Raw genomic sequence first — 113906 nt, forward strand, 5'->3', positions numbered from 1 at the left:
TGAGTCAATGCTAAAAGGTGAAATGAATCACCATTTGGGCTATGAATCCAATGACAAGGGAGAAAAAGAAACAAGAAATAGAAGAAATGGATATGGCAAAAAGATCGTGAAAACAACGGCAGGAGAAGTTGAAATTGCAGTCCCCCGTGATCGTGATGGTTCATTTGAACCGCAGTTGATTCCAAAGCGTAAAAGAGATGTATCCTCTATAGAGGATAAGGTCATTTCGATGTATGCCAGAGGAATGTCACAACGAGACATTTCTTCCACGATAGAAGACATCTATGGCTTTTCTGTATCTCATGAAATGGTATCCGACATTACGGATACTGTACTTCCTAATTTAGAAGAGTGGCAAAATCGTCCCTTAAGTAACTGTTACCCTTTTGTGTTTGTCGATTGTCTTTACACAACCATTCGTAATGACTATGAAACGAAGAAGTATGCCGTTTACACAATACTAGGATATACCATAGAAGGTAAAAAGGACATTCTAGGTTTGTGGTTGAATGAAACGGAAAGTAAACATAAATGGATGCAAATTTTTGATGAAATCAAATCTCGTGGTGTAGAAGATATCTTCTTTCTCTCAATGGATGGCGTTAGTGGTCTGGAAGAAGGAGCACGTGCGATTTTTCCTGATGTGACCGTACAGAGATGTATTGTTCATTTAATTCGAAATTCGATTAAGTATATACCAAGTAAAGACTACAAGCCTTTTACTGCTGCCTTAAAGAAAGTGTATGGAGCTCCAAGCCTTAAGGCTTGTCACAGTGCATTTGAATCTTTTGAAAAGCAGTGGTCTACGTACCCTGGAGCTGTAGACGTATGGAAACGAAACTTTTCTCATGTGGAACAACTTTTCGATTATGGTGGTAATATTCGTAAAATCATGTACACTACAAATGCCGTTGAAAGTATCCACTCTAGCTTTCGAAAAGTCACGAAAAAAGGAGCATTCCCCCATGAGAATGCCCTATTAAAAATATTGTTTTTACGAACAAAAGAATTAGAAAAGAAATGGGATGGTGGACGCATCCAGCAATGGGCTATGGTCATGAATCAACTATTAGTTCATGACCACCTAAAGGAACGTGTGAAGAAATATCTAGAATAACTTACACACTTTTCTTGACAAGCCCTTGTAATTAAGGACTCTACTTTGTAACATATATCCAATGTTTATACTCCGCTGATTTATGATTCAATATAAACCCTAACTTCTCCAAGGTTTTTTGTGAGCCTAGATTATCATGTTCGCATCTTGCGGTGATCCGGTTTACTGTTTCTTGGCTTAATGCCCAGTTTATTAGTTTTTGGGCGGCTTCCACACAATAACCTTTGCGGCGATGACTTTTATTTGTTGCAAAACCGATTTCAATCATGCCATTTTCGTCTGGGTCACCTAAAAATCCAGTTCCCCCAACAATTTCATGACTGTCCTTCTTTACAATAATCCATGAATCAAATCCTTTTGTTCCATTGTTTTTGACTAAAATCTCGCGGAAATAAGGTATCGCTTCAAAAAAATCAGAATTTGGCCATTCACCATTTGTTTCATAACCTAAGTCTTTGATAGCCTGATGATCTAGTTTAGACGCGGCGTCAAGAAGGGGAATATCAATCGTTTTTAAACGTAATCGATTCGTTTCAAGGAGAACCATATATCTAATCCTCTTTTCTTTTTACTGGGAATAATGATAACATATAACAATTTTCTCTGATACCTTGGCAGTAGAGAAAGATGAAAAAATTGAGGGGGATTGAAAGAGTGACAGGTGAGAGTTTGCCCAGCCCAAAAACGGGTAGGAAAATGCTGATGTTAATGTGTCCCTACCCGTTTTTCTGTTCCTGAATGCAGGGTTTCTGATAACATGTTGTGCTACCTTTTCGCAATCAAATAAAGCGATATGGCTCTTTGGGTTTGCACAGGATTATGAATGATAATGACCCATTGGTTTCTTCGTCTTGGAAAGCTTGCTACCGCATACAATGGAGCAGTATCGCGCGGAGTGAACCCACCATTTATCACGTTGATATCTCTTCCTTCAAGATGACAAACTAAGTATTCACCTGGATTGATGACCTGTTGGTTCGTCCATGCGTAAGAATAAAAGCCGTCTCCAAGATCTTCGGTGGAAGATGGGGGGACAAAGCCATCTACAGTCAATGTGATTTCTCTTCTTCGCTGTCTTTCTGAAAAGTCTGGACTTCTTTGAGGGTTATGAGTATGTGAAAAGTAAGGAATTAACGCAGGGCCATAAAAGTAATGATACAAAGCAACCACTCCTTTATTTTCCATTCATACAAATTGTATGTGGGAGTTATTTGTTCATTCCTGTTTTGTTCCATGTAGACTAATAATGGGCTATAGGCGTCCAAGGAAATCAATTTGTCCTTTCGTTGATTCAATGCTAGTAACCTTGAAAATGCAGGTTAGGATGATAGAATTTACATATTACTGCAAGAAGTTAGACATACATCATTTTGATAGTGGGTGAAAACAATGGCGAAAAAAATGGCAAAAACAAATGCGGTTCGTCTGATAGAACAGCAGAACATCTCTTATGAGGTATTAGGGTATAAAACAGACGGCCAGCCGGTAGATGGCATCTCTGTTGCGGAAAAAATCGGTTATCCTTTGAAATATGTATATAAAACGTTGGTTGCAGCAGCAGGAACAAATCATTATTATGTCTTTGTTGTACCCGTTGCAGAAGAGTTAGATGTAAAAAAGGCAGCAAAGGTGACAGGGGAAAAGAAAATAGAAATGATTGCAATGAAGGAGCTGTTAGCGGTAACTGGCTATCTTCGCGGCGGCTGCTCGCCAATTGGCATGAAAAAATTGTTCCCGACCTATATTGATGCATCTGCAGAAACGCTTGATTTTATTATTGTCAGTGCAGGGAAAATCGGTATGCAGCTAAAGTTGGCGCCACAAGATTTAGCCAAATCATGTGATGCCGCATTTGCAGAAATTGTATAGATGCAGATATAGGGGAACGAAAAAGCTTAGTCATATCGATTAAGCTTTTTCCGCATCCCTTTCAAATATGATTTCAAAATAAGCAGCTGCCCCATACCCATCTATACTGGGAGCGAAAATCTGAACGAATCTCCAGCCTCTTTTCGCATAATCATGGATGATTTGCTGGTAGTCTTCTTTAGGCCTTCTTCTCATCGTGCTCAGCTCAACTCTTACGAATTCATATTCTTTCATCGTTTGATCCCTCCTATTAAGGTATACGTAAAATGGAGCGAGAAGTTCCGAAAACCTATGTTAAGGTCTGCCTCACTAAACACAGGAACATCTTGAAGAGTTAAGGGGCTATAAAAACGAATTTCACCGGGTCAGCAGTCCAAATGAATCTCTTGCTTATTGCATTTGACTGAGTATATAAGTAAAAAAAGAGCGGCCAGAACATATAAGAAGGAGATGATCATTAACGCACTCATAACAGGGTAGTGTTTAGCGGAGTAGATGAAAAAATCAAGCTGTGAAATTTGTTTGGGGCTGCTGACGGCATCAATTCCATTTAGCAGTTTTGAGAGTTTAGCAGTATAGTTCCAATCAAATCGATCTGAAACAAGCTCGCTTCCTTGATACCAATTAACAGCAGCTAAAAACAGAAATACCATAATAGAAAATCCAAGCTGAACAACTAAAAATATTCCCTTCACTTTTGTATGACCTCCAAATCTATGAATATGGGAAAATCAAACAATATATTACCACCCTATGGGTTATTCTTGCAATTTCACTTCCATACAACTCAAACGCAAGTCTATTTTTTTGTTTGTTTTTGGCTTATAATACCTGATGATGGAAAAAGAGTGCGGGTTTATAGATTAGAGAAACAAATGTATTTCTTAGCATTTTTTATTTGTGGAGAGAGTATAGAAGCATTCGATTAGATCTGCTTTTTCACTGAAACGGTTTTCATCTGTTTGCCTGAGCTTTACAATTGGCTGGCAAAAAAACAATGATTTCTTTCAATCAAAACATGCAACGATGCGACACATTTTATATCTTGATGACTTATCTCTGCCTTTAAGTCATCCTATCGAGAAAGCGATGGTATTTTATGAACAAAGAAACCCTAAAAAACATACTCATGATTTTTTCAATATGCGCAACCCTCCGAGAAACCGATGGTATGCGCATAGCTGATAGCTGGATTTTGAGTGAGATTATACGATTTTTGATTTGCATGGCTGTGTTTTTTGCCATGACATTTCTATTAGATGCTGTTTTTCCAAACAAAAAAGAGTCACATTAATGTGTGGCTCTTTTTGCATCATCTGATCAGAAACATCATAAATGAATCGATCATCATGATGAAGAACAGCAAGCAAAAATAAATAAGTGAGTAGACAAACATATCCTTTGCCCACTTCACGTCATCGTCTGTTTTGAATCCTTTGATGCTTTTTTTGATCCATATGCCTCCGAGAACCAAGGCGGCTAAGAAATAAAATGGGCTTATATGGCCGGTGCCGAGAGAGAAAGGAAATAATAGCGTGACCGGCACCAGGACGGCAATATATTGCATCATTTTTATTTTTGTTACATGATTTCCTTTGACTACTGGCAAGAGCGGAACGCCAGCAGCACGATATTCCTCTTTGCGTCTTATCCCAATCGCCCAAAAATGCGGCGGCTGCCACAGAAACATAATCGTGTACAACAGCACTGCTGTCATACTGAAGTCACCGGTTACGGCACAATACCCCATCAATGGCGGCGCAGCTCCTGGGAAGCTCCCGACAAATGTGCTCCACACAGACGTTCGTTTCACCCATACCGTATAGATGATCGCATAAAAAATAAAGGCGGCCAGTCCGAGATAGGCCGTTAATGGATTGAGGGAATAAAGCATGGCAAGGCCTGCGATCCCTAAAACAGAGCCATATGTTAAGATCATGGCTGGCGGCATTTTCCCTGTGACCGAGGCCCTGCTGCGAGTGCGTGCCATTTTTGCGTCCATATGCCGATCAAAATAGTTGTTATAGACAGTGCCGGAAGCCATCACAAACGCGGTTCCCAACATTGCTGTTACCATTGTCATCAAAAAAGCCAAGCCGGTTAACGTTTTTTCTGCGCTTGCAAACGCGATCCAAAACCCGCCGAAGGCTGCTATCGAGTTTGATATGATAATGCCCGGCTTTGCAAGTTTGATAAAATCGTAAATGGTTACCCGGTTCGAAGCTTTTATGTATTTTGTTTCAGATATGGCTGCAGAATCTCTTGTATTCTCCAAAAATAGACGCCTCCCCCAAAACTGCATGCTTTTGTTATCGTAACAAGAGGGGGACAGAATCACAATTATTTCCTATATTTGTCATGATATTGTCATTTTTAAAACAAAAAAATGGGGAGCTGGACTGCCCCCATTTTGATATGCTGCGACTAGTAACCGTAACCTCCGCCATATCCTCCGCCATAACCGCCGCCGTAACCGTGCCAAGGGTAGTAAGGCGGTCGCGGGCGCGGATAAAACGGGTAGAACGGATAATACGGTCTTGGATAATAATAAGGCGGATAAAATGGCGGTCTCGGACGCGGATAATAATAAGGCTGTCTTTCATCATAAGGGGTAATTTGTTCAAATGACTGTTCATTCAAAGGGTAATCCAAGAGGAAAACCTCCCTAGCTTTTTTTATTCCTTTTACCATATTCCTGATGCTTAAGTTGGGTGTATGTACATTCATGAAATTCGGTTTTTTTTATGATGAAATTCCTTAAAAAGGATTGACATGAACTTCTAAATCTCATAGTATTACAAATGTGAAATAAATGTTACTACAATGTTACAAAAACATTTCTAAATAGATACAGTTCCAACTGATGAAGAGTAAATCGAAATGGCTACGAAAGAAGGAGTTTTTGTTGTTGGCAAAAAGAATCAAATGGTTTCATGTATTAATAGCAGTTGTATGTGTGGTGGGCCTTATCGGCTTTTTCCATAATCATTCATTGAAAAAAGAAACGGTCATGAATAAAGTAAGAACTGATTCTCAATATGGGAATGTTGAGATCGCAACGCTTGTGAATGACGGGAAAACTTTTAATTACGCGGTTAACTATCCCGTTTTCAAAAATGAAAAAATGGATTCGGCATTAAAAAGATTCGCAGAAAAAGAGGTTCGTCAATTTCAAAAGGAAACAAAAGACGTTGACCAAGAGCATACGACAAAACGCAACGAATTAAATGTTGATTATAAAATTGTCCATTATGCCAAACAGACAGTGGCGATTGTATTTAATGAATATAAATACATCGGCGGGGCACACGGGCAAACCGTGAAAAAAACGTTTAACTATGATTTTAGTAAACAAGCGTTTCTTTCCATTGATGATATTTTCAAAGAGGACGCTGACTACTTACATAAGCTTTCGTTAATCGCTTATCACGAGCTGAAAAAGAATAAGGACATTGCCGCGGACGATGCACTGTTAAAGGAAGGGACGGCTCCGAAAAAAGAAAATTTCAGCCGCTTTGCCATCAAGGAGGATTATATCGAACTTTACTTTGACACATATCAGGTTGCAGCAGGCTATCTTGGAGAGCAATCGATTGCCATTAAGAAAAGTCTTTTGAAAGACATTCTGAAAGAACAATATATTGATAAAGCAAAAAATAAAAATAAAATCAAAGAACAAAAGCCGAAGCATGAAGTGATTTCTTTACCCAAAGAGGAAACGGTTGATCCAAATCAAAAAGTCATTGCGCTTACTTTCGACGATGGCCCGAATCCTGCGACAACAAATCAGATTCTAGACTCCTTGAAGAAATATAAGGGTCATGCCACGTTTTTTGTTTTGGGGAGCAGGGTTCAATATTATCCGGAAACGCTAATAAGAATGCTGAAAGAAGGAAATGAGGTGGGGAACCATTCATGGAGCCATCCGCTTCTCACAAGGCTTTCAGTGAAAGAAGCTTTAAAGCAGATCAATGATACGCAAGACATCATTGAAAAAATAAGCGGATACCGTCCGACGCTTGTAAGACCCCCATACGGCGGCATTAATGATGAACTGCGGAGTCAAATGAAAATGGATGTTGCGTTATGGGATGTTGACCCGGAAGATTGGAAAGACCGTAACAAAAAAACAATTGTTGACCGTGTCATGAATCAGGCGGGAGATGGAAGAACCATTTTGATTCACGATATTTACCGCACCTCTGCTGATGCGGCCGATGAAATTATAAAAAAGCTCACCGATCAAGGCTATCAATTGGTGACAGTTTCTCAGCTTGAAGAGGTTAAAAAACAAAGAGAAGCGAAATAAATTAAAAAAGGCTGTCCGTACGGACAGCCTTTTTTCTATTTAATAAGAGCCTGTGGTGGCCCAAACATTTAAGTTTGGTCCTGAATACTTGCCGAAAGCGTAAGAAGTCCTTGGATCTAAATCATATACCATCGGTGTATAGCAAGACTTTTGGCCGGCCACCGCTTTTCCATTACCGCCTGCAGAATCACAATTATATCTTTTTCCGTCTGTGTTCCGGGTAATCTCCGCATTTGCTTCATAGCCAGACGTCAATGTATTATTCATCGTGATTTTTGCCCAAGCCGTTTTACATGTACTGCTGAATTTAAGCTCGACTACTCCGATGACTTGATTGCTGGCATTCACTAAGTTTGAGGATTTTTTTGTAGAGCCGGTGGACGCACAATCATTGTAATAAGGGCTTTTTCCATCGTAGGCATGGGTTTCCGCCTTGGCGGGTGCACCTTTGACGGCAAAAACAAATACTACTGCGAATAACACCAATGAAGCCTTCATAAACAGTCTTTTCAATTTATGACCTCCTTAATATGGCAAACAATAAATCATATGGAGGAACAATCAAAACATGCATGCTTTTTTGTGAACAATAAAGGCGGCCGGGAGGATGGAGTTATTGGCCGCCTTTGGTGTGAGGTTATGCTTTTACATCAATGGTTTGTCCGAGAGTCGGATGCTGAATCATCTTTAAGGTTTGATCGGCATTTTGCTGGGCGGTGTCCAGCATTTTTTTCGTTAAAGCGATATTAACATTCTGGGCAAGGGATGCTTGATGCATCGCAACTGATAAAGCAGGAATATCCATCGTTCCACCTCCTATGCCTTACCTATCGGCGGGTTTGTATGATTTTACAGTGAAAAATGGCTTAATTTCACTTGTTGACCCTTACGCTGCGGCATACCGTATGTTTTTGACAAGGAGGGATCAGGATGAATCTTGTAATGGAAAAGACCTTTGAGCAATACGAAAAGCTGTTTTCAATGGAAGAACAAAAAAGAAAGGATGAATTTCGGTATACGATGATGAGGCCGTTTGAAAAGATGTGGACCGCCATCCATGTTCCGCTGAAAGCGAAGGAGCCAAACGGCTATGATGTGATGATGGCTGCGAAAATGCTTGGCTATTTGGATGTCCGTGATGCTGAAATCGGACAGAAAGCACTGCGAATACTGAAAGAATCACATGTTTCAGAGACAGCGGAATCTGCACTTCGGCAATGCATATTTTTTGCTGAGCGCGAACAGCTGCGGGTGAATGCAAAGGAGATCAAATTCGGCCTTTATATCGCTGATCCAAATAAGCTTCAGCTGCAAAAAGGCTACTGCGGGTTTGGCGGGATACCGGGCTTTATTCATGTATGGATTAATCCGAACCGTTATAACCTGCCAAGGATTCCTTCCATTATTGCTCATGAGTTTCATCATAATGTGCGGTTTTCGTATATAGATTTTCATCATGGCTCTGTAAGTGTCGGGGATTATCTTGTGATTGAAGGATTGGCGGAATCATTCGCCAGAGAGCTGTTTGGTACGGAACGATTGGGCCCTTGGGTAACTCGTTTTGATCATGAGGATTTGCAATATTCCATTGATGTGATTAATGAGGTGTTGGATGTGAAAGGAGTTTCGGAAGTCAGCCGTTATATGTTTGGTGATCCAATTGCTAACGACCAAGGCTTTAAGCCTGCAGGTTTATCGGCTTTTGCGGGTTATGCAGTTGGCTATCATGCCGTTCAGTCATTTATGAATCAACATCATATCACGATAAGCGAGGCCACACGTTTGGATGCGAAGACCATTCTTTCTCAATGCGGGCTGTTTTCTACATGAAAAAAGCGTCACATACAGCGGCGCTTTTTGATTCCCAAAACCAGCAGTTCTATGGCGGCACAGGCGGCAATTCCGATTGTATATGCTTCGATATCGCTCCATAAAAAACCGTACCCCAGTACAAGCCCGCCAAGAGAAGTATCCCTAATCTGGTCGATCCATTCGGCATGATAGAGCTGGCTGAATTCAATGACAAAACAGAAAGAAAGACTGATAATGCCCGTTATCATTGTCTTCAGCTTCCGAAATAGAAATCCGCATCCCGTAAAGATCATGGCGGCCCACAACGAGTCTCCCAGATAAGTATTGAGAGTATCAGGAAGAACACTGGAGAATGCTCTGGATCCAAGCCCCAGCCCAATGATCAGTACGGTGAAAACTGCATATATCCAACGATTTCGCTTCATTGCGAATTGATACCCCGTCTCTTTTTCATCTCCCTGTATTGTAAGGAATATAGCTTTTATTTGTCCACTAAAAAAGCGGCTGAATAGCCGCGTAGGGTGTTTATTTTGCTTTTAGGTTTACATGGTCGGCTGTCTGATCCGTGCCTATTACAAAATGGAGTTCATAGCGGCCTGTATCATATACATAATCGATTTCATCGGTAAACGGGACGGTTAACACCCGATTTGCTGGCCCTAATTGCTTCTGCAGCACTTCCGGCGTAACTCCGCCTAAATTCAGCTGCCGTTCCACACCGGTTCCAAAGTAGCGGATTTCTGAAATTGTCATGTCTTTATGATAGGAAAATCCGTAGCCCGGCTGTCCCATATTCCAGTGATATAAATCAAAGCGATTGTCTCCCCCGACTGGTCTTTCCGGTTCCCCAAACGCAGCGTGGACATCCCCTTTTGTGCTTTTATTAATGGTAAGGCCTTGCGCCTGCTGAGGCATTTCTCCTTTGTAGGCGGTGTTGTAAAGGTTTTTGACGAGCTCAGCGGCTGATTGGTTTGTATTTTCATAGAGTGTATTTGTTTGAGCTGCGGCCTTTGCCGGTGCTGAAAAGGACGCAGCCCCAAAGCCGGTAAAACAGCTTGTTACTGCTGCTGCCGCGGTTATAGCAGACATTGTCTTTTTCATGTTAATCCCTCCTAATTGATCTACCATTCCGTTTCCCGGTGTTAGTGCAATAAAACATGTGAGTGCGCTTTGTATGTTTTATTGAGTTGTTGTAAGGGAACTGAAATAGGTAATTCGGTATATAAAGCAAGAAAGGGGAATGGAGATGCCTGGCAAGAAAAAAATCACAATAAACGGCGTTGAAATGGAAGCGTCCGAGGAACAGACGGTGCTGCAGCTTTTGAATAACAGCTCGATTGAAGTGCCGCAAGTTTGCTATCATCCAAGCTTAGGACCGATTGAGACATGTGATACGTGCATCGTCAGCATCAATGGTGAGCTGAAGAGGTCGTGCTCCGCTGAATTAAAGGATGGGGATATCATTGATACGCTCTCACCTGACGTGAAAAAAGCGCAGGTCATCGGGATGGACAAGATTTTATATAATCATGAGCTTTATTGTACAGTTTGCGATTACAACAATGGGGGATGCGAAATACATAATACGGTGAAGGAAATGAAAATCAATCACCAAAGCATTCCGTTTGATCACAAGCCATACCATAAGGATGAATCCCATCCGTTTTATCGGTATGATCCAGATCAATGTATTTTGTGCGGACGCTGTGTTGAGGCATGCCAGGACGTTCAGGTAACTGAAACGCTGACCATTGACTGGGAGCGGAAACGCCCGCGCGTCATTTGGGATAACGACGTGCCGATCAATGAGTCGTCATGTGTGTCATGCGGCCATTGTTCAACGGTCTGTCCGTGCAACGCGATGATGGAAAAAGGAATGGAAGGGGAAGCAGGATATTTAACAGGCATCAATAACGAAACGCTGCGACCGATGATTGAGATCACGAAAGGCGTAGAGACAGGCTACGGCTCGATTCTCGCCATTTCTGATATGGAATCGGCCATGCGTGATGAACGAATCAAAAAAACGAAAACCGTCTGCACGTATTGCGGCGTTGGCTGCAGCTTTGATGTCTGGACAAAGGGCAGAGACATTCTGAAAGTAGAGCCGCAGGAGGAAGCGCCTGCCAACGGCATTTCTACTTGTGTGAAAGGCAAGTTCGGCTGGGATTTCGTCAACAGCGAAGAACGCCTGACAAAGCCGCTGATCCGGGAAGGCGACCATTTCCGTGAAGCAGAGTGGGAGGAGGCGTTATCGCTGATCGCCAGCAAGTTCACTGAATTAAAAGACGCGTTTGGCCCGGATTCTCTCGCTTTTATTACATCTTCTAAATGTACAAATGAAGAATCCTATCTTATGCAAAAGCTGGCCAGAGGGGTCATTGGCACAAATAATGTGGACAACTGCTCTCGCTATTGCCAATCTCCTGCGACTGCCGGCCTGTTCCGGACAGTCGGCTATGGCGGTGATTCAGGATCAATTACAGATATCGCGCAAGCGGACCTTGTTTTGATTATCGGTTCGAACACGTCTGAGTCGCATCCAGTCTTATCCACTCGCATTAAACGGGCTCATAAGCTAAGAGGGCAGAAAGTGATCGTCGCGGATATCAGAAAACACGAAATGGCAGAACGCTCCGATTTATTTGTCCAGCCGCGTGCCGGATCGGATATCGTCTGGCTGAATGCGATCGCCAAATATTTAATAGAAAACGGCAAGGCCGATGAACGATTTTTGAGAGAAAGAGTGAACGGACGGGATGAATATGTAAAAAGCCTCGCGCCGTACACACTTGAATATGCTGAGGAGAAAACCGGGATTGATCAAGAAACCCTTATCCAAATGGCAGAGATGATCGGGCAAGCTGACAGTGTGTGCGCATTGTGGGCGATGGGCGTGACACAGCACATTGGAGGAAGCGACACGAGCACGGCGATTTCTAACCTGCTGCTTGTGACAGGAAACTACGGAAAACCGGGAGCAGGTTCTTACCCATTGCGCGGCCATAATAACGTACAGGGAGCAAGTGACTTTGGGAGCATGCCTGACAGAATGCCGGGCTATGAAAAAGTGACGGACGAACAAGTCCGCCAAAAATACGAGCGGGTGTGGGGCGTGCCGCTGCCGAAGGAGCCGGGTATGACCAACCACGAAATGATTGAAAAAATCCATTCCGGACAGCTGAAAGCGATGTATGTAAAAGGTGAAGAAATGGGCCTGGTGGATTCCAATATCAATCATGTACACGCCGCATATGAAAAGCTTGATTTCTTTGTGGTGCAGGACATTTTCCTATCACGTACAGCGGAGTTTGCTGATGTGGTTCTTCCTGCGAGCCCAAGCCTTGAAAAAGAAGGAACGTTTACAAACACAGAACGCCGGATTCAGCGTTTGTATCAGGTATTTGAACCGCTGGGTGAATCAAAGCCGGATTGGCAGATTATTATGGAGGTTGCCAATAAGCTTGGCGCCGACTGGCACTATAAGCATCCTGCAGACATTATGGAGGAAGCAGCCAAGCTGTCGCCGATTTATGCCGGTGTCACCTATGAACGTCTTGAGGGCTATAATTCCCTGCAATGGCCTGTAAACGCTGATGGAAAGGATTCGCCTTTACTCTTTACAGAGCGCTTCCCTTTCCCGGACGGCAAGGCCATTCTCTACCCTGTCCAGTGGACAGAGCCTAAGGAATTCGGTGAGGAATATGATATCCATGTCAACAATGGGCGGCTCTTGGAGCACTTCCACGAAGGGAACCTGACTTACAAATCAAAAGGGATTTCGGAGAAAACACCGGAAGTGTTCTTAGAAATTTCTCCTGAGCTTGCGGCAGAACGAGGGATTCAGGACGGAACCCTCGTCAGACTCACATCGCCTTTCGGAAATGTCAAAGTGAAGTGCCTGATTACTGATCGAGTCAAAGGGAAGGAAGTATATCTGCCAATGAACGATTCAGGGGAAGCGGCGATCAACCTGTTAACAGGCAGCCATGCCGATAAGGATACCGATACGCCTGCTTACAAAGAAACATCGGCCAAGATGGAAATTTTGAAGCACGACGGAATCAGCCCGCTGCCTAAGATCAACCACCGCAACGGCAATCCGCAGCCGCAAATCGGTGTGCAGGTTCATAAGAAATGGGCGCGGAAGGATTATATTTTCCCTGGTGACGCTGTGAAAAGGGGGATGGGCCATAATGGCTAAAGCGATTAAACGAATCCAAAAAATCGAGGTAACAGAAGAGGATCAGCGAAAGCGTGATTTGCGGGAAATTGAAGATGCTCTAATTGACCACAAAGAAGCGATTCTCGAAACATTGCATATGCTGGGCCATATGAACGAGCGCGGTGTCCTGCCGTTGCTCCGCGGCCTTTTTGGTCAAGGGGATAAAGTTCTTGATATCCTGGTGAAAAAGGCAGATACAGAGGAAACAGCCAATACGCTGAAAAATCTGCTTCTTCTGTTTGGAACACTCGGCATGCTGGACGTGAAGCAGCTGGAGCCTCTCATTTTGAAAGTGAATGCGGGTGTGGCAAGCGCTGTAGAGCAGAAAAACAGTGAAGAAAAGACAGGTTATTTTGATATTATCCGCTCGCTAAAAGACCCGGAAATCAACAAATCAATTACACTGCTCTTTTCCTTTTTAAAAGGAATGGGACAAGATACAAAGGAGCTGGAACGCACGACGCAGCCTCCGGAACACCAAAAACATCATCAGGAACCCCGAGAGAAAAGGGGAATGAATAAGCGAGATTGACCTCCCACCCGAGCGGCTTCAGCCAGCTCGGGTTTTTTGATGAAAAGGTCTAATGGACTAGTAAAAAATATTCAAATACTAGGAAGAAGTAAGATTGTGATGAATGAGATAGAAATAATCGTTACTTTCTTACCTGTTAAGAAAAGGAAAAATCTGATTATAATAGAAATCGATTACTTTAGATGGGGGAACAATCATGAAAAAAGTCTTATTACTATTATTTGTCTTGACGATCGGGTTAGCGCTTTCTGCGTGCAGCCAATCGAGCGATGCGTCAGAGAAGGAAAAACCGAAAGAGAAAAAATCGCAAGAAGAGCTTGAAAAGGAACTTGATAAGGAATTGAAAAAAGGCGGTGAGCCGAAGACCAAAAAAGATGATCAAATACATAAAATAGGAGAAACATTTAAAGCAGGACATACGAATTTTACAGTGAATAAAGTTGATAGAGTGCAAAAAGGTGAATATATGAATGTTGGCGGAGCTGTAAATGAGGAGACAAAAACAATAAAAGATGATGAGGAACGGCTTATTATAGAAGTTACGATGGAAAATATAGGGGAAGATTCAATAAGCTACAATTTTATCGGGTTTGATTTAAGAGATAAGAATGATCAATCAGTGCGGCCTGTTTTTTCTATAGAAGAGAAGGGCAGAATCCTTATGGGAGGAACACTAGTATCGGGGAAAAAGGTTACAGGTGTACTCAGTTATGTCATCCCTAAAGGAGAACAGAAACATTACACACTGGTATATAATCCGTTTTTAGCTGATACAAATAGCAGTAATACAGAAGAGAGAGTAAAGGACGATATTGATTACTTGGTGAAGTTAGATTAGAAGCTAATTTACAGTTGCATGTTTTTCATCTGTGGAAAACGTGCATTTTTTATAGCAAAACTTGACTTGAAAGGATGAGTGATAAAAGTGCAAACCAAATGGCTGGAACGGGCACAGCGGATTCGGGCGATCGCCCAAGCGGGGCTTGCTTTTTCCAAGGATGTGTACGATAGGGAGAGGTACGAAGAGCTGATGAAACTCAGTATAGAGATTACTCGGAGAAGGAGATTGAAGTCATCTCTGATTTATGGAGTGGGGAGAGCGGCTATCCGACACCGAAAGCGGATGTGCGCGGCGCAGTATTCCGAGAGAATCAGATTTTGCTTGTTCGGGAGAAGCATGATGAGCTGTGGTCGCTGCCGGGTGGATTTTGTGAGATTGGTTTATCACCAGCTGAAAACGTCGTCAAGGAAATCAAAGAAGAGTCGGGGTACGATACAGAGCCGTCTCGATTGCTGGCCGTGCTAGACAGCCATAAACACTCTCATCCCCCTCAGCCTTATCACTATTATAAAATCTTCATCGCATGCAGCATGACGGGCGGGCAGGGGGAAACAGGGATTGAGACGAATCATGCCGCTTTTTTTCCGGAAGACAGCCTCCCGCCGCTTTCTCCTAAACGAAACACACCCTCACAGCTTAGCATGCTGTTTGACTTTTTGCGCCATCCGGACAAGAAAACGATATTTGACTAAAAAAGAAAGAGCCTATGGGCTCTTTCTTTTTTATAATGTAATGTGTTTTTCGTTGGCGAGTTTCAGAAGGGTCAAAATAGAATCGGCTTGTTTATGGCCGAGTTTTTGCTTTAATTTGTTTTCTTCAACTAATCGGCTGCCATAAATTTTGACAGAGGCTTTGTCGACGACAGTATGCCAGTTTTCCTGTTTTTTTCCTCAACAAGCGGTTTTTCATGTCTCTCAGAAAAAGAGAACACAAACAGTACGAATGCAAGTGAAAGTAGGATGCCGACAACTTGTTTTTTGTAAACAGTCTGTGCTGCCACGTTGTTCTCTCCTTCACCTTTTACCCTCTATTTAATCATAGAATCAGCTTATTTTACATAATGGGAAAGTCATTTTTGGAGTTAGTGCATTTGGTTGAAAACAGAGACGTTTTTTGAGCGGAGCGGTGCAATTGAATCCATATTGGATTTGCGTGCTTATGCCTAAGGTCACGTTGTGAGCCAAAACAGCAGTGCAGAATAGAAAAAAATTGAAAGATTATGGTAAGATGAACGAAATTCGAGGGGGAATATATGATGCCTGCATCGAACATCGTGATCGCCTGCCTGCTGTTATCAATTTGATTATAAGTGGTAGTCCCTCTCTTTTTCGAAAGCGGGAGGTGAAGTGGAACATTCATTGCTGAATTTTTTCAAGGGAGTGACCATAATGAGTGTGTTAAACCGCCGGCAAGCCTTGCAGCGAGCGCTGCTCAATGGGAAAAACAAACAGGATGCGTATCATCCGTTTCCATGGTACGAATCGATGAGAAAGGATGCGCCTGTTTCCTTTGATGAAGAAAACCAAGTGTGGAGCGTTTTTCTTTATGATGATGTCAAAAAAGTTGTTGGGGATAAAGAGCTGTTTTCCAGTTACATGCCGCAGCAGACAAGCTCTATTGGAAATTCCATCATTAACATGGACCCGCCGAAGCATACAAAAATCCGTTCAGTCGTGAATAAAGCCTTTACTCCGCGCGTGATGAAGCAATGGGAACCGAGAATTCAAGAAATCACAGATGAACTGATTCAAAAATGTCAGGGGCGCAGTGAGTTTGACCTTGTTCACGATTTTTCATACCCGCTTCCGGTTATTGTGATATCTGAGCTGCTAGGAGTGCCTTCAGCGCATATGGATCAGTTTAAAGCATGGTCTGATCTTCTGGTCAGTACACCGAAGGATAAAAGTGAAGAAGCTGAAAAAGCCTTTTTGGAAGAACGAGATAAGTGTGAGGAAGAACTGGCTGCGTTTTTTGCCGGCATCATAGAAGAAAAGCGAAACAAACCGGCACAGGATATTATTTCTATTTTAGTGAAAGCGGAAGAAACAGGCGAGAAGCTGTCCGGTGAAGAGCTGATTCCGTTTTGCACGCTGCTGCTGGTGGCCGGAAATGAAACCACAACAAACCTGATTTCAAATGCGATGTACAGCATATTAGAAACGCCAGGCGTTTACGAGGAACTGCGCAGCCATCCTGAACTGATGCCTCAGGCAGTGGAGGAAGCCTTACGTTTCAGAGCGCCCGCCCCGGTTTTGAGGCGCATTGCCAAGCGGGATACGGAGATCGGTGGGCATCTGATTAAAGAAGGTGATATGGTTTTGGCGTTTGTGGCATCGGCAAATCGTGATGAAGTGAAGTTTGACAGGCCGCACATGTTTGATATCCGCCGCCATTCCAACCCGCATATTGCGTTTGGCCATGGCATCCATTTTTGCCTTGGGGCTCCGCTTGCCCGTCTTGAAGCAAATATCGCGTTAACGTCTTTGATTTCTGCTTTTCCTCATATGGAGTGCGTCAGTATCACTCCGATTGAAAACAGTGTGATATACGGATTAAAGAGCTTCCGTGTGAAAATGTAATAGATAAGGAGACTGGAGATTCATGAAAAAGTACCATATTTCGATGATCAATATCTCGGCATACGGACATGTCAATCCTACGCTTGCTTTAGTAGAGAAGCTTTGTGAGAAAGGGCACCGTGTCACGTACGCGACGACTGAGGAGTTTGCGCCCGCTGTTCAGCAAGCCGGTGGAGAAGCATTGATCTATCATACATCCTTGAATATTGATCCTAAGCAAATCAGGGAGATGATGGAAAAGAATGACGCGCCCCTCAGTCTTTTGAAAGAATCACTCAGCATTCTGCCGCAGCTTGAGGAGTTATATAAGGATGATCAGCCTGATCTGATCATCTATGACTTTGTTGCGCTGGCTGGTAAATTGTTTGCTGAAAAGCTTAATGTTCCGGTCATTAAGCTCTGTTCGTCATATGCCCAAAATGAATCCTTTCAGTTAGGAAATGAAGACATGCTGAAGAAAATAAGAGAAGCAGAGGCTGAATTTAAAGCCTACTTGGAGCAAGAGAAGTTGCCGGCTGTTTCATTTGAACAGTTAGCTGTGCCGGAAGCATTAAATATTGTCTTTCTGCCGAAGTCTTTTCAGATTCAGCATGAGACGTTCGATGACCGTTTCTGTTTTGTCGGCCCCTCTCTCGGAGAACGGAAGGAGAAAGAAAGCCTGTTGATTGACAAGGATGATCGCCCGCTTATGCTGATTTCTTTGGGTACGGCGTTTAACGCATGGCCGGAATTTTACAAGATGTGCATCAAGGCATTTCGGGATTCTTCATGGCAAGTGATCATGTCGGTCGGAAAATCGATTGATCCTGAAAGTTTGGAGGATATTCCTGCTCACTTTACCATTCGCCAAAGCGTGCCCCAGCTTGAGGTGTTAGAGAAAGCTGATTTGTTCATCTCGCATGGCGGCATGAACAGTACGATGGAAGCAATGAATGCCGGTGTGCCGCTTGTCGTCATTCCGCAAATGTATGAGCAAGAGCTCACTGCAAATCGGGTTGATGAATTAGGCCTTGGCGTTTATTTGCCGAAAGAGGAAGTGACTGTTTCCAGCCTGCAGGAAGCGGTTCAGGCTGTATCCAGTGATCAAGAGCTGCTCAGCCGCGTCAAGAATATGCAAAAGGATGTAAAAGAAGCTGGCGGAGCGGAGCGTGCGGCAGCTGAGATTGAAGCGTTTATGAAAAAATCCGCTGTCCCGCAGTAAAAACATAAAAACCGAAATCAATTTGATTTCGGTTTTTATGTTTAAATATTTTTTTTCATCCCGCATCTCCGGCATTCTCTAAGAAATTTTCCGCCTTTTACAGAGCTTTTGAACAGTGTGTAATCACAGTTGTCGCAGCGCCCGCTGAGGGCGTCCGGATATTCATTGAATTCATAAACGATCGATGTATCGTAGCCTTTTGTTTCATATTCTTCTTTTTTTGTTTCCATGTCGATCCTCCGTTACAAGACGTGTCTGCTGTTTATCTTACAGCAAGCTTCCGGCGTATTCAATGGATTTTAGGGGTTTTGGTTTATCTTGATTTCTCCCTTGGTTTGCGCCAAAATAGCTTTATTAAGCTTGTATACATAAAAAGCCTATGCAAAGAGGAGAGGAAACGGGTATGGGAAAAGGGTTACTTGGAAAACGCGTGGCAATTGGTGGCTCACGAAAAACGGAAGAAATCAGTACAATCATTGAAAAACAGGGCGGAATACCTGTCATCCGGCCTCTCCAAGGTACAGTTTACTTAGCAGAGGAGCAGGTGGAGCCGGATTTGCGGACGTTTGTGGAGGGAAAAAAAGCTGACTGGGTCATTTTCACGACAGGCATCGGGCTGGAGACTCTTGTTGATGTGGCAGAGAAAATTGGACTGAAAGATGAGTTTCTGCGGACGATTCGCCAAGCGAAAGCGGCATGCAGGGGATACAAAACGCTGTCTGCGCTGAAAAAGCTTGGGATCACACCGGAAGCTTCGGATGAAGACGGGACAACAAGAGGCTTAATCCGTTCTTTGGAGTCTCACGACTTTTCAGGAAAAACAGTCCTGGTGCAGCTTCATGGCGAAAAAGCGCCGGCTCTCATGGCATTTCTTGAAGAAAAAGGCGCGTCTGTCCTGCCGATTCTGCCTTATCAGCACATCCCGCCGGAGGAGGAAACGGTGGAGCGGTTATGCCGAGAGCTGATGAACGGTGAGATCGATGCCGTTTGTTTTACAACGGCCATTCAGGTTCGTTCCCTGTTTGATTTTGCTAAGGGGCGAGGTTATATCAATGAAGTGAAGAAGGTATTCGAAGAACGCGCCATCGCAGCTGCTGTCGGAAAAGTGACTGCTGAAGCACTGCGGGAAGAGGGCATTACGAGACTGCTTGCGCCAGAGATTGAGCGGATGGGTGCGATGATTGTTGAGCTGGCCAAGTATTATGAAGAAAAGGAATAACAAGTACAAAAGCCGCTTTTCCCTCGGAAAGCGGCTTTTGCCTGTCATTCATTCTGCTTCAGCTGCTGATGAACGGTGAATAATGATGGGTATGTCAGCACGCTTAAGATTACACAAGTCAGCGCGGCTGAGGCCATCGTTGTAAACACGATTAAGAGCTGAAAGCGTACTGCCTGAATCGGGTCCGCGCCGGCTAGAATCTGGCCAGTCATCATGCCGGGAAGCTGGACAAGACCCAGTGTTTTCTGGCTTTCGAGCGTCGGGATCATACTCATTTTCATCGCTGAAGTAAGAATGCGCTGTATGGATTGCTTCGGTGTGCCGCCAAGTGACAATATTAATTGAATTTCTTCTTTGCGAACGCCGGCTTCTGAGTTGAGCCGGTTTAGAAACAAACTTGAGAGCACCATCGAATTTCCAATGACCATCCCGCTGATCGGAATGACATATCGTGCCGTAAGCGGAATGATATGAAGAGACAGCAGAATTCCCTGCGTCACAATTTCTACGATTGCTAACGCGGCAAACACCCTCCAAAACGAACCGATTGCATTTTTCTTTCGCTTGATGACATTTTGCGCCGCCACCGCGAGCATTAACAGCACCATCAGCAGGATAAAAACAGGGTGGTCTCCGCGAAAAATCAGCGACAAAACATAACCGATGATAAGCAGCTGCACCGCGGCCCGGATGGTGGCGATGATCATGTCTTTTTCTACACCGGCTTTAAAGGATTTTGATAAAAACAAGGCGATCAAAACAAAGATCATCGTTAAAGAGAGAGAAAGGTAATCCATTACCGGGTCCCACCCTTCAAAAATTCTTTCGCTGCTTCATGCTGCGGAGCGGAGAAAAATGTTTCGGTTTCAGCGATTTCAAGCAGCCGGCCATCTGCCATAAACCAAATGGTATCGGCTACTCGTTTTGCCTGCTCCATATTATGAGTGACCCACATGACTGTCCATTTTTTCTCTTGATGCTGACGTTTGATCAGTTCTTCAATCTCAAGAACAGAAACCGGGTCCAAGGCCGACGTGATTTCGTCCAACAATAGAATGGAGGAAGGATTTGAGAGCGTTCTGGCCAGTGACAGTCTTTGCCGCTGCCCGCCCGATAAGTCTCTGGCGCTTCTGTCTAACAGCTCTGGCGGCAGCCCTGCAAGAGAAGCCAGCTTTTCAGGAGAGTACAGCTGGGATTGATGCAGCCTTTGTACAAGACTTAAATTGTCACGCACTGTCCCGTCGAGCACGGGAGCCGATTGAAACGCGAGGGCTGCCGTTCGCCTCAGCTCATTGACATTCCATTCTCTGATTTCCTTTCCGTATATGTTGACTTCGCCGCTGTCAGGCGTTCTCATTAAATTACACATAGAAAGGAGGGTGCTTTTGCCTGAGCCGGAAGGACCTAAAACGGCTACGATTGCACCCTGTTGAATGTCTCCGGTGACATCCTGCAGCACATCATAGGTTTGTCCATCTTGTTTATAGCTTTTTCTGACTGATCTGAAGGAGATGGCTGGTATGTTTTGTGTTTGATCGTTTGCTTCCATTACAATAATCACCTTTCAATATAAGTAGGCTGACATTATATTTAACTATAACGTGAAACAGATTCCTTTTGGTAGCACAAATAAAGGAGAACAGGCTTTCACCCATTCTCCTGCAGATGCTACGCAGTCAGATTTGACTGTGCTTTCTTTTTCGGTTTTCTCGGCTGTGAAGCGAAGGTATGTAACATCATCCCCGCTATTATAATGAACAAACCGGCAAATGATAATAGAGATGGGAAAACGCCTGACAGCAGAACAATTTCACCAAGCAGCGCGAAAATCACTTCACCGGATTGAGTGGCTTCAACAGCTGCGAGTTTTTGCGGATTGTCTCTTACCATATCAGTGGCCCAGAAAAATAAAACCGTCGCAATGATGCCTGAGCTGACGGCAACGATAAAGGATTGAACGGTTTGACTTGCTGTTGGAAGGCCATCTGACCACCAGCCGTAAGCTGCTAATATAAGCCAGAATGGAAGGCTTGCCAATGTCATTCCAAGAACGCGCTGAAATGTATCAAGCCGGCCTCCGTATTCTTCGAGCATTCTCCTGTTTCCTAACGGATAGGCAAAAGCCGCAATGACAACCGGCAGCACACTGAAAAGCAGCATCCTCCCAGAAAGCGATTCTGCATGCTGAAGCTGAATCAGAGCCGCTCCAATCAGGATGATCATGGAAGTGCCAAGTGAAACCAGGGGAATCTTTTGGCGAACGAGCTGCGGACCGCCCGGCATATCTTGTTTGACATAAAACAAAGGAGATAAGAGCACCCCGGCTACAATTGTAATTTGCCAGGTTCCGGCTATGAGCCACCCCGGACCGTATGCAGCCGCAAATGTAATCGGCGCGTAAAAAAGCACGAAGCCGACGAAGCTCCATTTGATCCAATAAAACGGCTTTTTCCTCATCTCTAGTAAGAGAGGCGTGAATGTCCCCCTCATGATGACAATCAAACATAAAAACGGCACCATAAAAATAAAGCGCAGCGAAGAGCTCCAAAGCCAGCTGCCTCCTGATAACTCCATCGCTCTGTTTAATATAAAGGTAACGGCGAAAAAGAGTGAAGCCAATATTCCGATAACGATAGCTTTCATGATATCCCTCATTCTGGCATTATTTTTTTATACTATACTATTCGGTATCATGCAGATCAATGGAATCATGAGAAAAACATCATGTTTTGCGAACCGCTATGTGTGGAAGACAAAAAAGGGAGGTGTAATTGATGGAAAAAGAGACACAGACATACTTCTTTCCGGATGACGGCAGGATTCCGAATCACCCTGATTTTCCGCTCGTGGTGTATCAAAACGCGCTTAAGGACACCGGACTGGCAGAGCGGATCGTCATCCGGCATGGCTGGTCAAACAGCTGGTCAGGGAGTGTTTTTCCATACCATCATTATCACAGCAATACGCATGAAGTCCTGTTTGCCCTTAGGGGAGAGGCTGTGATTCAGTTTGGGGGTGAAAAAGGGGCTGCCATCCCTTTCAAATCAGGCGACGCAGTCGTGATTCCAGCCGGAGTCGGACATAAAAAGCTCAGCTCAAGTCCCGATTTTACTGTCCTTGGCGCCTATCCCGGTGGCGTTCAGTATGATATGAAGACGGGGAAACCGAATGAGCGGGAGGAAGCGCTCAAACAGATTAAGCAGGCGGCGTTGCCGGCGAATGATCCGATCACAGGAAAAAGAGAGCCTCTATTGGAAATATGGGTAAAGTGAAGGGGAGAAATTGCTGGATTGTCAATAACTAGTGCCGCAGAAACGATATGACATGAGCTCCATATAAATTAATTTCATAATCGAAGCAATTCACGTTCAAATTTTGTTCAAAAAGTGTTATCATATAGAAGGTAATCGAATTGGAGTTTTTTGTGTTTGCTATTTTCAGAGAGAGTAAAGGATTTTGACTTATTCAATTGTTTATTTTTAGATAAAAATAATACTGAATATGGCAAGATGAAAAACTGGGTAGTAAACATTTATTTTTGTAAATGATTGTGCACGAATTCACAATCCTTATTCTTATGCCTTAAAAGCGTGAGACAGGGAGAGGCACTACCCTTTCCAAAAAAATCAGCAAACTGCTTATAGTAAAGGAGAATTGGATATGCCAGAAACAATCGATCAAACAAATGCGTCTGTCAGCCAAAGCCAGCAAGATCTTATTGATCAGCTATTAAAGCCAGAAGTTCAAGAATCATTGACTGTTTTAGTTGACCAGCTTCCGAAGCTGACTGAGTTAGTGAATATTTTAACGAAGTCTTATGATTTCGCTCAGTCTGTAGCGACTGACGAAGTGTTAAAGAGCGACACAGTCGGTGCGATCACTGAAATTCTCGAGCCTGTAAAAGAAACAGCGAAAGAAGTAGCTGCGACTGCGATTGAAGCAAAAGACCGCGCGGAAGCAAGCAACGAAACAATTGGACTTTTCGGCCTTCTTCGCATGCTGAAAGATCCTCAAGCTCAAAAGCTGTTCCGTTTTGCTAACAGCTACCTTGAAGTCATGAACGAACGCGAAAACCAAAAATAATCTCAGATTCAAATTGATATAAAGGACGGAGGATATACGATGTCAAAACATATTGTCATTCTAGGCGCTGGTTATGGCGGAGTTCTTTCTGCTCTAACAGTTCGCAAACATTACACAAAAGAACAAGCACGCGTGACAGTGGTAAACAAATACCCTACTCACCAAATCATTACGGAATTACACCGCCTTGCTGCAGGCAACGTGTCTGAAAAAGCGGTTGCAATGCCATTAGAAAAACTTTTCAAAGGCAAAGACATTGATCTTAAAATTGCGGAAGTAAGCTCTTTCTCTGTTGATAAAAAAGAAGTTGCGCTTGCTGACGGTTCTACATTAACTTACGATGCGCTTGTTGTAGGTCTTGGTTCTGTAACGGCTTACTTCGGCATCCCAGGTCTTGAAGAAAACAGCATGGTATTGAAATCTGCTGCCGATGCGAACAAAGTCTTCCAGCATGTTGAAGATCGTGTGCGCGAGTACTCTAAAACGAAAAACGAAGCAGATGCAACAATCCTTATCGGCGGAGGCGGCTTAACAGGTGTTGAGCTTGTTGGTGAGCTTGCTGACATCATGCCGAATCTTGCGAAAAAATACGGCGTAGACCATAAAGAAATCAAATTGAAACTTGTTGAAGCAGGTCCGAAGATCCTTCCTGTTCTTCCGGATGATCTTATCGAGCGTGCGACTGCAAGCCTTGAAAAACGCGGCGTTGAGTTCTTAACAGGTCTTCCTGTTACAAATGTAGAAGGAAACGTAATTGATCTGAAAGACGGATCTAAAGTTGTTGCCAACACATTTGTTTGGACTGGCGGCGTACAAGGTAACCCATTAGTCGGTGAATCAGGTCTAGAAGTGAACCGCGGACGCGCGACTGTAAATGACTTCCTGCAATCTACATCTCATGAAGATGTATTCGTTGCTGGAGACAGCGCAGTTTACTTCGGTCCAGACGGCCGTCCATACCCGCCAACTGCACAAATCGCATGGCAAATGGGTGAGCTGATCGGTTACAACCTATTCGCTTACCTGGAAGGCAAAACGCTTGAAACATTCAAGCCAGTAAACTCTGGTACACTTGCAAGCCTTGGACGCAAAGACGCGGTTGCCATCATTGGTGCAAATTCTACACCGCTTAAAGGTCTTCCTGCTTCCTTGATGAAAGAAGCAAGTAATGTACGATATTTGACACATATTAAAGGACTTTTCAGCCTGGCTTACTAATCCTTTTAATGAATCTGGCATTGCCAAAAGCATTCCTTTCCGAGTGCTTTCTGGCAATGTCTTTTTTTATGTTTATGACAGCGTTAACATTTCATTTTCAAAAAAGAGATTGATCCCAGAGGAATATAAAGGTAAAATAAAAACAAATCAAAATGTTAACGTTAACATTTTGAAATAGAATGAAAGACGGTGAGGACATGGAACCCTTCATGGGCGAAAACTTTTTATTGAAAAATGAAACCGCTGTCAGCCTCTATCATAATTATGCGAAAGACATGCCAATTATTGATTACCACTGCCACTTAAGTCCGAAAGAAATCTATGAAAATAAGACATTTCAAAACATCACGGAAGCCTGGCTGTATGGTGACCATTATAAATGGCGCATCATGAGAGCCAATGGAATTGAGGAGACATACATCACCGGAGATGCGCCTGATGAGGAGAAATTTATGGCTTGGGCGAAAACCGTGCCGATGGCGATTGGCAATCCGCTCTACAACTGGACTCACTTAGAATTACAGCGTTTTTTTGGCATTTATGAGATTTTAAACGAGAAGTCCGGGCCGGCTATATGGAAACGGACAAATGAACTGCTCAAAGGAGAAGGTTTCGGGGCAAGGGATTTAATTGTGAAATCAAATGTAAAAGTTGTGTGCACCACAGATGACCCTGTCGATTCTCTTGAATACCATCTATTATTAAGAGAAGACAAAGACTTTCCTGTCAGCGTGCTGCCTGGATTTCGGCCGGATAAAGGACTTGAGATCAATCGTGAAGGTTTTCCGGATTGGGTGCAGTCACTTGAAGATGCCGCCGCCATCTCCATTACAACCTATGATGGGTTTTTAAAGGCGTTGGAAAAACGAGTGCGATTCTTCCACTCAGCCGGCGGCAGAGTTTCTGATCACGCGATAGATTCAATGGTATTTGCCGAAACAACAAAAGAAGAAGCTGGACGGATTTTTTCTGACAGATTACAAGGAACAGAGGTTTCTTATGAAGATGAGAAGAAATTTAAGACATATACGCTTCAGTTTCTTTGCGGTTTGTATGCGGAGCTTGATTGGGCGATGCAGTTTCATATCAACGCTTTAAGAAACACGAATACAAAAATGATGAAAAGGCTCGGACCTGATACAGGCTATGATTCAATGAACGATGAAGAAATTGCTAAGCCTTTATACAAGCTGCTGAACTCAGTTGAGATGAAGAACCAGCTGCCGAAAACGATTTTATATTCACTGAATCCAAATGATAACTATGTCATCGCCAGCATGATCAACAGTTTTCAGGACGGTATTACCCCAGGAAAAATACAATTCGGCACAGCCTGGTGGTTTAACGATACTAAAGACGGGATGCTCGATCAAATGAAAGCGTTATCAAATGTTGGCCTTTTCAGCCGTTTTATCGGCATGCTCACCGATTCCAGAAGCTTTCTTTCGTATACGCGTCACGAATATTTCAGGCGGATCGTCTGCAATTTGATTGGAGAATGGGTGGAAAACGGCGAAGTGCCGCGCGATATGGAGCTTCTGGGAAGCATCGTTCAGGGGATTTGCTATGACAATGCGAAACACTACTTTCAATTTCAAGAAGAGAAAGCAAACGTGTAACAAAGTGTCCGCTCAGTATCGCTGAGCGGATCACTATCCGAAAATTCTTAAGACACAGAGGTGGAACATGCGAACTGAACTGGCAAATAGGGTTGTGTCGGTCGAAACGGAAAAAAGGCTTTCATTGAAAGAGAAAATGTCCTATGGTTTTGGTGATTTTGGCAACGGTTTTATGTTTGATCTCGGCCAGATTTATTTATTGAAGTATTTCACTGATGTAGCGGGAATCCCCGCTGCGATGGCCGGCGGCATTTTTTTAGTCAGTAAGCTGTTTGCGGCGATTACAGATCCAATTGTCGGCTCATCAATCGATTATCGCAAAAATATCGGCAAACGGGGGAAATTCAGGCCTTATCTATTAATTGGCAGCATCGTGCTTGCGGTGCTTACTGTTCTTATTTTTCTGTCTCCCAATGTATCAACGACCGGAAAACTGATATATGCATATGCATCCTATATGATTTGGGGCATCGGCTATTCGTTTGTGAATATTCCGTACGGCTCATTAGGGGCAGCGATGACTCAAAATTCTGAGGACCGGACCTCCATTTCGACGTTCCGCCAAATCGGATCACTTGGCGCCTTGTTTATCACAAGTGTTGCCGTGATGCCGCTGCTCGTTAAGTTTGAAAATCCGAAGGTCGGCTACCCGGTGGTCATGGGCTTGTTCGCCGCGCTCGGTGTGCTTTGGTTTTATATTTGCTACCGCAACTGCAAAGAGCGCATTGTCATATCGGAAGCACCCAAAGAAAAATTAACACTCTCATCTGTCGTCAAAACATTTATTACAAATAAACCGCTGTTAACCCTTGTCCTGATGACGATTTTTTCAATTTCCGCATACAACATTAAATCCGCCATGCTCGTCTATTTCGCACAATATAACTTGGGCAATGTTGAATTAATGGCTTATATGAACTTCATCATTATCGGTTCTTCCTTTTTGGGCGTCGTATTCCTACCAAAGCTCGTCAAGATGTTTGGAAAGAAACGAACGGCAATGATCGGCTTCGGCATCAGTGTGGCCGCGGATCTGATCAACTTTATGCTTCCATCTAACGTTTATGTGTTTACAATTCTCGCCAGTATCGCCTTTATCGGAATCAGTATCCCAAATGGCATCACGTGGGCTCTTGTCTCCGATATTATCGACTATGGCGAATGGAAATCCGGTGAACGGAAGGAAGCAACGACATATTCACTTTTCAATTTCTCAAGAAAGCTTGCTCAATCTTTGTCTGGCTTTCTCTCGGGGATCGGTTTGGGGATTATCGGCTATGTGCCGAATGCAGTCCAGACAGCACAGGCGCTGATTGGCATCAAAGCGCTGCTTCTTCTGTATCCGGCCATTGCTTTGGCATTAGCGATGTTCATTATCGGCTTTCTTTATAAACTCACAGACCAGCAGCATGCTCAGATCGTTCAGGATCTTCATCAAAAGAGCTGACAATATAATATAGAGAATATTTAAAATAATTTGTAAATAAAATGTGTTTGTAGGGGTTTCGCTAGGAGAGTGCCCAAAAAACTGAAAAGGAAGGAGGCACTTGCTTGAAAACGATAACAATTGCAGCTGAAGAAGCAAAGGAACTCGTTCGGCAAAAGCTGGCCGGTGCCGGTTTGAATGAACGAGATGCTGAAAAAGTAGCAGATGTTCTCGTGCACGCTGATTTGCGCAATGTACATTCGCATGGCGTGCTGCGCACAGAACACTATGTGAACAGGCTTTTAGCGGGAGGGATCAATCCTGGGGCACAGCCTGTTTTTAAAGAAACGGGACCTGTGACCGGGGTGCTTGACGGAGACGATGGTTTCGGTCATGTGAATTGCGACATGGCGATGGACCATGCAATTGACATGGCGAAGAAAAAAGGAGTCGGCATGGTCACGGCCGTAAACAGCAGCCATTGCGGAGCGCTAAGCTATTTTGTGCAAAAAGCGGCTGACGAAAAGCTGATCGGAATGGCAATGACGCATACAGACAGTATCGTTGTCCCATTTGGGGGGAGGACTCCTTTTTTAGGGACAAATCCGATTGCTTACGGAGTTCCGGCTAAGCATAAAAAACCGTTTATCCTAGATATGGCGACATCCAAAGTGGCTTTTGGGAAGATTCTGCAGGCCCGTGAAGAGGGCAAAGAAATTCCTGAAGGATGGGGAGTCGATGAAAACGGAGAAGCAGTAACTGATCCTGACAAGATCGTCTCACTTTCAACATTCGGCGGCCCGAAAGGCTATGGACTATCGATTGTGGTGGATGTGTTTTCCGGATTGCTGGCGGGCGCGGCTTTTGGCCCTCATATTGCCAAAATGTACAGCGGTCTTGATCAAAAAAGAAAGCTGGGGCATTACGTTTGCGCGATCAATCCAGCCTTTTTTACTGACTGGGATACGTTTTTAGAGCAGATGGATGCCATGATTGATGAACTGCAGCAATCACCGCCGGCTGTTGGATTCGAAAGAGTGTATGTGCCCGGCGAGATCGAGCAGCTGCATGAAGAAAGAAATAAGAAAAACGGAATTTCTATCGCCCGGAGCGTGTATGAATTCTTAAAAAGCAGGTGAGTAAAATGAAAGCGGTTCAAGTGCGAAAAGCGTATGATCTGGTGACAGCGGAGGTGAAGAAGCCAGTTCTTTCAAAGGATGATGAAGTGCTCGTGAAAGTCAAGCGAGTCGGCGTTTGCGGTTCAGACATGCACATTTATCATGGAACGAATCCGCTCGCTACCCTCCCGAGAGTCATCGGACACGAGGTAACGGGACAAGTGGAGGCAGTTGGTGCGAATGTACAGAGCCTAAAACCCGGTGATCATGTGGTGATTGAGCCGATTTCTTATTGCGGATCGTGCTATGCCTGCCGCAAAGGGCGGCCGAATGTTTGCGCCAAGCTTTCTGTATTTGGCGTACATGAGGACGGAGGCATGCGGGAATATATTGTGCTTCCGGAAAGGCAGCTTCACGCGGTCTCAAAGGACTTGCCTTGGGAGGAAGCAGTCATGGCCGAGCCTTATACGATAGGCGCCCAGGCAGTGTGGAGAGGCCAGGTGGAAAAAGGTGATACCGTCCTGATCCAGGGAGCGGGACCCATCGGGATCTGTGTGTTAAAAATGGCAAAACTGGCGGGCGCTGCTGTCATGATGACTGACTTGAACAACGAGCGGCTGGCATTTGCGAAAGAAAACGGCGCCGATGCTGTTGTAAATGTCCAAGCAGAAAATGTTGCCGAGCGGGTCCTTGAATGGACTGGGAATGAAGGAGCAAACGTGGTCATTGATGCCGTTTGCCTGCCGGAGACTTTTGCACTTTCAATTGAGGCTGTGTCACCGGCGGGACATGTGGTTGTGCTTGGATTTGATGAAAGAGCGGCTCAGATTTCTCAGCTGCCAATTACAAAAAAAGAAGTCACGATAACCGGATCCCGATTGCAGACCAATCAGTTTCCAAAAGTGGTAGAGCTTTTGAATGGAGGCCGGTTAATGCATAACGGGCTGGTGACCCATACATTTTCAGTTGATGACGTTCATCATGCATTTCAGTTTATTAAGGAGCATCCAGATCAGGTGCGAAAAGCCGTCATCACGTTTGATTAAATGACTGAATCCGGAGGTGCGAGCATGAATATGACATTCCGATGGTATGGACGAGGCAACGATACAGTCACACTTGAACACGTGAAGCAAATTCCCGGTGTCAAAGGCATCGTTTGGGCTCTCCATCAAAAGCCCGTCGGCAACGTGTGGGAAAAAGAAGAAATCAGAGCCGAGACTGAATATATTCAATCCTATGGTTTTCATGCTGAAGTTGTAGAAAGCGTGAATGTTCACGAAGCAATTAAACTTGGGAACGAAGAACGCGGCCGGTATATTGAAAACTACAAGCAAACGATCCGCAACCTTGCCGGATTTGGCGTGAAAGTGATCTGCTATAATTTTATGCCGGTTTTTGACTGGACACGCACGGACATGTTCCGGCCGCTAGCAGATGGATCGACCGCTCTGTTTTTTGAAAAGGCCAAGGTGGAAAGCCTTGATCCTCAAGAGCTGATTCGGACGGTGGAGGATGCATCTGACATGACACTGCCGGGGTGGGAGCCAGAAAAATTGGCTCGGATCAAAGAGCTTTTTGCTGCCTACAGAACGGTCGATGAAGAAAAGCTATGGGACAATTTATCATTCTTTTTGCAGGAAATTCTTCCTGTTGCTGAGGCCTATGGTGTTCAAATGGCCATTCATCCGGATGACCCGCCGTGGCAGATTTTCGGACTGCCGCGCATTATCACAGGAGAGGCAAGCTATAAGAAACTGCGGGCGATATCAGATTCACCGTCTAATTGTATCACCCTTTGTACAGGTTCAATGGGAGCCAATCCCGCTAACGACATGGTGGAGATCGCTAAAACGTATGCCGGCATCGCTCCATTTTCACATATTCGCAATGTGAAAATTTATGAGAATGGTGATTTTATTGAAACATCTCATTTAACAAAGGATGGTTCGATCAACATTCAAGGCGTGATGGAAGAACTGCATAAGCAGGATTACGAAGGATATGTCAGACCGGATCATGGGCGCCATCTTTGGGGCGAGCAATGCCGCCCGGGATATGGCTTATACGATCGGGCACTTGGCATCATGTATTTGAACGGGTTGTGGGACGCCTATGAAGCAATGGCAAAAAAAGAGGTGGGCGTATGATCCCGCTGCATGAGAACCTGGCAGGTAAAACGGCTGTCATCACTGGCGGCAGCGGCGTGCTTTGCTCTGCGATGGCACGGGAGCTAGCCCGTCATGGCATGAAGGTGGCGATATTGAATCGGACGGCTGAAAAAGGCCAAGCGGTCGTGAAGGAGATAACGGCGGCTGGCGGCACAGCGTGCGCTGTTGCTGCGGATGTGCTGGACAGGATGTCACTGGAGCGGGCAAAGGAAGACATCCTCGGCCAATTTGGCGCTGTTGATCTGTTAATTAACGGGGCTGGCGGCAATCATCCTGACGCGATAACCGATGTGGAGACATATGAAGAAGCGGGAGAAGGCCAATCCTTTTTTGATATGGATGAGAGGGGCTTTCTAACTGTATTCTCCACCAACTTCACCGGTGCGTTTCTGGCCACGCAAGTGTTTGGAAAAGAGCTGCTGAAGGCACATTCACCCGCGATTATCAATCTTTCTTCGATGAGTGCTTATTCACCTATGACGAAGGTTCCGGCATACAGTGCCGCGAAAGCATCCATCAATAATTTTACGATGTGGATGGCTGTTCATTTTGCCGAAACCGGGCTGCGGGTCAATGCGATTGCCCCAGGCTTCTTTCTGACAAAACAAAATCATGATCTGCTGATCAACCAAGACGGAACGTTCACCAGCCGATCTCACAAAATTATTGCGGGAACACCGATGAAGCGCTTCGGAAAACCCGAGGATTTGCTCGGTACGCTCCTTTGGCTGGCGGATGAATCCTATTCCGGTTTTGTCACTGGGATCACCGTTCCTGTCGATGGAGGATTTATGGCTTATTCAGGTGTGTAACGAAAGCGATGCAACAGAAACTGAACCAACATAGGGGTGAGGTTGAGATGTTTTCAAAAGATAAGCTTCCCGTTATCCTTTTTTTGTTCCTGGCAGGGGTGATTAATTACCTGGATCGCTCGGCGCTTTCCATTGCAGCTCCTTTTATTCAGGATGATCTCACATTGTCTGCAACGCAAATGGGCTTGATTTTCAGCAGTTTTTCGATTGGTTATGCGATTTTTAACTTTCTTGGGGGCGTGGCATCCGACCGCTATGGGGCAAAGCTGACCTTGTTTGTCGCGATGGTTGTTTGGTCGCTGTTTAGCGGAGCAGTCGCCCTTGCTTTTGGCTTTGTCAGTCTGCTGATTATACGCATTCTCTTCGGAATGGGAGAAGGCCCGCTTTCGGCGACCATCAACAAGATGGTGAACAACTGGTTCCCGCCGACCCAGCGGGCGTCTGTTATCGGTGTAACCAACAGCGGCACGCCGCTCGGGGGAGCCATTTCCGGCCCGATAGTCGGCATGATCGCAGTGGCGTTCAGCTGGAAGGTATCCTTCGTTCTCATTATGATTATTGGATTGATATGGGCAGTGCTCTGGTTCAAGTTTGTCAAAGAAAAGCCGCAAGAGACGATGAAGGAAGCACCGGCAATAAAAGCAGAAACGTCTCCCGGAGAAAAAATTCCGCTCACCTTTTACCTGAAGCAAAAAACGGTCCTGTTCACGGCGTTCGCTTTTTTCGCTTACAACTACATCCTCTTCTTCTTTTTGACGTGGTTTCCGAGCTATCTTGTCGACGAGCGGGGATTAAGTGTTGAATCGATGAGTGTCATCACGGTCATACCTTGGATTTTAGGATTTATCGGGCTGGCTGCGGGGGGATTTGTTTCTGACTATGTGTACAAAAAAACAGCCCGAAAAGGTGTGCTGTTCTCGCGCAAGGTTGTGCTTGTCACGTGTTTGTTTTCATCAGCTGTCCTGATTGGTTTTGCCGGGCTTGTGGCAACGACTGCGGGGGCTGTCACTCTTGTCGCTCTGTCAGTGTTCTTTCTTTATTTGACCGGTGCTATCTATTGGGCTGTCATTCAAGATGTGGTTGATCAAAACAATGTCGGTTCTGTTGGCGGCTTCATGCATTTCCTCGCCAACACGGCAGGAATTATCGGCCCGGCTTTAACCGGATTTATTGTTGACCAAACAGGCACGTTTTCCGGAGCATTTTTGCTTGCCGGAGGGCTGGCTGTCTTCGCTTCACTTGCTGTGATTCGTTTTGTCCGTCCAATCATTGGCAAGACAGCGGGAACAGAAGCGGAGAATCCTGTGTCTTATTAATCTGGAAATATAGTGGGAGAGGCGGTATGTTTGATGATACAATATACAGTAAATAATCGCAGCCGGTATGATAAGGAAGGGAATTAGATGGTAACCATTAAAGATATCGCAAAACTCGCAAACGTATCCCACACAACCGTTTCCAGAGCACTCAACAACAGCCCTTACATCAAAGAACATACGAAGAAAAAAATATTAGAGCTAGCAGAGCAGCTCAACTATACACCAAATGTAAATGCGAAAAGTCTGGCGATGCAAAAGTCGCATACGATCGGGCTGTTCTTTACAAGCATTACAAACGGAACCTCACACAGCTTCTTTGCAGACACAATCAAAGGCGTCAATCAAGCCATAAGTGAGGATTACAATCTGTATGTGCGCGGCATTGATGATCTGAAAAACTATGATTCCGTTACACCGATGAGATATGACGGCATCATTTTAATGAGCCAAAGTGACATTGATAATTCTTTTATTTACCATATTCGCGAAAAAAACATTCCGCTTGTCGTGCTGAATCGTGATATTGATGATCGCACCATCACGAATATTTTGTCCAATGACAAGGAAGGCTCTCAAGAAGCTGTAGAATACTTTATTAAGAACGGACATCAAAACATCGCCATCATCGAGGGGATCGAAGGCTTTAAATCCTCCCAGCAGCGAAAGGAAGGCTACCTATCTGCACTGATTCAACATCATATTCCGATCAAACATGAATACAGTGTCAAAGGACAGTACGATATGGAAAGCGGATTTCAAGCGATGGAGCGGCTGCTGGCGCTGCCGAATCCTCCTACCGCTGTTTTTTGTTCGAATGATGACATGGCAATCGGAGCGATGAATGCGATATTCGCAAAGGGACTGCGCGTTCCTGATGATATTTCGGTGATCGGGTTTGATGATATTGGGTTTTCACAGTACATCACGCCAAGGCTTTCAACAGTAAAGCGACCAGTGGAGAAAATCAGCGTGCTCGGCGCGCAAAAACTCTTGTCGCTGATCAGCAAGCCCGAAACAAAAGCAGAAAAAATCTTGGAAAACACAGAATTCATGGTGCGTGATTCAGTCAGACGATTGATGACGTGATGTCCCGTTTTTCAGCGGGCATTCTTTATACAGAAAAATGTTAACGTGTGCATAAAAAGAGGGAGGCAATAAGGGTGCAGAAGCTGAATAAAAATGTGTACGATCACTATACTCGGTATCCAGAAAAAATTCTCCAATTCGGAGAAGGAAACTTTCTTCGGGGATTTATCGATTGGCAGATTGATCAATTGAATCAACACACTGATTTTAATGGGAGCGTGGCGGTTGTCCAGCCAAGAGGCTCAGAAAAAATCAAACGATTAAATCAGCAAAATGGGCTATATACGCTTTTTTTACAAGGAATGAAAGACGGAGAAGCGGTAAACGAGCATATGATTATCAACTCAATCAGCCGGGGGATTGACCTGTTTTCTGATTATGAAGCATACAAAGAATTGGCATCAAGCGAAGAGCTTCGGTTTATCATCTCCAACACCACTGAGGCAGGGATTGTATGTGATGAAAAAGATCGTTTAGAGGATAGGCCGCAAAAAACATTCCCTGGGAAATTAACTGCATTTCTCTACTTCCGCTATCAGGCTTTTAAAGGAGATCAGACAAAAGGTTGTGTCCTAATCCCATGTGAGCTGATCGAGAAGAACGGTGAAAAGCTGAAGGAAACGGTTCTTCATTATGCACATCTGTGGAAGCTGGAGGAAGGATTTACACAGTGGATTCATGAGGCCAATACATTTTGTAATAGTTTAGTAGACCGGATTGTTCCGGGTTTTCCCGTCGACAGCATTGATGAGATCACGGCAGATCTTGGCTATCAGGATGATTTGATAGTTGTGGGAGAGCAATATTATTTATGGGTTATCGAGGGGCCTGATTGGATTGGAAAAGAACTTCCCTTTGCGGCTGCAGGGCTGCATACAAAGATCGTCAGCGACCTCACCCCATACCGGACTAAAAAAGTAAGAATTTTAAATGGCGCTCATACAGCAATGACGCCAGTGGCTTTATTATACGGCTTGAAGACTGTTAGGGATGCAGTCGAGCATCCGGAAGTGGGGCGATTTATAAGAGAGCTGATTGATGACGAAATTCTTCCTGTTTTAAAAATGGAAGGTCTTTTTCAGTATGCTGACGATGTGCTGAACCGTTTTAAAAACCCGTATATTAAGCATTACCTGGAAAGCATTGCATTGAACTCCGTTTCCAAATTCAAAACGAGAAATCTGCCGACTCTTAAGGAATATGCTGAACAAAAGGGACAGCTTCCTGAACGCTTGGTGTTTTCTTTCAGCGCTCTTCTGTATTTTTATCATGATAATGAGACATTGCAGGATGATCCGGCAGTGCTTCAATTTTTCAAAGAGGTTTGGTGTCAGGAGGATGGCGACATGCTTCGGATTGCATCAAGAGTGTTAGGCGAACAGCGGCTGTGGGGGGCAGATCTCAATGAGATACCGAGGCTGACTGATAGAGTCGCTGTTTACTTGAATCATATTCATGAGCTGGGCATGCAGAGGGCTCTTGAACAATACTGCATACAAGGGGGAGAGGTACGTTGAAGTCGTTTATAAAGATTCATAAGCAAGATAATGTCCTTCTTGCTCTGCGGGATATTGAGAAGGGAGAGCGGCTGCATGCGGACGGTGTGTCGGTTGAAGTAAAGGATGATATAAAAAGAGGCCACAAGATTGCATTGCAGCCTATTAAAGAAAATGACAGCATCATCAAGTACGGGTTTCCAATCGGTCATGCATCACAAGATATCTCGATCGGAGAGCATATTCATGTCCATAATACGAAAACAAACCTGTCTGATATCCAATCATACAGCTATACACCGAGATTTGATGAAAATCCGTATTCTAATGAGAACCGGACGTTTAAAGGTTTTAGAAGAGAAAACGGAGATGCGGGTGTACGGAATGAATTGTGGATTGTCCCAACTGTCGGCTGTGTCAATGGAATAGCAGAAAAAATGCTGCAGCGTTTTGTCAGAGAAACAGGGGATATCGCTCCATTTGATAACGTACTGGTGTTAAAGCATCAATACGGATGCTCGCAGCTTGGCGACGATCATGAAAATACGAAGCAAATCCTGCTGAATGCCATTCGCCATCCAAATGCCGGCGGCGTCTTGGTGTTAGGGCTTGGCTGTGAAAACAATGAGCTGGCAAGAATGAAGGAAGCACTGCAAGATGTGAACCTGGAGCGGGTGAAGTTTCTGGAATCCCAGTCGGTGACCGACGAAATGGAGGCAGGTGTTGCTTTGCTGAAGGAAATTCATGAAGCGGCCAAAGGAGATAAGAGAGAAGACATTCCGCTGTCTGAACTGAAGATCGGGCTGAAATGCGGAGGTTCGGACGGTTTTTCCGGCATAACCGCAAACCCGCTGCTTGGACGTTTTTCAGATTATCTCATTGCACAGGGAGGGAGTACTGTGCTGACGGAAGTACCGGAAATGTTCGGCGCAGAAACCATCCTGATGCAGCGGGCTGCCAATGAAGAAGTGTTTCATAAGATAGTCGATTTAATCAATGATTTCAAACAATACTTTATTAAACATGATCAGCCGGTGTACGAAAATCCTTCACCGGGCAACAAAGCGGGCGGCATTTCTACACTTGAGGATAAATCCCTGGGCTGTACGCAAAAAGCGGGGATTTCTCCTGTCACGGATGTCTTGAAATACGGGGAAGTGCTCAAGACAAAAGGGCTGACGCTTTTGAGCGCGCCAGGCAATGATTTGATCGCCTCCTCCGCATTGGCGGCTGCCGGCTGCCAAATTGTCCTCTTTACAACGGGAAGGGGCACGCCGTTTGGCACCTTTGTCCCGACGGTGAAAGTAGCGACAAACACCGAGCTGTATGAGGCGAAGCCGCATTGGATTGATTTTAACGCAGGCCTTTTAGCAGAGGATGATGTTCATGAGGAATATGTGCTGTGTGAGTTTATCCACTATATGATTGAGGTGGCAAGCGGCCGGCTTGTGAACCATGAAAAAAATGATTTCAGAGAACTCGCCATTTTTAAATCGGGTGTGACGCTATAATAAGAAAAGGCTATCCTTCAAGCGCGGATAGCCTTTTTCATTAAATCAATTTTAAACCGCTGACTAAAATAATGGACGCCATAATAAATTGCAGTGGACGCGGGGAGAATCGAGGCGAAAGATGGCTTCCGATCAGCACGCCGGGAATTGAACCAATGAGCAGATTAGCTGCCAGCATGTAATCCACGCTTCCGAAGCTTGCGTTCAAAATGCCTGCTGCCGTAACAAGAAGAAATGCATGCGCGATATCGGTTCCGACAATCTGTGACGCTTTCATGTTAAATAAGTAAATCATGGCGATTGCAAATAATGAGCCGGAACCGATTGATGTTAATCCGACGATAAACCCAAACACCACACCAATAAGAATTGTCAGGGCCCTCTTATTTTCAAGCGGCATCAGCTGCCAGCGGTTGGGGCGAAGTTTTCTATCCAAAAACAAACGAACGATGATTGAAATGGCAACCAGCGTTAACACATATCCTAGAGCGTGCTTAATAATTTCTTCCTGATGCTGGTGAAAGGCGGGGAACAAATGCAAGATGCCAATGGCTAGCGAAGCACTCGGAATACTGCCGATGGCTAAGTATTTTACCAATTTAAAGTTAATCGTTTTCTGCCGCCAATGGGAGGCAACGCCAAACAGCTTTGTGATCGAGTTATATACAAGATCTGTACCGACCGCGATGGAAGGATTAATTCCAAGCACAATTAAAAGGGGAGTTAATAAGGCCGCTCCACCCACTCCCGTCAATCCGACTAAGGCTCCGACAAACAAACCCATCAATATGATGCTTACACTCATGATAAAGGCCTCCTGAAAACCCGACTATTTTTATCAGATTATATATGATTAGGACGCGTTAATCAATTAAATTTTTTGAATTTTTGCACGTCAGCTGCTTGGAATTTTGGTATGCTCAATATCTCTATTCATTTGCCCTATAATGAGTGTCTGGACGAAATCGAGAAGTACTAAAGGCGCAAAAAAAAGATACCTCTTAACAGGTATCTTTTTTCTTGTTTACGCTACATGCGCTGCTGATAGAAAGGAAGCTCAGTGTGGCCCATTTCCCGCACATACACGAACAGGTTGCCTTTATGGTGAATTTCATGCTCCATTGCAAGCTGAAGCAGCGCGCGGCCTGTGACTTTTCTGCCGAAAGCGGATGTCAGATCAATTTCTCTGTCCAGCTGCTCTTCAGTCAGCTGTTCAAGGATAGCGGCCGTTTTTTCTGTATATGTTTTTGCCAGAACATTGAGATCTGTTTCTGTTTCTTCCTGCTTGTTTTGAAATGGTAAGGCATTGCCTTCCTTAATGACATTTGCGAACAAGTGGAAAGACGTAAGAATGTGTTTGACCAGCTCTTCTGCTGACATTGATGTTTCTGCCGGTTTGTAGCTGTAATGGTCTTTGCTGATTTTTTCGGCAAGCTCATTGGTCACGTTTCGATGGGATAAAAAATGGCTGACAATTTGATTGGATTGGCTCATTATGATCTCCTCCATATGTAAAAATAAATGGTGCAATGAAATCCTATATCAACGGTTATGAATTCACAAGTAATATGCTGTGGGATGAAACAAAATGCTATGTCAATCGTATATATAACGTTCACAAAACATGAAATGGAGTATAAACATGACTAACATACCTTTCATTTATCAGTACGAAGAAAAAGAGAATGAAAGAGCTGCGGCGGGCTACGGCACTTTCGGTTACCTTATCACACGGATTGAAGAAACGCTTTATGATCAATACGGTGTATTCTATGAGCTCTATGCCAGTGATGATCCAAATACGGAATACTGGGAGCTTCTTGTAGAAGATGTCCGCAGCGGTTCATTGGAGCCTGAGCATGTGGCATATATATTTGAAAAGCTTGAAAAGAAAACCTTTGCTTACGATGAAGATGAGAAAGAACCGGATTATACCGTCCATAAGTCTATAAGAAACAGTGTATACGCGTATCCTGAAAAGGGAGTTGCTTTTGCCAGAATTCCATATTTTCAAGATGGGAGCATTATGAGTTTTGATTGTCTGTTTGCGGTTAACGATGAAAAGATGCGTGCATTTCTGGAGGGAGTCAGACCGCGTCTTTGGGAAAAAAGCAAGCGAAAAGTGACCGTGTTTACGGATGGAGATGGAGGGACTTCAAGAGAGCAGGAAGCCATTGTCAGAGAGGTTCAGCGGAGTCAAGTCATCATGAATCCGCTATTGAAAAAAGAGATATACAGATCAATTGATCAGTTTTTTCATAGTGATAAATCGTTTTATCAAACATATGACATCCCTTACAAGCGCGGTATTCTGTTATATGGACCTCCTGGAAACGGAAAGACGACGTTAGTGAAGTCGATCGCAGGCAGTATCGATGCACCTGTTGCTTATTGGCAAATTACTGAATTTACGTCGAGTGAGACAATAGAAGAAGTCTTTCAGGCAGCGAGACGCCTCGCTCCTGCAGTTCTGGTCATCGAGGATATAGATTCGATGCCGGAAGATGTGCGGTCCTTTTTTCTCAATACGCTGGACGGCGCGACATCAAAAGAGGGGCTATTTCTCATCGGTACGACAAACTATCCCGAAGAGATCGATCCAGGTTTGATGAATCGTGCAGGGCGATTTGACCGTGCCTATGAAATCGGGCTTCCGGATGAAGAGCTGCGGCTGGAATATATGAAAATGAGAGGCTTTGGCATCTTTTTGAGTGAAGGAGAAATAAAAAACGCCGCAAAGCTTACAGAAGGCTTTTCCTTTGCACAGCTGGGAGAATTATATGTATCTTCAGCCCTTCAATGGCACCAAGAAGGGAATCACCATATTGAAACCATGGTGAAAGACATGACAGGAGAGCAAAGAAAAAGCCAGCGGGGAAGCTGGATGGAAAGAAACAAAGTCGGTTTTCACTAAAAGAAAGCACGGGTGTTTGAAAAACCCGTGCTTTTTTGTTGCGGTTAGCCGAAATTCGACAATTGCGGTTATTTTGCGTTCTTCTTTTTCTTGCAAATATGATAAAATATGACATATCTCGGGTAATTCAAAAAGGGGGGATTAATTGAGGATGAAGCAGACGATTCCGTCCTCTTATGTCGGGCTTAAAATTAATGAATGGTATACTCATATCCGGCAGTTCCACGTCGCTGAAGCCGAACGGGTCAAGCTCGAAGTAGAAAGAGAAATTGAGGATATGGAAGAAGACCAAGATTTGCTGCTGTATTATTCTTTAATGGAGTTCAGGCACCGTGTCATGCTGGATTACATTAAGCCTTTTGGAGAGGACACGTCGCAGCTGGAGTTTTCAGAATTATTAGAAGACATCGAAGGGAATCAGTACAAGCTGACAGGGCTTCTCGAATATTACTTTAACTTTTTTCGAGGAATGTATGAATTTAAGCAGAAGATGTTTGTCAGTGCCATGATGTATTATAAACGGGCAGAAAAGAATCTTGCCCTCGTCTCGGATGATATTGAGAAAGCAGAGTTTGCTTTTAAAATGGCTGAGATTTTTTACAATTTAAAACAAACCTATGTTTCGATGAGCTACGCCGTTCAGGCATTAGAAACATACCAAATGTATGAAACGTACACCGTCCGCAGAATCCAATGTGAATTCGTTATTGCAGGTAATTATGATGATATGCAGTATCCAGAAAGAGCATTGCCCCACTTAGAACTGGCTTTAGATCTTGCAAAGAAAGAAGGCAATCCCCGCCTGATCAGTTCCGCCCTATATAATCTCGGAAACTGCTATGAGAAAATGGGTGAACTGCAAAAGGCAGCCGAATACTTTGAGAAATCTGTTTCTATTTGCAAGTCGGAAAAGTTCGATAATCTTCCGCATTCTATCTACTCTTTAACACAAGTTCTGTATAAACAAAAAAATGACGCCGAAGCGCAAAAAAAGTATCGTGAAGGATTGGAAATCGCCCGTCAATACAGTGATGAATTATTTGTGGAGCTTTTTCAATTTTTACATGCGTTATACGGAAAAAACATTGACACAGAATCGGTCTCACACACCTTTCAATTTCTTGAAGAACATATGCTGTATCCTTATATTGAAGAGCTGGCGCATGATGCTGCCCAATTCTATATAGAAAACGGACAGCCCGAAAAAGCACTTTCATTTTATGAGAAAATGATGCACGCACAAAAACAAATCCAGAGAGGAGATTGTTTATATGAAATCTAAATGGATGTCAGGTTTGTTGCTCGTTGCGGTCGGGTTCAGCTTTACTCAGGTGATGGTTCATGCAGGTGAAACAGCAAACACAGAAGGGAAAACATTTCATATTGCGGCACGCAATCAAACATGATGCATAAAAAAGACCCTTAAGGGTCTTTCAGTTTGTCGACAAAAGGGGTTCGGAATGGTCTCATTCCGAACCCCTTTTTAGCTTTTTATGGGATTTTAAGCTATTTAATAAAAAGACAGACCTCTTCGAGTTCATCATTTAGGCCATTTTTGGACCTTGCCACGTCCAGTTGGCCATCTTCTTCAGGTTCATGGCAGCGAAAGTAAGCATCGCCTGCATCGACAATTTTTTAAGTCCCCTTAACGTTGTCCAACGCATGCCATGCTTTTCTTTTCCATCTGCGAATACACGCTCAATGGTTTCTTTACGTTTGGCATAAATCTCTTTCACCTCTGCGTGATAGCGAAGATGGTCTGCCTCTTCTACGTATTCCTGCCAAATATGACGCGTCACCACTTTCTGGTGGTCTTTACTCTCCGTACATCTGGCTAAAAATGGGCATGTCGCACAAATCTGTTTTGGCGATTTGTACTCCCGATATCCTTCTTTATTCGTTGTCGAGTAGGCCAAGATCTCACCTGCCGGGCAAAGATAACAGTCAAAGTATTCGTCATACACATAGTCATGTTTTCGGAAAAAACCTTTTTTCGTACGTGGTCGTGTGTATGGCAAGGCAGGGGTCATCCCCTGTTCCAATAAGTAACGGGTAATCGCAGGAGTTTTGTACGCGGCATCTGCGGCGACCGCTTCAGGCTTTCCGACTCTCTCTATGACCTTTCCGACCAATGGCTCTAAAATCTGACTATCATGTGTGTTGCCAGGTGTGACCATGGTGCCAAGCACAAAACCGTTACGATCCGCGGCTGCGTGAAAAGAATAGGCGAACTGCTTCGTCCGTTCATCCTTCACATAGTAACCACTCTCTGGATCGGTGGTGCTTTCTTTGATTTCTTTCTTCTCTTCCTTCTCAAACTTGTCCGGAGGAAATGTTTTTTTTCCGTGATCTTCCCGGTCCTGGTTAATCTCTTCTTGAAGGCGTTCCTGATACGCGCGTGTCTCTTTGCGAACGACTTTCTTTTCAAATTTGCGTTTGTTCGCACTCGCTTTAACATGGGTCGAATCCACGAAAACGTGCTCGGCACTGATTAGCTTTTTCTCGGCAGCTTCCTTTAAGATGCGATAGAAAATCTGTTCAAACAGATCGGTATCTTTAAAACGGCGTTCATAGTTTTTTCCGAACGTAGAGAAATGAGGCACTTTATCGTGAAAACCATACCCAAGGAACCAGCGATAGGCCATATTGGTTTCCACTTGTTCAATCGTTTGGCGCATGGACCGGATTCCAAACGTGTATTGAAGGAAGGTCAATTTAATTAAGATGACAGGATCAATACTGGGACGACCGATTTCTGAATACATGTCCTTCACCAAGTCATAGATGAACGAAAAATCAAGTGCTGCCTCTATTTTACGAACCAAGTGGCTGGCCGGTACCAATTGATTTAACGTAATCATTTCTAATTGATCTCGTTGAATGGGATTATGTTTCGAAAGCATGTCAATCACCTCAAGTTATGTAGTACTTCCATTGTAAAATAAAAAAGACTGTAGGCAAACTGGATTTCTTCCAGTTTGTCTACAGTCTGAAAGACCCTTAAGGGTCTTTTTTATTTCTTCAGCTTCCATTCTTTTATCGTCAGCTTAGAAGATCCACTTGCCACCAGCGGATCCGCATGCCCGATTTCCGCTGCCTCTTCCAGTGAATTTGCTTCGATGACATACGCTCCGCCTGTGGCGTCGCTGAATGGCCCAAACATTTTTAAACGCTTTTCTGCCTGTAAACGATCCAGAAATTCATAGTGTCCAGCCACATGCTCCTGATTAAATTTCTCCGTTCTCATTGTCAGCATTAAATATGTATACATATTCAGACCCTCCGTGAACTTCAGTTTAACATATTTATCCATATTACGGTGATAGATGATATGAGTTTTTCGTCCTGCGAATGCCACCTATTTATGAAAAAAGAAAAGGAGAGATGATAGGTGAGCATTCCGGTAAAGAAAAATTTGGTTTCTGAGGCGAAATACGCGTTGAAGTGTCCTAATGCAATGTCCGCTGAATACATTACCATTCACAACACGGCAAACGATGCGTCAGCGGCCAATGAAATCAGCTATATGATCGGGAACACAAGCTCGACAAGCTTTCATTTTGCAGTCGATGATAAAGAGGTGATTCAAGGTCTGCCGCTTAACCGAAACGCCTGGCACACAGGTGACGGCACAAACGGTCCGGGAAACCGCAAATCAATCGGCGTTGAGATTTGCTACAGCAAATCGGGAGGCCCGAAGTATCAGGCAGCTGAAGCCTTGGCGATTTCATTTGTTGCACAGCTGTTGAAGGAGCGCGGCTGGGGCATCGATCGGGTGAGAAAGCATCAGGACTGGAGCGGAAAGTATTGCCCGCACCGCATTTTATCAGAGGGGCGCTGGGATCAAGTGAAGGCGGCGATTGAAAAGGAATTAAACGGGGGCGTATCAGCGAAAAAAGCTGCAGTCTCTTCTTCGGCGTCTGAATATCATGTAAAAAAAGGCGACACACTGTCAGGGATTGCCGCATCACACGGGGCCAGTGTGAAAACGCTGCAAAGCATCAATCATATCACTGACCCGAACCACATCAAAATCGGACAGGTGATCAAACTGCCTCAGACGGCATCTGCTTCTAAAAGCCATGCCGCATCCTCATATCCGCTCCCATCCGGCGTGATCAAAGTGACAAGCCCGCTGACGAAAGGGACAAAAGTAAAGCAGGTGCAGACTGCTTTAGCCGCTCTTTATTTTTATCCTGATAAAGGAGCGGAAAATCACGGCGTTGACGGCGTTTATGGCCCGAAAACAGCAAATGCAGTGAAACGTTTTCAGTCTGTCAGCGGTTTAACGGCTGATGGGATTTACGGTCCGAAAACGAAAGCGAAGATGGAGGAAAAGCTGTAAATGAAAAGACGGAAGCTGTGAAGCTTCCGTCTTTTCGCCTTACATACAAACTGCGGCAAGCACCTTTTGAATATCATAAATGCTTTCATCTTTTTTAAACTGCTTTGAGACGGCGGGAAGTTCCGCGCCGGAGATCCAAATTTTCAGCTCTGAATCAAGGTCAAAGCGGCCGGCAGTTTCCACGCTGAATCTGGAAATGCTTTTGTACGGAATCGATTGAAATTCCGTTTTCTTGCCTGTGATTCCCTGTTTATCTACAAGGATAAGCCGCTTGTCAGTAAAGACAATCAAATCGCGAACCAGCTTAAACGCGGCTTCAACATTCTCACCCTCAAGTAAAATATGGGCAAGCTCTTCTTTCACAGCAGCCGTTGACAGTGTTGACGCATTGCCGAGTAATCCATCAATAAACCCCATCATATACCTCCTCTGCGTATTCTATCAAATCATACTATAAAAAAGGTTTTCATTCATAGATGAGTAGAGTAAACTAGTGCTGACTGGTAAAGGGGGCGTTCAAAATGGAAGATATGTATGACAGCTTTGCGGCCCTTTCTGCTTCTGAGTCGGAGTACCAGATTATTTATGAGGAGAAAAACGGAAGTGAGCTTATCGTCCTCGGTCCTCACGGCGGCAGAATTGAGCCTGGCGTCAGTGAACTGGTGCGGGCATTTTCGGATCGATGTTCCATCTATTTGTTTGAGGGTCTAAAGCAGCGAAACAACCGTTCCTTGCATCTCACTAGCATTCGTTTTGATGAGCCGCTGGCTTTAGAAAAAGTGAATGACCACCATTACGCATTAGCGTTTCACGGGTATTATGATCCGAAAATCCCGCATACATTGGTCGGGGGGGCGGATCGTAAAAAAGCCAAGCTCATTTGTGAGCGTCTGAATGAAGCAGGTTTTAGCGCCGAGCTCACTAATGAGAAAGACCGCCTGGCAGGTGTACACCCAAACAATATTGTCAATCGGACGAAAAGAGAAATGGGACTGCAATTGGAGGTAAGCACGGCACAGCGAAACGCGCTATTCCGCAATTTTGGATGCCGTGATAAAAGCTACATACAAAACGATTTGTTTGATCGATATGTGGAAGCCGTCAAGCTTGGCTTTTATAAATAAAACTAGACGGGACCTGCACGGTCGGCCTATTCCTTCATACGCTGGGGTTGTGCGAAAGTGTAGGAGGAATGATTCATGTTTTATCATATAAAAGAGCTTCAATATCAAGCAAAGCCAGCTCATCCCGATCCGGTTTATGCGAAAAAACTTCAAGAGGTGCTCGGCGGCCAATTCGGTGAAATTAGCGTCATGATGCAGTATTTGTTTCAAGGGTTTAACTGCAGGGCGGATGCTAAGTATAAAGATTTGTTATATGATGTGGGGACCGAAGAGATTGGGCACGTAGAAATGCTGGCAACGATGATTTCCAGACTTCTGGACAATGCACCCGCGGATGTACAGGAGGATGCTTATAAAAGCAATCCCGCTATTGCAGCAGTCATGTCAGGGATGAATCCTCAGCACGCGATTGTGTCCGGATTGGGGGCGATGGCATCAGATAGTGAGGGCTATCCGTGGAATGCAAAATACATTATCTCAAGCGGAAACCTGCTGGCCGATTTTCGCGCTAACTTAAATGCGGAGGCCCAAGGACGCCTTCAGGTGACACGGCTTTATGCCATGACCGATGATCCAGGGGTAAGAGATATGCTGTCATTTTTGATTGCAAGGGATACCTATCATCAAAATATGTGGTACGCGGCCATAAAAGAGCTGGAGGAAAGAGAACGGGATATTGTCGTCCCGACGACGTTTCCGCGTGAGCTCGAAAAGCAGGAAGTCTCCTATGACCTGTTTAACTTTTCCAGGGGAGATGAAAGCTCACAAGGAAGATGGGCACATGGGGAAGCCTTTGACGGCCGGGGTGAATTCAGGTATATCCCGGCTCCGATTGCGTTCGCATCTGCGCCTCATCTTAAACCGGCGCCCATGTGGCTGCATAATACAGTTCCCCCAATGTCGAAATGTTAGGTTCTCTTCTGGGCTGAGGAATATATCCTCAGCCCTTATTTGATCAGATGTTTTTGCCAATATGATATAACGCTTTTTCCTCAGCGACCTGCAAGTGCTGCTGATCGCCTTCCTCGTACGCATGTGGCCGCTTGTGAGATAATAAATAAGCGAGCCGCTTCTGAAATTGAATACCTGCTTTACGCCGTTCAAACATGTCAAGCCTTTTATCAGCAAATTCCTTTGTTACCCGGAATACCGCCGAAATTGTGGCGAGTGCCTGGCTTCTCCATTGCGGCAGTTCCATCTGCAACAGCATAAAGGTTGGCACACAGAAGTGGTACATAAATTGATTTGCCTGGAATTCCTGAAGCTCTCTGAAGAGCTTGTTCATCTGAAAATGATTGCTGCATGCTTTAACACGTGGCACAGCTCATGGCCAAAATCCTCCCATTGCTCTTCCCGTGACTTTTTTTGGTTTAATACGATACTGTACATGCCGTCGTATTTCACCATCATGCTCCCCATATCCTCAAAATGCACCCAAATATCCAGATCCTTTGCGATTTTCAGCATGTCAATGTGATGAGGGGATGTGATGCCCAGCCGGCCGTATAAATTTTTAACGTATTCCTCCAGATGTGATAAGTAATCGCCCAATTGAATACTCCCTTTCGAACATTTGTTCTGTTTTTAGCGAGAAAGAAAAGCCCGTATAGGACTGGAAAGTAGTGTAGAAATCTTTCCCTTTTCTTTAAAAAATAAACACTTTTTTCTTTATATCGGTCTACTTTTTATATGTTTTAGAGAACAGAGAACGATTTATTTATTTTTCGGTTTGCGGTTTTTCTCTTTTTCTTTTAAATAGTTGATAAATTCGATGGCCTGCTGTTTGCTTTCTGGGGAAAAATCCTGCATATCGCGGTATGCAAGCTGCAGGTCCGGATCTGAGAACATATCGTCATCGGATTTTTTGTCTTTTCCCGTTAATAAGTAATCAGTCGTTACTTGAAAGTAATCAGCCAGCTTTTGGAGTGTGTCGTAATCAGGTTCGCTTCGCCCATTTTCATAGTGGGAATATCGTGCCCGTGACACACCGATGTGTGATGCGATTTCTTCCTGTGTCCTTTTCCCTCTGAGACTCTTCAATCTGCCGCCTATCATACTATGACCTCTCTTTTTTAAACTCCCTACGTTACTTATGATTATAGATACAATATGTATCAAAATAAAGTTATGATAAAAAAAGTATCAAAAATAACTTGATGATACAGATCGTATCGTTTATACTTGGTAACAACCGATACAAAATGTATCAAAAAAGATCAGGAGAGTGATCACATGTATCCGATCCAAATCGTTTTTAGTGAAAATCCCATAGATCAGCGCCATCTCGGACAATCCGGCGGCACCATTTCGTTTACCGCATGCGGCCTTCCGGTGTTCCACTTTGAAACGCAGGAGCAGTTTCAAGCATACATGATGTTAAAGGGAGAAGCGGCGTACAATGAAAAACGATAAAAGCTATCCTTTTCCGACGTATTCAGGGTTATTGAATTCAGAACATTATGACAAAATTGGCCCGGCGCTATGGCTGTTTCTCTGGTTTATCAGCTCAACAACAAAAGAAATCGAAAAAGACGGCGTAAGCTGGGGCATCGTACTCGGCCATAAGCCGTTAAAAGCGAGAGAAATGGCGGCAGTCTTCGGCGTAAGTGAAAAAACCGTCAGAAGATGGCTGGTGCTTCTCGAAAACCATGATTACATAAAGGCCGTCCGTGCGCCATACGGACTGGTGATTTCGGTCAAGCATTCCAAAAAATTCAGCTTCAGATCGGACAATACTGTACACGGGAGTCTAAAAGAACGGCCATTTTCGCCGCAGACACCGGACACAAACGACCGTACAAATATAGATAAAACAAACAAATATACTGCTGCTGATGATGCAGTGGATCACATTGCGAAGCGGTTTACACAATTACGGTCGGCTCAAGAAGGACGCACCGTGTATCCTTCCTCAAGAGATTATCAAGCCATCGCCCGCATTGTTGCCATCGGCGTTCCTGTCACGCAAACAATCAAATGGCTTGAAGAATGCTTTCAGGCTTTTGAAAACAGGCGGACCGCCGCTTCTGAAACAATCAAGGCTTTTCGCTACTGCTCGAAATTCATTGAAGATCGATTTTTCGCGCAGCAAGCCAAAAAGAATGCCGCAATTCAGCATGAGAGGATGAAAAAACATGACAAAACGAACAATCGAACAGATTTTGGACGAGCTGAGAAGAGGGAGACGTCCATTACTGGCGGACAAACCGGCCGAATCAGACGCAAGCAGGTATGATTGCCTGCGCTGCAAGGATCAGGGAGGTTATCTCGTCAGGCAGAATGGCCTGGAAGTCTGGACGATGTGCAGCTGCATGGCAGAACGAAAAGTGAAGCGGCTGCTGGGTGCAAGTGAGATTACCCACGCTTTCAGACAGCTCGGCTTCAAGGAATTCCGCACGGAGGGAAAGCCGCAGGCTATAAAAGACGCATTTGAGTGTACAAAAGAGTATGTTGCCGATTATGAACAAATCAAGGATTGCCGAAAAAACAGCATTGCCCTTTTAGGACAGCCTGGATCAGGGAAAACACACCTTTTGACTGCCGCTGCCAACGAATTAATGAGAACATGCTATGTGCCTGTCATTTATTTTCCGTTCGTGGAAGGCTTTACTGATCTGAAAAATGATTTTGCCCTATTAGAAGCGAAGCTGAACCGGATGAAGCAGGCGGATGTGCTGTTCATTGATGATCTGTTTAAACCGGTTAACGGCAAACCCCGCGCTACAGATTGGCAATTAGAGCAAATGTATTCGGTACTCAATTATCGCTACTTAAATCATAAACCGATTTTGCTTTCTAGCGAGCTGACAATTGAAGCACTTGTACGGGTTGATGAAGCGCTCGGCACGAGAATCTATGAGATGTGCAGTGACTATCTAGTGATTATCAAAGGAGCAGCCTACGAGCTTAACCATAGATTGGAGGGCGTCAGATAATGTGCAAGCTTTGTCAAACAAAGAAAGTCATTGTGGAACATACCGGTATTGGAGTCGTTTTTCATCCATGTCCGAACTGCCGGTCCGGCACTGATTTAACGCCTGTCATTCAAAAGCTGGAGCAAATGCTGACAGCGGGAAAAGCGAGGCTGAATATCTATGATTAAACAGCTGACTGCTCTAATCACTTTGCTGTTTCGGGCAAAGCGAACAGAAAAAAACATTGAACAATGGTATAAGGACGACGGGAAGTGAAAGTGTTGGCAAAGACAAAACAGGCAGAGAAAAGCCCTGCGCCGTGGCGTGCTGTCCCGTGCGGGGATACGAAACCGATCTATATTTATTCAGCTTACAGTGAAGAAGAAAAAGAAAGATTCCCATATTCAAACGGACGGCTGATTGCCGCTGTATTTGACCTTAGCTCTTATTCGCAAAAAAGCAATGCCGCTTTGATGGCCGCTGCGCCTGAATTGCTGGAAGCGTCTAAAGCAGCGCTTGATTTTCTGAAAGGGAATTCTGTTCATTCAAAGGAGCGCATCATTCAGCTATTAGAAAAAGCTGAAGCAAGCGCTGCACCGAAAAGGGGAGGAAATAAAACATGATTCATCCTAAAAAACTGCTGCATATCGATTCCGTCACGCTTAAGAGCCAGCTGGAGGACGGGAAAATCCGTGTCATTATTGTGGATGGCATCAAGCAAGAAGCATGGATCACAGAAGCGCCCGAGCATGGAAAAACGCTTGTCGAAACAAGAAAGGGCGACCTTGCCCGAGTGGAATTTGAAATCGGCTACAAATTAAATTAAAGCGAAAACAGAATACGTCCAAGACGGAAAGCCTGCGGACACTGATCAACTGCACAGCATTTGTGCGTTGATTGGTGTCCGTTTTTTATTTGCCAAAAATGAGGAGGATCATAGAATGCAAGACTTACTATTTGAATATAAACGAACGCTCAAACAAACAAGAAACCAATATAAACCGCTCGCTGAGGCAGATGAATCCGTGCTCTCAGCTGAAGAGCTGAAGGATAAAAAAATCATTAGAAATATGATTACTGATCTTGAATATGTAACAGAGTGGCTTGAAAAAGGAAGGCAGCCCGGCATCAGACGGGCGATTGACCGGCGTGATGCCTACCAGCGGCTGATGATCAAGGACCCGAGAATCATCGAATCATTTTCCAGCGCTATGATGTTTGAGCCGGACGGACAGGTATCAGAAGAGGACAGAGAGAGAATTCGAGAAGCATTAGCCCTGTTAACGGACAGAGAAAAGGAAATGTTTTTGCTGCATAAGGTAGAATGTTTTTCTTATGAACGGATCGCCGATCTTCTCGGCGTGAAAAAATCGACAGTGCAAACGACGATCAAACGTGCAATCGTAAAGATGCAAAGACAGCAGGAAGAAATGAATCGATCACTTGCATGAAAGCTTGTCATACGTTTGCCACCTATAAGTGAATAGCATGACACATAAGCGGCTGGCTGATCAGCCGCTTTTATGAATAAACAACCATGCTGGAGGTGGCGGTGATGCCGTAGCATGAAAACACAACAGCGCGAACAAGCATTAGCAATCTATCAACAACATCAAGGAAAGATCACAAATCGGGCGATTGCGGACACAATCGGTGTTTCCGCAAAAACAATCGGCATCTGGAAAAAACAAGACAAATGGAAAGAGGCCCTGTTTTCTGCGTCCAAAAACGAACAAAAACAGCGCCCTATAGACAACGATGAATTAAATGAACGCCAGCGGCTGTTTTGCCTGTATTACGTCAAAAGCTTCAATGCCACACAGTCAGCAATCAAAGCGGGCTATTCTCCGGACAGCGCTCATGTGACGGGCAGCCGGCTCTTAAAAAACGAAAAGGTCGCTGCTGAAATCAGACGCATAAAAAAAGAAATGGTCAATGAGATATTTATTGAAGCGATGGATGTGCTGCAGGTTTATATCAAGATCGCGTTTGCGGATATTACGGACTATGTGACCTTTGGAAAAAAAGAGGTCCAGGCTGTCGGGAAATCGGGTCCGCTGTTTGATGAAGATGATAACCCGATTATGAAGGAAATCAGCTTTGTCGATGTCAAAGACTCCGGGCTCGTTGACGGCACCATTGTAACGGAAGCAAAGCTTGGCAAAGAAGGCATCGCCATCAAGCTTGCAGATAAAATGAAGGCGCTTGAGAAGCTATCCTTATATTTTGATTTGTTTCCAGATCAATTTAAACAAAAAATAGAAAATGAGAAATTGAAGCTTGCCAAACAAAAAGCGGAGAAAACAGATGACAGCCAAGAGCCGATTGAAATTATGATCAAACGAAAAGAGCGCAAGTCATGATTGTAAAAGAAATCAACCCACATTTCGAAGATTACGTGTTCAATTGGGAGCAGACGTACCAGTTTCTTGTCGGCGGCTACGGCTCATCCAAAAGCTATCATACCGCATTGAAAATCGTGCTAAAGCTGCTGAAGGAAAAACGGACGGCCCTTGTGATCCGGGAGGTGTTCGATACCCATCGGGATTCGACCTTCGCCTTGTTTCAAGAGGTGATCGAAGAGCTCGGTCTCACAAAGGCTGTGGCATCTCTTTCTTCCCCGCTGCAGCTGCGATTTCACAATGGCAGCCGGATCATGTTCAAAGGAATGGACAATCCGGCAAAATTAAAATCGGTTCATAATATTTCATTAATATGGATTGAAGAGTGCTCAGAGGTGAAGTATGAGGGGTTCAAGGAATTAATCGGACGTCTTCGCCATCCTGAGCTGAAGCTTCATATGATCTGTACCACCAATCCCGTCGGCACCTCCAATTGGACGTACAGGCATTTTTTTCGGGACGAACGCAATAAACGGTTTGTGCTGGATGACAGCGAACTTTACGAAAAGCGGACAATTGTGAAGGGAGATACGTATTACCATCATTCCACCGCTAACGACAATCTTTTTCTCCCAGAAAGCTATGTGAAACAGCTTGACGGGCTCAAAGAATATGATCCCGACCTGTACCGGATTGCCCGCAAAGGAAGATTCGGCGTCAACGGGATCAGGGTGCTGCCGCAGTTCGAGATACTCCCGCATGATCAAGTAAAAAAATGTATCGCAGCCATCAGCAAGCCAATCTTTCGTACAGGTATGGATTTTGGATTCGAGGAATCCTATAATGCCGTCGTCCGGCTTGCTGTAGATCCTGAAAAAAAATACCTCTACATTTATTGGGAGTATTATCAAAATAAAATGACAGATGATAGGACGGCTGAGGAGCTGCGTGAGTTTATTGAGACACAGGAATTGATCAAAGCCGACTCGGCTGAGCCGAAAAGCATCCAATATTTCCGCCAGCAGGGCTTTCGGATGGTTGGAGCCAGAAAGTTTCCCGGCTCCAGGCTTCAATATACCAAAAAGGTAAAACGGTTCAAAAAAATCTTCTGTTCGGACCGCTGTGAAAATGTCATCTATGAGCTCAAGACACTTACGTATGCCAAAGATAAAAACGGAGCTCTGATTGAGGATGAATTCACGATTGACCCGCATACGCTTTCTGCCATTTGGTATGCGCTTGATGATTATGAGGTTGCTGATATGAAAGAGACAGCACGCAAACGAATCCGGCCGAACCGAGAAAGGAGGAGGTCATAAATCATGCACAATCAAACAGTCAGAGCAACTGTATTTAAAGCCAATGCCGCGGCTCCTCAGACAAAGCAAATCTATGAAGATGACTTTTCTGAGCTGTACGGAGAGGACATTATCGCTCCGCCCTACAATATCATCGAGCTCAAAACCATTGCCGAATACTCGACTATTCTTCAGCAATGCATTGATGCGTACAGAGTGAATATTACAGGCTTTGGATTCGATGTTGAGTACACATTTGATGTCAACGCAAGTGATGTCGATCAGGCAAAAAAGAAAAGAGCGGAAAAAGACTGGGCCAGACTCGAAGCCTTTTATAAATGTCTTCACTTTGATGAATCAGCTGAAATGATTTTAGGCTATGCCATCGAAGACAGAGAAAAAACAGGCAACGGATTTATGGAAGTGCTTCGCGACGGGGCGGGAAAACCTGCCGGCATCGAATATTTAGATGTGAAATATATGCGTGTATGCGGAGCAGGCGAGCCTGTAGAGGTTTCATTTGTATATGAAGAAAACGGGAAAATGAAAAGGATTAAAAGGCAAAAACGCTTCCGAAAATATGTGCAGATGATCAATGGAAAGAAAGTATTTTTTAAAGAATACGGCGATCCGCGAAAAATGGATATGCGCACAGGTGAATATGTAAACACATTGGCAGAGAAGTATCAAGCAAATGAAGCCATTCACCTCAAAATCGGAAGCGGCGTATACGGTGTACCCCGCTGGATCGGCAATATTGTCAATTTATACGGGGCCCGAAAAGCAGAAGAGCTCAATTTTATGTATTTTAAGCAGGGGCGTCACGTCCCCGCTGCGATTACAGTGGAAAACGGGATGCTGTCTGAAGCTTCTTACCGGGAGCTGCAGGAATACATGAATGATCTTGAAGGCGTGGAAAACGCCCATAAATTTCTCCTGATCGAAGCGGAAGGAATCGCAAAAGAAAAGGATCTCCACGGAGGCGAGGATATTACGCCGGTTTCCGTGGAAATCAAATCCTTGGCGGAAATTCTCCAAAACGACGCCTTGTTTCTTGAATACGATGAAAAAAGCAGAAATAAGCTGCGTTCCGCTTTCCGCCTCCCGCCGCTGTATACAGGCGAGGCCCAGGAATACAACCGGGCGACAGCGGATACCGCTAGAAAAATTACGGAGGAGCAGGTCTTTCAGCCGGAGCGAAAAACGCTCGTAAATAAACTGAACACGCTGCTTTTGCCGGAGCTGAATATCCATGACGTCAGGCTGACATTAAAAGGACCGGACTTTCGTGATCCGCTTGAGATTGCGAAGGTGCTCGGTCCTTTTATTACAGCAGGAGCGGTCTCGCCGAATGATTTACGCGACCTTGCCGGACGGGTGCTTGGCAAAACACTTGAGGAGTGGCCTGAGGACATTTATAAACGGCCTGCAGGACAGGATGCGGAAAAGACAAACCTGACTGTGCTCATGCAGGAGTTGAAAGAAAGCATCGAAGATATCAAAACGTCCTGAAGGGAGGTGAATCAAGCAGGTGGCGCGAGAATTAAGAAATGCCAAAATCAGCTTTGTCAGTTATGTGGACAAGGCGGCTAACCAGACAGAATTTTTCTTTACGAAGTCAGCCAAACCTCCGTCATTTGAAAAAAAGGTTCGGCTGTTTACAAAAAGTGAGCAGGATGAACAAAAGCTCGTGTACGGAATCGTGTATGAGCCTGATGTTCCTGATGCACACGGCGATTTTATGACCGCCGAGGAAATTGAAAAAGCGGCGCACGGTTTTCTCGCGGAGGCACGGGAGATTGATATCAATCACAGCTTTGAGGGCGGAACCGGCGTCGTGGTCGAGTCCTATGTGGCGCCCGATGATTTTATGATCGGGTCAAAGCGGATTACAAAGGGCTCATGGGTGCTCGTGACAAGAGCGTCTGACGAGGTGTGGGAACAGATCAAGGCTGGAATCATCACCGGCTACAGCATGGCGGGCACTGCAGATGTGTATGAAGAAGAACCGGTCGAAAAAGCAGGGTTCTTTAGTGTATTCAAGCAAATGCTTGCTGACAAAACAGGGAAGGAGACTGAAGAAATGAGAAAAGAAGACATGAAAGAATCATTCGAGCATGCGCTTTACCCTCTGCTCAAACGGCTTGAGCGGATTGAAAAAAACACAGACACGGAGGAAAAGCCGGAGCAGACGGGTGATGACGAGCGTCTGAAAAAGCTCGTTGAAGACATGCTTGCCCCGCTGATCGAACGCATCGAGGCTTTGGAAAAAGCGCGAGGCGCGTCTAAGCAGACAGCGGACGATACGGGCGGCAATACAGAGCAAGTCAAAAAATCAATCTGGAGCGGACTGCTGTAAAACCAGTCAAGGAGGAGGAAATCAATTGAGAAATCAAGAGATCATTCGGAAAGCGGAAATGTCGCTTTCTGCTTTAAAAAGCGGCGGGCTTATGAACCCTGCGCAAGCATCGGCTTTTATCCGCATGGTGCAAAACACGCCGACCATTTTCAGTGAATCCCGCGTGATTCAAATGGAAAATGACTCGCAAAAATTTGAGAAAATCGGCTTCGGCCAGCGTATTCTGCGGGCTGCGCAAGAAGGAAAAGCACTGTCAAACGACGAGCTGACAGTTCCAACGACAAGCACTGTCCAGCTGAACACGAAGGAAGTCATTGCGGAAATTAACATTACGTATGACACATTTGAAAACAATATTGAAAAAGACGGCCTGCAGCAGACAATCATGCAAATTTTAGCAGAGCGCGCAGCAGTTGATATTGAAGAGCTGATCGTTAACGGTGATACAGCATCAGCTGATCCGTATCTGGCACAGCTGGACGGCATCCGTAAACAGGCGGTTTCCCATATCGTTGACATGAACGGTGAAGAACTGTCCAGAGCGACATTCAAGAAGGGCTTAAAGGCAGTTCCGCCGAAATATTTGCGCATCCCTCAGGAATTCAGATTCTATACGTCTCACGGCTTAGAAGTTGAATGGAAGGACCGCGTGGCAGACCGCCAGACAAACCTTGGGGACCAGGCTGTTCAGGGCGGCTTGTCAACAGCATTCGGCGTACCGGTCAAAGGGGTATCCAATATTCAGCCGTACACAGTCGGTGAGGGAGACGCGCAATATGACGCTTCTGATATCATTCTCACACATCCGAAAAATATCATTCTCGGCTTCTCCCGCAATATCCGAATTGAAGTCGACAAAGACATCCGCTCCCGTAAATTCATTATTGTCTTAACGGCCAAGCTGGACAGCAAGTTCGAGGAAGAGGATGCCTGCGCGAAATTAATTAACGTAAAAGAATAATAGAAACGAGGTGGTCAGCTCATGCTCATTGAACCGACTGACGTAGCTTCCTATTCGGTCTATGATCGGGTGAAAAACAGGCCGGAAGAGCTGCTGGCGCAGGATATCATCGAGGCGGAAGCAGAAGCGGCTCTCATCACGGGCCACCGCTTTGAAGACAGCTTGTATGATCCGCTGCCCGGCAAGGTGAAGTTGGCTTTAGTAAAGCTTGCCCAGTATTTTGCGCTTGTCAACAGCGATGAATCTGCCTCATCAAGCTATCAGTCTGAGAAAATGGGGGATTATTCCTACACGGTTTCCGGAGAAGGCGGCATTCAGCGGCCAGAGGTATATCATTTGCTCGAGGAGTTTATCACGCCGGGCTACGCCCCTGAATCCTCCAGACTGAAGGTGAGGTCTTTATGAGCTACAGGCAGATGCTCATTCATCGCTGCGACATTTATCATGAAGCAGCGCAAGCGCCGTCTGCAGGCCGATTTGGGATTCCGGCAGACAGGCTGCAGCCGGTGATTTCATATCCGGATACACCCGATGAACAAGATGTCCCTTGTTATTTTACCGAAAAAACACAGCAGCTGATTCAGGAGGAGCCGGATCAAACTGTATATCATAGCTTTCTCGTCCATTTTCCGTTGTCAGCGGACATCCGCGTGAACGATAAAATCATTTGGGAGAATCATAAATATATACTAAAGCTGCCGAAAAGGATCAGACATCATCATTGGGAGGTCGTCGCAGTCAGGGATGAAAGCCTATGAAAATAGCGGGATTGAAACAGCTGAACACGGCATTAAAAGAAGCGGCTTCAGGCGGTTTTTCCAGACAGGCGTCCCGGTGGCTTGAGGAGTGCGGGCAAGATTTTCTGGAGATCGTCCAATCTGAACTCATCAGCACACAAACGATTGATACAGAAAAACTGCTCAGTTCCTTTGAGAAAGGCGCAGAGGACAATCTCTGGATTGTGCAAAGCGGCGGGCTTTCGCTTGAGGTGGGGACACAGCTTGATTACGCCTCATTTCTTAATGACGGCCATTGGACGTCAAAACAAGATGTGAGATGGGTGCCGGGGCGTTTTCAAGGCTCACGGTTTATTTATGATCCAGCGGCTTCAACGGGAATGGCGCTCAAGAGAAAATGGATACCGGGAACGGGCTACTGGGATCATGCACTGCTTTTATATGAACAGCTGTTTGAAAAATCGTTGGAAAGCAAACTGCGCCAGTGGCTGAAGAAGCTGTAAAGGAGGAGCAGGATGAACAGTGAAACAGGATCGATCATGGCGTTTTTGTACAGCCGGTGGTCTGTTCCCATTTATGAACGCGAGCTTCCTGATCACTTTCAGGTGCCGTCGTTATATGTCCCGCCACCATCTGTTTTCGAGGAAACAGATACGGTCTCCACATTTAAAAAAACCTACAGTCTCAATGTAAAACTGTTTCATCTGGACTCCGTTCAGGCGCTGGATGAAGCGGACAGACTCGCGGATGCCATCAGAGAAGCGAGAAATATGATTCCGCTGCTGAGTGAATCCGGCGAGAAGACGGGGGATACGGTTCGCATCTCCCAAATCGAGACAAGGGTAGGAGACAGGGGCGAGGCGGCCATGGTGATCAGGTGGAGCAGCCGATATTATTATCACAAAACAGAACAGCCTGTCTTACAGGATATCGACATGAACAGCGGGGTGAAATAAACGGTGTCAAAGGACAAACAACAGAAGAAGGCTGTACATACAAAGAGCCGGGAAGCTCTATTTGATACAGCGGATTTGATTAAGCACGCGAAGGAACTGTTCGGCGTTAAGCCGGATATTCTTCAGGGGGCTTTATTTGGCGTGGATCAACCACGTATGACGAAATCAGAAGCCAACCAATTGATTCAAACATTTCTAACCAAGGAGGTCATGTCATCATGAATGGCGGAACATTTACAACAGGCAAAGAAAAAGAACGTGCAGGTATTTATTTTAACTTTAAAACGACGGCACAGGAGCGGGTATCACTCAGTGAACGGGGAACAGTCGCACTTCCGGTCGCATCAAGCTGGGGCGAAGCGAAAACGTTCGTCTCCATTTCCAGCGTTGAAGACCTAAACAAAAAAGTGGGCCTCAGCATTGATGACCCGTCTTTATTGCTGCTGCGTGAAGCGAAGAAAAATGCGAAAACGGTATTGATGTACCGTCTAACCGAAGGTGTCCGAGCGTCTGCTGATATTGCTGAAGGCGTCAAAGCAACTGCAGTATATGGCGGAACAAAAGGAAGTGACATTATCATCCGCATCAATCAAAATGTGCTGGATGCTAATTCTTTCGATGTGACAACATATATGGACGAATCAGAGGTTGATAAACAGACTGTCAAAAAGGCTGAAGAATTAACAGCTAACGGCTATGTCACTTTTACCGGAACAGGCGATCTTTCTTCAACGATTCCTCTCACTGGATCAGAAGGAGACACTGCAGCTGAGACGCTGAATGCATCCGCGGGAATCCGTTTATCTGGCGGTACGGATAAAGCCCCTGTCAACTCCGACTATACAGATTTCTTAGCCGCGGCTGAAACGGAGAGCTTTGATGTGATTGCGCTGCCTGTTGCAGAAGGTGACCAGTTGAAAGCGACGTTTGCTGCTTTCATTAAACGCCTGCGCGACGGCCAAGGACAAAAAGTGCAAGGCGTCACAGCCAATTATGCCGGTGATTATGAAGGCATCATCAACGTAACAGAGGGTGTGCTGCTTGAAGATGGCACGGAAGTTACACCCGACAAAGCAACAGCTTGGGTAGCTGGAGCGAGTGCAGGAGCAACCTTTAACCAATCACTTACATTTGTAGAGTACGAAGGCGCAGTTGATGTGTTACACCGCCTTGACCACGATACGATTGTTGAACGTCTGGGTAAAGGTGAATTTTTATTCACATTCGACGCCCGTGATAAATCCGTCAGCGTAGAAAAGGACATTAACTCACTCGTGACGTTCACAGCTGAGAAAAACAAGAAATTTGCGAAGAACAAAATCGTTCGTGTCCTGGATGCTGTGAATAATGATTTAACACGCGAGCTGAAAGCCTTAATTAAATCAAGAAAAGGCAGCGGAAGCGATATCCCGGCATCTGAAGACGGACTGCAGTATGTAAAAACGATGATCACACAATACATGACAACGCTTCAGGACGCAGGCGGCATCACTGGCTTTGATTCCGATGAAGATATCACAATTTCAATGAATGAAGATCGTGACGGCTTCTTGATTGACCTGGCTGTACAGCCTGTCGACGCAGCAGAAAAATTCTACTTTAATGTGGAGGTAAACTAATATGGCATTAAAAGCACAAAACACAATCTCAGGAAAAGAAGGCCGCTTATTTCTCGATGGTGAGGAAATGGCGCACATCAAAACATTTGAAGCAAACGTTGAGAAAAACAAATCCGAAGTCAACATTATGGGCCGCCGCATGACAGGCCATAAAACAACAGGGGCAAATGGAACAGGGACCGCAACGTTCTACAAAGTCACATCAAAATTCGTGCTATTGATGATGGACTATGTCAAAAAAGGCAGCGACCCTTATTTCACGCTCCAAGCTGTGCTGGATGATCAATCCTCAGGCCGGGGCACAGAGCGAGTTACGCTGTACGACGTCAACTTTGACTCTGCCAAAATCGCAAGCCTTGATGTCGATTCAGAAGCGTTAGAGGAAGAAGTTCCATTTACATTCGAAGACTTCGACGTCCCTGAAAAGCTATCTGACACGTTTTAATAAAAGGCGCATACGCAGACCTTTCTCAGAAAGGTCTGTTTTTTTACAGGATCAAACTAAACAATAGACAAGGGAGTTTTTTACATGAGCGAGAAGAACGAAAACGTATATGATCTTTCCTTTTTTATGCCGGGAAAAACAATTGAAGCTGAGGAAATCAAAGTGCCAATCTCAAAGCGTTTTGTTGATAAAAAAGGGAACATCGTGCCATTTATTTTTAAAGCGATCACGACGGAGCGCATTGATGAATTGGAGAAAGAAACAACAACGTATAAAAATGTCAAAGGCAGAGGCCGTGTAAAAGATTTAGACAGCCAACGCTTTTATGCCCGAATCGCAGTTGAATCAACCGTTTATCCGGACTTCCGTTCAAAAGAGCTTCGAGAAGCTTACAAAACGGCTGACCCGGTAGAAGTTGCGAAACGCGTGCTCTCAGTTGGAGGCGAGTATGCGAACTGGTTAAACAAAGCGATTGAGATTAATGGATTTGAAGATGAATTAGAGGATCTGGAAGAAGAAGCAAAAAACTAATCAAGGATGGGCATAAAGAAGCCGTGTATCTCTACTATGCGATGCACGAGCTTCACTATTCCCCATCAGATTTATTGGCGCTCTACGAAGCGCCCAGAAACTATAAAGCGCTGTTGTATGGAATGATCGGATATAAGCTCGATCTCCTTGAAAAACAAGCAAAGAAAGGAGGGGCATCGTAATTGGCAAAGCTGACAGCAAGGTTTGAAATGGAAGACCGTGTAAGTAAAAAGTTAAGAAAGATCCAGAATGGGTTTAGAGCACTTGAAAAGTATAGAAAAATGGTGCAGCGAAAAAGCGCTATTGATGTTCGAAAAGAAAGCAAAACTGTATTAAGGACAATTGATCGCATACAAAAATCATTAAAGAAAAAGCTTGGCGCCCAAATGATCTCCATTTCAACTGAGGATAAAGCCAGCAGTGTCATTCAGCAGGTTAATGTTCAATTGCAGAGATTGCCGTCATCTGTATCTATAAAAATAGATGCTAGTGACCAAGCAACCGAAAAGTTTGAACGATTAAGAGAGCTCGTGGCAGGTTTTAAAGGCTTTACGATTATGCTGAGTGCAGAAGATCAAGTGTTGCCGGCTGTGCAAAAAATACAGCGCTATATGGAAACTGCACTTAAAAATGGTTACTCTGTTACGATACGCGTGATTGATCACGTCATGAAAACAGTCGGTCGTATTTCTGCTGGTATTGATGCCTTAACAGGAAAAGACAACAAACTTGAGCTCGCTATTAATGACAGGGTGTCAAATAAGCTGGATTCATTGCAGAAAAGAATTGACAGCATGGGAAGCTCAGGTCCCTCCGAGAAAGGAGCGCCTTCATCAGGAGGAAATACAGGAGATATTGCGAGCATGTTTGATCCAGAAACGATTTTGACAGCACTGGACAAATTTGCTGCTTCTTTCATGGAAAAGGTGGATGAAAACGCCACAAAGTTCAGCCCGGAAACAATCTTAACAGAGCTGGATAAATTTACGACATCGTTCATGAATAAGGTGGATGAAGTCGCCACAAAGTTTAGTCCAGAGACAATTTTGTCGCAGCTGGATAAGTTCACAACATCGTTCATGAGTAAAGTGGACGCAATTGCAACGAAGTTCAGTCCAGAAACGATTCTGGCACAGTTGGATAAGTTTACAACATCGTTCATGAGTAAAGTGGACGGAATTGCGACGAAATTCAGTCCAGAAACGATTTTGTCACAGCTGGATAAATTTACAACATCGTTCATGAATAAAGTGGACGCAATTGCAACGAAGTTCAGTCCAGAAACGATTCTGGCACAGTTGGATAAGTTTACAACATCGTTCATGAGTAAAGTGGACGGAATTGCGACGAAATTCAGTCCAGAAACGATTTTGTCACAGCTGGATAAATTCACAACATCGTTCATGAGTAAAGTGGATGCAATCGCAAGTAAATTCAGTCCAGAAACGATTTTGTCGCAGCTGGATAAATTCACAACATCGTTCATGAGTAAAGTGGACGCAATTGCGACGAAATTCAGTCCAGAAACGATTTTGTCCCAGCTGGATAAATTCACAACATCGTTCATGAGTAAAGTGGATGCAATCGCAAGTAAATTCAGTCCAGAAACGATTTTTAAGCAGCTTGACAAGTTTACAGATTCCTTTATGAAAAAAGTGGATGCAACCGCAAGTAAATTCAGTCCAGAAGCGATTTTTAAGCAGCTTGACAAGTTTACAGATTCCTTTATGAAAAAAGTGGATGAAATCGCAAGCAAATTCAGTCCAGAAGCGATTTTTAAGCAGCTTGATAAGTTTACAGATTCCTTCATGAAAAAAGTGGATGATATCGTAAGTAAATTCAGCCCGGAAACAATCTTTAACGAGCTTGACAAGTTTACAGATTCCTTCATGAAAAAAGTGGACGATGTCGTAAGTAAATTCAGCCCGGAAACGATTTTAAACGAGCTTGACAAGTTTACAGATTCCTTTATGAAAAAAGCAGATGATGTCGCCAGCAAATTCAGTCCAGACGCCATTATTACTAAAGCGGAAGACTTTGTAACAAATATTGTTGACAAAATTTCAGAGAAATTTAATTTCCTGAACCCGGATAAAATCGCTAATAAAGCAGAAAAGTTTGTTGATAACATTGTTTCAAAAATCGCCAAGAAATTCGAGAAATTCAGCCCTGATAAAATTATTGAAAAAGTGGGAGAGTTTTTTGAAAAAATTATAAAAGGCATTGCTGAGAAGCTGGGGAATCTGGATATTGGCGGGTTGTTTGGCGGCAAATCCAGCGGAAGCAAAGGCAAACAAAAAGCTTCAAAAGCCAATACAAAGAACTCAACTTCTAACAATTCAAACCGCACTAAAAAACCTTCTATGAACCAAAAATCTTCAGGTTCAAAATCGAAAAAGTCAGGCGGCAAATGGGGCGGGGCTTGTGGTTGCTGCTGTGCCGGAATCAGTACAGGCAAAAGCAAAAAAGTCAAAAATAGAAACGGTTCATCAACAAAAGGGAATAAAACAAATCCTGTGAATACACCTAAATCTGCTAAAGGAGCAGCAGGCAAAGGTTTTTCAGGCCTTCTGAAAACATTGGGTGAATCAAAAGGCTTAAAAGGCGGACTAAAGGGCTTAAAAGGAGCTGCAAAAGGAATACCGGGATTAGGCGAAATACTGTCCCTTACTGACTTAGCCGGTATCAATAAGAATAATGCTGGTGAAAAAGTAGGTTCAGCCGGCGGAGGTTTAGCAGGAGCCGCTGCAGGAGCGGCTATTGGAAGCGTTGTGCCGGGAGTCGGGACTGCTATTGGCGGTGTTGTAGGAGGAATTGCCGGTACTTTCGGCGGTGAAAGTTTAGGTAAGGCAATTGATGCCGGCGCTCTAGAAGATACATGGAACAGCATTACAGAGGGTGCGCAAAATGCCTGGTCAGCCATTCAGGATACTTGGGGAACTGTATCAACATGGTTTATGGATAATGTCTGGACGCCAGTGTCAACCGCAGTTGTGGGTGTAGCAACAAGCATATGGTCCAACATCGTGAATGCTTGGACAACGATCCAAACGATATTCAGTACTGTATCAACATGGTTTATGGACAATGTCTGGACGCCGGTTTCATCAGCAGTTGTGGGTGTAGCAACAGCAATATGGTCTAAAATCGTAAATGCATGGACGACAATTAAAAATGTGTTCAGTACAGTTGCTTCATGGTTTATGAGTAATGTGTGGGGGCCAGTCAAATCAGCTGTAATAGGAGCGGCAACTACAATCTGGGATAAAATGACCGGTGCTTGGAATAAGATTAAGAGTGTTTTCAGTACGGTATCGGGATGGTTCATGGATACAGTTTGGAACCCGGTCAAAAATACAGTCTCAGATGTAGGTAAGGGAATCTCAGATGCTTTCAAAAAAGCGATAGACACCGTTAAGAACATTTGGAAAGGCCTGAGCGGCTGGTTTAAAAAGAATATTCAAGAACCTCTTACAAAGGTGGGAGAAGCGATTTCAGATGCTTTTTCTAAAGCGTTCGGCTGGGTGAAGCAAATCTGGGATAAAGCTGGCGGCGTAGCTAGTAAAGTAATTAATTTTGTAACCGGCGGCGGTGATCCGAATAAAGGTAAGGATCCGGATAAAAATGCCACAGGCGGCTACATCACCAAACCAACCATCTCGTGGATCGGTGAAGCCGGCAAGGAATTCGTTATCCCGGTTGATAACAACCGAGGCCGGGGGAAGATGCTTCTTTCACAAGCGGCGTCTAAGCTGGGTATGCAAGTTGTAGACGACATGGGAGCAGCTTCGTCTTCTGGCGGAAGTCCAGCATCTGTTTCAGGAGGAGCAGCTGTCAGTCCTCTATCAGGCTCAGCCTCCCCAGCAATGAACACTGCAAATCTTACAGGCCAAGCGTCCACACTCGGACAGCAATTTTCAGAAGGCTTTGGTAAAGGCATCAGCGATCAGCCGGTCAAAATGGAAGACTGGAAAAAGAAAAACATCAATACGCCATTTACACAAATGATTTCTGCTTCACCAAATTACGGTAAACAAATGGTAAGCGGGTATGCCAAGGGTCAAAACGGCACTGCAACCGGAACGGACGGCTTTTTGCAATCAAAAGTTAAAACGCCGTACCAAGCCACTGTGAACAAATCGTCTTCATGGGGCACAGGAACGGTCAAAGGCTTTGCGCAAGGACAAAACTCAACCCAAACAGGGACTGCACAGTATGTGAGTACACATGTTGACAAACCGTTCCTGCGTTCAAAAGACACATCGAACAGCTGGGGTTCAGGCATGATCGGAAACTTTGTGACAGGCATGAATTCTAAATCCAGTGAAGTAAAACAAGCGGCAAAGGATATGGCCAAGAGAGTGGAGCAGGCTTTCCGTGAGGAATTAGATATCCATTCACCTTCCCGTGTCATGATGAGCTTGGGGCGTTTTGCTTCAATTGGTGTTGTCAAAGGCCTTGGCTCAGTAGATGTAAAGAAATATGCTGAAAAACAAGCCGGATCACTGGCGGCTGCCTATTCCGGAATGGGAGCCATGGGCGGGAACGTAAAACAGTGGATTATGGCCGCTCTCATGGCCACCAAGACACCAATGAGCTGGCTTCCGGGTCTCTTGACGATTGCGCAGCATGAATCCGGAGGCAATCCGAACGCAATCAACCTGTGGGACAGCAACGCAAAAGCGGGGCATCCGTCACAAGGGCTGATGCAGACGATCCCAAGCACTTTTAATGACCATAAAGCACCGGGTATGGGTAACATTAAAAACCCGATTCACAACGCAGCTGCTGCGATCGGCTACATTAAAAGCAGATATGGATCAATCAACAATGTGCCGGGTATTAAAAGCCTGAATCATGGCGGACCGTATGTCGGTTACGCAAACGGCGGGCTGATTACAAAAGAACAAATTGCCCGTGTCGGAGAAGGAAACAAGCGGGAATGGATCATTCCGGAGGAGCGAGGCATCCGCGGCCGCTACCTCCTTCAGAGAGCTGCGCAAGCTCTTGGTATGGAAGTGACAGATCCGTCTCAATCCCAGCAGTCTGAGCTTTCTTCAGGACAAGTTTCAGCAGTTACATCCGGTACACGGCAAACGATACAAACAGCCGGAACGAAAGAAATAAAGATTGAGTTTAACGGCGATCAGCATTTCCATAATGGACAGGATGCTGATGGCCTGGTTGCGAAAATCAAGCAGGCATTACTTGATGAATTACAAAATGACATTAACACCGGAACAAAGGGGGTCGTGGCTTTTGACTAAGTCTATCTATGAATTTTGGATATCACAGGGGAAAGAAAAGCTGCGATTCCCTGTTCTTCCTGAAGCGATTGATATAGCGAATAGTGTACAAAATGACTCAGTAAAGATAACGGGATTGGGTGAACTAACGTTTATTGAAGAACCCGGAGCAAAAGAAATTTCATTTTCTTCTTTTTTTCCAAAAAAGTATACGCCGATAGCTGAATATCAAAATCTCCCGTCTCCGGAAAATGCCATTGCGAAAATTGAAAAATGGATGAAGGCAAAAAAGCCTGTTCAATTTTTAATTACGGGAACAAAAATCAATATGACATGCAGTATTGAAAGCCTTAAATATAGTGAGGGAGACAATGAAATAGGAGATCGGGATTTTGATATTGTATTAAAAGAATACAAAACCGCTTCCCCGCGGAAAATCAAGCAGAAGAAAAAAACAAAGGCAAAACGTCCGTCGAAGGCTGCGCCGAAGACGTACACAGTGAAAAAGGGAGACACGCTATGGGACATTGCAGGCAGATTTTACGGGAACAGCACCCAATGGCGCAAAATTTGGAACGCCAATAAAACAGCAATGATCAAACGAAGCAAACGGAACATCAGGCAGCCGGGCCACTGGATTTTTCCCGGCCAAAAATTAAAGATACCGCAATGAAACAGGTGATGTATGATGATAGAACTGTTCGTCATTAAAGACACAGAGTGGCTTGAGCTGGTTGCAGAAAGCGTATCGCTTGAAGGCCATCGTTATCAGGCGCCGCGTTCCATTGAAGCAACCATCGTCACCAAGCAGGGCGACCAGACGTATTACAGTGTCTCAGAAGGAGATACGGTCTTGTTTAAATGGAAGGGAAAAGAGCTGTTTCGGGGCATTGTTTTTGCAAGAACCCCGGACGAGCATACGCTTGCCTTCAGCGCTTATGACATGCTGCAGTACCTGGTCAAAAACCAGGATATGTACGTGTTTTCCAATCAGCGGGCCGACCAGATCATCAGAAGGATTGCGAGTGACTTCCAGATACCGACAACCTCGATCGCAAACACAGGCCATACGATCAAAAGTCTTGTCATTAAAAATGATACGACATTGTATGACATCATATTAAAAGCGCTGAAACAGACGAAAAGCCAGACAGGACGACATTACCAGCTGTATTCGGAAAAAGGAAAGCTCGGCCTGCGCGCTTGGCCAGATCCGTCAGAGGTATGGGTGCTTGAAACGGGCGTCAATATCACGGGCTACCAATACAGCACTTCTATAAACGACACTGCTACTCGGGTGGTGCTTCGCCGGCAGAAGGACAATAAGACATATAAAGCCTCTGCCAAGGACAGTTCAGGCTTAAATAAATACGGTGTGCTTCAATATACGGAAACGGTCACAGATGACATCAACCAGGCACAGCTTCAGCAGCGGGCAGATGTACGCCTTGCTGAAAAAAAGGGCGTGAAAAAAGAACTGAAAAATATTCAGGCAGTGGGCATCCCGGAAGTGCAGAGCGGCTTGCCTGTCTATATTTCGATTCCGGAGGCCGGCATCAAGAAAACCTATTGGGTAGATACGGACCGGCATGAATTTAAAGGAACGAAACATACGATGACGATCGATGTTGTCGAAAAGAATACGATGCCGGAAGGAGTTTCCTGATGAGATTAAGTGAGGCTATAAAACATTTGGCAGTCGGCGCAGTTGACGCTGAGTCTCCGGTAGAACTGCTCCCGGCTGAAGTCGTTTCGGTTTCTCCTGTGGAAATCAAATTAAAAGAAAACAGCAAACTGATCATACCGGAAGACGCCATCATTATCCCAAAACGAATGCAGTCCGGAGGAGACGATGCACTCGAGCCGGGGGATCGCCTCATGACCGCGGCTCTGACTGGCGGGCAATCGTTTTTTATTTTAGATAAGGTATAGACAAACCGCTTCAGTACGAAGGGGTTTTTATTTAGCATGTAAAAGGAGTGGGCAACATGGCCCTGACACCAGAAGTGGAGTTTGAAGATATTGAAGTTGAGAGCGAAGTCATTGAAACCTCGCAAACGTACAAAATAGATTTTGAAAACGGAAGAATTACGAATGAGCTGATTACCGGGCTTGAAGCGATCAGGCAGTTCGTGTATATCGCCTTACAGACAGAACGCTATGCATATTCCATATACAGCCATAATGTCGGAAACGAGCTTCAGGACGTGCTGACAGATCATGAGACGACTGATGCGTATAAAAAGATGGAGATTCCGAGACTGATAGAAGAGGCGCTGGTTTATGATGACCGGATATCGGCTGTAACAGATTTTGAGATTGAAAAACAAGGCGACGCGTTTCATGTGTCCTTCGTGGTGGAGACGGATGAAGGAACGCTTGAGATTGAGGAGGTGATTGGCGAAGATGTTTGAAGATCAGACTTTTGAAGCGATTATGGAGCGTATGCTGAACAGCATTTCCGCAGATATTGACACAAGAGAAGGCAGCGTCATTTATAATGCGTTAGCCCCGGCGGCGGCCGAGCTTGCGAAGTCTTATATATGGCTGGATACTGTGCTTGAGCTCGTTTTTTCTGATACCGCACAAGGCGAATTTTTAGACAGGCGTGCAGCGGAAGCGGGAATTGAACGGACAGCCGCGACAAAGGCGGTCAGAGCGGGAGAGTTTACATCTGGAGTTACTATTCCTGTCGGCTCCCGCTTTTACGTGGATAATCTTTATTTTCAATATACGGCAGACGGGACGCTCATCTGTGAAACACCTGGTGAAGCGGGAAACGCCAATCTGACCGGACGCAATTTACTGTCATTGGATACCATTCCCGGTTTAGAAACGGCCATAGTCCAAGAAATCCTGATTCCGGGACGCGAGGAAGAGGGAGATGACAGCTTGCGAGAACGGTATTTTACAAGGGTTCGGCGTGAGGCCGTCAGTGCCAATAAAATGCATTATAAAGAGTGGGCTGAGGAAGTGGACGGTGTGGGAAAGGCAAAGATCTTCCCGCTTTGGAACGGGGAAGGCACGGTCAAAATTGTCGTCACCAATGCGAATCTTGAGCCCGCTTCTCAAGTTTTAATTCAAAAAGTGAAAGATTATATCGACCCTGAACCAGGACAGGGAGAGGGACAGGCACCAATCGGAGCCGTTGTCACAGTGGAAAGCGCGGTCTGGAAAGAAGTTGAGATTTCTGCCGAAGTGCTGCCTGAGATCAATCACTCAATTGATGAAGTGAAGTCAGAAATTGAGGAAGGCGTTTTAAATCTCTTTAAGAAAATGGCGTTTGAAGATAACGTCATCCGCCTTTCTCAAATTAACAATATCGTCTATAATTCACCATCAGTCAGTGACTACTCCAATATTCAAATCAACGGCACGTCTGAAAATCTGGTGCTGAGCAACGTGGAAATTCCTAAGCTTGGGCAGGTGAAGATTATTGAGCAAACAAGATGACATGACAGCTTATCTGCCGCCGTTTCTCACCAGCCTTAAAGAAATGGCCGAGCTGCTGAAAGCGGAAGCGCCTGAGTTTGATAAACAGAATAACAGCATATTTGATCTGACGGATCAGTTATTCGTACCGACGGCGACATGGGGGCTCAGCCGCTGGGAAAAGATTTTAAACGTACCGCGTGAATCAGGCGACACAGATGAGATCAGACGATTGCGGCTCATTTCCAAAATGTCGAACATCCCGCCAATCACATACAGGGCCATTGAGCAGGCGGTAAACCGTTTCTTGAAAAACCCGTCTGCACAGGTCCGCCTGCTTCCCGGCGAATACCGATTTAACGTCGATATCAATGTTGATGACCTCCAGCACATGAGTGAGCTGATCGAAGCGATAGAAAACATGAAGCCCGCTCATTTGGCGTATACGCTCAGAGGCGGATTGAACGAGACGCTGCAAATCAAAGACACAGTCATCCTGAATCATCGCAGATACCGAACGGCCAGTGAACTCAAGGTCGGTTATTCTGTCACTCTTAACAACAATGAGGTGGTTTTAACTTGATTTCAACCATATACAGAGAACGCACAGCGGCTGATCTAAAAAGCAGAATCGATCACGTGCTGCTCAACGGCCAAAAAACAGAAATAGTAGAGCTCGCCATTGACGGTGCGACCGTCACCGTTCTGACAAAACGTGAGGAAGACATCAAGCATATCGAAACGGTACAAATTTTTGACGAGCTGGGCAATGTGATCACAGAGAGAAAGACTGACCTGGACGTCAGCGAAAACAGAACACTCGATTTCAGATTTACTTTTGAGGTGGTGTAAACATGGCATACGAAGAAAAAACAGACTGGCTTCCGGACGACCCCATCAACGAAGATGACGTCAACCGCTGGGAAAAAGGAATAAAAGACGCCCACACCGACCTGGCTGCCCACAAAAACGACATGAACAACCCCCACAACACAACAAAGGCGCAAATCGGGCTGGGGAATGTGGATAATGTGCAGCAGGCGGCGAAGAAGGATTTTGACAAGCATGAGCAAGATCAGGTGCGGCATGTTACAGAGGAAGAGCGAGAGAAATGGAATGGGGGTCAGTTATCGAAGATTACAAAAGATGATGGCTCAGTCTTTATCAACATAGACAATGGACAAGATTTTAACAAAGCAGCTGCTGAGCAAAGGAAGTCATTTACTTTTCACACAGAAAATACAGGAGTGAATACACCTCCACAATCAACGAAAGGCATTTATTTATACTTTTCCGAAAACGACGGGGAAGCGATTGCTATGACAAATGATGGGGGAATTTGGAGAAAAACATTAACGAGCGGAGTGTGGTCCGAATGGGTATCATTCGAGACAGAAGCAGGATCTAAGAGTAAGTCTGAACAGGCTGAGGAAAATGCTAAAAATTATATAGACAAACATATTGGTAATAGCAACATTCATATCACTAATGATGAACGTGTGAAATGGAATGGTGCTCAACTCAAAAAATTGACCAAAGATAATGGTAGAAGAAATAGGGTACCTGATGGGACAGATATTCTATCATTATCAACCGGTTTTTATTATGCATTAGGTAAAAATATAGTAAACAACCCAGTTGAAGGAGATAATGCTTGGTATAACTATGATGTCATAGAGGGGGAGAGCAGCAGAAAAACAATTGTTGCTTACCAAAGCTATGAAGTGACCATGTGGATCGGAATGGTTCATACTGACGGTGAGTTCAGAGGATGGAAGCGGCTGATTACTTCAGAAGAATTAAAAAGTGAAAATATCAATAAAATTGCTGATGAGTCACTGTATCAAGATGCAGCATATTCAGGTAACAATTATCCAATCGGTATTACCACCGTCAGTATTCTCCAAGGGTCTACAGGTTATCCCTATGAATTTGGTGAAGTGCTGAATATAAAATCGAGCATATATCGATTTGCACAGTTTTTCTTTTATGCCGGAAACGCAGGTCAAAAGAAAATATTTATTCGTCACTGGTATGATAGCACAGGCTGGACTGAGTTTATTACGATCCCTTCATCAGATGAACTAGAAACTGTTTTAAATACAGCAAAGCTTTATACGGACAGTCATGCTAATAACACGGAAATCCATGTCACGCAGAACGATAAAACTAAGTGGAATAACAGTCAGATTTTCAAATTGACTCAAGATGATGGAACGTTGGGAAAATTCTACAATGAAGATTTAAATAATATAATTAAAACAGGATTTTATTATATTTATTCTTCTACGACTGAATTAAATGCTCCTATTAATAGAAATGGGTATTTGCTTGTATATAATGTTGGTACCTATCCGTATCAAGAATTTACTACTTATTCGGGAGAAACAGCTTCTATTCCAGACAATAGAAGAAAATTTATCCGAAATAAAAAGCAAGATTCAGAAGAATGGACTCCGTGGATGGAGATTGAAAATTCACAAGGAGCACAGGCAAAAGCAGACAAAGCTTTAGCTGATGCTAAAACCTATGTAGATACAAATTATACAAATCAAAAATTAACCAAACTTTCAGGCTCTGATGCAATAACAGATGCTAGAACTGGAGGGGATGAGTATCCTCAGGGATTAACTTTAATAGATATTGGTCAAGGAAATAATACCGGTTACCCGCTTCGTTACGGCTTCGTGAAAAATGAGAAACACAGTGATTTTAGATTTGTTCAATATTTTTATGGCACTGGAAATGAATCTGGCAGTTACATTGATAGTACTGGTACATGGATAAGGCATTGGTGGAGTGGGTCAGGCTGGACAGCTTGGCATAAAATTTCTGGATTTGCTCATGCAAATATAGGAACTACAGGCATACAGTATTTGGATAAAAAAGCCCACACAAAAATTCAATTTAACCGCAAAAGAAAAGATAGTCACAATGCATTTGATACAAAAAATAGTAGATTCGTTGCTCCTAATGATGGAATGTTTTTAGTAGGAGTGGGGCTGTATATGATAAATACACCGGCTTACATCAATTTTCATCTGAAACTCTATCTAAATGGATCATTGTATAAACCAATTGACCATTTGAGGGGGGACTTTAATGATAAGGAAAGTGAAATGAACCTTGACTTAAATGGTACTGTAACCGTTCCTATGAACAAAGGTGATTATATAGAAATCTATTGCTATTGCAATTATAGCGGTGATGATAGAAGAGGTGTATCCGATTATAACGAGGCATACAACTATATAGACATTCAAGAACTTGGAGGGCTTAACTATCCTACAGTATAAGTATAGGAGGAAAAACGATGATCGCAGAAGCAATCATGTATAAATACCCCAATGCAGATCCAACAAAAGATTTTATCGTTCAGAATGATGGGGAAGGGTCTTATATAGCTGAATGGAACCTGCGCGCCCCAATCCCAACACAAAAAGAACTCGAAACCTGGTGGGAAGAGCTGCAAAAAAACCCGCCGTACGAGCCGCCTGATCAGGTGGAGCTTCTCGCTCAAGAATTGTCACAAGAAAAGCTGGCACGCAAGCAGCTTGAAGAGCTGAACAAAACTTTGGGAAGCGAGCTGGCGGATATAAAGCTATCATTACTTTCCTTGAAAGGAGATCTTGCCGAATGAATTATTGGGTGCTAGCCCTTTATTATGAGTGGGCGACAGCAGATATGGTAAAACAAGCATTAGCATATAAAGACTGTTCAATTGAGGATCTGGCAGAGGGTGTGAACAAAAAGCTGATCACAGCTGACCAGTATAAAGAAATTACCGGTAAAGCCATGTAAGGCTTTTTTATTTTGCCTGTTTTTAGATCAAAGGAGGATGAAGATGGTGAAGTATCAATATGAATTTCCTCTCGATAAGGCTGGAAAAGCCGGCGCTGTAAAGCCCTATCGAGGAGGGAAAAATGATTTTGTGACACCTGTTTCGAATTTGTCAGGCGTAGCGGAGATTTTAACAAATGCTGCTTTAAAGGCTACTGAGGCATACAGTCAGCTCGGGCAGGACAGGCTTGGCGCAGTTCTGATTTCGAAAGTGAAGGGCTGGGCGTATGCAGATCGTGAAGGTACGCTCTTTATAGAAGAAAGTGACAATAACAATGTTTGGACAACGACAGCAGCAGTTAATGTCGCAGCAGGTGTCCTGACAGCGACGGACTGGGTATATCTTTCTAAACGCTATTACCGTTTCCGCTATGTGAACGGGAATCTTCAGCAATCTGAGTTTGTATTATACCAATCAGTCGGTGCGGGTGAGATGGATGTGCGTGTCAATGGAAAAATGCCTTTACAGATTGACTTTGCGGAGAATCAAACACACGATGGACGGCTGAAAGTCGAGGCTCGCAAAACATTTGACTTTGTCTTTCATGAAAATGCAGAGTCCGCCGGCGAGGGGGCTGCTTTACCTGTTGACGGTGCCGCGCATTTACTCGTTGAAGTCTACGGCACAGCAGAAATGAGCGAAGTCAAATTTTGGGGCAAATCGGTGTCAGGACAGAAACTGCCGATCAGAGGCGTGAAAACTGATGATGTTACCACTGCCTCCAGTACATTAGGAAAAGCTGAGGCATGGGCCTTTGATATTAAAGGGTTTAAGGAGATCATCATGGAGATTATCAGTATCACCGGCGGTACTCTTTCGGTAAAAGGGACCGCGGTTTCATAACAGTCTCGGCCCTCGGAAGGGAGGTGATCTGCATGTGAAGGAGGAGTGAATAATGCAGCAAGAGGCAGATGTGAATGTGTTTCAGCAGGACTTAGCAGACATAAAAGGCGAGCACAAAGCACTTGAGCAGAGGGTTTCCGCATTAGAACGCGTGTCTGACCGGCAAGACCAGCAAATCATGACGCTGAACGAAAAATTAAACAAAATTGAAGAAAACACCACGTGGATTAAACGCACCATCACAGGTGCCATCATTACGGCAGTGTCTACAGGCATCATTGGCGGAGCCATCGCCATTATGTACAGCCTGCTGCAGCATTAAAGGGGGATTTTCATGAACACGTTTGACAAGGGCACGGTCATCAGGACGGTGCTTCTTTTAATTGCTTTAATCAACCAGACCATGCTGATGCTCGGCAAATCACCATTGGACATTCAGGAGGAGCAGGTCAATCAGCTCGCTGACGCTCTTTATTCAGCCGGTTCCATCACATTTACAATTGGAACGACACTTGCCGCTTGGTTTAAAAACAACTATGTAACAGAAAAAGGGAAAAAACAGCGCGACTTGTTAAGGGACAATAATCTGACGAAATAAGGAGAGATGAAAATGGTTAACATTATTCAAGACTTTATTCCGGTTGGCGCAAATAACCGTCCAGGCTACGCAATGACGCCGCTTTACATTACGGTGCACAATACAGCGAATACCGCAGTAGGAGCAGATGCTGCAGCGCATGCCCGCTATTTGAAAAATCCTGATACGACGACAAGCTGGCATTTTACAGTTGATGATACAGAAATTTATCAGCATCTGCCTTTAAATGAAAACGGCTGGCATGCGGGAGACGGAAATGGCAGCGGCAACCGGGCTTCTATTGGAATTGAAATTTGCGAAAATGCCGATGGCGATTTTGCAAAAGCAACAGCAAATGCCCAGTGGCTCATCAAAACATTAATGGCTGAACATAATATCAGTCTCGCCAATGTCGTCCCTCATAAGTATTGGTCAGGGAAGGAATGTCCGCGAAAATTGTTAGATACGTGGGATTCGTTCAAAGCAGGAATTGGGGGAGGCGGCAGCCAAACTTACGTCGTGAAACAGGGCGACACACTTACATCTATAGCGAGAGCATTTGGTGTTACGGTTGCTCAGCTGCAAGAGTGGAACAATATCGAAGACCCGAATCTTATTCGCGTTGGTCAAGTATTAATTGTAAGTGCTCCATCGGCTGCTGAAAAACCCGAGCTCTATCCGCTCCCTGATGGTATCATTCAATTGACAACACCTTATACATCAGGAGAACACGTCTTTCAGGTGCAACGAGCACTTGCGGCTCTGTATTTTTACCCTGATAAAGGCGCTGTTAACAACGGAATTGACGGCGTTTACGGACCGAAAACAGCTGACGCAGTTGCCCGTTTTCAGTCTGTTAACGGTCTAACTGCTGACGGTATCTACGGGCCTGCGACGAAAGAGAAGATCGCAGCGCAATTAAGCTGATCAAAGACCATAAAAATCCCGGAGCCGCTCCGGGATTTATTTTTTCTTCTTCAACTTTTTTATAATTCCAGCACTGCGCTCCCTCACCCGAAGCGAGTACCCGGAAAGCCCAAACCTTCCGTAATCAACAAACTTCACACGCCTCACCAATTTTTTCACTGTATCACCTGACATTATCCTCTGTTTGTATTTATTATATGTCACCCTTTAAGAAAAGGAATAAGGACAAGAGCTGTTTTCCCTTGTCCTTTTAGTGTGATCATGCTTTTTTTCGTTTATACTCGTCAATCAGCCGTTCGTTTTCTTTGAAGATTCTTGCTGTATGCGGACTGACTTGATAGCTTGCGACACTGGTGGTTGAACGTTTTTTCAGGATTTTAAACGGCTTCGCCGCTCTGGGCTCGCATCTGTTTTGAAACGCACGTTCCATTATCCTTCACCTTCCTCCTCAATTGGCAGCACCAAATCATATATGCTCGTTAATGACGTAAATAGCAAATAATCAAATTCCGTGACAATGCTGTCAGACGTCAGCTTGATGACATAGTTCTGTGTCTCGATGGTAAAAGGGATGAGAACCACTTTTCCGTATTGGTCGTAATAAACATCCTTTCGATCGAGCCGTGTTTGTACATCTGCCGGATCATCCATATGCTCGGTTAACCGGTCTTTATCAGCCTGTGTCGAATAGTGGCAAAGAGAAGCCGTTAAGTTCATTTTATCAGCATAGGTTTTCAGCAGCTTATCAATACCTTCAGCATAAGCATCTATACTTCCATAATAAACATGGATCGGTTCGTTTTTCAATAGGTATTGGTATGTTTTCAGCCGATTGAGATACATGTGGAGCATTTCGTTGTTTTCTTCAAGAATTTCTCTTGTGTCTGTTTCAAGCTCGCTGCCGGCCAGTTTTTTGACATATGCACTTAAGAAGATAAAAGCATCAATCAAAGCAAAACTGACTGCGACAATGAGATACCGTTCCCAGTGGGTAAATAGGGAAGTGGGCTCATATGTCCAGTATACCATAGCGCCCAGAACAAACAGCAAATACCAAGTTTTCCGAATGGCGGACATTTTTTCTTTGACCTTCGCTTCGAAACGCCACGTGGCATACACGTATAACCCCAGTCCGGCCACGATGCACCAGACCATGATCTGAAAGAATAAAACCATATTCGAATCCCTCACATCTGAAATAGGTTCTGCTTATTGTATTCGAGAGATCCGGATGGTTTTCCTGTTCCATCAAAAAAACCGCTCCTTTGACAGAAGCGGTGTGACATTAAAATATCATATTTAAAATAAAGTAGGCGATGGCACCAAGTGTCGCTGAAATCGGAAGCGTGATGACCCATGTAATGAGCATTCGCTTGGCCGTACCCCAGTTTACGCCTTTTACGCGGTGGGACGCACCGACGCCAAGAATTGATGAAGAAATGACGTGGGTTGTACTGACCGGCAAATGAATAAACGTGGCGCCGAAAATAATGGCTGCTCCGGTTAAGTCAGCGGAAACACCGTTTACCGGACGGATTTTCATGATCTTTCCGCCAACGGTTTTGATGATTTTCCAGCCGCCGATTGATGTTCCGAGACCCATGGCTGTCGCGCAGGCGAATTGCACCCAGGTAGGAATATCATTAGCAGAAGTATGTAAATTCGCTGTGATGAGAGCCATTGTGATAATTCCCATTGCTTTTTGCGCATCGTTTGTTCCGTGTGTATACGATTGCAGGGCAGCTGTTACAATCTGCACTCTGCGGAATTGCTTATTCGTTTTCGCCAAGTTGCTGTCTTTGAAAATCAGCTTAACGATGCTATAAAGAATAAAACCAAGGACAAAGGCAATAATTGGTGATAGAATCAGTGCTTCAATGATTTTAATGAAGCCCTTATAGTTTAACGCTGCAAATCCGGCTGCCGCAATGGCTGCACCGGCAATAGCGCCGATGATGGCATGGGATGAGCTGCTTGGGATACCGTAGTACCATGTGATAAGGTTCCAGGCAATTGCAGCGAGTAGCGCAGCCAAAATGACAACAGAGCCATTTTCCAGCGTATAAGGATCTACGATGTCTTTCGTAATGGTTTTGGCAACACCTGTAAACGTCATTGCTCCGACAAAGTTCATCACAGCAGCCAATATAATGGCATGGCGTGGTTTTAACGCTTTTGTTGATACCGAAGTCGCAATTGCGTTTGCCGTATCATGAAACCCGTTGATGAAATCAAACGCCAGAGCACAAATGACTATTAGTATCGTTAATATTAATAGAATATCCATTTTTACCCCTCGTTACGCGTTTTTCATAATGATGGTTTCAAGATTATTGGCAACACTTTGACAAGAGTCGGCGATTTCTTCAAGCGTTTCGTATATTTCACGATATTGAATGACTTTGATTGGATCTGTTTCATTTCCGAAAAGATTCTTTAATGATTTTCTGTGCAAGTTGTCACAACTGTGCTCATACTCTTTAATTTTGATTGCGTGAGGCTGAATATCCTTTAAGCGATTTTCTGCCAGCAGCTCGATCGTAATCAAAATCTCTTTCGCACATTCTCTGATATATCCGCTGAATTTATCAATATGCTCGTCTGATGAAGTAATTGAGAAAATCTCCATCATGGCAGAGAAATGTTCGATTCCGTCAAGCACATCATCCAAGCTGTTTGTCAGCTGAAGGATATCTTCGCGCTCAATAGGAGTGATGAACGCTTTGTTAAGCTCTTTAATCATGACATGAACATGATTGTCACCTTTTGTTTCATATTCCTTTAACGTATCTGCAAATTCTTTAAGAGTCGTTTGGTTAGTGACCTTAAAATTCACAAAATATTCTGCAGTTTCGTCTATGTTCTTTGCAATTTCTGTTAAAAGGAGTGAGAACTTATCTTTTTTTCTTCTTATCATTAAAAACCCTCCATAGTTTGAATGAACAATGCACACATCAAATTATTATATAGCCTTTTGTCGAAAAAAAACAGGTAAAGTCGAAAAAAACGTATCTTGACTTTTTTGATAAATCGTGTCTCCTTATTTTGACCTACTTCGCTTTAAAAAAACGACCCAAGTTTGCAAAAACTTTCTGCTTAACGTAAAAAGTATATCAAAAGTTGTGTTTTTCCTGTCAACTTTTATCTTCTGTTTCACCAAAAAACGGTTCCCTAAACAAGGGAACCGTTTTATCAGCTTGCTTTTCGTTTTTTCATCCCGTAATAAACAGGCAGTCCGGCAAGGCCGATGAGGATGGATAATCCGCAGCTCATTGTATCTGTAATGAGTGTGCTGCCTAGCACAAAGAAGGAGCCCGCGATTGCCAGAATTGGCATAAATGGATAAAGCGGAACACTGTAGGCGCGCTTTTCTCCCTTTGCTCGCTTGCGGAGAATAAACACTGCAAAAAAGGCCATCACATAAAAAATGTAGATCATGAAAATGGAGATTTCTGAGAGCTTATTAGGGTTGCTGATCAGCATCATAATCAAAGCTAAAGCAATTTGAAAAGAAATCGCAATCCATGGTGTGCGGAACGACGGGTGTACATGTGACAGTTTTTCAGCAAATGGAAGCTGTTTGCGTTCCGCCATTGCAAATGAAACACGCGGGAAAGAAAGCACCTTTCCATTTAAGCACCCAAAGATGCTGACGATAATCCCTACACTGATCAGCTTTCCGCCAATTGAACCGAACAGCATGGTTGCAGCGGTGCTTGTCGCATTTTCACCAAGCGTGACAATTTCGTTCGCTGACAGGATGTGAAGCAATGCAAAATTAATGAAAATATAGATCGCCGTTACAATTAATAATCCGCCCGTCATAGCGCGTGGCAGCAGCTTTTCGGGATTTTTCATTTCTCCGCCGAGAGCGGCAAGGAGAATCCATCCGTCATAAGCAAACAACGTAGCTAAAATAGCCGCCCCGAAGTTCATATCAGAAATGCTTTCGTTTACTGCTGTGAAGATGTGCTGATCGCCTTTCCAAAGGCCAAAGATGATGATGCAGGCAATCGGAATCAGTTTTCCGATCGTTGTCAGCGTTTGGACAAAACCGCCGTATTTTGTACCGATAATATTAATGACGCATAAAAAGAGAACTGCTATAATTCCAATGACTTTTGATAGTCCAGATCCCCAGCCGAAAAGATTCGCCATTAAAGATCCAAAATATAAACCCAGCGCGCCAATAATCGCCGGGCCGTAAATGATAATCTGCACCCAGCCGCACAAAAATCCCCAAAACTCGCCGTACACTTCTTCAAGGTACGTATAAAGCCCGCCGGTTTTTGGAATCTGCGTTCCGATTTCCGCGATTGTCAAACCGCCCGCCAGTGTTAAAATACCGCCTAACAGCCAGGCGAAAAGCGCCATTTTTGAATCACCTGAATAAGCAAGCACAGCGCCGGGCTTCATAAAAACACCAGAACCGATAATGGTTCCGATGACAAGAGTAAGGGCAAACAAGAGGCCTATCTCTTTTTTCAAACCGTTGTCTTCAGTATGCATGTCCTTAACCTCCTATGATGTTGAAGCTTCATGTTGAAGAATCTATTTTTTCATATTGTAAACCCTATTTTAGAAAAGTGAAATAAAATAAATTTTCTGATTTTCGAAATTTGCTTTGTGTACAGCAAATAAAACTGTAAAAACGCCTGTTTTAACAATCTATAAACGAATAAACTTCATGATTTTTATTTGCAAAGTTCGTGTTTTCTGTATTAGGATTTTAGCCGGTACGGAGGGGAGGTGAGAATTCAGAAAATGAACGAACCTTCGGTGAAGCTGATATGTTGACTTTCTCATGCGAATAAAATACCTTGTTATTAGAACAATAAATATACAATTATGATATGATATCTCGAAATCGAGATAAAATAACCTGGAGGGACACATATGAAAGTTAACGGCATTCACCACGTATCGGCATTAACGGCCGACGCACAAAAAAACTTGGATTTCTATAAGAAAGTATTAGGATTAAAACTCGTGAAAAAATCCGTCAATCAGGATGAACCGACAATGTACCATCTGTTCTACGGAGATGAAGTGGCAAACCCGGGAACTGAGCTGACGTTTTTCGAGATTCCCCGCATTGCACCGTTTCATGCGGGAACAAACAGTATTTCTTCTATTGGATTGCGCGTTCCAGGCACAGAAGCCCTGCATTACTGGAAAGAACGTTTTGAAGAGCAGCAAGTAACGCACAGCGGCATCTCCAAAAGAGCCGGACGTGACATATTGGCATTTCAAGATCATGAGGGGCAGCGACTTGTGCTGACTGCTGATGAGGAAGGAAAAGGATATGGCCTGCCTGTTAAACAGAGCGGCATTCCGGAAGAATTTTCGTTTCGCGGGTTAGGGCCGGTTGAACTGACTGTGCCATATGCTGAACCAACCTTACACGTATTGACGAATATTCTTGGATTTACAGAAATCAGCCGTGAACCAGTCGAAGGGCAAGGAACCGCCGTTATTCTGGAATCAGGAGAAGGCGGTGCTGCAACGGAAATCCATTTAATAGAAAGAAACGATCTTCCGCGCGAGCGTCAAGGCAAAGGAAGTGTTCACCACGTTGCATTTCGGGTAAGAGATGAAGAAGAACTTGCCGGGTGGCACCGGATCATCAGCCGCGAAGGCTTTAGCAATTCAGGCATAGTTGAGCGCTACTATTTCAAGGCGCTGTATTTCAGAGAACCGAACGGCATTTTGTTCGAGTTATCAACAGACGGACCGGGCTTTATGGTAGATGAAAATCTTGATGAGCTTGGCCAAACGATTGCTCTTCCGCCATATCTAGAGCATCGAAGAGCAGAAATTGAAGCGAAATTGAAACCGATCCAATAAATTGTGATTCATTTGCCTTCCGGCGCCGCCGGAGGGCTTTTTTTATTACCATAATTAATTTTGACCTAAACAGCATGCCTTATTAGGGAGGAAATATCAGATGCTGATTGGGAGAAATGGCTTAAAACCCTTTGCAAATATGGGTGATTGGTATGGAATGGCCTCGGCAAAAATATTGTCTTTGTTTATTAATAGTTTATTCATATTTGCTTGTTACACTATTCCCAAGTTAGACAAAAAGGAGTGAAAAATAAGTGGAAAAGAAAAAACGCGAGCTGGATATTTTCCTCATCCTCATTTTGCTCGCATCTGCATTCTTAAATATCTATAACATCTGGAATGATGATACGGTGAATCCTTATTACACCGCTGCAGTCACAAGTATGATGCAAAGCTTTCATAATTTTTTCTATGCCTCATTCGACGCGGCGGGGTTTATAACGGTTGATAAACCGCCCATTACGTTCCAGATACAAACCATCAGCGCACTTATATTCGGTATGCACGGCTGGAGCGTCATCCTGCCTCAGGCACTTGCTGGTGTAGGTTCTGTCCTTTTAATGTATCTGTTAATAAAACCGACATTCGGTAAGACAGCAGCAAGAATTGCCTCTTTCATCATGGCATGTACGCCGATAGCTGTAGCTGTAGCACGTACAAACAATGTTGATGCATTACTGGTATTTTTCTTATTGCTTGCTACATGGCTTCTCTTTAAAGCGATCAGAAAAGGAAAGCTGATCTGGCTGTTAGCAGCATTTTTCGTTGTTGGAGTAGGTTTTAATACAAAAATGCTGCAGGCTTACATGATTTTACCGGCTTTCTTATTGTTCTATCTGATTGCGGCAAACGCCACAATCAAGAAAAAAATCGTTTCATTGGTAAGTGCGTTAGCCGTATTAGCAGCCGTTTCGTTATCGTGGCCGCTCATTGTTGACAATATCCCTGCAAGCAAGCGGCCTTATATCGGAAGCAGCCAAACCAACTCTGTTTTGGAATTGGCTTTCGGCTATAACGGAATCCAGCGGCTGACAGGCCAAAATTCAGGCGGCGGCCAGGGTGCGCCAAACAAAGACGCTTCAAAAGAAATGTCTTCTTCTGATAACACTCAAGCACCGCCTAATCAGTCATCAAGCAACAGCTCATCAAGCGATGGTAAATCCTCAAATGGCAATATGGCGGCGCCTCCATCCAATGGCCAAATGCCAAGCGGCGGTCAAGGAGGCCCTCCAAGCGGCGGAGATGGCGGCCAAGGCGGACCCGGCGGAGACGGAGGGAAAGGCGGTACAGGAACCGGTTCGAAAATGCAATCAGGTTCAGGGATGTTTGGAACGGGAACACCTGGTCCACTGCGGCTTTTCCAACAAGAGTTATCTGATCAAATCAGCTGGCTTCTGCCATTTGCGATATTTGGAATCGCAGGCTTACTGATCGCTGGCGCAAGAGAAAGAAGAAGATTATCTGTAGAGCAGAAGGAAACGGTGTTCTGGGTTGCGTGGCTTGTACCGATTGCCGGATTCTTCAGTGTCGCAGAATTTTTCCATCATTATTATCTCATCATGCTGGCACCGCCGATTGCGGCTCTTGTCGGTGCGGGGTGGGTCGCTCTTGTTCATCTGTACCGCAATCAGACAGGCTGGAAAGCATGGCTTTTGCCGGGAGCAATTATTGCGACAACTGGATTTGAATTGTTTATTCTCAGAAACTACAACGATCAAATCGGTGCAGGCTGGAGCATCGGTGTAGGTATTATCGGCGCATTGTCAGCGATTGCTTTGCTGCTGTTTAAACAGCGCCAAAAACCGTTCAGTTATTATGTTTCACTTGCAGCTCTCCTCGCATTGCTGGTGATGCCAGTTTATTGGGCAAGTACGCCACTTCTGTACGGAGGCAACAGCTCACTGCCTGAAACAGGCCCTCAGCTCGCATCAATGGGCGGAAAAGGCATGGGAATGTCTGATGCGACTGTAAATGAAAAACTGATCAAATATCTAGAGGAGAATAACTCCGGAGCTGAATACCTATTTGCCACAACCGATTCGAACACAGCGGCACCATATATCATTAAAACGAAAAAAGCTGTCATGGCTATTGGCGGATACAGCGGTTCTGACCCGGCGATCACACTGACTCAATTCAAAAAACTTGTAAAAGAAGGAAAAGTGAAATACTTCTTGGCTTCTGGAATGGGAAGAGGCGGAAACAATGACATTGTTGAATGGGTTGAGAAAAATGGAAAAGAAGTAGCATCAGAAAAATGGCAATCAAGTTCTGATCAAAAAACAGAAAATACTGATTCGGCTGATACATCAAGCAGCAAGGCTTCAGGTGAAAACGGCAAAATGGGCGGACCTGGCGGAATGAATCAGTCAGCAACATTATACGAACTACATGCTGATAAATAGGAGGCAAAAACATGAGCAGACATATTCAATATTCAATTGTTGTACCTGTGTATAATGAAGAGCTTGTCATTCATGAAACCTATCAGCGCTTAAAAGAGGTCATGGATCAAACGAAGGAAAACTACGAGCTGCTTTTTGTCAACGATGGCAGTAAAGACCGCAGTATTGAGATTTTAAGAGAGCACAGCCTGATCGATCCGAGAGTGAAAATTATTGATTTTTCAAGGAATTTTGGACACCAGATCGCCATTACGGCGGGTATGGATTATGCACAGGGGAATGCAATCGTCGTCATTGACGCCGATTTGCAGGACCCTCCTGAACTGATTTTAGATATGATTGAAAAGTGGAAGGAAGGCTATGAGGTCGTGTACGCCGTGCGGACTAAACGAAAAGGGGAAACCTTTTTCAAAAAACAAACCGCGGCTATGTTTTACCGGCTTCTCAGCGGTATGACAGATATTGATATCCCGATTGATACGGGGGATTTTCGTCTCATGGACAGAAAAGTCTGTGATGAAATGAAGAGATTAAAAGAAAAAAATCCATTTGTCAGAGGGCTAGTCAGCTGGGTGGGCTTTAAACAGACAGCGGTCGAGTATGTACGTGATGAAAGGCTTGCCGGAGAAACAAAGTACCCGCTCAAGAAAATGCTGAAGCTGTCAATGGACGGCATCACGACATTTTCACATAAACCGCTGAAGCTGGCAAGCTATGCGGGGATTTTAATGTCAGGTGCTGGATTTCTGTATATGTTTATCGTGCTGTATCTGAAGCTATTCACAGACAGCACGATTACCGGCTGGTCATCACTTATTGTGATCCAGCTCCTGTTCAGCGGCATTGTCCTTCTGATTTTGGGCGTGATCGGCGAATATATCGGCAGAATCTACGATGAAGCCAAAGACAGGCCGCTTTACATCGTCCAAAAATCGTATGGAATTGAAAATAAAAGACTCTATAGAGACCAGCATATGTCATAACCTCAAACCCCCTGTCCGTAATGGACAGGGGGTTTTTATGCTCTGAGCCCGATCTAAAGCAAAAGATGCTGATAGATATATGGAAATTGGGTAAAGAAGAGATTGTGAGCTTGTACTGCGGTTCAGTCATGCCGAAATAAAAACAGCAAAACTTAAAGATTTCGTCATCGGCTTTGCTGCATGTCAGCTGTTATATTGGGGGGCTTTTAAGAAACGCATGATTAGAGCCGTACCAGTTATGTTTAATAGAATACTGGTACCCAATACAATTCCCCACGTCAACGTCGATTCAGAGAGAAGAAAGCTCAGCAAAAGAAAAGCCAATCCTGCGCAGATCATACTCAGTCCCACGGTTTTCATGTTCATGCCTCCTAGCAAACGATGTTTCTAGCATCTGATGTGAATGATGTCAATCTGTATGATATACGGATATCTCGTCAGAAAGTTTCATAGAGCAATTAGGTCTTTTATCTAATAAAAAGCCTCAGACCGCTTTTACGGCCTGAGGCATTATGTCTTACGAAGTTTTCTCTTCTTTTTGATCCAGTTTAATTTTTTTCGTCATTTCTTTGCCGTTTCGGAGAATTTTCACTTCAACGGTATCACCGATCTTTGCGTCTTTATATAAGATATTGCGCAATTCACTGCCTGTATCAATTTCTTTACCTTTTAGGCCGATGATAATATCCTCCGCTTTTAATCCGGCCTTTTCAGCAGGAGAGCCTGAAGCGACCTCACGGATGTAAACACCTTTATTCAGCTGGCTGCCGAACAGGCCGAGTGTGCCTTCTTGGTAATTTTGCGGCACTTGTTCTAGATCAAGCATGCTGACACCGATATATGGACGTTCAATTTGTCCTTTAGACAGTAATTCTTCAGCAATCGGTTTTACGTCATTGCTTGGAATGGCAAATCCGATACCCTCAACATCATCTTCACTGATTTTCATACTGTTAATGCCGACGATTTTGCCGTCTGTATTTAACAAAGGACCGCCGCTGTTACCTGGATTAATTGCTGCGTCTGTCTGAATGACGTTAATGCTCGTTTCGCCGGCTGATGTAGACATTGAAACCGTTCTGTCCACGCCGCTTACAATTCCTTGTGTTACTGTGCGGGACAGGTCTTTTCCAAGCGGATCCCCAATCGCAATAACGGTCTCGCCTGTTCTGAGATCAGATGAATCACCGAAGTTTGCCACTTTTGTGACGTGGTCATCACTGATTTGGAGGACGGCTAAATCAGTTAACGAGTCACTGCCTACCAGCTTTGCAGTAACCTCAGTGCCGTCATATAAAGATACCTTCAGTGATGATGCCCCTTCTACGACGTGGTTATTTGTAATGATATAAGCCTTGCCATTCTCTTTTTTGAAAATGACACCTGACCCTGAACCGCTTTCTGTATCTTCGCTGGAATCAGAAGAACTAGAGCCGAACAAAGAGCTGTTTGATTGTGCCTGAAGATTTGTAATACCGACAATCGCTGGTGAAAGGTCTTCTACCATATCTGAGATTTTAGAAGAGTCCTCGCTCTTGAATGCAGATGAGCTGCTTGAGCTTTTTTTAGATTCAGAGGAGGTGCTTGTTGCTGTAACAGATTGCGTTTGCTGCTGGCTGGATGATTGTTTTGCAGTGTCCTGAGAATCATGGTCACCAAGCGGTGTAAACGTGTAAATGCCAAGAGCAAGACTGCCGCCGATCACTCCGCCAAGCAACGGTCTGAACCATCCGAATCCTCGTTTTTTCTTCTCCTGATCATGAATGACATTGCGGGCCGAGTAGGAGGCGCTCTGATCGTTCTCTTTCGTTAAAAAGACCTCATTCTCATTACCTTTCGTTCTGTTTTCATCACGATAGTTATCCATCATGTTCACTCCGTTTCTCTATTTTCACATGTCTATTTATATTGATAGGTTTATGACTTGAGTTTATCATAAACAAAAACTGTGGGATAAAAATGAAAAGATTATGGGAAATTGTGAAAAAGTGCGGAAAACGGTACACTTCATATTGTATATGAAAGGACTGAGTCGATGGAACAGATTGGATTGATTGGATATGGCAGCATGGCGGATATGATCGCCAGACAGCTGTTGAAACATGAACAAATAAAAGAGAATGAGCTATTTATTGAGACGAGAACGAAGGGGGAGCGGCTGCGGGCACTCATGTCAGATTATCCAAACGTATCGGCTGATCCGTTGGAGAATTGGGCAAATACGTGCCAATTGATTTTGATATGCGTCCCGCCGCTCCATGTCATCGAAACAATGCGCCGTCTGCACCCGTATGTGAACAGAAATACTCACATCGTATCCATAGCTGCCGGTGTGCCGCTGCGTCTTTTGGAGGCAGAAACAGAGGCGGGTATCTCACGTGTTATTCCTGCCATTACGTCCGAAGCAGAAGCTGGCATCTCACTTGTCGTTCACAGTGAAGCACTGGCTGCAGAGAAAAAAGAACGTCTGAATGAATTGTTATCGGTTTTCAGCCGTGTACGGGAAATCAAAGAATCGAATTTAGATGCGGCCAGCAATTTAACGAGCTCGGCACCGGGATTCATAGCCGCAATCTTTGAAGAACTGGCACTGTCTGCCGTCAGAAACAGCAGCCTGTCCAAAGAAGAAGCCTTTGATTTTCTGATTCATTCGCTATACGGAACTGGCAAGATGCTGATCGAAAAAAATATGTCTTTCGAGGAGACGCTGGAACGTGTCGCAACCAAAGGCGGAATAACGGGAGAGGGAGCTGAGGTGATACGCGCCTCTGTGCCAGACGTTTTTGATGAGGTGTTTGAAAGAACCCTGAAAAAATATGAACTGCTTACAGAACAGGTTGGTAAACAGACATGAATCCTTGAAAGAGGATTCTTTTTTTATTACTGAATGGTTGAGATTTTCCCCAGTTATATTGCATTTTCCCTCTTTTTTTAATATAATCTGTTAGAATATTCATAATTTAGTAAAAAAGGAGGAGCGTTATGAAATTGTACATGTCAGTAGATATGGAAGGTATTTCGGGTCTTCCGGACGATACCTTTGTGGATTCCGGCAAGCGGAATTATGAACGCGGACGGCTTATCATGACTGAAGAAGCAAACTACTGTATTGCTGAAGCGTTTAACAGCGGGTGTACCGAGGTGCTGGTCAATGACAGTCATTCGAAGATGAATAATCTGATGGTTGAAAAGCTTCACCCTGAAGCAGACTTGATTTCTGGTGACGTCAAACCATTTTCAATGGTGGAGGGACTGGATGATACGTTTACAGGCGCTTTGTTTCTCGGTTATCATGCGAGAGCCTCGACCCCCGGTGTCATGTCACACAGCATGATTTTCGGCGTCCGTCATTTTTACATAAACGATCGGCCTGTCGGTGAGCTTGGATTAAATGCATACGTTGCCGGTTATTATGGTGTCCCGGTATTAATGGTAGCCGGGGATGACCGGGCGGCAAAGGAAGCGGAAGAGCTTATCCCGAACGTGACAACAGCCGCAGTCAAACAAACCATTTCAAGATCCGCAGTGAAGTGCTTGTCCCCTGCGAAAGCCGGACGGCTGTTGACAGAAAAAACTGCGTTTGCCCTGCAAAACAAGGACAAAGTCAAGCCGCTCACACCGCCTGACAGGCCGGTTCTGAGCATTGAATTCGCCAATTATGGCCAAGCAGAATGGGCGAATCTGATGCCGGGAACGGAAATCAAGACGGGAACTACAACCGTTCAATTTCAGGCGAAGGACATGCTTGAAGCCTATCAGGCGATGCTTGTCATGACTGAGCTTGCGATGCGGACATCATTCTGCTAAAGGGGTGTTTTAGGCTTTGGCGCGATACATGATAAAGCGTTTTTGGGCAATGGCAGCTACGATTTTGGTGATTACCACCCTGACTTTTGTTCTCATGAAGGTCATTCCCGGATCTCCTTTTAACGAGGAGAGAGGCACAAATGAAGCCGTTCAAAAAAATCTCGAAGCCTACTATCACTTAGACGATCCTCTCATTTTCCAATACATTTTCTACTTAAAATCCATCATTACATTCGATTTCGGACCTTCAATTAAAAAACCGTCGGACAGTGTAAATGATATGCTGGAACGCGGATTTCCCGTTTCCTTTGAGCTTGGGATGACAGCGATTGTCATTGCTGTGATTTCTGGGCTGGTGCTGGGCGTAATTGCTGCACTCCGCCGCAATGGCTTTTTGGACTACGCCGCGATGAGTCTTGCAGTACTCGGCATCTCCATCCCGAATTTTATTCTGGCAACATTGCTCATTCAGCAATTTGCTGTCAATCTCAAACTATTTCCCGCTGCGACATGGACAAGCCCGATTCATATGGTGCTTCCGACCGCAGCGCTTGCTGTAGGGCCAATGGCGATCATTGCCAGGCTGACACGGTCGAGCATGGTCGAAGTTCTGACACAGGATTATATCCGCACAGCAAAAGCAAAAGGGCTTTCTCCATTCAAAATTATCGTAAAACACGCACTCAGAAATGCACTCATGCCCGTCATTACCGTCCTGGGCACACTCGTCGCCAGCATCTTAACAGGAAGCTTTGTCATTGAAAAAATCTTTGCCATTCCGGGAATGGGAAAATATTTTGTTGAAAGCATTAATCAGCGGGACTATCCCGTGATTATGGGAACGACCGTTTTTTACAGCGTCATTCTGATTATCATGCTGTTTTTGGTCGATTTGGCCTACGGTCTCTTAGACCCGCGCATTAAACTGCATAAGAAAGGGTGAAGCGTGTGAATCTCCCTGTACAAACGGATGAACGCCAGCCAGAACAGCACAATCAGGTGCCTGATGAGTGGTTTGTCTCGAATCAGGAAAAAAATCGGGAAGCAGATTCGGTCAAGCGGCCGAGTTTGTCATACACGCAGGATGCCTGGAGGAGGCTGAAAAAAAATAAATTAGCGATGGCCGGACTCTTTATTCTTTTATTTCTTTTTGTCATGGCAGTTATCGGGCCCTTTTTATCGCCTCATAGTGTCGTACGCCAATCACTGACAGAACAAAATCTTCCGCCCTCAGCCGATCATTGGTTCGGCACCGATGAACTCGGCCGGGATGTGTTTACCCGAACATGGTATGGCGCGAGAATCTCGTTGTTTGTCGGCGTGATGGCAGCACTGATTGATTTTTTGATTGGTGTCATTTACGGAGGCGTTGCCGGCTATAAAGGCGGCAGGATTGACAGCATTATGATGAGGATTATCGAAGTGCTGTACGGACTGCCGTACCTGCTTGTTGTCATTTTGCTGATGGTGCTCATGGGACCGGGACTGGGCACGATTATTGTGGCGCTGACTGTGACCGGGTGGGTCGGCATGGCGAGAATTGTAAGAGGCCAGGTGCTTCAGATTAAAAATTATGAATATGTACTCGCCTCGAAAACCTTTGGCGCGAAAACCTTTCGCATCATCCGGAAGAATTTGCTGCCGAATACTATGGGAGCGATCATCGTACAAATGACATTAACCGTACCTGCCGCCATATTCGCAGAATCATTTTTAAGCTTTCTCGGCCTCGGCATACAGGCTCCGTTTGCAAGTTGGGGCGTGATGGCGAATGACGGCCTGCCCACGATTTTATCTGGGCATTGGTGGCGCCTGTTTTTTCCGGCCTTTTTCATATCTCTGACGATGTACGCGTTTAATGTGCTGGGGGACGGATTGCAGGATGCGCTTGACCCTAAGCTGAGGAGGTAGCTGTATGGAAAAAGTTCTGTCAGTCCAAAATCTGCACGTGTCTTTTACGACTTACGGCGGGACGGTTCAGGCGGTCAGAGGGGTGAGCTTTGATTTGTATAAAGGAGAAACCTTTGCGATCGTCGGCGAATCCGGCTGCGGCAAAAGCGTTACCTCCCAAAGCATCATGGGCCTGCTTCCGCCTTATTCGGCGAAGGTGACAGACGGCAGCATTCTATTTAAAAACAAAGACCTTTGCCGTCTCTCTGACAAAGAAATGAGAGGTATAAGGGGAGCCGACATTTCTATGATTTTTCAAGACCCGATGACGGCGTTAAACCCTACGCTGACTGTCGGCGACCAGCTGGGGGAAGCGCTATTGCGCCACAAAAAAATGAGCAAAAAAGCGGCACGGAAAGAGGTGCTTTCCATGCTGTCATTGGTTGGTATTCCAGATCCCGAAGAGCGCCTAAAGCAATATCCCCACCAATTCAGCGGCGGCATGAGACAGCGGATTGTCATTGCGATGGCGCTGATTTGCGAGCCTGACATCTTAATTGCGGATGAACCGACCACCGCCCTGGATGTAACCATTCAGGCACAGATTTTAGAGCTGTTTAAAGAGATTCAGAGAAAAACGAATGTGTCTGTCATCCTGATTACACATGATTTAGGGGTCGTTGCCCAGGTAGCTGACAGAGTCGCAGTCATGTATGCCGGGAAAATGGCGGAAATCGGCACGAGAAAAGATATTTTTTATCAGCCGCAGCACCCTTATACAAAAGGACTGCTGGGTTCTGTCCCGCGGCTGGATTTAGATGGCGCTGAGCTGATCCCAATCGACGGAACGCCGCCGGATTTATTTTCGCCTCCGCCGGGCTGCCCGTTTGCCGCCCGCTGTCCGAACAGGATGGTTGTGTGTGACAGGGTGTACCCGGGCCAGACGATCAGATCTGACTCGCACACCGTCAACTGCTGGCTGCAGGATCAACGAGCAGAGCATGCAGTGCTGTCAGGAGATGCGAAGGATTGAACATGAAAAGGAGGAAGAGGATGAAACGAGTGAAAAAGCTATGGGGCATGGGTCTTGCATTAGGACTTTCGTTTGCGCTGATGGGGTGCACAGCAAATGAACAGGCCGGAAAAGAAGGCAGTCATGATAAGGCAAAAACCAGCGGAGAAAAGGTGCTGTATGTAAATAATGAAAATGAACCGACTTCATTCGATCCGCCGATCGGCTTTAATAATGTGTCATGGCAGCCGTTAAATAACATCATGGAGGGGCTGACGCGTCTTGGCAAAGATCATGAGCCTGAGCCGGCAATGGCGGAGAAATGGTCTGTTTCGAAAGATAATAAAACTTACACATTTACAATTCGGGAAAATGCGAAATGGACAAACGGAGATCCTGTAACAGCCGGAGACTTCGAATACGCGTGGAAGCGAATGCTTGATCCGAAAAAAGGCGCTTCATCAGCATTCCTAGGTTATTTTATTGAAGGCGGCGAAGCATATAACAGCGGGAAAGGGAAAAAAGACGATGTGAAGGTGACGGCAAAGGATGATCGAACCCTTGACGTTACACTGGAAGCACCGCAAAAATATTTTCTGAGCGTTGTGTCCAATCCTGCGTATTTTCCGGTAAATGAAAAGGTCGATAAAGACAATCCAAAGTGGTTTGCTGAGGCGGATACATTTGTCGGAAACGGCCCGTTTAAGCTGACGGAATGGAAGCATGATGACAGCATCACTATGGAGAAAAGCGACACGTATTGGGATAAAGATACCGTGAAGCTTGATAAGGTGAAATGGGCGATGGTCAGTGACAGAAATACAGATTATCAGATGTTTCAATCAGGGGAACTTGATACCGCTTATGTCCCTGCAGAGTTAAGCGACCAGCTGATGGATCAGGATAACGTCAATATTGTTGACCAGGCGGGTCTCTATTTCTATCGATTTAATGTCAACATGGAGCCATTCCAAAATGAAAACATCAGAAAAGCCTTTGCGATGGCTGTGGATCAAGAGGAAATTGTAAAGTACGTCACGAAAAATAATGAAAAACCGGCGCGCGCCTTTGTATCGCCTGGGTTTACGCAGCCTGACGGCAAAGATTTCCGTGAAGCAGGCGGAGACTTGATCAAGCCTAACGAAAGCAAAGCGAAGCAGCTGCTCGAAAAGGGCATGAAGGAAGAAAACTATAATAAGCTTCCTGCGATCACGCTTACTTACAGTACAAAGCCGGAGCATAAAAAGATTGCCGAAGCTATTCAGCAAAAATTGAAAAATAGCCTTGGAGTCGATGTAAAGCTGGCCAATATGGAATGGAACGTATTTTTAGAGGATCAAAAAGCGCTGAAATTCCAATTCTCTCAAAGCTCATTTTTGCCTGATTACGCGGACCCTATCAGTTTTCTGGAAGCCTTTCAAACGGGTAATTCGATGAACCGCACAGGCTGGGCCAATAAAGAATACGATCAGCTGATCAAACAGGCGAAAAATGAAGCCGATGAAAAAACACGGTTCTCTCTTATGCATCAAGCTGAAGAGCTGCTCATCAATGAAGCGCCGATCATCCCGGTTTATTTTTATAATCAGGTTCACCTGCAAAATGAACAAGTAAAGGGAATTGTCCGTCACCCTGTCGGCTATATCGATTTAAAATGGGCAGATAAAAACTGATGGCGGTGATTGAAGAAATACTGCTTCTTTATGCGAAGGAGCGGTATTTTTTCTCTTTCTTGCACGTATACGTAGGGTGCAGAGCAAATGAAAGGAGTGTTTTCGTTGAATTACAAGCCGAAAGCGCTGAACAAGGGTGATACAGTCGGAGTGATCGCGCCCGCAAGTCCGCCGGATCAAAAAAAGCTTGACACCGCGCTTTTATTTTTAGAAGAGCTCGGTCTTCAGGTGAAGCTGGGCAAGGCGCTGAAAAACCAGCACGGCTATTTAGCGGGACAGGATGATGAGCGGCTGGCGGATCTCCATGAGATGTTCAGAGACGAGGAGGTAAAAGCAGTGTTGTGCGCATGCGGGGGTTTTGGGACAGGACGTATCGCCGCGGGCATTGATTTCAGCTTGATCCGCAAACACCCTAAAATCTTTTGGGGGTACAGCGATATTACGTTTTTACATACTGCCATTCATCAAAACACAGGTCTTGTCACTTTCCATGGCCCGATGCTCAGCACGGATATTGGCCTTGACGACGTTCACCCGCTGACAAAAGCGTCATATAAGCAGCTCTTCCAGGAGACGGAATTCACCTATACAGAAGAGCTTTCTCCGCTGACCGCGCTTGTTCCTGGAAAAGCGGAAGGCGAGCTTGTCGGGGGAAATCTGTCTTTGCTGACGTCTACACTGGGCACGCCATTTGAAATTGATACGAGAGGAAAGCTTCTGTTTATTGAAGATATTGACGAGGAGCCTTATCAAATCGACCGAATGCTGAATCAGCTGAAAATGGCGGGGAAGCTGACGGACGCGGCGGGAATTCTAGTTTGTGATTTTCACAATTGTGTCCCGGTGAAGCGAGAGAAGTCTCTCTCACTTGAGCAGGTGCTGGAAGACTATATTATTTCTGCGGGCAGGCCTGCTCTGAGAGGATTTAAAATCGGCCACTGCTCGCCAAGTATTGCCGTTCCGATCGGTGCGAAAGCTGCTATGAATACAGCAGAAAAAACAGTCGTAATAGAGGCAGGCGTTTCAGAAGGGGCGCTGAAGACATGAAAATCATTCGAATCGAAACAAGCCGAATCGCCGTTCCGCTGACAAAGCCGTTTAAAACCGCGCTTCGCACTGTGTATACGGCTGAATCAGTCATAGTAAGGATTACTTATGACAGCGGTGCAGTCGGATGGGGAGAAGCACCCCCGACGTTAGTGATTACAGGAGACAGCATGGATAGCATTGAAAGTGCCATTCACAATGTTTTAAAACCGGCATTGCTTGGAAAAAGCCTGTCCGGCTGTGAGGCCATTCTGCACGACATCCAGCATCTTCTTACAGGAAATATGAGCGCGAAGGCTGCTGTAGAAATGGCGCTATACGACGGCTGGGCGCAGATGTGCGGGCTGCCGCTTTATCAAATGCTTGGCGGATATCGAGATACGCTGGAAACAGATTATACCGTCAGTGTCAACTCACCTGAAGAGATGGCAGCTGATGCCGAGAATTATCTCAAACAAGGCTTTCAAACGCTGAAAATAAAGGTCGGAAAAGATGATATTGCAACAGATATCGCCCGTATCCAGGAAATCAGAAAACGTGTCGGATCAGCTGTGAAACTGCGTTTAGACGCTAATCAGGGGTGGAGGCCGAAGGAAGCGGTAACTGCCATTCGGAAAATGGAGGATGCGGGCCTAGGCATTGAGCTTGTCGAGCAGCCTGTCCATAAAGATGATCTCGCTGGGCTTAAAAAGGTGACAGATGCAACAGATACGCCGATTATGGCTGATGAAAGTGTTTTTACACCGCGCCAGGCGTTCGAAGTTCTGCAAACCCGGAGCGCAGACTTGATCAATATTAAATTGATGAAAGCGGGCGGCATCAGCGGAGCAGAGAAAATTAATGCCATGGCGGAGGCCTGCGGGGTGGAGTGTATGGTCGGCAGCATGATCGAAACGAAGCTGGGCATTACGGCCGCGGCGCATTTTGCGGCAAGCAAGAGAAACATCACACGCTTTGATTTTGACGCGCCGCTGATGCTGAAAACAGATGTATTCAAAGGCGGCATAACATATAGCGGCAGCACGGTTTCGATGCCTGGCAAACCGGGCCTCGGAATCACCGGGGCTGCGCTTTTGAAAGGGGAAAAAGAGCAATGATGCACACTGTCATATCAGCAGTGGCCAACATCTGGACAGCGCCTGATTCACCGCGTCCGTCTGATCAATTCATGCTTCAACCGACTGTAAGGATCAGAGACTGGCTGGAGCGCATGACGTATGATGAACGGCTTGGATTATGTACAGACAATGTAATCCAAACTCAGGTTCTCTTTGGCGAAAAGGTACTTGTGACAGCGGAACAGGAGGAATGGGTTTCTGTGATCGTGCCTAGCCAGCCATCCCGAAAGGATCCGCGCGGATACCCAGGCTGGATGAAAAAGAACCAGCTGGAAAAAACAAAGCCCATCCATACACAACACGATGTGATGATCAGCAAACCTGCTGCCTTTTTGTACAAAAGCAATGGAGAAAAGGAGATCGAATTGAGCTTTTTGACAGTTCTCCCCCTTATTGCAGAAGAAAAAGGATATTTTAAGGTTTCGACCGTTTTGGGAGAAAGGTTTGTGAAGCAAAGTGATGCAGTGCCTGTCAGCCAACAGAAAGGGACTGCTGAAGACATCATTCAAACGGGTGCGTTTTTCCTTGGCCTTCCCTACCTGTGGGGAGGGATCAGCGGGTTTGGGTTTGATTGCTCCGGATTTATGTACAGTATATTTAAGGCAAATGGATATAGCATCCCCCGTGATGCGGGAGATCAGGCTAAGGCGGGGAAGGGTGTCCCGCTTGATGATATGAAAGCCGGTGACCTGCTGTTTTTTGCTTATGAGGAAGGAAAAGGAGCGATTCATCACGTCGGTCTGTATGTAGGCGGCGGGAAAATGCTTCATTCTCCAAAGACAGGAAAATCAATCGAAATCCTTACATTAAAAGACACAATCTATGAAAAAGAACTTTGTGCGGTGCGCCGCTGTTTTTCAGAATAAGGAGGGAGACAAATGACGCCACTGCCTTTGTTAGAGGTCAGCCAGCTAAAAATGCATTTTGACGCAGGGAAAAAGCGGACAGTCAAAGCCGTCGACGGGGTCACCTTTCAGATTCGTGAAGGAGAAACGTTCGGGCTAGTCGGGGAATCAGGGTGCGGGAAATCAACCTTGGGGAGAGTGCTGATGCGCCTCTATCAGCCAACAGAAGGAAGTGTGATATACAGAGGCACAAATCTTCATGCGCTGAGTGAAAAAGAGCAGTTTGCCTTCAACCGCAAACTGCAGATGATTTTTCAGGACCCCTATGCTTCACTTAATCCGCGCATGACCGTTCGAGAAATTATTTTGGAGCCGATGGAGATTCACAATCTCTACAATACTCATAAAGCGCGGCTTCTCGTCGTGGACGAGCTGCTTGAGGCAGTTGGGCTTCATCCCGATTTTGGCAGCCGTTATCCGCATGAATTCAGCGGCGGGCAAAGGCAAAGAATCGGGATTGCGAGAGCACTGTCGCTGAATCCTGAATTTATCGTGGCGGACGAACCGATTTCTGCACTTGATGTCTCTGTTCAAGCGCAGGTGGTCAACCTGCTGAAGCGGCTTCAAAAAGAGAAAGGGCTTACGTTTTTATTCATTGCCCATGATCTTTCGATGGTGAAGCATATCAGTGACAGGATCGGTGTTATGTACTTAGGGCACATGATGGAAATTACAGAGAGCGGCACCTTGTATCGTGAACCGCTCCATCCCTATACAAAGGCGCTTTTGTCCTCGATTCCGATTCCAGATCCTGAATTGGAGGACAAGCGTGAGCGTATTCTCTTAAAAGGAGAGCTGCCGAGCCCGGTCAATCCGCCAAGCGGCTGCGTGTTTCGGACCCGCTGTCCTGAGGCGATGCCTGAATGTGGAGAATCTCGTCCCCAGCTTCAAGAAATCGAACCCGGCCGTTTTGTCGCTTGCCATTTGTATCGAAATGCTGAAACGAAGGAAAAAGTGAGATAAATAAAAAGAGTGGCTCCTTTTTACTAGAGCCACTCCATTTGTTTTATACTTGATGTAAAAACTTTACACAAACCGGGTAAGGGACAGAAACCGTTGATGGGAGGAGTGTCAATCGGCCGGTTTCTTTGTCTCTTTCAAACAAGACAAGGTTGCCTGTTTCTTCATTTGAAGCAACGAGGAACCCTTCCGTTGGGTCAAGTACAAAGTCACGAGGCCAGTTTCCTTCTGTCGACACTCTTTCTACGAAAGCCAGCTCTCCTGAATATTGATTCACTTCAAATACGGCGATACTGTCATGGCCGCGGTTTGCGACATAAACAAAACGTCCGTCCTGCGTGACATGAATTGCGCTTCCCTGGCTGTTATCTGTAAAATCATCAGGGATGGCAGAAACGACTTGGATTTCTCTAAATTCGCCGGCTGTCGGGTTGTATTCAAGCGCAATCACTTCATTGCTTAATTCTGTCATGACATAAGCGTATTTTTCTTTCGGATGAAAAGCGATATGGCGAGGTCCTGCACCGGGAGCGAAGGAATGGCTTCCGGATTCAGTCAATACGCCGTCTTTCAGCTTATAGGTGTACAGCTTATCTATACCTAAATCAACCGCTACCACATAATTGTGTTCAGGTGTGAACCCCGCGTAGTGTGTATGCGGTTTTTCTTGTCTTTCGTGCGGCCCTTTTCCTGTGTGAGCGGCCTCTGAAACAGGTGATTGCAAGCTGCCGTCTTCCTGAACCGGAAAAACGTGTACCTTCCCGCTGTGATAATTGGCAGTCAGTACGAATTGATTTTGATCATCAACGCTTACGTGGCATGGCGAAGGGCCATCAATTAACTGATGATTCAGAAATGTCAATTCGCCGCTGTTTTTATCGATTTGATAGGCAGCAACTCCGCCTTGGCCGTCTGCTTTTTCGATGGAATAAAGGATGGTGTTGTTTTTATTCGGCGCCACATATGTCGGGTTGCCCAGCTTAGCGGCCAGCTTTGGCTCGCTGAGTGCTTTTTTCTCAGTATCAAGCTCAAATGAATAAATTCCTTCGCTTCCGCCTTTTGTATATGTTCCCACATATCCTATGTATTTTGTCATGCGATTTCCCCCTTAAAAATGATGTCACCTCTATATTAACGTATCTTGATAAAATAAGCTGTTCAAAACATGAAAAAGGGGAAGATTCTTCATTCGCCTCGAATCAGCGGCATTGTGCAGCACCTGAAGGAGCCGCCTGATTTAATAATTTCTGACAGGTCAATTTCGATAATGTGATAGCCTCTTTTCGATAGCTGTTGATTGACATGGCGGTTGCCAGGGAGACTGATGATCGTTTTTTTTCCGATTGAAAGGACGTTGGTGCCAAGCGTAAATTGTTCGTCCTCGGGCACCTCAATAAGATCATAACGTTTTGCCAGCATATCGGCTGCATCTGGCTCAATGGCCTGTGGATAAATTAACGCTTCGCTTTCAGATATAATGTTAAATACGCAGTCCAAATGCAAAAATTTTTCATGAAGCTTCACTGGAACGATCGTATATTCAGGAAGTGCCTCTTCCAGCTGGCCGATAGCTGAAATGTCGGTGCGCTGGCTGATTCCGACATAGACAATGTCATCATCGATAATGACGTCTCCGCCTTCAATACTCGTATCAAGCATTCGGGTGTAAGAGATACCTTGGCTGTGAAAAAAATCTTTTATAACGGCTTCTTCTCCTTGGCGAATCGGTTCAGTCATGCTTGACAGAAAGGCTTTTTCTCCGATGACAAATCCTATGTCCCTAGTAAAAACCTGCTCTGGTAGCCCGTCGCGAACGGGCAAAAGGACGACCTCAACGTTGTGTGACCTAAGTGCCTCCACTAAGCGGCTGTGCTGGTCGTTAGCGGTTTTTACATGAATATTGTCATCTTCAAAATGTTTTTGTGTTTCGTTTATAACATCTTTTATGGTCATGTGCTCAGGTTTGCATAAGATCACTTTTTGAAGTGTGCCGTATTCCGTTCGGCATACCGTTTTGTGCTGAGATTTCGGGATGGATACGTCCATTTGTTTTTCCTCCTAAAGTGTGAAGAATACATTTATTATTCCCTCATCATGAAAATCATTAAACCATTTTAAATTTTAGACAAATGGAAGAGAATATTGTTTAATAGGAGAATATAAGTGCATTTAGCTAAAAGATCAGACATCAAAGGGGAGAAAGGTATGGAAACACCGGAAACAAGATTTTGTAAAGAGTCAAAGGTTGTGAAAACCAGCAGGGTGTTCCCGCTTGACACGAACAACCATAATACGCTGTTTGGCGGAAAATTAATGAGCTACATAGACGACATTGCCTCTATTTCAGCGGCGCGCCATTGCAGACGTGAAACGGTAACAGCTTCAATGGATTCTGTAGATTTTTTAAAGCCGATCGGGCAAAAGGATTCTGTCTGCCTAGAGTCCTATGTGACATGGGTCGGCACATCTTCCATGGAAGTATTTGTGAAAGTCATTAAAGAACATTTGATGACTGGCGAACGGGAACTCGCTGCCACATCCTTTTTGACATTTGTCGCATTAGATTCAAATGGCAAGCCGGTGCCTGTACCGAGAGTTGTACCGGAAACAGAAGAAGAAATCATGCTGCATAATACAGCTGTACAGCGTGCTAATGAACGTAAGAACCGCAAGAAACACAGCCAGGCGCTTGCAAATGCGCTCGGAACTGATAAGCCTTGGTGAACGTTAAACCCAAAACATAAGTTGTTTTGGGTTTTTTGTACTTTTCAATGGTGATTATTACAATGGTTAGTCCGTTTTTGCTAGGGGATTCTATAAAAAAGCAACAAATGTCATGTTAAATTGATAATTTTGTGACAAATTTATTAAAGATTCATTTTAGATATATCTTTTATTCGTAAGATCATGTATTTTAAAGATATATTTTAAATACATCTTTTCGAAAGGATTGTTTATAAAATGTTAGATAACAAAACAATCGACATTATTAAAAGCACTGTACCCGTATTGCAACAGCATGGAGAAACAATCACTGGCCGTTTTTACGATCGGATGTTTCAAGACCATCCAGAGCTTTTGAACATTTTTAATCAAACAAACCAAAAGAAAAAAACACAGCGAACTGCACTGGCAAATGCCGTTATTGCAGCTGCGGCAAACATTGACCAATTAGGAAACATCATTCCGGTTGTCAAACAAATCGGCCACAAGCACCGCAGTATCGGAATTAAGCCTGAGCACTACCCAATCGTCGGTAAATATTTGCTGATTGCGATTAAAGATGTATTGGGAGACGCTGCAACTCCTGACATTATGCAGGCATGGGAAAAAGCGTACGGAGTCATTGCTGACGCGTTCATCGGAATTGAAAAAGACATGTATGAACAGGCTGAAGAGCAAGCCGGCGGCTGGAAGGAGTATAAGCCATTCGTTATCGCAAAAAAAGAGCGGGAAAGCAAAGAAATTACATCCTTCTATTTGAAAACGGAAGACGGCAAGCCGTTACCTGAATTCCAAGCGGGGCAGTACATCAGCCTAAAAGTTCGGATTCCTGATTATGAATATACGCATATCCGCCAGTACAGTCTGTCTGATATGCCGGGAAAAGACTATTATCGAATTTCAGTGAAGAAAGATGGTGTCGTGTCTTCCTACTTACACGATGGGCTGCAGGAGGGAGCTTCAATAGAGATCAGCGCGCCGGCAGGGGACTTTGTTTTAGATCATGCATCACAAAAAGATCTCGTTTTGATCAGTGCCGGAGTTGGCATTACACCAATGATCAGCATGCTGAAAACATCTGTTTCCAAACAGCCTGAACGGCAAATTCTGTTCATTCATGCGGCGAAAAACAGTGAATATCATGCATTGCGCCATGAAGTAGAAGAAGCAGCAAAACATTCTGCTGTTAAAACAGCATTTGTGTATCGCGAGCCGACAGAGGAAGACCGTGCAGGTGATCTGCATTTTCATGAAGGACAGATTGATCAGCAATTCCTCAAAGAACTGATTGCCAACACAGATGCGGATTACTATATTTGCGGTTCACCGTCGTTTATTACGGCAATGCATAAGCTTGTATCAGAGCTCGGATCAGCGCCGGAGTCTATCCATTACGAGCTATTCGGTCCGCAATTAAGTTTGGCGCAGTCCGTTTGAACACATACATGAAACTCTTCTCCTTTCAGAGAAGAGTTTTTTATTGAGATATAAGTAGGTAGACAAACGCCGGTTTCTACATCCGGACAATCACAGACCCGCCGCCATTTGTGCATACACGGTTTTGCTGTTCTTGCATTGTTCTCAGCAATTCATTGTTTACCTCAATCGCTCTAATTAGTTGCTCCATCCTTAGCTCCAAACCGGCCAGCCTGTCGATTGTTTGCTGCTGGTAGCCCGTGGGTTGGGAAGCCAATGGCAGCTCAAAGGGCCAAAGGGTATTCGACTTCTGATTTTTCATATTGCGTATTGCGCCTCCAATCGGTGTCACTTTCTATTATGTTATGTTCAGGCGAGGTGCACGTTCGCCTATTTAGACACTGATGCATAGAGGGCCTGCCAAGGGGCACAATAGGCTCAATATGACCAGCGGATGGAGGTAAAGATCGGTGTTATGGATGATATGGGTATTTTTACTGAAGCCAGTTATCGTATTTTCGATTGCATATATTTTATTTCGGCTTGCCGGTAAAAAAGCTGTGTCACAAATGAACAATTTTGATCTGCTTTTGACCTTCGCAATCGGAACCATTATCAGTGAGCCGATCCTTACATCCAAGCTGCCGATGTCAATTTATTATGCGGGTGCTTTTTTGGTGCTTTATCTTATCATGAGCAAGCTCTCTTTATCTAATAAATGGCGATGGCTCCTAGTCGTGAGCCCGACTGTCCTTATCCGGAACGGGGATATTGATGAACGCGGCCTTCGTAAAGAAAGGCTGACTGTTAATGAACTGCTCGGAAAGCTGAGGGAAAAGGGCTATGCCGACCCGGCTGACATTGATCTTGCTATCATTGAAGAAACGGGAGAAGTAAGCGTCATCCCGAAAGAGGAAGCGAGAGCGGTACAGGTGCGGGATTTGAATATGGAAGCTGAACGGAATTTTATCCCGATTCCGCTCATACTGGATGGCGAAATCCTTGATCATAATTTGAAATATCTCCAAAAAAACCGATCCTGGCTGTTTGAGAAGCTTGAGGAAAAAGGGTACAGCCCCAAACTGCTGTCTTCGATCACCTTAGGCACGATGAATGCGCGAGGTGATATATCCCTTGATTTAAATACCTCTAATGACCCGCAGCATGATCCTTACTTATATAAACCGGGAAATAACAACTAAGATGGCTCTCTCTTGTAATGAGAGCTTTTTTCTTTTTTAAAGGGAATTTTTGTTTGGTGTCAAATGTACCTGTTAGGAGGGGAACTGAACATGAAGGACTTATCCATAAGAAACGACATGGCGCCAACGGTCAGTCTGCTGTATTCCGCAGTGGAAGAAAACAGTCTCCGTCTGGCTTCTATCGTAAGCCATATGACACACAGTGAACTTTACTATAAGGGGCGCTGCCAAACAAAAAACAGCACGGCTCAGCTTTTGCACCATATCACAAATGTTGATATCAGATGGGTCTGGCGTATCAAGGAAAATCGGATACCGAACCATATTGAACAGGCATACGGCCCGATGACGGATGAAAGCGGACGGCTGCCTGAACCGGTGAATCAGCCAGGCTTAGATGAACTTCTGAAAAGACATCAGCATGTAGTAGACGAGCTGAAATCGGTATGCTTCACTTTAACTGAAAATGCTTTGAACCAGCCGCTTTCTTTCGAAGGTGACACCGCGACGATACGATGGGGAATTTGGCATATGGCAGATCATAACCGCTATCATCAGGCACATATTGAAGCTCTCAAAAAAGAATGGAAGCAGGATGTGGCGAAGTATGAACGCTAAAACGAAGCTTGTGACCGATCGAATTCGTTTGCGCTGTATGGAAGATCGGGATCAAGCCAATTTGTTTGGGCTGCTTTTTAATGATCCTGACGTCATGAAATATTATTCCGGTTTAAAAGATAAGAGGCAAACCCGCGAGTGGATCAATTGGAACCAACGAAATGAAAAAGGGTACGGCGTTAGTCTGTGGATCGCCGAAGATAAGCGGACAGGGGAGTTTTTGGGGCAATGCGGCATCGTTCCCCAGCAGATCGAAAATCAAACCGTAATGGAAATTGGCTATATGTTTGCCCGCCGCCACTGGGGGAATGGCTATGCGCAAGAAGCGGCTCGGGCCTGTCTGGACTATGGCTTTAACGAGCGGCAGTTCGGCAAAATGGCGGCTTTGATTGATCCGGGTAACAAAGCGTCCATACGGGTAGCGGAGAAAATCGGCATGCATTACAGCAAAACGATCAGAAAATGGAATAAACAGATCGCGGTATATGAAAGAAAATCTTACAATTGAAAGATAGAGCTGAGTTTAGTATCATGATATCATGTAAAGTTTTCTAGGGTTCCGCATGTCAATTGACATGGACTGGTCCGAGAGAAAACACATACGCGTAAATAGAAGCGCGTATGCACACGGAGGGAAAAAAGCCCGGGAGAGTCAATCTCATGTGAGACGACTGTCCGGGGTTTTTTTGTTTTCGGAGAATCCTAATAGATAGAAAGGAATGACTCAAAATGAAATGGGGATTGGTCGTGCTTGCCGCTGTTTTCGAGGTTGTTTGGGTGATAGGCTTAAAGCACGCTGACTCAGCCTTAACATGGAGCGGCACTGCCATCGGCATCATATTCAGCTTTTACCTTCTAATAAAGGCGACTCACATTCTGCCTGTTGGTACCGTGTATGCCGTCTTTACCGGGCTCGGCACAGCGGGAACAGTACTTAGTGAAATCGTTCTGTTTCATGAACCGATTGGATGGCCGAAGCTATTGTTAATTGGCGTGCTCTTAATCGGTGTAATCGGGTTGAAGCTTGTGACACAGGATGAGACAGAGGAAAAAGGAGGCGAGGCATAATGCTGCACTGGATCAGTTTACTGTGCGCGGGCTGTTTAGAAATGGCCGGCGTGGCCCTTATGAATCAATATGCGAAAGAAAAAAGCGTGAAATGGGTGCTGTTGATCATTGTTGGTTTTGCCGCTTCATTTTCCTTGCTGTCGTACGCAATGGAAACCATTCCGATGGGAACGGCTTACGCGGTCTGGACAGGAATTGGCACCGCTGGCGGGGCGCTTGTCGGCATCCTCTTTTACAAGGAGCAGAAAGACGCCAAACGGATCTTCTTTATCGCGTTGATTTTATGCTCAGCGGTTGGTTTAAAAATTCTGTCATAAATTGATTTTTATCAAATCTTCAGTATAATGGATAAATAGTTTAGACTTACAAAGATAAGAGGGATTATTCATGAAATCATATATGACTCAGCGGTTGGACGAATACCGTGACGGAAATGAGGATAAAGGGCGGCTCTTGGTCAGCTGCCCCGATCAGCCGGGTATCGTCTCTGCAGTTTCTGCGTTTTTATTTGAACACGATGCCAATATTATAGAATCAAATCAATATACGACAGACCCTGAAGGCGGCCGGTTCTTCCTGAGAATCGAATTCGACTGCGCGGGCATTCGTGAGAAAAAAGCATCTCTTCAGGCGGCGTTTGCCTCTGTAGCGGAAAAATTCGACATGACATGGAGCTTAACTTTGGCAAGTGAATTGAAGCGTGTCGCCATTTTTGTTTCAAAGGAGCTTCATTGCCTGCATGAGCTGATTTGGGAATGGCAAACCGGCAACCTGATGGCGGAGATCGCTGTTGTCATCAGTAACCATGAGGAAGCGAGAGAGCTGGTTGAGCGCCTGAACATTCCATTCCACTATATGAAAGCGAACAAAGACATCAGAGCGGAAGTCGAAAAGAAGCAGCTTGAACTGCTGGAGCAGTACGATGTTGATGTCATCGTGCTTGCACGCTATATGCAGATTCTAACTCCTGATTTTGTTTCGGCTCATCCGAATCGCATCATCAATATCCACCATTCATTTCTGCCTGCTTTTATCGGTGCGAATCCGTACAAACGGGCTTACGAGCGCGGCGTGAAACTGATCGGTGCGACATCTCACTATGTGACAAACGATCTTGATGAAGGACCGATCATTGAACAGGATATTGAGCGTGTGGACCACCGCGATAATGCGGAAGCGCTGAAAAACATCGGAAGAACAATTGAGCGCAGCGTGCTTGCCCGTGCTGTGAAATGGCATTTGGAAGACCGTGTCATCGTTCATGAAAATAAAACAATCGTCTTTAACTAGACTGAAAGAGGCCCGCGCAAAGCGGGCTATTTTTGATGACAAAAAACCTTGACAAGTGTCTTTTTTCTTTGCATAATATAAAAAAATCATTGAGCGTTGAAGAGGATTAGTAAGCAGATCTTTCTGTGACAGAGAGCAAAATGAATCGCTGAAACATTTTGCCGCATGAAACCTGCCGAACCTGCCTTGGAGTCCTAGGGGGAAAACCTAGGCGCATAACCTGGCGTTACAGGAGAGCGGAGCGTGCACAAGCGCGTTCAATCAAGGTGGTACCACGGAAACCCATTTCGTCCTTATGAATCAGGATGAAATGGGTTTTTTTATTGTAGAAGAGCCGCGGAGGAGAATAAATGAAAAAACAAAGAATAGTAGTGAAAATAGGAAGCAGTTCGCTCACAAATAGCAAAGGAAGCATTGATGAGGCAAAAATCAGAGAGCATGTTCAGGCGATTTCCGTGTTAAAAAAAGCGGGGCATGAAATGATTCTGATTACCTCGGGTGCCGTAGCGGCGGGGTTTTCCAGCCTCGGATATCCGTCCCGTCCCGTTACCATCAAAGGAAAACAGGCGGCGGCCGCGGTCGGACAAACACTGTTAATGCAGCAATATATGAATCAATTTAAACAATACTCACTGACTCCGGGACAAATCCTTTTAACGAGAAATGATTTTTCGAAAAGAGAACGGTATCGAAACGCGTATGCTACGATAATGGAATTATTGGAACGCGGCGTCATTCCGATTATCAACGAGAACGATTCTACATCTGTTGAAGAATTGACATTCGGAGATAATGATATGCTTTCTGCGTTAGTCAGCGGATTGATTCACGCGGACCAGCTCATGATTCTCACCGACATTAACGGACTGTATGATGCCAATCCAAATGAAAATCCTGAGGCGAAACGATTTGATTATTTGCCGGAGATCACGCCTGAATTGCTTGGATATGCAGGTTCAGCCGGATCAAAGGTCGGAACCGGCGGAATGAAATCAAAGCTGTTAGCCGCACAAACCGCGCTGTCTCTGGGAGTGAAAGTATTCATTGGAACTGGCAGCGGAGAGCAAAAACTTGCGGACATTTTGGACGGCAGGGGAGACGGCACTTATATCGGAGACAAAGAACTATCTTCGGTTAACAACACAAGGCAGTGGATTCAGTTCCACTCGCCGATATCGGGAGAAATTATCATTGATGCGGGTGCCGAGGAGGCGATGATCCATAATGGAAGCAGCCTTTTGCCCGCTGGCGTTGTGGGTGTGAACGGAAGCTTTCCGAAAGGGGCGGTTGTGGAAGTCAGGGGACCGGGCGGCGTGATCGGCAAAGGCCAAACCCATTACTCCTCTGAGGAGATTATGGAGGCCAAGGGCAAACGCAGTGACGAACTTGATTTTGAGAAAACGTTTGAGGTTATTCATAGGAATGACTGGGTCAATGTAAAAGACTAGGAGGCGGAAAAATGAGTGAAGTTTCTGTAAAAGCGAAGCTTGCGAAAGAAGCAGCAGCCGAAATGATCATGAAAACAACAGCCGAGAAGGATGAGGCGCTCAGCCTCATTGCAAACGGACTCCGCAAAGAACTGGATTTTCTCTTGGCGGAGAATGCAAAAGACATTGTGAACGGAAAAGAGAATGGTTTAACACCGGACATCATTGACCGTCTCACATTGGATGAGAAACGTATACGCGATATCGCGGACGCGGTGGAGCTCTTAATCGACTTAGCGGACCCAATCGGCGACTCTCTTGAAACGATTGAAAAAGAAAACGGCCTGTTTATTGAAAAAATCCGTGTGCCGCTCGGTGTCGTAGGAATGATTTATGAGGCGAGGCCAAACGTCACAGTTGATGCGGCTACCCTTTGCCTGAAGACAGGGAACGCGGTTGTGCTGCGGGGAAGCTCCTCAGCCATCCACAGCAACAAAGCGCTCGTCAGTGTCATTCACAGAGCACTTGAGCAATCAGCGCTTCCGATTCACGCTGTGCAGCTGATTGAGGATACGAGCAGAGAGACAGCAAAAGAGCTCTTTACGTTAAATGATGGTTTAGACGTATTGATTCCGCGCGGAGGCAAGAAACTGATTGATCTCGTTGTGAGAGAATCAACAGTTCCTGTATTAGAAACGGGAGCAGGAAACTGCCACATATTCATTGACGAAACAGCCAAACCGCAAATGGCAGAAAAGGTTGTCGTAAATGCCAAAACGCAACGCCCTTCCGTATGCAACGCGATTGAATCATTGCTGATTCACAAGGCTTGGGCAAGACAGCACGGGAAAGAATTGCTGGACCAGCTGGAAAACGCGGGAGTTGAAATTCGCGGTGATGAATTGGTATGTGAACTCCATCCTTCAAGCAAACAAGCATCAAAAGAAGATTGGGAAACCGAATTTTTAGCGCCTGTCCTCAGCGTAAAGACGGTTGAAAACGTCCAAGAAGCTGTGAAGCATATCCAACAATACGGCACCAATCATTCGGAAGCGATTTTAACTGAAAATGACAAAAACGCGGTATATTTTCAAACGGCTGTCGATGCTGCCGCTGTCTATCATAACGCGTCAACCCGTTTTACCGACGGCTTTGAATTCGGCTACGGAGCCGAAATCGGCATCAGCACGCAAAAGCTTCATGCAAGAGGACCGATGGGGCTTCCTGCACTGACTTCTACAAAATACATCATTAAAGGAACTGGGCAAATCCGTGAATAGCAGGGCAATGTTCAATGAAAAAGCTTATCTCGTTACGAGATAAGCTTTTTTATACGTAAAAAAATTGACATGACAAATTTAATTGTGTACAATTTAATTGTATAAAATATATTGGGGGAATGAAAAATGAGTCAGCCATTATTTACAGCAACTGTTTCAGCGGTAGGAGGAAGAGAAGGAAAGGTCATTTCATCAGACCGCGTTCTTGAGCTTGATGTCGCAATGCCGGGGACACCGAGAGCCAAGAAATTAGAAAAAGCGACAAATCCAGAGCAGCTGTTTGCAGCAGGTTATGCAGCTTGCTTTGACAGCGCCCTGCAGCTTGTCGCAAGAACAGAACGGGTAAAAGTAGAGACAGAGGTTACAGCGAATGTTAGCCTGTTAAAGGATGAAGCGGACCAGGGCTATAAGCTGGGTGTGACGCTGCAAGTAAAAGGAGAAGGAGTCAGTGCATCAGAATTGGAGGCGCTTGTGAAAAAAGCGCACGGCGTCTGCCCGTACTCAAAAGCAACCTCCGGAAATATTGATGTGACACTTGAAGTTGCTGAATAAATAAAAAGAGGATGCCTGTACAAGGCATCCTCAATTTTTTTGATGAAGTGTTTCCAGCAATGTATATAGAGCGGATTTTAACTGTTTGAGATCCTCCCCAGACTGCTTTGAGAGCCCCAGAATTGTCTCTGGAATGTCAACCGCTTTTTCTTTTAATAATGTTCCGTCCTCTGTCAGGCTGATCAACACAGACCGCTCATCCTCTTCAGATCTTTTTCTCGTAATCAAACCCTGTTGTTCCATTCGTTTAAGCATCGGAGTGAGCGTCCCTGAATCTAAATACAGCTGTTCGCCCATTTTTTTGACAGTAAGCGTTTCATGTTCCCATAACAATAGCAAAGCCAAATATTGAGGGTATGTTATATTCAGCTTATCAAGCAGCGGCTTGTATTGCTTTGTCATTTCCCGCGAACTCGCATATAGCAAAAAACAAAGCTGATTCTCCAATTTCATATGATCAAATTTATTTTCCATTTTGTTCACCAACTCTTTTTTGTCATTCGATTCTATTGTATCTGAAAAACCTCACTTTTCCTATTCTCGGCAAACATAGCATGTTTAAAAAGATCAGAAAGGGAAATATAACAACTAGATACAAATAAGGAGGTTGGGAAATATGGCACTATTTACAGCAAAAGTAACCGCGCGAGGCGGACGGGCAGGACATATTACATCAGATGACGGTGTTCTTGATTTTGATATTGTCATGCCAAATGCCAAAAAAGAAGGACAAACCGGCACAAATCCGGAACAGCTCTTTGCGGCAGGTTATGCTGCATGCTTCGGCGGCGCGCTCGAACACGTAGCCAAAGAGCAGAATATCGAAATTGATTCGGAGATTGAAGGGCAGGTCAGCCTCATGAAGGATGAGAGCGACGGCGGGTTTAAAATCGGTGTCACACTTGTTGTGAACACGAAAGATTTAGATCGGGAAAAGGCACAAGAGCTTGTCAACGCCGCTCATGAATTCTGTCCTTACTCAAAGGCAACCAGAGGAAATGTTGATGTAAAACTAGAATTAAAATAATGACCGGCATCCTGAGTGTTCTCAGGATGTTTTTTTGGTGTCGGAGCATGCGGGGCGGGCACAGATTTTTGATAAAACGTCAGAGAAGCGTTTGAAGCATGCCTTTAAACCAAAAGTTACAGATGAAGGGAGCGGCTGGCTCGGTGTCTGCCAAGCTGAATTCCGGCGCGCATGATTGCTGTTTTGTATTTGCACAGAGCATAGCGCTACTTGGAGAAATAACAAGGATCAGGCCGCGCATGCCTGATCCTTTTAATATTCTTTCTTATTGGCGAAGTTCCGCCATGCTTGAAACGGGGATAAATGCTCTGTTAGTGTCACTTGATAAAAGGGGATCGTTCTTTCTTCAGCAGGTTTATCAATTTCTTTATAAATGAATGAATCATCAAACCCGGCTTCGGCAGCGTCTGTGTGCTCAGCTGCATAGAAAACGGCTTTAGGCCGGGCCCAGTAGATGGCGCCCAAGCACATTGGACATGGTTCACAGCTCGTATACAAAATGCAGTCATCAAGCTGGTATGCTCCTAGCACCTTACAGGCTTTCCGAATAGCAGTGACTTCCGCGTGGGCAGTCGGATCATTGCTTGTTGTGACGTTGTTCTGTCCTTCTGCAATAATGGCTCCGTCTTTCACGATAACGGCTCCAAAAGGCCCGCCGATTCCTGCATTCACTCCTTCACATGCGAGAGTGACAGCCCGTTTTAAGAACGTTTCATGATTCATCCCAATCCCTCCTGTCAATAGAGTGTTATTAGTATAGCCGAAAAGAATGCAAAGAACATTTTTAAAAAAGTGCAAAATAAACAAAGTATTTGGGAGATTTGCTAAGATAAGAGGAGAAAAGAGGAGGGGTAATGATGCTGCATTTATATATTGCCAGGCACGGACAGACCCAATGGAACGTGGAAAAACGGATGCAGGGCTGGCTGGATTCTGATTTAACAGAACTTGGACTGTATAACGCCCGCGCTCTTGGGGAGCGTCTGAAGGATATTGAATTGAATCAGGTATACATCAGCCCGAGCAAGCGGACAGAAGAGACAGCAAAAACCGTACTGGGATCGCGGAGGCTCCCGCTGGTTAAAGATCATATGTTCAGAGAAATGTCACTGGGCTCATGGGAAGGGAAAAAACAAGAAGATATTGAAAGGGACGAACCAGATCTTTTTCATGCTTATTTTCATTATCCCGAAGCTTATCGCCAGCAGGGATGTGAAACGTTTTTTGACTTTGAAAACCGGGTAAGGCTGGCTCTCCAAACTATTTTAGACAGCCATTCTTCCGGTAGTGTTCTCTTGGTTACCCATTCTGTCTTTATATTAATGCTGTTAAATATCATAAAGGGAAGACGCGTTCATGACATATGGAATTCTGCTTACATACATGATACATCATTGAGCCTTGTGGAATTTGATGAAAATGGAACAGCCAAAATATTAATAGAAGGGGACGGGAAGCATCGGAAACCGATTTCCGCTTTCTAATAGAAAAAACCATCTGCCAAAGACAGATGGTTTCTATTTTATACTAGCTGTGTCTGCTGTGCTCTTGCCTGTTTTGCAGCTTCAACCATGTTTTTCAATGCTGCAACCGTTTCTTCCTGCTGTCTTGTTTTCAATCCGCAGTCTGGATTTACCCAGAAGCGGTCAGTCGGACAGACGGCAAGCGCATCAACGATAATATTGTACATTTCTTCAGTTGACGGCACACGAGGGCTGTGAATGTCATATACACCAAGGCCAAGCCCTTTTAAATACGGGTGGTTTTTTAAGTAATCTAAAAATCCTCCGTGGCTTCTGCTATGTTCGATTGTAATCACATCGGCATCAAGATCATTGATTGTATCAACGATATCTTCGAAGTTGCTGTAACACATATGTGTATGAATTTGTGTCTCGTTTTTCACGGAAGAAGTGGTTAATCTGAATGCTTCTGCCGCCCAAGTCAAATACTCATCCCAATCGCGTGTTTTCAATGGAAGGCCTTCGCGCAGCGCTGGTTCATCAACTTGAATGATTTGAATGCCTGCGTCTTCAAGCGCTTTAACTTCTTTGCGAAGGGCAAGCCCGATTTGGAAGGCGATTTCTTTCCTCGAGATGTCGTTTCGAGGGAAAGACCAGTTTAAGATTGTAACCGGGCCCGTCAGCATTCCTTTCACATGCTTGGAAGTCAATGACTGTGCGTAGACTGTGTCTTTCACTGTCATCGGTTCAATAAATTCAACATCTCCGTAAATGACTGGCGGGCGGACACAGCGTGAGCCGTATGATTGAACCCAGGCATATTTAGTGAAGGCGAAACCAGCCAGCTTTTCACCGAAGTATTCGACCATGTCTGTCCGTTCAAATTCGCCGTGAACAAGGACATCAAGCTCCAATTCTTCCTGAATATCAATCCATCTTTTTGTTTCCGCATTGATAAAGTTTTGATACTGTTCATCGGACCACTCAGCTTTCCGCCATTTTTGGCGTGCGCTCCGCACTTCAGCAGACTGCGGGAAGCTGCCGATCGTTGTCGTCGGCAAAAGCGGAAGGCCGAGAGATTCATTTTGCAGGGCTAAACGTTCTTCAAACGGAATCGGGCGCTTGAAGTCTTTATCAGTTAATTGCTCAAGCTCTTTCTTTTGTTCAGAATTGGCGCCTGTTGCAAACTGTTTAAGCGCCTGGATATCAGCCTTAGCCTGCTGAATCTCTTCGCTGATCGCCGCTTTTCCTGATACTAAGCCTTCTTTCAAAGCTGTCAGCTCGGCCAGCTTTTCTTTTGCGTAGGATAATCCGTTCAATAGGTCTTTTTCCAAGTGCTCATCAGGGTGTTTCGCTACTGGAACATGCAGCAGGCTGCTGGAAGGCTGAATCCACAGTTCATCAACTTTTGCAATGCTGAGAATATCAAGAACGGCATCGAGACGCTCTTCAAGGTCCGCTTTCCAAATGTTGCGTCCGTCGATAACGCCGGCTGCCAGCACTTTGTCTGTCGGGAAGCCATGTGTTTTAAGCTGTTCCAGGTTTCTGCCTTTGTCGTGAACGAAATCAAGGCCAATTCCCTGAACCGGGTAAGAGATCAGCTCTTCATAAGCATCAACAGAATCAAAATACGTCTGCAAAAGCACATTCAAGGATGAAAGCTCACTTGTAATGCTTTCAAATAATTCTTTTGCACCGCGGACATCTTCACTAGAGGCGGTAACGAGCGCCGGCTCATCGATTTGAACCCATTTTACGCCTTCTTCTTCAAGCTCTTTCAAAAGCTGTACATATAATGGCACAAGGCGTTTTTGGATCGCTTTTGCTTCAGACGGTTCATAGCCTTTAGCAAGCGTAACGAACGTATAAGGGCCGACAATCACAGGCTTTGTTTCCACACCGTATTCCTGTTTGATCCGGCGATAATCTTCGAGTTGTTTGTTTCTTGTCAGACGGAACTCAATGCTCTCGTCATATTCCGGAACGATGTAATGGTAATTTGTATTAAACCATTTTGTCATTTCACTAGATACGGCGTCTTTGATTCCGCGGGCGATAGCGAAGTATGTATCGGTAGCGTCAGTCAAATGTCTAAAACGTTTCGGAATCCAGTTGAAGCTGACTGCTGTGTCGAGTACATGGTCATACTGTGTGAAATCAGAAACAGGCACAACATCAATCTGCTGGTCAATTTGTGTTTTTACTGCGGATAAAAATA

Annotated in this window: 125 protein-coding genes, 5 pseudogenes, 1 riboswitch and 1 other annotated feature (2 of these 132 cut by a window edge); of the genes and pseudogenes, 94 read left to right on the top strand and 36 right to left on the bottom strand. The window is 44.8% G+C overall.

The features are described from left to right. Nucleotides 1-1117, top strand: the 3' portion of a protein-coding gene (locus tag NSQ09_RS12425; protein WP_031600262.1) for an IS256-like element ISBsu2 family transposase. The gene continues 131 nt to the left of window position 1, outside the view; the window shows 1117 of its 1248 coding nt (coding positions 132-1248); its start codon lies off the left edge, out of view; its stop codon occupies nucleotides 1115-1117. A 40-nt stretch (nucleotides 1118-1157) separates the two neighbouring features. Here the strand turns inward: NSQ09_RS12425 and NSQ09_RS12430 are convergent, their stop codons facing one another. Next, nucleotides 1158-1664, bottom strand: a complete 507-nt coding sequence (locus NSQ09_RS12430) for a GNAT family N-acetyltransferase (RefSeq protein ID WP_029317642.1) — start codon at nucleotides 1662-1664, stop codon at nucleotides 1158-1160. Between the two features lie 218 nt (nucleotides 1665-1882). Beyond that, a complete protein-coding gene (locus tag NSQ09_RS12435; RefSeq protein ID WP_009967031.1) occupies nucleotides 1883-2278 on the bottom strand; it encodes a hypothetical protein in 396 nt (131 codons plus the stop codon). Between the two features lie 228 nt (nucleotides 2279-2506). On the opposite strand from NSQ09_RS12435, the gene ybaK reads away from it, so the two are divergent. Continuing rightward, a complete protein-coding gene (gene ybaK / locus NSQ09_RS12440; protein ID WP_041850956.1) occupies nucleotides 2507-2986 on the top strand; it encodes a Cys-tRNA(Pro) deacylase in 480 nt (159 codons plus the stop codon). A 39-nt stretch (nucleotides 2987-3025) separates the two neighbouring features. Here ybaK and NSQ09_RS12445 read toward each other — a convergent pair whose 3' ends face one another. From NSQ09_RS12445 to cotT, 4 genes are all read right to left on the bottom strand, one after another. Next, nucleotides 3026-3220 carry a DUF4177 domain-containing protein gene (locus NSQ09_RS12445; protein ID WP_003232825.1) on the bottom strand — a complete coding sequence of 65 codons (195 nt, stop codon included), beginning with the start codon at nucleotides 3218-3220 and terminating at the stop codon, nucleotides 3026-3028. A gap of 131 nt (nucleotides 3221-3351) precedes the next feature. Further along, nucleotides 3352-3681, bottom strand: coding sequence for a YjdJ family protein (locus NSQ09_RS12450; protein ID WP_003232822.1), 330 nt, complete (start codon nucleotides 3679-3681; stop codon nucleotides 3352-3354). Between the two features lie 617 nt (nucleotides 3682-4298). After that, on the bottom strand, nucleotides 4299-5288 hold the full coding sequence (gene cyoE, locus NSQ09_RS12455) for a heme o synthase (protein WP_072692652.1): 990 nt from the start codon (nucleotides 5286-5288) through the stop codon (nucleotides 4299-4301). Between the two features lie 122 nt (nucleotides 5289-5410). Beyond that, nucleotides 5411-5638: a spore coat protein CotT gene (gene cotT, locus NSQ09_RS12460; RefSeq protein WP_341031549.1), complete on the bottom strand. Its 228-nt coding sequence runs from the start codon at nucleotides 5636-5638 to the stop codon at nucleotides 5411-5413. A 253-nt stretch (nucleotides 5639-5891) separates the two neighbouring features. Here cotT and pdaC point away from each other — a divergent pair, with 253 nt between their 5' ends. After that, nucleotides 5892-7295 carry a peptidoglycan-N-acetylmuramic acid deacetylase PdaC gene (gene pdaC, locus NSQ09_RS12465; protein WP_003245023.1) on the top strand — a complete coding sequence of 468 codons (1404 nt, stop codon included), beginning with the start codon at nucleotides 5892-5894 and terminating at the stop codon, nucleotides 7293-7295. A 39-nt stretch (nucleotides 7296-7334) separates the two neighbouring features. On the opposite strand, the gene NSQ09_RS12470 is transcribed toward pdaC, so the two are convergent. Then, nucleotides 7335-7808, bottom strand: a complete 474-nt coding sequence (locus NSQ09_RS12470) for a YjfA family protein (RefSeq protein WP_213414422.1) — start codon at nucleotides 7806-7808, stop codon at nucleotides 7335-7337. A gap of 124 nt (nucleotides 7809-7932) precedes the next feature. After that, entirely contained in the window at nucleotides 7933-8100 is a 168-nt protein-coding gene (locus NSQ09_RS12475; RefSeq protein ID WP_014476499.1) for a YjfB family protein, read from the bottom strand. A 125-nt stretch (nucleotides 8101-8225) separates the two neighbouring features. Here NSQ09_RS12475 and NSQ09_RS12480 point away from each other — a divergent pair, with 125 nt between their 5' ends. Continuing rightward, nucleotides 8226-9125 (top strand): DUF2268 domain-containing protein, encoded by a 900-nt coding sequence (locus NSQ09_RS12480; protein ID WP_339176315.1) that lies wholly within the window; start codon nucleotides 8226-8228, stop codon nucleotides 9123-9125. 8 nt (nucleotides 9126-9133) lie between these two features. On the opposite strand, the gene NSQ09_RS12485 is transcribed toward NSQ09_RS12480, so the two are convergent. Further along, nucleotides 9134-9532: a ribosomal maturation YjgA family protein gene (locus NSQ09_RS12485; protein ID WP_017697549.1), complete on the bottom strand. Its 399-nt coding sequence runs from the start codon at nucleotides 9530-9532 to the stop codon at nucleotides 9134-9136. 100 nt (nucleotides 9533-9632) lie between these two features. Then, the gene (locus NSQ09_RS12490; protein WP_029317646.1) at nucleotides 9633-10208 is read right to left on the bottom strand and encodes a YjgB family protein; all 576 of its coding nucleotides are present in this window, start codon (nucleotides 10206-10208) and stop codon (nucleotides 9633-9635) included. A gap of 145 nt (nucleotides 10209-10353) precedes the next feature. Here NSQ09_RS12490 and fdhF point away from each other — a divergent pair, with 145 nt between their 5' ends. The 4 genes and pseudogenes from fdhF (at nucleotide 10354) to NSQ09_RS12510 (ending at nucleotide 15397) form a co-directional block, all read left to right on the top strand. Then, nucleotides 10354-13311 (top strand): formate dehydrogenase subunit alpha, encoded by a 2958-nt coding sequence (fdhF, locus tag NSQ09_RS12495; RefSeq protein WP_341031556.1) that lies wholly within the window; start codon nucleotides 10354-10356, stop codon nucleotides 13309-13311. Further along, nucleotides 13304-13864, top strand: coding sequence for a DUF1641 domain-containing protein (locus tag NSQ09_RS12500; protein ID WP_003232799.1), 561 nt, complete (start codon nucleotides 13304-13306; stop codon nucleotides 13862-13864). The genes fdhF and NSQ09_RS12500 overlap by 8 nt, the downstream gene beginning before the upstream one ends. A gap of 196 nt (nucleotides 13865-14060) precedes the next feature. Beyond that, on the top strand, nucleotides 14061-14702 hold the full coding sequence (locus NSQ09_RS12505) for a DUF4352 domain-containing protein (protein WP_003244850.1): 642 nt from the start codon (nucleotides 14061-14063) through the stop codon (nucleotides 14700-14702). 78 nt (nucleotides 14703-14780) lie between these two features. Next, a pseudogene (locus NSQ09_RS12510) lies at nucleotides 14781-15397 on the top strand (NUDIX hydrolase). A 30-nt stretch (nucleotides 15398-15427) separates the two neighbouring features. Here NSQ09_RS12510 and NSQ09_RS12515 read toward each other — a convergent pair. After that, nucleotides 15428-15705: pseudogene (locus NSQ09_RS12515) on the bottom strand (hypothetical protein). 388 nt (nucleotides 15706-16093) lie between these two features. Between NSQ09_RS12515 and yjiB the strand changes: the two are divergent. Together yjiB and NSQ09_RS12525 are read left to right on the top strand one after the other, a co-directional pair. Then, on the top strand, nucleotides 16094-17284 hold the full coding sequence (yjiB, locus tag NSQ09_RS12520; RefSeq protein WP_017697298.1) for a monooxygenase YjiB: 1191 nt from the start codon (nucleotides 16094-16096) through the stop codon (nucleotides 17282-17284). Between the two features lie 22 nt (nucleotides 17285-17306). Beyond that, nucleotides 17307-18485, top strand: coding sequence for a glycosyltransferase (locus NSQ09_RS12525; RefSeq protein WP_341031557.1), 1179 nt, complete (start codon nucleotides 17307-17309; stop codon nucleotides 18483-18485). A gap of 41 nt (nucleotides 18486-18526) precedes the next feature. On the opposite strand, the gene NSQ09_RS12530 is transcribed toward NSQ09_RS12525, so the two are convergent. Next, nucleotides 18527-18715 carry a hypothetical protein gene (locus NSQ09_RS12530; RefSeq protein ID WP_017697300.1) on the bottom strand — a complete coding sequence of 63 codons (189 nt, stop codon included), beginning with the start codon at nucleotides 18713-18715 and terminating at the stop codon, nucleotides 18527-18529. 173 nt (nucleotides 18716-18888) lie between these two features. Here NSQ09_RS12530 and NSQ09_RS12535 point away from each other — a divergent pair, with 173 nt between their 5' ends. Further along, a complete protein-coding gene (locus NSQ09_RS12535) occupies nucleotides 18889-19704 on the top strand; it encodes a uroporphyrinogen-III synthase (RefSeq protein ID WP_121591697.1) in 816 nt (271 codons plus the stop codon). A 44-nt stretch (nucleotides 19705-19748) separates the two neighbouring features. Here the strand turns inward: NSQ09_RS12535 and NSQ09_RS12540 are convergent, their stop codons facing one another. The 3 genes from NSQ09_RS12540 to NSQ09_RS12550 form a co-directional block, all read right to left on the bottom strand. Continuing rightward, on the bottom strand, nucleotides 19749-20501 hold the full coding sequence (locus NSQ09_RS12540) for an ABC transporter permease (protein ID WP_041333938.1): 753 nt from the start codon (nucleotides 20499-20501) through the stop codon (nucleotides 19749-19751). After that, the gene (locus tag NSQ09_RS12545; RefSeq protein WP_024571375.1) at nucleotides 20501-21253 is read right to left on the bottom strand and encodes an ABC transporter ATP-binding protein; all 753 of its coding nucleotides are present in this window, start codon (nucleotides 21251-21253) and stop codon (nucleotides 20501-20503) included. The genes NSQ09_RS12540 and NSQ09_RS12545 overlap by 1 nt, the downstream gene beginning before the upstream one ends. Before the next feature lie 119 nt (nucleotides 21254-21372). Continuing rightward, nucleotides 21373-22347 carry a DMT family transporter gene (locus NSQ09_RS12550; RefSeq protein ID WP_020425117.1) on the bottom strand — a complete coding sequence of 325 codons (975 nt, stop codon included), beginning with the start codon at nucleotides 22345-22347 and terminating at the stop codon, nucleotides 21373-21375. 131 nt (nucleotides 22348-22478) lie between these two features. Here NSQ09_RS12550 and NSQ09_RS12555 point away from each other — a divergent pair, with 131 nt between their 5' ends. The 13 genes from NSQ09_RS12555 (at nucleotide 22479) to NSQ09_RS12615 (ending at nucleotide 37563) form a co-directional block, all read left to right on the top strand. Next, nucleotides 22479-22976: a cupin domain-containing protein gene (locus tag NSQ09_RS12555; RefSeq protein WP_159376770.1), complete on the top strand. Its 498-nt coding sequence runs from the start codon at nucleotides 22479-22481 to the stop codon at nucleotides 22974-22976. Nucleotides 22977-23364: 388 nt separating this feature from the next. Continuing rightward, nucleotides 23365-23787 (top strand): DUF1641 domain-containing protein, encoded by a 423-nt coding sequence (locus tag NSQ09_RS12560; protein ID WP_003220510.1) that lies wholly within the window; start codon nucleotides 23365-23367, stop codon nucleotides 23785-23787. A 39-nt stretch (nucleotides 23788-23826) separates the two neighbouring features. Then, nucleotides 23827-25005, top strand: coding sequence for an NAD(P)/FAD-dependent oxidoreductase (locus NSQ09_RS12565; RefSeq protein ID WP_003232765.1), 1179 nt, complete (start codon nucleotides 23827-23829; stop codon nucleotides 25003-25005). Nucleotides 25006-25202: 197 nt separating this feature from the next. Next, nucleotides 25203-26624, top strand: coding sequence for a glucuronate isomerase (uxaC, locus tag NSQ09_RS12570; protein WP_163131036.1), 1422 nt, complete (start codon nucleotides 25203-25205; stop codon nucleotides 26622-26624). A gap of 67 nt (nucleotides 26625-26691) precedes the next feature. After that, nucleotides 26692-28071: an MFS transporter gene (locus NSQ09_RS12575; protein ID WP_341031566.1), complete on the top strand. Its 1380-nt coding sequence runs from the start codon at nucleotides 26692-26694 to the stop codon at nucleotides 28069-28071. A 104-nt stretch (nucleotides 28072-28175) separates the two neighbouring features. After that, entirely contained in the window at nucleotides 28176-29189 is a 1014-nt protein-coding gene (allD, locus tag NSQ09_RS12580) for an ureidoglycolate dehydrogenase (protein ID WP_041056082.1), read from the top strand. 5 nt (nucleotides 29190-29194) lie between these two features. Next, a complete protein-coding gene (locus NSQ09_RS12585) occupies nucleotides 29195-30214 on the top strand; it encodes a zinc-binding alcohol dehydrogenase family protein (protein WP_017697309.1) in 1020 nt (339 codons plus the stop codon). Nucleotides 30215-30238: 24 nt separating this feature from the next. Next, nucleotides 30239-31318 (top strand): mannonate dehydratase, encoded by a 1080-nt coding sequence (gene uxuA, locus NSQ09_RS12590; RefSeq protein ID WP_017697310.1) that lies wholly within the window; start codon nucleotides 30239-30241, stop codon nucleotides 31316-31318. Continuing rightward, nucleotides 31315-32151, top strand: a complete 837-nt coding sequence (locus NSQ09_RS12595) for an SDR family oxidoreductase (RefSeq protein WP_017697311.1) — start codon at nucleotides 31315-31317, stop codon at nucleotides 32149-32151. Before uxuA ends, NSQ09_RS12595 begins: the two co-directional genes overlap by 4 nt. Before the next feature lie 47 nt (nucleotides 32152-32198). Continuing rightward, nucleotides 32199-33467 carry an MFS transporter gene (locus tag NSQ09_RS12600; RefSeq protein WP_017697312.1) on the top strand — a complete coding sequence of 423 codons (1269 nt, stop codon included), beginning with the start codon at nucleotides 32199-32201 and terminating at the stop codon, nucleotides 33465-33467. An 87-nt stretch (nucleotides 33468-33554) separates the two neighbouring features. Next, complete coding sequence (locus NSQ09_RS12605; RefSeq protein WP_041333918.1) at nucleotides 33555-34556, top strand: LacI family DNA-binding transcriptional regulator; 1002 nt, start codon at nucleotides 33555-33557, stop codon at nucleotides 34554-34556. Nucleotides 34557-34630: 74 nt separating this feature from the next. Then, nucleotides 34631-36073, top strand: coding sequence for a tagaturonate reductase (locus NSQ09_RS12610; protein WP_341031572.1), 1443 nt, complete (start codon nucleotides 34631-34633; stop codon nucleotides 36071-36073). Further along, nucleotides 36070-37563: a UxaA family hydrolase gene (locus NSQ09_RS12615; protein ID WP_341031574.1), complete on the top strand. Its 1494-nt coding sequence runs from the start codon at nucleotides 36070-36072 to the stop codon at nucleotides 37561-37563. Before NSQ09_RS12610 ends, NSQ09_RS12615 begins: the two co-directional genes overlap by 4 nt. Nucleotides 37564-37603: 40 nt before the next feature. On the opposite strand, the gene NSQ09_RS12620 is transcribed toward NSQ09_RS12615, so the two are convergent. Further along, nucleotides 37604-38368: a sulfite exporter TauE/SafE family protein gene (locus NSQ09_RS12620; protein WP_014476525.1), complete on the bottom strand. Its 765-nt coding sequence runs from the start codon at nucleotides 38366-38368 to the stop codon at nucleotides 37604-37606. Between the two features lie 224 nt (nucleotides 38369-38592). Further along, on the bottom strand, nucleotides 38593-39057 hold the full coding sequence (locus NSQ09_RS12625; protein ID WP_341031576.1) for a DinB family protein: 465 nt from the start codon (nucleotides 39055-39057) through the stop codon (nucleotides 38593-38595). A gap of 148 nt (nucleotides 39058-39205) precedes the next feature. Here NSQ09_RS12625 and yjoB point away from each other — a divergent pair, with 148 nt between their 5' ends. From yjoB to phrA, 3 genes are all read left to right on the top strand, one after another. Beyond that, nucleotides 39206-40477, top strand: coding sequence for an ATPase YjoB (gene yjoB, locus NSQ09_RS12630; RefSeq protein WP_003245490.1), 1272 nt, complete (start codon nucleotides 39206-39208; stop codon nucleotides 40475-40477). Nucleotides 40478-40622: 145 nt separating this feature from the next. After that, complete coding sequence (gene rapA, locus NSQ09_RS12635; RefSeq protein ID WP_341031579.1) at nucleotides 40623-41759, top strand: response regulator aspartate phosphatase RapA; 1137 nt, start codon at nucleotides 40623-40625, stop codon at nucleotides 41757-41759. After that, nucleotides 41749-41883, top strand: coding sequence for a phosphatase RapA inhibitor PhrA (phrA, locus tag NSQ09_RS12640; protein ID WP_003245487.1), 135 nt, complete (start codon nucleotides 41749-41751; stop codon nucleotides 41881-41883). Before rapA ends, phrA begins: the two co-directional genes overlap by 11 nt. A 138-nt stretch (nucleotides 41884-42021) precedes the next feature. Here phrA and NSQ09_RS12645 read toward each other — a convergent pair whose 3' ends face one another. Next, a complete protein-coding gene (locus NSQ09_RS12645) occupies nucleotides 42022-43380 on the bottom strand; it encodes an IS1182 family transposase (RefSeq protein ID WP_041339714.1) in 1359 nt (452 codons plus the stop codon). 110 nt (nucleotides 43381-43490) lie between these two features. Continuing rightward, entirely contained in the window at nucleotides 43491-43748 is a 258-nt protein-coding gene (locus NSQ09_RS12650) for a YciI family protein (RefSeq protein WP_341031581.1), read from the bottom strand. Between the two features lie 120 nt (nucleotides 43749-43868). Here NSQ09_RS12650 and NSQ09_RS12655 point away from each other — a divergent pair, with 120 nt between their 5' ends. Then, nucleotides 43869-44822: an N-acetylmuramoyl-L-alanine amidase gene (locus NSQ09_RS12655; RefSeq protein ID WP_341031583.1), complete on the top strand. Its 954-nt coding sequence runs from the start codon at nucleotides 43869-43871 to the stop codon at nucleotides 44820-44822. A 39-nt stretch (nucleotides 44823-44861) separates the two neighbouring features. Here the strand turns inward: NSQ09_RS12655 and NSQ09_RS12660 are convergent, their stop codons facing one another. Further along, nucleotides 44862-45239: a PH domain-containing protein gene (locus NSQ09_RS12660; RefSeq protein ID WP_014476529.1), complete on the bottom strand. Its 378-nt coding sequence runs from the start codon at nucleotides 45237-45239 to the stop codon at nucleotides 44862-44864. 104 nt (nucleotides 45240-45343) lie between these two features. On the opposite strand from NSQ09_RS12660, the gene NSQ09_RS12665 reads away from it, so the two are divergent. Together NSQ09_RS12665 and NSQ09_RS12670 are read left to right on the top strand one after the other, a co-directional pair. After that, a complete protein-coding gene (locus NSQ09_RS12665; RefSeq protein WP_341031585.1) occupies nucleotides 45344-45946 on the top strand; it encodes a poly-gamma-glutamate hydrolase family protein in 603 nt (200 codons plus the stop codon). Nucleotides 45947-46021: 75 nt separating this feature from the next. Then, a complete protein-coding gene (locus tag NSQ09_RS12670; RefSeq protein WP_003245071.1) occupies nucleotides 46022-46858 on the top strand; it encodes a manganese catalase family protein in 837 nt (278 codons plus the stop codon). 43 nt (nucleotides 46859-46901) lie between these two features. Here NSQ09_RS12670 and NSQ09_RS12675 read toward each other — a convergent pair. Further along, nucleotides 46902-47497: pseudogene (locus NSQ09_RS12675) on the bottom strand (ImmA/IrrE family metallo-endopeptidase). 162 nt (nucleotides 47498-47659) lie between these two features. Beyond that, on the bottom strand, nucleotides 47660-48001 hold the full coding sequence (gene xre, locus NSQ09_RS12680) for an HTH-type transcriptional regulator Xre (RefSeq protein WP_003232719.1): 342 nt from the start codon (nucleotides 47999-48001) through the stop codon (nucleotides 47660-47662). A gap of 177 nt (nucleotides 48002-48178) precedes the next feature. On the opposite strand from xre, the gene NSQ09_RS12685 reads away from it, so the two are divergent. The 36 genes and pseudogenes from NSQ09_RS12685 to NSQ09_RS12860 all read left to right on the top strand — a co-directional run bounded on the left by NSQ09_RS12685 (nucleotide 48179) and on the right by NSQ09_RS12860 (nucleotide 75974). Then, nucleotides 48179-48358: a hypothetical protein gene (locus NSQ09_RS12685; RefSeq protein ID WP_003232712.1), complete on the top strand. Its 180-nt coding sequence runs from the start codon at nucleotides 48179-48181 to the stop codon at nucleotides 48356-48358. Beyond that, nucleotides 48345-49181 (top strand): phage portal protein, encoded by an 837-nt coding sequence (locus NSQ09_RS12690; protein WP_257986569.1) that lies wholly within the window; start codon nucleotides 48345-48347, stop codon nucleotides 49179-49181. Before NSQ09_RS12685 ends, NSQ09_RS12690 begins: the two co-directional genes overlap by 14 nt. Continuing rightward, the gene (locus NSQ09_RS12695; RefSeq protein ID WP_015252287.1) at nucleotides 49081-49881 is read left to right on the top strand and encodes an ATP-binding protein; all 801 of its coding nucleotides are present in this window, start codon (nucleotides 49081-49083) and stop codon (nucleotides 49879-49881) included. Before NSQ09_RS12690 ends, NSQ09_RS12695 begins: the two co-directional genes overlap by 101 nt. Next, nucleotides 49881-50048: a hypothetical protein gene (locus NSQ09_RS12700; RefSeq protein WP_003245588.1), complete on the top strand. Its 168-nt coding sequence runs from the start codon at nucleotides 49881-49883 to the stop codon at nucleotides 50046-50048. The genes NSQ09_RS12695 and NSQ09_RS12700 overlap by 1 nt, the downstream gene beginning before the upstream one ends. Nucleotides 50049-50132: 84 nt before the next feature. Beyond that, complete coding sequence (gene xkdD / locus NSQ09_RS12705; RefSeq protein ID WP_021479479.1) at nucleotides 50133-50483, top strand: phage-like element PBSX protein XkdD; 351 nt, start codon at nucleotides 50133-50135, stop codon at nucleotides 50481-50483. After that, nucleotides 50480-50686, top strand: a complete 207-nt coding sequence (gene xtrA, locus NSQ09_RS12710) for a phage-like element PBSX protein XtrA (RefSeq protein ID WP_003244900.1) — start codon at nucleotides 50480-50482, stop codon at nucleotides 50684-50686. The genes xkdD and xtrA overlap by 4 nt, the downstream gene beginning before the upstream one ends. A gap of 115 nt (nucleotides 50687-50801) precedes the next feature. Beyond that, a complete protein-coding gene (locus NSQ09_RS12715; RefSeq protein WP_024572595.1) occupies nucleotides 50802-51311 on the top strand; it encodes a sigma-70 family RNA polymerase sigma factor in 510 nt (169 codons plus the stop codon). Nucleotides 51312-51425: 114 nt separating this feature from the next. After that, nucleotides 51426-52223 carry a phage terminase small subunit gene (gene xtmA / locus NSQ09_RS12720; protein ID WP_305090514.1) on the top strand — a complete coding sequence of 266 codons (798 nt, stop codon included), beginning with the start codon at nucleotides 51426-51428 and terminating at the stop codon, nucleotides 52221-52223. Next, nucleotides 52220-53521, top strand: coding sequence for a PBSX family phage terminase large subunit (locus tag NSQ09_RS12725; protein WP_041351207.1), 1302 nt, complete (start codon nucleotides 52220-52222; stop codon nucleotides 53519-53521). Before xtmA ends, NSQ09_RS12725 begins: the two co-directional genes overlap by 4 nt. 3 nt (nucleotides 53522-53524) lie before the next feature. Further along, nucleotides 53525-55012, top strand: a complete 1488-nt coding sequence (locus NSQ09_RS12730) for a phage portal protein (protein ID WP_341031596.1) — start codon at nucleotides 53525-53527, stop codon at nucleotides 55010-55012. Nucleotides 55013-55031: 19 nt separating this feature from the next. Then, a complete protein-coding gene (locus NSQ09_RS12735) occupies nucleotides 55032-55859 on the top strand; it encodes an XkdF-like putative serine protease domain-containing protein (RefSeq protein WP_003232691.1) in 828 nt (275 codons plus the stop codon). Between the two features lie 25 nt (nucleotides 55860-55884). Then, the gene (locus NSQ09_RS12740) at nucleotides 55885-56820 is read left to right on the top strand and encodes a phage major capsid protein (protein ID WP_019712464.1); all 936 of its coding nucleotides are present in this window, start codon (nucleotides 55885-55887) and stop codon (nucleotides 56818-56820) included. 21 nt (nucleotides 56821-56841) lie between these two features. After that, on the top strand, nucleotides 56842-57225 hold the full coding sequence (gene yqbG / locus NSQ09_RS12745) for a protein YqbG (protein WP_014479552.1): 384 nt from the start codon (nucleotides 56842-56844) through the stop codon (nucleotides 57223-57225). Then, nucleotides 57222-57578 (top strand): YqbH/XkdH family protein, encoded by a 357-nt coding sequence (locus NSQ09_RS12750; protein WP_009967053.1) that lies wholly within the window; start codon nucleotides 57222-57224, stop codon nucleotides 57576-57578. Before yqbG ends, NSQ09_RS12750 begins: the two co-directional genes overlap by 4 nt. After that, entirely contained in the window at nucleotides 57575-58060 is a 486-nt protein-coding gene (locus tag NSQ09_RS12755; protein ID WP_003245226.1) for an HK97 gp10 family phage protein, read from the top strand. The genes NSQ09_RS12750 and NSQ09_RS12755 overlap by 4 nt, the downstream gene beginning before the upstream one ends. Nucleotides 58061-58072: 12 nt before the next feature. After that, on the top strand, nucleotides 58073-58513 hold the full coding sequence (locus NSQ09_RS12760; RefSeq protein WP_029726235.1) for a phage tail terminator family protein: 441 nt from the start codon (nucleotides 58073-58075) through the stop codon (nucleotides 58511-58513). A gap of 3 nt (nucleotides 58514-58516) precedes the next feature. Beyond that, a complete protein-coding gene (locus tag NSQ09_RS12765; protein ID WP_003232679.1) occupies nucleotides 58517-58735 on the top strand; it encodes a hypothetical protein in 219 nt (72 codons plus the stop codon). After that, nucleotides 58732-60132, top strand: a complete 1401-nt coding sequence (locus NSQ09_RS12770) for a phage tail sheath family protein (RefSeq protein ID WP_341031601.1) — start codon at nucleotides 58732-58734, stop codon at nucleotides 60130-60132. Before NSQ09_RS12765 ends, NSQ09_RS12770 begins: the two co-directional genes overlap by 4 nt. A 1-nt stretch (nucleotide 60133) precedes the next feature. Continuing rightward, entirely contained in the window at nucleotides 60134-60577 is a 444-nt protein-coding gene (locus NSQ09_RS12775) for a phage tail tube protein (protein WP_003232677.1), read from the top strand. 84 nt (nucleotides 60578-60661) lie between these two features. Next, nucleotides 60662-61108 (top strand): phage tail assembly chaperone, encoded by a 447-nt coding sequence (locus NSQ09_RS12780; protein WP_015715734.1) that lies wholly within the window; start codon nucleotides 60662-60664, stop codon nucleotides 61106-61108. A gap of 41 nt (nucleotides 61109-61149) precedes the next feature. Beyond that, nucleotides 61150-61290 (top strand): hypothetical protein, encoded by a 141-nt coding sequence (locus NSQ09_RS12785; protein WP_129138065.1) that lies wholly within the window; start codon nucleotides 61150-61152, stop codon nucleotides 61288-61290. Between the two features lie 27 nt (nucleotides 61291-61317). Further along, nucleotides 61318-66375, top strand: coding sequence for a transglycosylase SLT domain-containing protein (locus NSQ09_RS12790; RefSeq protein ID WP_445291722.1), 5058 nt, complete (start codon nucleotides 61318-61320; stop codon nucleotides 66373-66375). Beyond that, entirely contained in the window at nucleotides 66368-67027 is a 660-nt protein-coding gene (locus tag NSQ09_RS12795) for a LysM peptidoglycan-binding domain-containing protein (protein WP_038828716.1), read from the top strand. Before NSQ09_RS12790 ends, NSQ09_RS12795 begins: the two co-directional genes overlap by 8 nt. 15 nt (nucleotides 67028-67042) lie before the next feature. Next, complete coding sequence (locus NSQ09_RS12800; RefSeq protein WP_003245730.1) at nucleotides 67043-68020, top strand: phage-like element PBSX protein XkdQ; 978 nt, start codon at nucleotides 67043-67045, stop codon at nucleotides 68018-68020. Beyond that, nucleotides 68020-68286, top strand: coding sequence for a DUF2577 family protein (locus tag NSQ09_RS12805; protein WP_003244812.1), 267 nt, complete (start codon nucleotides 68020-68022; stop codon nucleotides 68284-68286). Before NSQ09_RS12800 ends, NSQ09_RS12805 begins: the two co-directional genes overlap by 1 nt. Before the next feature lie 56 nt (nucleotides 68287-68342). Continuing rightward, nucleotides 68343-68768 carry a DUF2634 domain-containing protein gene (locus tag NSQ09_RS12810; protein ID WP_003232671.1) on the top strand — a complete coding sequence of 142 codons (426 nt, stop codon included), beginning with the start codon at nucleotides 68343-68345 and terminating at the stop codon, nucleotides 68766-68768. Then, nucleotides 68761-69807 carry a baseplate J/gp47 family protein gene (locus tag NSQ09_RS12815; protein WP_341031607.1) on the top strand — a complete coding sequence of 349 codons (1047 nt, stop codon included), beginning with the start codon at nucleotides 68761-68763 and terminating at the stop codon, nucleotides 69805-69807. Before NSQ09_RS12810 ends, NSQ09_RS12815 begins: the two co-directional genes overlap by 8 nt. Next, entirely contained in the window at nucleotides 69791-70369 is a 579-nt protein-coding gene (locus NSQ09_RS12820) for a YmfQ family protein (RefSeq protein ID WP_144482535.1), read from the top strand. Before NSQ09_RS12815 ends, NSQ09_RS12820 begins: the two co-directional genes overlap by 17 nt. Further along, the gene (locus NSQ09_RS12825; RefSeq protein WP_003232665.1) at nucleotides 70366-70638 is read left to right on the top strand and encodes a hypothetical protein; all 273 of its coding nucleotides are present in this window, start codon (nucleotides 70366-70368) and stop codon (nucleotides 70636-70638) included. Before NSQ09_RS12820 ends, NSQ09_RS12825 begins: the two co-directional genes overlap by 4 nt. Nucleotides 70639-70640: 2 nt before the next feature. Continuing rightward, nucleotides 70641-70904 (top strand): annotated as a pseudogene (locus NSQ09_RS12830) (terminase); the annotation flags it as partial. Between the two features lie 2195 nt (nucleotides 70905-73099). After that, complete coding sequence (locus NSQ09_RS12835; RefSeq protein WP_124059766.1) at nucleotides 73100-73426, top strand: XkdW family protein; 327 nt, start codon at nucleotides 73100-73102, stop codon at nucleotides 73424-73426. Continuing rightward, on the top strand, nucleotides 73423-73587 hold the full coding sequence (locus tag NSQ09_RS12840) for an XkdX family protein (protein ID WP_014479563.1): 165 nt from the start codon (nucleotides 73423-73425) through the stop codon (nucleotides 73585-73587). The genes NSQ09_RS12835 and NSQ09_RS12840 overlap by 4 nt, the downstream gene beginning before the upstream one ends. A 43-nt stretch (nucleotides 73588-73630) precedes the next feature. Beyond that, the gene (xepA, locus tag NSQ09_RS12845) at nucleotides 73631-74470 is read left to right on the top strand and encodes a phage-like element PBSX protein XepA (protein WP_129137606.1); all 840 of its coding nucleotides are present in this window, start codon (nucleotides 73631-73633) and stop codon (nucleotides 74468-74470) included. 52 nt (nucleotides 74471-74522) lie between these two features. Further along, complete coding sequence (locus NSQ09_RS12850) at nucleotides 74523-74792, top strand: hemolysin XhlA family protein (protein WP_015252265.1); 270 nt, start codon at nucleotides 74523-74525, stop codon at nucleotides 74790-74792. 12 nt (nucleotides 74793-74804) lie between these two features. Further along, complete coding sequence (locus NSQ09_RS12855) at nucleotides 74805-75068, top strand: phage holin (RefSeq protein WP_088325695.1); 264 nt, start codon at nucleotides 74805-74807, stop codon at nucleotides 75066-75068. A 12-nt stretch (nucleotides 75069-75080) separates the two neighbouring features. Continuing rightward, nucleotides 75081-75974 carry an N-acetylmuramoyl-L-alanine amidase gene (locus NSQ09_RS12860; protein WP_003245230.1) on the top strand — a complete coding sequence of 298 codons (894 nt, stop codon included), beginning with the start codon at nucleotides 75081-75083 and terminating at the stop codon, nucleotides 75972-75974. Nucleotides 75975-76010: 36 nt separating this feature from the next. Here the strand turns inward: NSQ09_RS12860 and spoIISC are convergent, their stop codons facing one another. The 6 genes from spoIISC to steT form a co-directional block, all read right to left on the bottom strand. Next, entirely contained in the window at nucleotides 76011-76148 is a 138-nt protein-coding gene (spoIISC, locus tag NSQ09_RS12865) for a three component toxin-antitoxin-antitoxin system antitoxin SpoIISC (RefSeq protein ID WP_003232648.1), read from the bottom strand. Between the two features lie 85 nt (nucleotides 76149-76233). Then, nucleotides 76234-76404 (bottom strand): three component toxin-antitoxin-antitoxin system antitoxin SpoIISB, encoded by a 171-nt coding sequence (gene spoIISB / locus NSQ09_RS12870; RefSeq protein ID WP_003232646.1) that lies wholly within the window; start codon nucleotides 76402-76404, stop codon nucleotides 76234-76236. Beyond that, a complete protein-coding gene (spoIISA, locus tag NSQ09_RS12875; protein WP_003244695.1) occupies nucleotides 76404-77150 on the bottom strand; it encodes a toxin-antitoxin-antitoxin system toxin SpoIISA in 747 nt (248 codons plus the stop codon). The genes spoIISB and spoIISA overlap by 1 nt, the downstream gene beginning before the upstream one ends. Nucleotides 77151-77259: 109 nt before the next feature. After that, complete coding sequence (locus NSQ09_RS12880; protein ID WP_003232642.1) at nucleotides 77260-78261, bottom strand: inorganic phosphate transporter; 1002 nt, start codon at nucleotides 78259-78261, stop codon at nucleotides 77260-77262. 12 nt (nucleotides 78262-78273) lie between these two features. Beyond that, a complete protein-coding gene (locus tag NSQ09_RS12885) occupies nucleotides 78274-78891 on the bottom strand; it encodes a DUF47 domain-containing protein (protein ID WP_003218470.1) in 618 nt (205 codons plus the stop codon). A gap of 275 nt (nucleotides 78892-79166) precedes the next feature. Then, a complete protein-coding gene (gene steT, locus NSQ09_RS12890) occupies nucleotides 79167-80483 on the bottom strand; it encodes a serine/threonine exchanger (RefSeq protein WP_341031617.1) in 1317 nt (438 codons plus the stop codon). Between the two features lie 387 nt (nucleotides 80484-80870). Here steT and NSQ09_RS12895 point away from each other — a divergent pair, with 387 nt between their 5' ends. The 4 genes from NSQ09_RS12895 to NSQ09_RS12910 all read left to right on the top strand — a co-directional run bounded on the left by NSQ09_RS12895 (nucleotide 80871) and on the right by NSQ09_RS12910 (nucleotide 85209). After that, complete coding sequence (locus tag NSQ09_RS12895) at nucleotides 80871-81821, top strand: ring-cleaving dioxygenase (protein ID WP_003245086.1); 951 nt, start codon at nucleotides 80871-80873, stop codon at nucleotides 81819-81821. Nucleotides 81822-81921: 100 nt separating this feature from the next. Then, the gene (locus NSQ09_RS12900; RefSeq protein WP_122894618.1) at nucleotides 81922-82068 is read left to right on the top strand and encodes a hypothetical protein; all 147 of its coding nucleotides are present in this window, start codon (nucleotides 81922-81924) and stop codon (nucleotides 82066-82068) included. A gap of 7 nt (nucleotides 82069-82075) precedes the next feature. Next, on the top strand, nucleotides 82076-84226 hold the full coding sequence (locus tag NSQ09_RS12905; protein ID WP_341031619.1) for a glycosyltransferase family 39 protein: 2151 nt from the start codon (nucleotides 82076-82078) through the stop codon (nucleotides 84224-84226). An 11-nt stretch (nucleotides 84227-84237) separates the two neighbouring features. Then, the gene (locus tag NSQ09_RS12910) at nucleotides 84238-85209 is read left to right on the top strand and encodes a glycosyltransferase family 2 protein (protein WP_015715747.1); all 972 of its coding nucleotides are present in this window, start codon (nucleotides 84238-84240) and stop codon (nucleotides 85207-85209) included. Between the two features lie 183 nt (nucleotides 85210-85392). Here NSQ09_RS12910 and NSQ09_RS12915 read toward each other — a convergent pair whose 3' ends face one another. Further along, entirely contained in the window at nucleotides 85393-85569 is a 177-nt protein-coding gene (locus tag NSQ09_RS12915; RefSeq protein ID WP_032680700.1) for a hypothetical protein, read from the bottom strand. A gap of 157 nt (nucleotides 85570-85726) precedes the next feature. Continuing rightward, on the bottom strand, nucleotides 85727-87076 hold the full coding sequence (gene htrA / locus NSQ09_RS12920; RefSeq protein WP_009967069.1) for a serine protease HtrA: 1350 nt from the start codon (nucleotides 87074-87076) through the stop codon (nucleotides 85727-85729). Nucleotides 87077-87244: 168 nt separating this feature from the next. On the opposite strand from htrA, the gene proG reads away from it, so the two are divergent. The 10 genes from proG (at nucleotide 87245) to NSQ09_RS12970 (ending at nucleotide 97624) form a co-directional block, all read left to right on the top strand. Further along, the gene (gene proG / locus NSQ09_RS12925; RefSeq protein ID WP_032721395.1) at nucleotides 87245-88063 is read left to right on the top strand and encodes a pyrroline-5-carboxylate reductase ProG; all 819 of its coding nucleotides are present in this window, start codon (nucleotides 87245-87247) and stop codon (nucleotides 88061-88063) included. Between the two features lie 128 nt (nucleotides 88064-88191). Further along, nucleotides 88192-89016, top strand: a complete 825-nt coding sequence (gene dppA, locus NSQ09_RS12930; protein WP_029317684.1) for a D-aminopeptidase DppA — start codon at nucleotides 88192-88194, stop codon at nucleotides 89014-89016. A 16-nt stretch (nucleotides 89017-89032) separates the two neighbouring features. Further along, complete coding sequence (dppB, locus tag NSQ09_RS12935; protein ID WP_003245446.1) at nucleotides 89033-89959, top strand: dipeptide ABC transporter permease DppB; 927 nt, start codon at nucleotides 89033-89035, stop codon at nucleotides 89957-89959. Between the two features lie 5 nt (nucleotides 89960-89964). After that, entirely contained in the window at nucleotides 89965-90927 is a 963-nt protein-coding gene (gene dppC / locus NSQ09_RS12940) for a dipeptide ABC transporter permease DppC (RefSeq protein ID WP_014476568.1), read from the top strand. A 4-nt stretch (nucleotides 90928-90931) separates the two neighbouring features. Further along, nucleotides 90932-91939 carry a dipeptide ABC transporter ATP-binding subunit DppD gene (gene dppD, locus NSQ09_RS12945; protein ID WP_015252254.1) on the top strand — a complete coding sequence of 336 codons (1008 nt, stop codon included), beginning with the start codon at nucleotides 90932-90934 and terminating at the stop codon, nucleotides 91937-91939. A 2-nt stretch (nucleotides 91940-91941) separates the two neighbouring features. Next, a complete protein-coding gene (gene dppE / locus NSQ09_RS12950) occupies nucleotides 91942-93591 on the top strand; it encodes a dipeptide ABC transporter substrate-binding protein DppE (protein WP_341032514.1) in 1650 nt (549 codons plus the stop codon). 87 nt (nucleotides 93592-93678) lie between these two features. Then, nucleotides 93679-94638 (top strand): S66 peptidase family protein, encoded by a 960-nt coding sequence (locus tag NSQ09_RS12955; protein ID WP_106073858.1) that lies wholly within the window; start codon nucleotides 93679-93681, stop codon nucleotides 94636-94638. Further along, nucleotides 94635-95735, top strand: a complete 1101-nt coding sequence (ykfB, locus tag NSQ09_RS12960) for an L-Ala-D/L-Glu epimerase (RefSeq protein ID WP_038428839.1) — start codon at nucleotides 94635-94637, stop codon at nucleotides 95733-95735. The genes NSQ09_RS12955 and ykfB overlap by 4 nt, the downstream gene beginning before the upstream one ends. After that, nucleotides 95732-96622, top strand: coding sequence for a gamma-D-glutamyl-L-lysine dipeptidyl-peptidase (gene eepC / locus NSQ09_RS12965; protein WP_038428840.1), 891 nt, complete (start codon nucleotides 95732-95734; stop codon nucleotides 96620-96622). Before ykfB ends, eepC begins: the two co-directional genes overlap by 4 nt. 12 nt (nucleotides 96623-96634) lie before the next feature. Beyond that, entirely contained in the window at nucleotides 96635-97624 is a 990-nt protein-coding gene (locus NSQ09_RS12970; protein ID WP_033884972.1) for an ABC transporter ATP-binding protein, read from the top strand. Nucleotides 97625-97667: 43 nt separating this feature from the next. Here NSQ09_RS12970 and pgl read toward each other — a convergent pair whose 3' ends face one another. Further along, nucleotides 97668-98717 carry a 6-phosphogluconolactonase gene (gene pgl, locus NSQ09_RS12975; protein WP_069703536.1) on the bottom strand — a complete coding sequence of 350 codons (1050 nt, stop codon included), beginning with the start codon at nucleotides 98715-98717 and terminating at the stop codon, nucleotides 97668-97670. An 89-nt stretch (nucleotides 98718-98806) separates the two neighbouring features. Beyond that, on the bottom strand, nucleotides 98807-99667 hold the full coding sequence (locus tag NSQ09_RS12980) for a dimethylarginine dimethylaminohydrolase family protein (RefSeq protein ID WP_038428842.1): 861 nt from the start codon (nucleotides 99665-99667) through the stop codon (nucleotides 98807-98809). A gap of 159 nt (nucleotides 99668-99826) precedes the next feature. On the opposite strand from NSQ09_RS12980, the gene NSQ09_RS12985 reads away from it, so the two are divergent. After that, nucleotides 99827-100345 (top strand): acyl-CoA thioesterase, encoded by a 519-nt coding sequence (locus NSQ09_RS12985; protein ID WP_003232595.1) that lies wholly within the window; start codon nucleotides 99827-99829, stop codon nucleotides 100343-100345. Between the two features lie 237 nt (nucleotides 100346-100582). Continuing rightward, a complete protein-coding gene (hmpA, locus tag NSQ09_RS12990; protein WP_041333830.1) occupies nucleotides 100583-101782 on the top strand; it encodes an NO-inducible flavohemoprotein in 1200 nt (399 codons plus the stop codon). A 76-nt stretch (nucleotides 101783-101858) separates the two neighbouring features. Here hmpA and NSQ09_RS12995 read toward each other — a convergent pair whose 3' ends face one another. Beyond that, on the bottom strand, nucleotides 101859-102083 hold the full coding sequence (locus tag NSQ09_RS12995; protein ID WP_017695103.1) for a hypothetical protein: 225 nt from the start codon (nucleotides 102081-102083) through the stop codon (nucleotides 101859-101861). 148 nt (nucleotides 102084-102231) lie between these two features. Between NSQ09_RS12995 and NSQ09_RS13000 the strand changes: the two genes are divergently transcribed. From NSQ09_RS13000 to NSQ09_RS13040, 9 genes are all read left to right on the top strand, one after another. Then, nucleotides 102232-102963: a DUF421 domain-containing protein gene (locus tag NSQ09_RS13000; RefSeq protein WP_017695102.1), complete on the top strand. Its 732-nt coding sequence runs from the start codon at nucleotides 102232-102234 to the stop codon at nucleotides 102961-102963. A gap of 90 nt (nucleotides 102964-103053) precedes the next feature. Next, on the top strand, nucleotides 103054-103581 hold the full coding sequence (locus NSQ09_RS13005; RefSeq protein ID WP_017695101.1) for a DinB family protein: 528 nt from the start codon (nucleotides 103054-103056) through the stop codon (nucleotides 103579-103581). Then, nucleotides 103571-104089 carry a GNAT family N-acetyltransferase gene (locus NSQ09_RS13010; RefSeq protein ID WP_017695100.1) on the top strand — a complete coding sequence of 173 codons (519 nt, stop codon included), beginning with the start codon at nucleotides 103571-103573 and terminating at the stop codon, nucleotides 104087-104089. The genes NSQ09_RS13005 and NSQ09_RS13010 overlap by 11 nt, the downstream gene beginning before the upstream one ends. A gap of 32 nt (nucleotides 104090-104121) precedes the next feature. Then, nucleotides 104122-104233: riboswitch (guanidine-I (ykkC/yxkD leader) on the top strand. Nucleotides 104234-104310: 77 nt separating this feature from the next. Continuing rightward, on the top strand, nucleotides 104311-104649 hold the full coding sequence (ykkC, locus tag NSQ09_RS13015) for a multidrug efflux SMR transporter subunit YkkC (protein WP_017695099.1): 339 nt from the start codon (nucleotides 104311-104313) through the stop codon (nucleotides 104647-104649). After that, the gene (gene ykkD, locus NSQ09_RS13020) at nucleotides 104649-104966 is read left to right on the top strand and encodes a multidrug efflux SMR transporter subunit YkkD (protein ID WP_014476583.1); all 318 of its coding nucleotides are present in this window, start codon (nucleotides 104649-104651) and stop codon (nucleotides 104964-104966) included. The genes ykkC and ykkD overlap by 1 nt, the downstream gene beginning before the upstream one ends. Nucleotides 104967-105036: 70 nt before the next feature. Beyond that, nucleotides 105037-105939, top strand: a complete 903-nt coding sequence (gene purU / locus NSQ09_RS13025) for a formyltetrahydrofolate deformylase (protein ID WP_014479590.1) — start codon at nucleotides 105037-105039, stop codon at nucleotides 105937-105939. An 87-nt stretch (nucleotides 105940-106026) separates the two neighbouring features. Beyond that, nucleotides 106027-106237: a binding site (T-box leader), on the top strand. Between the two features lie 52 nt (nucleotides 106238-106289). Then, on the top strand, nucleotides 106290-107387 hold the full coding sequence (gene proB, locus NSQ09_RS13030) for a glutamate 5-kinase (RefSeq protein WP_014479591.1): 1098 nt from the start codon (nucleotides 106290-106292) through the stop codon (nucleotides 107385-107387). An 11-nt stretch (nucleotides 107388-107398) separates the two neighbouring features. Then, nucleotides 107399-108646, top strand: a complete 1248-nt coding sequence (gene proA, locus NSQ09_RS13035) for a glutamate-5-semialdehyde dehydrogenase (RefSeq protein ID WP_128422194.1) — start codon at nucleotides 107399-107401, stop codon at nucleotides 108644-108646. Nucleotides 108647-108772: 126 nt separating this feature from the next. Beyond that, nucleotides 108773-109198 carry an organic hydroperoxide resistance protein gene (locus tag NSQ09_RS13040; RefSeq protein ID WP_003232574.1) on the top strand — a complete coding sequence of 142 codons (426 nt, stop codon included), beginning with the start codon at nucleotides 108773-108775 and terminating at the stop codon, nucleotides 109196-109198. 30 nt (nucleotides 109199-109228) lie between these two features. Here the strand turns inward: NSQ09_RS13040 and ohrR are convergent, their stop codons facing one another. After that, nucleotides 109229-109672 (bottom strand): organic hydroperoxide resistance transcriptional regulator OhrR, encoded by a 444-nt coding sequence (gene ohrR / locus NSQ09_RS13045; protein ID WP_033884981.1) that lies wholly within the window; start codon nucleotides 109670-109672, stop codon nucleotides 109229-109231. Between the two features lie 142 nt (nucleotides 109673-109814). Here ohrR and NSQ09_RS13050 point away from each other — a divergent pair, with 142 nt between their 5' ends. Together NSQ09_RS13050 and NSQ09_RS13055 are read left to right on the top strand one after the other, a co-directional pair. After that, entirely contained in the window at nucleotides 109815-110225 is a 411-nt protein-coding gene (locus NSQ09_RS13050; protein WP_003232570.1) for an organic hydroperoxide resistance protein, read from the top strand. Between the two features lie 15 nt (nucleotides 110226-110240). After that, nucleotides 110241-110429: pseudogene (locus tag NSQ09_RS13055) on the top strand (hypothetical protein). A gap of 48 nt (nucleotides 110430-110477) precedes the next feature. Here NSQ09_RS13055 and guaD read toward each other — a convergent pair. Further along, a complete protein-coding gene (gene guaD, locus NSQ09_RS13060; RefSeq protein WP_003245084.1) occupies nucleotides 110478-110948 on the bottom strand; it encodes a guanine deaminase in 471 nt (156 codons plus the stop codon). Nucleotides 110949-111082: 134 nt separating this feature from the next. On the opposite strand from guaD, the gene NSQ09_RS13065 reads away from it, so the two are divergent. After that, a complete protein-coding gene (locus tag NSQ09_RS13065) occupies nucleotides 111083-111709 on the top strand; it encodes a histidine phosphatase family protein (protein WP_017695093.1) in 627 nt (208 codons plus the stop codon). Nucleotides 111710-111747: 38 nt separating this feature from the next. Here the strand turns inward: NSQ09_RS13065 and metE are convergent, their stop codons facing one another. Further along, nucleotides 111748-113906: the 3' portion of a 5-methyltetrahydropteroyltriglutamate--homocysteine S-methyltransferase gene (gene metE / locus NSQ09_RS13070; protein WP_086343754.1), read on the bottom strand. 130 nt of this gene lie beyond the right edge of the window; only the last 2159 of its 2289 coding nucleotides appear in the window; its start codon lies beyond the right edge, outside the window — the gene reads right to left on this strand; it ends in the stop codon at nucleotides 111748-111750.

The sequence above is a fragment of the Bacillus sp. FSL W8-1202 genome (assembly GCF_038006165.1).
Taxonomy (GTDB): Bacteria; Bacillota; Bacilli; order Bacillales; family Bacillaceae; genus Bacillus; species Bacillus subtilis.

Bases quoted from the DNA above. Each gene is read 5' to 3' on its own strand.
- NSQ09_RS12430 (WP_029317642.1), bottom strand. From the start codon at position 1,664: ATGGTTCTCCTTGAAACGAATCGATTACGTTTAAAAACGATTGATATT.
- ybaK (WP_041850956.1), top strand. From the start codon at position 2,507: ATGGCGAAAAAAATGGCAAAAACAAATGCGGTTCGTCTGATAGAACAG.
- NSQ09_RS12445 (WP_003232825.1), bottom strand. From the start codon at position 3,220: ATGAAAGAATATGAATTCGTAAGAGTTGAGCTGAGCACGATGAGAAGA.
- cyoE (WP_072692652.1), bottom strand. From the start codon at position 5,288: ATGCAGTTTTGGGGGAGGCGTCTATTTTTGGAGAATACAAGAGATTCT.
- NSQ09_RS12475 (WP_014476499.1), bottom strand. From the start codon at position 8,100: ATGGATATTCCTGCTTTATCAGTTGCGATGCATCAAGCATCCCTTGCC.
- NSQ09_RS12480 (WP_339176315.1), top strand. From the start codon at position 8,226: ATGAATCTTGTAATGGAAAAGACCTTTGAGCAATACGAAAAGCTGTTT.
- NSQ09_RS12485 (WP_017697549.1), bottom strand. From the start codon at position 9,532: ATGAAGCGAAATCGTTGGATATATGCAGTTTTCACCGTACTGATCATT.
- NSQ09_RS12490 (WP_029317646.1), bottom strand. From the start codon at position 10,208: ATGAAAAAGACAATGTCTGCTATAACCGCGGCAGCAGCAGTAACAAGC.
- fdhF (WP_341031556.1), top strand. From the start codon at position 10,354: ATGCCTGGCAAGAAAAAAATCACAATAAACGGCGTTGAAATGGAAGCG.
- NSQ09_RS12500 (WP_003232799.1), top strand. From the start codon at position 13,304: ATGGCTAAAGCGATTAAACGAATCCAAAAAATCGAGGTAACAGAAGAG.
- NSQ09_RS12505 (WP_003244850.1), top strand. From the start codon at position 14,061: ATGAAAAAAGTCTTATTACTATTATTTGTCTTGACGATCGGGTTAGCG.
- yjiB (WP_017697298.1), top strand. From the start codon at position 16,094: ATGAGTGTGTTAAACCGCCGGCAAGCCTTGCAGCGAGCGCTGCTCAAT.
- NSQ09_RS12525 (WP_341031557.1), top strand. From the start codon at position 17,307: ATGAAAAAGTACCATATTTCGATGATCAATATCTCGGCATACGGACAT.
- NSQ09_RS12530 (WP_017697300.1), bottom strand. From the start codon at position 18,715: ATGGAAACAAAAAAAGAAGAATATGAAACAAAAGGCTACGATACATCG.
- NSQ09_RS12535 (WP_121591697.1), top strand. From the start codon at position 18,889: ATGGGAAAAGGGTTACTTGGAAAACGCGTGGCAATTGGTGGCTCACGA.
- NSQ09_RS12540 (WP_041333938.1), bottom strand. From the start codon at position 20,501: ATGGATTACCTTTCTCTCTCTTTAACGATGATCTTTGTTTTGATCGCC.
- NSQ09_RS12545 (WP_024571375.1), bottom strand. From the start codon at position 21,253: ATGGAAGCAAACGATCAAACACAAAACATACCAGCCATCTCCTTCAGA.
- NSQ09_RS12550 (WP_020425117.1), bottom strand. From the start codon at position 22,347: ATGAAAGCTATCGTTATCGGAATATTGGCTTCACTCTTTTTCGCCGTT.
- NSQ09_RS12555 (WP_159376770.1), top strand. From the start codon at position 22,479: ATGGAAAAAGAGACACAGACATACTTCTTTCCGGATGACGGCAGGATT.
- NSQ09_RS12560 (WP_003220510.1), top strand. From the start codon at position 23,365: ATGCCAGAAACAATCGATCAAACAAATGCGTCTGTCAGCCAAAGCCAG.
- NSQ09_RS12565 (WP_003232765.1), top strand. From the start codon at position 23,827: ATGTCAAAACATATTGTCATTCTAGGCGCTGGTTATGGCGGAGTTCTT.
- uxaC (WP_163131036.1), top strand. From the start codon at position 25,203: ATGGAACCCTTCATGGGCGAAAACTTTTTATTGAAAAATGAAACCGCT.
- NSQ09_RS12575 (WP_341031566.1), top strand. From the start codon at position 26,692: ATGCGAACTGAACTGGCAAATAGGGTTGTGTCGGTCGAAACGGAAAAA.
- NSQ09_RS12585 (WP_017697309.1), top strand. From the start codon at position 29,195: ATGAAAGCGGTTCAAGTGCGAAAAGCGTATGATCTGGTGACAGCGGAG.
- uxuA (WP_017697310.1), top strand. From the start codon at position 30,239: ATGAATATGACATTCCGATGGTATGGACGAGGCAACGATACAGTCACA.
- NSQ09_RS12595 (WP_017697311.1), top strand. From the start codon at position 31,315: ATGATCCCGCTGCATGAGAACCTGGCAGGTAAAACGGCTGTCATCACT.
- NSQ09_RS12600 (WP_017697312.1), top strand. From the start codon at position 32,199: ATGTTTTCAAAAGATAAGCTTCCCGTTATCCTTTTTTTGTTCCTGGCA.
- NSQ09_RS12605 (WP_041333918.1), top strand. From the start codon at position 33,555: ATGGTAACCATTAAAGATATCGCAAAACTCGCAAACGTATCCCACACA.
- NSQ09_RS12620 (WP_014476525.1), bottom strand. From the start codon at position 38,368: ATGAGTGTAAGCATCATATTGATGGGTTTGTTTGTCGGAGCCTTAGTC.
- NSQ09_RS12625 (WP_341031576.1), bottom strand. From the start codon at position 39,057: ATGAGCCAATCCAATCAAATTGTCAGCCATTTTTTATCCCATCGAAAC.
- yjoB (WP_003245490.1), top strand. From the start codon at position 39,206: ATGACTAACATACCTTTCATTTATCAGTACGAAGAAAAAGAGAATGAA.
- phrA (WP_003245487.1), top strand. From the start codon at position 41,749: ATGAAATCTAAATGGATGTCAGGTTTGTTGCTCGTTGCGGTCGGGTTC.
- NSQ09_RS12645 (WP_041339714.1), bottom strand. From the start codon at position 43,380: ATGCTTTCGAAACATAATCCCATTCAACGAGATCAATTAGAAATGATT.
- NSQ09_RS12650 (WP_341031581.1), bottom strand. From the start codon at position 43,748: ATGTATACATATTTAATGCTGACAATGAGAACGGAGAAATTTAATCAG.
- NSQ09_RS12660 (WP_014476529.1), bottom strand. From the start codon at position 45,239: ATGGGGTTTATTGATGGATTACTCGGCAATGCGTCAACACTGTCAACG.
- NSQ09_RS12665 (WP_341031585.1), top strand. From the start codon at position 45,344: ATGGAAGATATGTATGACAGCTTTGCGGCCCTTTCTGCTTCTGAGTCG.
- NSQ09_RS12670 (WP_003245071.1), top strand. From the start codon at position 46,022: ATGTTTTATCATATAAAAGAGCTTCAATATCAAGCAAAGCCAGCTCAT.
- xre (WP_003232719.1), bottom strand. From the start codon at position 48,001: ATGATAGGCGGCAGATTGAAGAGTCTCAGAGGGAAAAGGACACAGGAA.
- NSQ09_RS12685 (WP_003232712.1), top strand. From the start codon at position 48,179: ATGTATCCGATCCAAATCGTTTTTAGTGAAAATCCCATAGATCAGCGC.
- NSQ09_RS12690 (WP_257986569.1), top strand. From the start codon at position 48,345: ATGAAAAACGATAAAAGCTATCCTTTTCCGACGTATTCAGGGTTATTG.
- NSQ09_RS12695 (WP_015252287.1), top strand. From the start codon at position 49,081: ATGACAAAACGAACAATCGAACAGATTTTGGACGAGCTGAGAAGAGGG.
- NSQ09_RS12700 (WP_003245588.1), top strand. From the start codon at position 49,881: ATGTGCAAGCTTTGTCAAACAAAGAAAGTCATTGTGGAACATACCGGT.
- xtrA (WP_003244900.1), top strand. From the start codon at position 50,480: ATGATTCATCCTAAAAAACTGCTGCATATCGATTCCGTCACGCTTAAG.
- NSQ09_RS12715 (WP_024572595.1), top strand. From the start codon at position 50,802: ATGCAAGACTTACTATTTGAATATAAACGAACGCTCAAACAAACAAGA.
- xtmA (WP_305090514.1), top strand. From the start codon at position 51,426: ATGAAAACACAACAGCGCGAACAAGCATTAGCAATCTATCAACAACAT.
- NSQ09_RS12725 (WP_041351207.1), top strand. From the start codon at position 52,220: ATGATTGTAAAAGAAATCAACCCACATTTCGAAGATTACGTGTTCAAT.
- NSQ09_RS12730 (WP_341031596.1), top strand. From the start codon at position 53,525: ATGCACAATCAAACAGTCAGAGCAACTGTATTTAAAGCCAATGCCGCG.
- yqbG (WP_014479552.1), top strand. From the start codon at position 56,842: ATGCTCATTGAACCGACTGACGTAGCTTCCTATTCGGTCTATGATCGG.
- NSQ09_RS12750 (WP_009967053.1), top strand. From the start codon at position 57,222: ATGAGCTACAGGCAGATGCTCATTCATCGCTGCGACATTTATCATGAA.
- NSQ09_RS12755 (WP_003245226.1), top strand. From the start codon at position 57,575: ATGAAAATAGCGGGATTGAAACAGCTGAACACGGCATTAAAAGAAGCG.
- NSQ09_RS12760 (WP_029726235.1), top strand. From the start codon at position 58,073: ATGAACAGTGAAACAGGATCGATCATGGCGTTTTTGTACAGCCGGTGG.
- NSQ09_RS12770 (WP_341031601.1), top strand. From the start codon at position 58,732: ATGAATGGCGGAACATTTACAACAGGCAAAGAAAAAGAACGTGCAGGT.
- NSQ09_RS12775 (WP_003232677.1), top strand. From the start codon at position 60,134: ATGGCATTAAAAGCACAAAACACAATCTCAGGAAAAGAAGGCCGCTTA.
- NSQ09_RS12780 (WP_015715734.1), top strand. From the start codon at position 60,662: ATGAGCGAGAAGAACGAAAACGTATATGATCTTTCCTTTTTTATGCCG.
- NSQ09_RS12785 (WP_129138065.1), top strand. From the start codon at position 61,150: ATGCACGAGCTTCACTATTCCCCATCAGATTTATTGGCGCTCTACGAA.
- NSQ09_RS12790 (WP_445291722.1), top strand. From the start codon at position 61,318: ATGGAAGACCGTGTAAGTAAAAAGTTAAGAAAGATCCAGAATGGGTTT.
- NSQ09_RS12800 (WP_003245730.1), top strand. From the start codon at position 67,043: ATGATAGAACTGTTCGTCATTAAAGACACAGAGTGGCTTGAGCTGGTT.
- NSQ09_RS12805 (WP_003244812.1), top strand. From the start codon at position 68,020: ATGAGATTAAGTGAGGCTATAAAACATTTGGCAGTCGGCGCAGTTGAC.
- NSQ09_RS12810 (WP_003232671.1), top strand. From the start codon at position 68,343: ATGGCCCTGACACCAGAAGTGGAGTTTGAAGATATTGAAGTTGAGAGC.
- NSQ09_RS12815 (WP_341031607.1), top strand. From the start codon at position 68,761: ATGTTTGAAGATCAGACTTTTGAAGCGATTATGGAGCGTATGCTGAAC.
- NSQ09_RS12835 (WP_124059766.1), top strand. From the start codon at position 73,100: ATGATCGCAGAAGCAATCATGTATAAATACCCCAATGCAGATCCAACA.
- NSQ09_RS12840 (WP_014479563.1), top strand. From the start codon at position 73,423: ATGAATTATTGGGTGCTAGCCCTTTATTATGAGTGGGCGACAGCAGAT.
- xepA (WP_129137606.1), top strand. From the start codon at position 73,631: ATGGTGAAGTATCAATATGAATTTCCTCTCGATAAGGCTGGAAAAGCC.
- NSQ09_RS12850 (WP_015252265.1), top strand. From the start codon at position 74,523: ATGCAGCAAGAGGCAGATGTGAATGTGTTTCAGCAGGACTTAGCAGAC.
- NSQ09_RS12855 (WP_088325695.1), top strand. From the start codon at position 74,805: ATGAACACGTTTGACAAGGGCACGGTCATCAGGACGGTGCTTCTTTTA.
- NSQ09_RS12860 (WP_003245230.1), top strand. From the start codon at position 75,081: ATGGTTAACATTATTCAAGACTTTATTCCGGTTGGCGCAAATAACCGT.
- spoIISC (WP_003232648.1), bottom strand. From the start codon at position 76,148: ATGTCAGGTGATACAGTGAAAAAATTGGTGAGGCGTGTGAAGTTTGTT.
- spoIISB (WP_003232646.1), bottom strand. From the start codon at position 76,404: ATGGAACGTGCGTTTCAAAACAGATGCGAGCCCAGAGCGGCGAAGCCG.
- spoIISA (WP_003244695.1), bottom strand. From the start codon at position 77,150: ATGGTTTTATTCTTTCAGATCATGGTCTGGTGCATCGTGGCCGGACTG.
- NSQ09_RS12880 (WP_003232642.1), bottom strand. From the start codon at position 78,261: ATGGATATTCTATTAATATTAACGATACTAATAGTCATTTGTGCTCTG.
- NSQ09_RS12885 (WP_003218470.1), bottom strand. From the start codon at position 78,891: ATGATAAGAAGAAAAAAAGATAAGTTCTCACTCCTTTTAACAGAAATT.
- steT (WP_341031617.1), bottom strand. From the start codon at position 80,483: ATGCATACTGAAGACAACGGTTTGAAAAAAGAGATAGGCCTCTTGTTT.
- NSQ09_RS12895 (WP_003245086.1), top strand. From the start codon at position 80,871: ATGAAAGTTAACGGCATTCACCACGTATCGGCATTAACGGCCGACGCA.
- NSQ09_RS12900 (WP_122894618.1), top strand. From the start codon at position 81,922: ATGCTGATTGGGAGAAATGGCTTAAAACCCTTTGCAAATATGGGTGAT.
- NSQ09_RS12910 (WP_015715747.1), top strand. From the start codon at position 84,238: ATGAGCAGACATATTCAATATTCAATTGTTGTACCTGTGTATAATGAA.
- NSQ09_RS12915 (WP_032680700.1), bottom strand. From the start codon at position 85,569: ATGAAAACCGTGGGACTGAGTATGATCTGCGCAGGATTGGCTTTTCTT.
- htrA (WP_009967069.1), bottom strand. From the start codon at position 87,076: ATGGATAACTATCGTGATGAAAACAGAACGAAAGGTAATGAGAATGAG.
- proG (WP_032721395.1), top strand. From the start codon at position 87,245: ATGGAACAGATTGGATTGATTGGATATGGCAGCATGGCGGATATGATC.
- dppA (WP_029317684.1), top strand. From the start codon at position 88,192: ATGAAATTGTACATGTCAGTAGATATGGAAGGTATTTCGGGTCTTCCG.
- dppD (WP_015252254.1), top strand. From the start codon at position 90,932: ATGGAAAAAGTTCTGTCAGTCCAAAATCTGCACGTGTCTTTTACGACT.
- dppE (WP_341032514.1), top strand. From the start codon at position 91,942: ATGAAAAGGAGGAAGAGGATGAAACGAGTGAAAAAGCTATGGGGCATG.
- NSQ09_RS12955 (WP_106073858.1), top strand. From the start codon at position 93,679: ATGAAAGGAGTGTTTTCGTTGAATTACAAGCCGAAAGCGCTGAACAAG.
- ykfB (WP_038428839.1), top strand. From the start codon at position 94,635: ATGAAAATCATTCGAATCGAAACAAGCCGAATCGCCGTTCCGCTGACA.
- eepC (WP_038428840.1), top strand. From the start codon at position 95,732: ATGATGCACACTGTCATATCAGCAGTGGCCAACATCTGGACAGCGCCT.
- NSQ09_RS12970 (WP_033884972.1), top strand. From the start codon at position 96,635: ATGACGCCACTGCCTTTGTTAGAGGTCAGCCAGCTAAAAATGCATTTT.
- pgl (WP_069703536.1), bottom strand. From the start codon at position 98,717: ATGACAAAATACATAGGATATGTGGGAACATATACAAAAGGCGGAAGC.
- NSQ09_RS12980 (WP_038428842.1), bottom strand. From the start codon at position 99,667: ATGGACGTATCCATCCCGAAATCTCAGCACAAAACGGTATGCCGAACG.
- NSQ09_RS12985 (WP_003232595.1), top strand. From the start codon at position 99,827: ATGGAAACACCGGAAACAAGATTTTGTAAAGAGTCAAAGGTTGTGAAA.
- hmpA (WP_041333830.1), top strand. From the start codon at position 100,583: ATGTTAGATAACAAAACAATCGACATTATTAAAAGCACTGTACCCGTA.
- NSQ09_RS12995 (WP_017695103.1), bottom strand. From the start codon at position 102,083: ATGAAAAATCAGAAGTCGAATACCCTTTGGCCCTTTGAGCTGCCATTG.
- NSQ09_RS13005 (WP_017695101.1), top strand. From the start codon at position 103,054: ATGAAGGACTTATCCATAAGAAACGACATGGCGCCAACGGTCAGTCTG.
- NSQ09_RS13010 (WP_017695100.1), top strand. From the start codon at position 103,571: ATGAACGCTAAAACGAAGCTTGTGACCGATCGAATTCGTTTGCGCTGT.
- ykkC (WP_017695099.1), top strand. From the start codon at position 104,311: ATGAAATGGGGATTGGTCGTGCTTGCCGCTGTTTTCGAGGTTGTTTGG.
- ykkD (WP_014476583.1), top strand. From the start codon at position 104,649: ATGCTGCACTGGATCAGTTTACTGTGCGCGGGCTGTTTAGAAATGGCC.
- purU (WP_014479590.1), top strand. From the start codon at position 105,037: ATGAAATCATATATGACTCAGCGGTTGGACGAATACCGTGACGGAAAT.
- proB (WP_014479591.1), top strand. From the start codon at position 106,290: ATGAAAAAACAAAGAATAGTAGTGAAAATAGGAAGCAGTTCGCTCACA.
- proA (WP_128422194.1), top strand. From the start codon at position 107,399: ATGAGTGAAGTTTCTGTAAAAGCGAAGCTTGCGAAAGAAGCAGCAGCC.
- NSQ09_RS13040 (WP_003232574.1), top strand. From the start codon at position 108,773: ATGAGTCAGCCATTATTTACAGCAACTGTTTCAGCGGTAGGAGGAAGA.
- ohrR (WP_033884981.1), bottom strand. From the start codon at position 109,672: ATGGAAAATAAATTTGATCATATGAAATTGGAGAATCAGCTTTGTTTT.
- NSQ09_RS13050 (WP_003232570.1), top strand. From the start codon at position 109,815: ATGGCACTATTTACAGCAAAAGTAACCGCGCGAGGCGGACGGGCAGGA.
- guaD (WP_003245084.1), bottom strand. From the start codon at position 110,948: ATGAATCATGAAACGTTCTTAAAACGGGCTGTCACTCTCGCATGTGAA.
- NSQ09_RS13065 (WP_017695093.1), top strand. From the start codon at position 111,083: ATGCTGCATTTATATATTGCCAGGCACGGACAGACCCAATGGAACGTG.